Raw genomic sequence first — 114,515 nt, 5'->3', positions numbered from 1 at the left:
CTCGGAGTGGGTGCTCAGAGCCAGGTGCAGGGTGTTGTACCTGATGTCGATGTCGGGATGGTGGTCGGCCTGTTCGGCGGCCTGGGCGATCTCGTTGACCAGGGCGATGGCGGCGGAGAAGTCGGGCAGGCGCACGGTGCGGCGGATGGCGGGTGTGTCAGGATCCAGTTCCCAGTCGGTGAGCCGGGCGAGGCCGTCGCGGACCTGGTCCTCGGTGAGCTTCATGGTGGCTCCTCTCCCCCGTGGCCGGTGGTGACCACGTCGGCGGTCACCACGGCTCGTGTGGTCTGCGGTGGATGTTCCCGGGGCTACCTACCCCCGGTGAGGTCTCCGATCACGTTCGGCCCCGGTTTTCGGGTGTCGGTGCGGCGGAGCCGCTCCTTTTTTGTTGTTTTTCTTTTTTGACAAAAAGAACACCCACCTTTACGGCGTAGATTCTTAGTAGGTTCGTGTTACCAAGCTGAGGCCCGCGCTCCCACCTGCGCAAACCCCTCCCGCGTCCGCCCCGGTACACCCCCACGGCTTGCGAAATCCCCCGCAGGACGGTTCACTCTGGAGAACTCCGGCCCTCCCCCGCCCGGCGGACGTACCCCCAAGTCAACGCCCGCCTCTCCCCCGGAAGCGAGCCCATGCCCCACCAGAAGCGCCGGTCGCTTCGCGCCCGCATGATCACGCTGGTCCTCATCCCCAGCACCGTGCTGCTCATCCTGTGGTCCGCGTTCACCGCGCTCCTGGTCAACGACATCGACGAACTGCGCACCACCGCCGCCCTCACCGAACAGGTCGGCACCCCCGTCGTGGAGACCATCGGCGCCCTGCAACGCGAACGACGCGCCACCATGGACTCCGCCCGCGGCTCCAGAAGCGCCGCCATCTCCCTGGACCTCACCCGCCAGCAGACCGACGCGGCCGTGGAAACCCTCAGGCAGCGCCTCAACGAGTTCGACGGCGAAGACCTGCCCCAACAGGCCCATGACTTCCAGAAAGCACTCAACCGGCTCGGCGCCCACCGCGCCCGGGTGGACGTCACCTTCCCCTCCGGCCTCACCCTGGGCAACAGCGCCGCCGTCTACACCGAGATCATCGAGCAGGGCCTGCGCGTGTGGGACGCACAGGTCGAACGCGCCGACCCCGAACAAGTCCCCCACCTGCGCTCCCTGACCTCACTGATGCGCACCCGCGAACTCCTCAACCAACAGGACACCGTGCTGGCACACGCGGTGGCCACCAACACCTTCTCCTCCCAGGCCCACGCCCAGTTCGCCGCGGCCGCCGGAGCCCAGCACTACACCTGGGACCGCGTCGGCGCCGAACTGAGCGAGGAGGACGGCGAGGAGTACGTGATGCTGGAGTCCTACTCCGCCCTACAGCGCATCTACCAGCTCCAGGAGAGCATCATCTCCATGCCCCTGCGGGGCACCAACACCATCCCGGTCAACGCCACCGCCTGGCAGGGCGCCGCCGAGGCCGTGGACGCACGCATGCGCGGCGTCGAACAGGGCCAGACCGACCGCGTCATCGCCTTCAGCCACACCCAGTCCACCGAACTGCGCAACAGCGTCCTGCTGATGAGCGTGCCCGCCCTGGTCGCGGCACTGGCCTCCACGGCGGTGGCGGTGGGCGGCACCCAGCGGCTGGGACGGCGGCTACAGGATCTGCGCACCGCCACCCTGGAACACGCACGGGTGCACCTGCCGGAGGTGACCGCGCGACTGCGCGTGGGCGACAGCGTGGACGTGGACGCCGAGGTGCCCCGGCTGCGGGTGGAGCGCAGCGACGAGATCGGGCAGGTGGCCGAAGCCTTCAACGACGCCCAGCGCGCCGCGGTGGCAGCGGCCGTGGAGGAGGCACAGGTACGCGCGGGCGTGCGCAACATGTTCCGCAACATCGCCCGGCGCACCCAGGCACTGGTGCACCGGCAACTGGGGCTGCTGGACACCCTGGAACGCGGTGAGACCGACCCCGAGGTGCTGGAGGCGCTCTTTCGCATCGACCACTTCAGCACCCAGCTGCGGCGCAACGCCGAGAACCTGATGCTGCTGAGCGGGGACACCCCGGTGCGCCGGGGCCTGGGGCCGGTGCGGCTGCACGAGGCGGTCCGTGCGGCGGCGAGCGAGATCGAGGACTACGCGCGGGTGCGGATGCTGGTACTGCCGCAGGCGGCGCTGCGCGGCGAGGTGGGCTCGGACACCGTACGGCTGCTGGCGGAGCTGCTGGAGAACGCGACGTCCTTCTCCCCTCCGGGCACGGAGGTGACGGTGCGGGGCCGGGCCGTGGAGGCCGGCGGCTACGCCCTGGAGGTGGAGGACCGGGGGCTGGGGATGGCCGATACCGAACTGGAGGCGGCCAACGCCCTGCTGTCGGATCCGCCGCGGTTCGACCTGGCCACGATACGCGAGGACTCCCAGTTGGGACTGTTCGTGGTGGCCACGATCGCGGCGCGGCACGGGTTCGAGGTGACGCTGCACGCCTCGGCCTCCCGGGGCGTCCGCGCGGTCGTGGTCGTGCCGGAGCGGCTCCTGGCCTCCGCGCCCCAGAGCCCGAGCGCCTTGCAGATGACGGGACCGCACCGACGCCTGGACATCACGGGCTCCCCCGAGGGCGGGGTGGGCACCCTCCCCGCCGAGCCGCGGGTGCAGGAGACCGTACCGGACTCCCCACCGCCTCCCGACTCCCCCGCCCCCTCCCAGACCACGCCTCCCGCGCCCGCCGAGGCCACCCGCCCCGACGGGCGACCGGACGGCGCCGAGGGCGCCACAGCACGGATGCGGGCCGCGGAGGACGCACAGGAGACCTACAAGGGCCTGCCCCGGCGGCGGCGCAAGCGCACGCCCCCCGCCCCGGCGGCTCCCGTCGCCCCACCTCCGAAGGAGGGAGCTGACGGCGGACAACGACCGCTGTCGGAGATCCGGTCGATGATGAGTGCTTTCCAGACCGGGACGCTGCGCGCACGCGCCGGGTCCGGGGAGTGGAACGAGGACGGCGTGCGCGAGGCGCGCTCCGATGAGAGCTCGAAAGGGTGATGTCGATGACGGCGGACGCCGCGGCGCAGGGCCGCACCAGCGACGCTGGTGCTGTGGAGGGGCAGCCTCCGGCCAAGACGCTGGACTGGCTGTTGGGCGACCTGGTGGAACGGGTGTCGGGGGCACAGCACGCGCTGCTGCTGTCGGCGGACGGGCTGCTGCTGTCGTCCTCACCCGACCTGGACCACGAACGCGGTGAACGCCTGGCGGCGATCGCGTCGGGGTTCGCCAGCCTGGCCCGTGGGGCCCGTGGGCAACTGGGGGCCTCCGAGGTGCGTCAGACAGTGGTGGAGATGGACAACGTGTTCTTCTTCGTGCTGGCGGCCGGACGGGGCGCCTCCCTCGCCCTGGTGGCCGAGTCCACGTGCGACATGGGCCAGGCCGCCTTCGAGGTGAACCGCCTGGTACGCCAGGTGGGGCCGCACCTGTCGGCGCTGCCCCGGCGCGGTGGCAGGGGCGGAGGGGGGTGAGCCCGTGGAGGCGGTGCCGCCCGGGCGGGACCCCGGGCAGGAGTGGCCCTTCGAGTCGAGCCTGATCAGGCCCTACTCGCTGACGGGTGGGCGTACGCGCCCCTCACGCTCGGACTTCTCGATGACGTCGCAGGTCGTGGCGGTTCCGTCGGTGTCACGGGAGCAGGTCGACCCGGAGGTGGAGCTGATCCTGTCGCTGTGCGCGCGGCCGGTGTCGGTGGTCGAGGTGGCCTCGCGGTCGGGCTTCCCGTTGGGTGTGGTGAGGATCCTGCTGGCCGACCTACTGGACCAGGGGTACGTGATGGTGCATACCTCGAACTGGGAACGGCGGCGTCCGGACGCCGGGACGCTGCGTTCGGTGCTGGAGCGCATCCAGCAGCTGTGAGGTGGAAGTGGTGTGACGTGGAGTGGATGGGACGTTGGTCGTGATGGGCGCCGAGGGCGCGGGACCGGTTCCCGACACCTTGAAGATCGTGATCGCGGGAGGCTTCGGGGCGGGTAAGACCACCCTGGTCTCGGCCGTGAGCGAAGTGGAGTCGTTGCACACCGAGGAGGTGATGACCTCCGAGAGCGTGGGTGTGGACGACCTGGACGGTGTGGAGGGCAAGGCCACCACGACGGTGGCGCTGGACTTCGGACGGATCACGCTGGACGGGTCCACGGTGGTGTACCTGTTCGGCACACCGGGCCAGCGGCGGTTCTCGTTCATGTGGGAGGAGCTGGCCGAGGGGGCGCTGGGTGCGGTGGTACTGGCCGACACCCGCCGTCTGACGGACTCCTTCGACGTGATCGACTTCTTCGAGTCGCGCGGGGTGCCGTTCGTGGTGGCGGTGAACTGCTTCGACGGGCAGCGCACGCACCGGGCCGACGACGTGCGCGTGGCCCTGGACGTGGAGGACCGGGTGCCGCTGCTGTTGTGCGACGCACGGGACCGGGACTCGGTCAAGGAGGTGTTGACGGAACTGGTGTCGTTGGTGCTGCGGCTGGAGCTGTCGGGCGCCTGAGGGCGCGGGGCGGGGACCGGTACGTGCGCGGGTGGGCCCGGCGGAGTGCGCCGGGCCCACCCGCGCGCGGTGTCAGCGCGCGGCGGCGCGGCGGTCCACGGGCACGATCATCGGGGTGTGGGTCTCGGGGTCGTCGATGATGCGCACCGGCAGGCCGAAGACCTCCTCCACCAGCTCGGCGGTGACGACGGTGGCCGGATCGCCCTCGGCGACGATGGCGCCCTCCTTCATCACGATGAGGTGGGTGGCGTAGCGGCAGGCGTGGTTGAGGTCGTGCAGGACGGCCACCAGGGTGTGGCCGCGCTCGGCGTGCAGCTCGGCGCACAGGTCGAGCATGTCCATCTGGTGGGCGATGTCGAGGTAGGTGGTGGGCTCGTCCAGCAGCAGCAGGGGCGTCTGCTGGGCCAGGACCATGGCCAGCCACACGCGCTGGCGCTGGCCGCCGGAGAGCTCGTCCACCGACCGTTCGGACAGGTCGGCGATCCCGGTGGCCTCCATGGCCTCGGCGACCACGGCCTCGTCCTGCTTGGACCACTGGCGCAGGAACCCCTGGTGGGGGAAGCGGCCGCGGGCGACCAGGTCGGCCACGCCGATGCCGTCGGGGGCGATGGAGGACTGCGGGAGCAGGCCCAGGCGGCGGGCGACCTCCTTGGCGGGGTAGGAGCCGATGACCCGCCCGTCCAGGTGCACGTGGCCCCGCGCGGGTCTGAGGGTACGGGAGAGCGCCCGCAGCAGGGTGGACTTGCCGCAGGCGTTGGGTCCCACGATCACCGTGAAGGAGTTGTCGGGGACGGTGACGGCCAGGTCCTGGGAGATGACGCGCTGATCGTAGGCCAGGGTGAGGTCTCGTCCGTGGAGGCGGGAGGCGGCGTCGGCTGGGGTGGTCATGGTTCTTCCTCGGTCTCGCTCAGGCACGTCCGCCGCGCCATTCGGTGTACAGCAGCCAGATCAGGTAACTGCCGCCGATGACGGCGGTGACCACGCCGGCGGGCAGTTGGACGGGGGCCAGGGCGCGCTGGGCGACCAGGTCGGCGACCACGAGCAGGGCTGCGCCCATCAGGGCGGAGCCGACCAGGGTGGTGCCGCCGGTACGTGTCAGGCGCCGGGCCAGCTGGGGTGCGGCCAGGGCGATGAAGCCGATGGGGCCCGCGACGGCGATGGCGGCACCGGTCAGGGCGCTGGCCACGGCCAGCACGGTGAGCTGGGTGGCCTGGGTGGACACGCCCAGTCCGCGCGCGGTGTCCTCGCCCAGTTCCATGAAGCGCAGCCGCTTTCCCTGGGCGAGCAGGACCGGACCCAGCAGGGCCAGGCAGACCCACACGGCGGCGACCTCGCCCCAGCCGCGGCCGTTGAGGCTGCCGATCATCCAGATCTGGGCGCCCATGGCGTCGGTGAGCTCGGCGCGGGTCAGGAGGTAGTCGCGCACCGAGCCGAGCATGGCCGACACGCCGATACCGACCAGGACCAGGCGGTAGCCCTGGACGCCGTTCTTCATGGCCAGCAGGTAGACGACGGCGGCGGTGAGCAGCCCTCCGGCGATGGCGCCCAGGGAGACGGCGACGCGTCCGGCGCCGAAGACCAGGATGACGGTGACGGCCCCGGTGGCGGCGCCGGAGGTGAAGCCGATGATGTCGGGGCTGCCCAGGGCGTTGCGCGACAGGCTCTGGAAGACGGCTCCGGCGATGCCCAGGGCGGCGCCCACACCGATCGCGGTCAGGGCGCGGGGCAGGCGCACGCCCTGGACGAAGAACACGTCGAGGCGCTCGCCGTAGCCGGCGATGGCGCCGGGCACGGCCCGCAGGGGAATCGCGTAGTCGCCGACGGAGACCGACACGACCAGCACCAGGGCGCTCAGGAGTGTCAGGGCGAGGCAGACCACGAGGGTGCGCGGGCGCACGAGCAGGGACAGGCGTTCGCCGAACAGGCGCAGGGCGAAGGAGCCGCGGGGTGTGGTGCGCCCTCCCGAGGTCCCGGGTCGGCGCGGTGGGGCCAGGGTGTCACTCAAAGCTGGGCCATCCTTCTGCTGCGGACCAGGGCGATGAACAGGGGCGCACCGACGAAGGCGGTGACGATGCCCACCTCCAGTTCGGAGCTGGGCAGGACGACGCGGCCGAGGATGTCGGCCGCGGTGAGCAGGACGGCGCCCAGGACCGCGGCGTAGGGCAGCAGCCAGCGCTGGTCGGGGCCGGTGATCACACGTGCGGCGTGCGGGACGACCAGGCCCACGAACCAGATGGGTCCGGCGGCCGCGGTGGCGGCGCCGCACAGCAGGATGACCGCCACGGCGGTGGCGGCGCGGATGAGGGGGATGTTGGCGCCCAGGGTGGCGGCCAGGTCGTCGCCCAGGGCGACGGCGTTGAGGGAGGGGCCCAGGCACAGTGTGAGGACGACGCCCGTGACGAGGAAGGGGGCGACCTGCCAGAGGACGTCGATGTCGCGGCCGGTCAGGGAGCCGACCTGCCAGAAGCGGATGCGGTCGAAGACGAACTCGTTGAGGACGAAGGCGCCGTGGATCAGGCCCTGGAGGACGACGGTCAGGGCGGTTCCGGCCAGGGCCAGGCGGACGGGGGTGGCGCTGGCGCGACCGCGCGAGCCCAGGGCGTAGACGGCGACGGCGGCCAGTGCGGCGCCGACGAAGGCGGGCCAGACGTAGGCGGCTCCCCCGGCGCCGAAGGCGATGACGGCGATGACCACGGCCGCGGCGGCCCCGGAGTTGACGCCCAGGATGCCGGGTTCTGCCAGGGGGTTGCGGGTCAGGGCCTGCATGAGGGCCCCGGCCAGGCCCAGTGCGGCGCCGACGAAGACGCCGATGACGGTGCGGGGCACGCGCAGGCTGCGGATGACGTCGTGGTCGTAGGAGCCGTCGTAGGCGGTCAGGGAGGCCCAGACGTCGGCGACGGGGATGGGTTTGGTACCGACGGTGACGCTGAGCAGGGCGCAGACGGCGAGGGCGCCCAGGGCCGTGAGGAGCCCGATGGGGCGGATGACGCGCCTGGTGGGTGTGGGGCGCGTGAGGGTGGGCGCGCGCAGGGCCACGGCTTCCCCGTTCGTCGTTGCGTGGGCGGTGTGCGGGGCTGACCTGGTGGGGTGCAGTCCTGGTGGCGTCGGCGGGAGACCGTACGCCATCTGAGACAGGTTAGCCTTACCTACGCCCTGTTCGCACGGAAGGGTGCCTTTTGTGCCTGGTGGTCCCGCTCCCCCGGCAGGCCGCCCCGCACTGCTCGCACACGCGGTGGAGGACACCTGCCGTTCCGGACGCCGCCGCTCCCGCCCCCGCACCACGGCCAGACCCTCACACGTGCAGAGGAGGACACCTGCCCTCCCACGGAGCGGCCTGTTGGAGCTGGCTCCCCACCGCCAACAGCACGTCCTCACGCCCCGGAGCCGCCATGAGCTGGACACCGATGGGCAGCCCCTCCCGGCTCTGGGCCAGGGGCAGGCTCAGAGCCGGCAGACCCGCGACGTTGGCCGGAGCGCTGAAGGGCGCGTACTCCGCGGCCCGGTGGAACGCGGTGTCGCGGACGGTGCGGGTGAGGGCGAACTCGCCGACCATGCCGAATCCGGCCTCGCCCGTCAGCGGGCCGCAGGGGGTGCGGCCACGACTGGGCTTGAGGCCGACCAGGCCGCATGCGGAGGCGGGGACCCGCAGGGAGCCGCCTCCGTCGGAACCGTGGGCCAGGGGAACGGCACCGGCCGCCACGAGGGCCGCCGCTCCCCCGCTGGAGCCGCCCACACCGCGCTCGGGGCTCCAGGGATTGCGGGTGGTGCCGTAGCGCCGGGACTCGGTGGCGAGGCTCAGGGCCAGTTCCGGAACGGTGCTCTGTCCCAGGGCGGCCAGCCCCGCGGCGCGGAAACGGGTCATGAGGGCGTGGTCGGTGTGGGCGACGGCGCCGACCAGGGCACGGCTGCCCAGGCAGAACGGCGTTCCCCGGACGAAGGGACCGCTGTCCTTGACCACGAACGGGACCCCGCCCAGCGGGCCGTTCGGGGCATGGTCGGGGACCGGGTCGTACAGGGGGCCGGTGAGCGCGTTGAGGTCGGCGTGGGCGCGTTCCAGGGCACGGCGGGCGGTGTGTTCGACCTCGGCGGCCGTGACCTGGCCGGTATGGACGAGCTCGGCCAGCGCGACGGCGTCCAGACGGGTGTACTCGTGGATCTCCAACGCTCGCCCCCTCCTCGGCCGGCGCCGGATCCTACCGGTGCGCGCCCCGGCGGGCATGTGGTTTTCCGGACGCCCGGGCACCCGGCCCTCAGGTGAGGAAGTCCCAGCCCATGCGTGCCAGCAGGGCCATGACGACCACGAGCAGGACGGTGCGCACGAACCCCGAGCCGCGCCGCAGGGCCATGCGGGCGCCGATCTGGGCGCCGATGATGGTGCAGATGGCCAGTCCCAGGCCCAGCAGCCAGTCGATGTGCCCGGCCAGGCCGAAGACGACCAGGGCGCCGATGTTGGTGCACACGTTGACGATCTTGGCCGAGGCGGAGGCCGAGACGAAGTCCATGCCGATGACGGCGGTGAAGGCGACGATGAGGAAGACGCCGGTGCCGGGGCCGATGAGGCCGTCGTAGAAGCTCACGCCGAGTCCGGCCAGGGCGATGGCGGCCAGGACGCGGTTGCGGGTGCGCAGGCGCGGGTCGGTGGACGCGCCCATGGCGGGGCGGAAGTAGACCATGAGGGCCACTCCGGCCAGCACGACCATGATGACGGGTTTGAGGACGTCGGCGGTGAGCGCGGCGGCCATGGCGGCGCCCAGCCCCGAGCCCAGCAGTGCCAGGGCCGCTGTGGGCAGGACCACGCGCCGGTCGATCCTGACCTTGCGGGCGTAGGCGATGGCGGCGGAGGTGGTGCCGAAGACGGCGCCGAGCTTGTTGGTGCCCAGGAGGGTGGCCAGGGGTGTGGTGGGCGCGGCGACCAGCAGGGCGGGCAGCAGCAGGAGGCCGCCTCCGCCGACGACGGCGTCGACCCAGCCCGCGGCGACGCCGACGAGCAGGAGCAGGACGAGGACCTCGGGGTCCATCTACCGCACGCGTCCGGGGCAGGAGGTGATCATGGGTTCTTTCGTGGCGGGGGTGGGCGTGGTGGGGGCGGGGATGTCCGGGTGAGCTTATCGTTTGTCCGGATGTGTGTTCTTGTTCGGGATTGGTGAAGTGAACATAGAGAAGTGCCACCTTTACTACGTAGATTCGTACGTGGACCGACGCTGGAACCGCACGATGTGGGACTCCTCCCCCAACACCTCCGACGACCACGGCGTACACGCGGCCACCACCGGATCACGCCCCGGGCGCTCCCGAGCGAACACCCGAGCCCGGTGGTGGAAGGAGGGGCGGCGACGCCCGGGATCAGGGGACGCCGCCGCCGTCCGCGGTGCCGGTCAGAACCGGGAGCGCTCGAACCAGTCGCGGGCCTGGTCCAGCGCCTCGGGGGCCAGCCGGTGTCCCCCGGGGTGTTCGTGCTCCTCCACCCGCGCTCCCCTGTCCTCCAACTGGGAGGCCAGCAGCCGCGCCTGGTCGATGGTGGTGACGGGATCGTCCATCCCCGAGCTCAGGAACACCCGGATCCGGGACAGGTCCACCGCTTCGGGCTCGCGCCCCTGCAGCGGCGCCCCGGCCGCGAACAGGGCCGCGCCGCACAGCAGGCGGGGATGGAGCAGCAGCAGGGCCGCGCCGGTGTTGGCGCCGTTGGAGAAGCCGCTGACCACGATCCGGTCGGGGTCCAGGTCGTAGGTCCGGGTGGCGGCGGTGACGAAGTCGGCGAGTTCGGCGGTGCGCGCGATGAGGTCCTCGACGTCGAAGACGCCCTCGCGCACGCGGCGGAACCAGCGGTTCATGCCGTTCTCGGTGACCTTGCCGCGCGGTGAGAGCAGGGCCGCGCCGGGCGCCAGTGCCCGCCCCAGGGGCAGCAGGTCGTTCTCGTCGGCGCCGGTGCCGTGGAGCAGCAGCAGGGTGGGCGTCCCCGGCTCGGTGGCCGGGGTGAAGACGTGGGCGAAGTCGTCGGTGGTGGTCACTGGTCGATCTCCAGGACGGGCAGGCGGGCGGCGATCTGCTCGCGGCTGGGCTCCAGCCACGGCGGGAGTCTGAGGGAGCGGCCCAGCTCCAGCAGTGGTTCGTCGTAGTCGAAGCCGGGCCCGTCGGTGGCGATCTCCAGCAGGACCCCGCCGGGCTCGCGGAAGTAGATGGAGGTGAAGTAGCAGCGGTCGCGGATCTCGGTGACACCCACGCCGTCCTCCTCCAGCCTCTGGCGCCAGGCCGCCTGGACGGGCCCGTCGGGGGCGCGGTAGGCGACGTGGTGGACGGTCCCCGCGGCGACCAGACCGCGCTGCGCCTTGGGCCGGGCCAGGACGTCGACGATGGTGCCCACGCCCTGCCCGGAGTCGTTGGTGTGGAAGCGCAGCCGCCCGCCCTCCTCGCCGGCCAGACGGAAGCCCAGCTGCTCGCCCAGCATCTCCACGGTGCCCTCCACGTCCTGTTCGGTCAGGGTGATGGCGCGGATGCCGCGGACGGCGTGCTCGGTGGGCACCGCTCCCCCGTCCCAGGGGTCGGTGTCGTGGTGGTCGGCGCTGGCGGCGAGCTCGATGACCAGCCCGTCGGGGTCGCGCAGGGTGAGCACGTCCTCCTCGCCCCGCTCGGCGGGCCGGGTGGCCTCCACGTCCAGGGCCGCCAGGTGCTCGGCCCACCATCCCAGGGAGCCCTCGGGGACGGAGAAGGTCGTGGTGGTGGCCTGCCCGGCGCCGATGCGCCCCGGGGGCGCGTCGGGCCAGGGGAAGAAGGTCATGATGGTGCCGGGGTTGCCCGCCCGGTCGCCGTAGTAGAGGTGGTAGGTCTCGGGTGCGTCGAAGTTGACCGTGCGCTTGACCATGCGCATCCCCAACGCGTTGAGATAGAAGTCGGCGTTGGCCTGGGGATCGCTGGCGATCGCGGTCACATGGTGGATTCCCGCGGGACGCACGTCCATGTCCTCACCCTCCGTCGGGGTCGCCGGTGTACCTGTCGACCAATGTAGTTTAATTTTAAACTATCCCGCTCGTGTTGTCTTCTCCCACCCTTGTCCTGTGTACGCCGTGGAACAAGCAGGACCGCCCGTGTCGCACCGCCGCACCCGCGTTTTGCTGTTCTCGCAAAGAACTTTGTCGGCAGGCCACCGGCGTGGGCAGAGTGGCGTCGGAGGTGGTCACGATGACCCGACACAGTGGCCGACACGGCATGGTGATGGACGCACGGTTCTGGGACGAGAAGTACGGCAGCAGCGACCAGGTCTTCAGCGGCAACCCCAACGGGGTGCTCGTCACCGAGGTCACCGGCCTCGCGCCCGGGCAGGCGCTGGACGTGGGATGCGGTGAGGGCGCCGACGCGCTCTGGCTGGCCCGGCGCGGATGGCTGGTCACCGCGGTCGACATCTCACGGGTCGCCCTGCGGCGCGCCGCGTCCGCGGACACCGGCGGCCGTGTGGCGTGGGCCCGCGCCGACCTGACCACCACACCGCCACCGGCCGGCGCGTTCGACCTGGTGTCCGTCCAGTACCTCCCGCTCCCGCACGAGCCGGACCACGCGGCGCTGCGCGGCCTGCTGTCCGCCGTCGCCCCCGGCGGCACCCTGCTCATCGTCGGCCACGACCTCGCCGACCTGCCGCCAGGCCACGAGGGCGGCTTCGACCCGAGCGACTACTACCAGCCCGCCGACATCGCCGAGCTCCTGGACGAGGACTGGACCGTCCTGGTCAACGAGACCCGCCCGCGCACCGCTCCGGCGCCCGCGGGCACGCACCACACCCGCGACACCGTCCTGAGGGCACAGCGCGTGCGGTGACGTGGCCCGCCCTCGTCACTCTCCCGTGCCCCGCCCCGTCGCCGGCCCTTCCGGGGGGCCGGAGCGCCGCGGACCGGCCTCGACCCGCGGCAGGCGGCGCAGGCGCAGCCCCGCCAGCGCCGCACCCGCGCACAGGCCCAGCGCGAAGACCACCGCGCCGTCCCAGCCCACGGTGTCGTAGACCAGGCCGCCCAGCCAGCCGAACAGGCTGGAGCCCAGGTAGTAGGCCAGGGTGTAGACCGCCATGGCCTGGGCGCGCCCGGCCACCGCGCGGGCGCCCACCCAGGCCGAGGCGGTGGCGTGGGCGGAGAAGAAGGCGAAGGTCATCACCAGCAGGGCCGCCAGCAGCCCGGGCAGGGCCGTGCCGAACAGCCCGCCCAGGCCGGCGGCCATCAGCACGGTGGAGGTGGTGAGCACGGCGTAGCCGCCCCAGCGGGCGACGGCGTTCCCGGCCACGGCCGAGCCCAGCATCCCCGCGGTGTAGGACAGGAAGAGCAGGGAGGCGGCGGCCTGGGAGAGCCCGAAGGGCGGGGCCGTCAGGCGAAAGCCCAACAGGTTGTAGACCGTCATGAAGGCGCCCATGAGCAGCAGCGCCTGGGCGTACAGAGCGGGCAGGCCGCGCGTGGCCAGGGCGGCGCGCAGGCGTGCGCCCATGCCGGGTGCGGCTGGACCGGTAAAGGTGCCGTTCCCCGTGGCCGGTGCGCCGTGGGCCGTGGCCGGACCGGGCCCGGCCGTGGCGCCGCGGCGGTGCGGGCCGCAGGGCAGGACCAGGGCGAACACGGCCAGCGCGGCCAGGCCCAGAAGGGTGTTGGCGGCGATCCCCCACTGCCAGCCGCCCAGGTCGGTGGCGAACCCGGCCAGCAGGCGCCCGCCCATACCGCCCAGTGGGTTGCCCGCGATGTACAGGCCCGTGGCGCGCGGGGCGTCGGAGGGGTGGACCTCCTCGGCCAGGTAGGCGACGGCGGCCGCGGGCACCCCGCCCAGGGCGGCGCCCTGCAGGGCTCGCAGGCCCAGCAGCAGCCACAGCTCCCCGGCGAAGGGGGTCAGGCAGCCCAGCGCGGTCGCGGCCAGCAGGGAGACGGCGATGACCCGGGCACGGCCGAGGCGGTCGGCCACGCCGCTCCACACCAGGGTGAAGCCGGCCAGGCCGCCGGTGGCCAGGGAGATCGAGAGCGCGGCCTGGGAGGCCGAGGCGTCGAAGCCCTGGGAGATGGCGGGCAGGATCGGCTGGAGCGACCACAGTTGGGCGAAGGTCGCCACGGCGGCGGCCACCAGCGCCACGACCGTGCGCCGGTAGGCGCTGGTGCCCGCGCGGGGCCGGGTGTCGTGGTCGGGCGGTGAGTCGCTGCTCAGGGTCATGGTTCCACGCTAGGAACACCCTTTTCATACGTCCAATACATGGATCCACACTGGCTCATACTGAAATGCATGAAAGACGGAGAACACCCCGACGGCTCCGACGCGGACGCGCTGGCCCGGGTCCTGGCGCCCAGGCTGCGGATGGTGGCGGCGGTCGCCGCGACCGGGCACATCACCCGGGCCGCCGAGTCCCTGGGAATGCCCCAGCCCACCCTGAGCCGGGCGCTGACCCGGGTGCAGGAGGAGCTGGGCATGGCCCTGGTGGAGCGCAGCGGCCGCGGGGTGCGCCTGACCCGGGCCGGCCGGCTGCTGCTGCCGCACGCCGAGCGCGCGCTACAGGACCTGCGCCAGGGGATGACGGAGCTGACGGGCGCCGAGGAGGGGCGGGTGGCGTTGACCTTCCTGCCCACGCTGGGCGTGGAGGTGGTCCCGGCACTGCTGCGGGGTTTTCGGGCCGAGCACCCGGGGGTGCGGTTCTCCCTCGCCCAGGAGCCCTGGGCGCAGTCGCTGCGCAGGCTCTCGGCGGGCGGCGCCGACCTGGCGCTGACCTCGCCGCTGCCCTCGGGGCGGGGGCTGGCGGCGGCGACGCTGCACACGCAGATGCTGCGGCTGGTGGTGCCCGAGGAGCACCCGCTGGCGCGGGGAGGGGACCGGGCCCGGGAGCGGGGGGTGCCGGGCAGCGCCGCGGCGCACGAGGAGTTCATCCTGCTCAAGCCGGGGCGGGGCGTGCGCCACCTCACCGACCGGCTGAACGAGCGGGCCGGGTTCACGCCCCGGGTGGCCTTCGAGGCCGACGACATCGCGACCGCGCGCGGGCTGGTGGCGGCGGGCCTGGGGGTGTCGGTCCTTCCCGCACGGCCCAGGGGGGCGCTGAGCGGGACGGTGGAGCTGCCGCTGCGGGGCGTGGACGCCCGTCGGCCCATCGGGGTGGTCTGGCCCGAGGAGGGGTCGGGCGGGGGGTACGAGCCCCCGGCGGTGGCGCTGTTTCGCGACTACGTGCGGCGGGTGGGGCCCGGAGTCATCCCCGACATGACCGGGTGAGGCGGCCCGGGCGGAGTCCCTCCACGTGTTCGGCCGCCCCGTCCGCGCCCGAAGCCGGTCCGGATCCGGACACGGGCCGGGCCGCCGCCCCGGGGGCGGCGGCCCGCACCTGGCGCGGGCACCGCCGGGCATCGCGCCAGGGCGCCCGCGGCGCCTAGAACGGGTAGCGCGCCGGGTCGGCCTGCATGGTCACCCACTGGGTCTCGGTGAACGCCTCCAGGTTGGCGCGGGTACCGCCGAACCGCGAGCCCGTACCCGAGTCGCCCACCCCGCCGAAGGGGGCGACGGCCTCGTCGTCCACGGTCTGGTCGTTGATGTGCACGATGCCGCTGGGCACCCGGTCGGCGATCTCCATCCCCCGCATCGGGTTGTTGGTCAGCACGCCCAGGGACAGCCCGTACTCGGTGGAGTTGGCCAGCTCCACCAGCTCGTCGACCGAGGAGAAGCGCACCACCGGGGCCACGGGGCCGAACACCTCCTCGGCGTAGGCCGGGGTCTGGGCCCGGACCCGGTCCAGGACCGTGGGCCGGTAGAACAGTCCCTCGTAGGTGCCGCCCGCGCGCAGCTGCGCGCCCGAGTCCACACTTCCCGTGACCAGTTCATGGATCTTGTCGCGCTGCCCGGCGTCGATCACCGGACCCAGCGCGGCGCCCTCGACCTCGGTGCTGCCCACGGTCAGCGCGTCGGCCCTGGCGGCCAGCCGCTCCACGTACTCGTCGGCCACGGACTCGTGCACCAGGTGGCGGCCGGTGGTCATGCAGATCTGTCCCTGGTGCAGGAACGATCCCCACGCGCCGATCGAGGACGCCGAGGCCACGTCCACGTCGTCCAGGACCACCAGCGGAGAGTTCCCGCCCAGCTCCAGGTGGACGCGCTTGAGGTGGCGCCCGGCGGCCTCGCCGACCTTGCGGCCGGCCTGCGTGGAGCCGGTGAAGGAGATCACGCGCACGTGCGGGTCGGCGACCAGCGCCTCACCGGCCTCCGCCCCGCCCGGCAGCACCTGGAGGACGCCCTCGGGCACACCCGCCCGGCGGAACACCTCCGCCATGACCGCGCCGCCGCACACGGCCGTGCGCGGGTCCGGCTTGAGGATGACCGCGTTGCCCACGGCCAGCGCCGGGGCCACCGAGCGGATGCCCAGGATCAGGGGCACGTTGAACGGGGCGATCACCCCCACCACCCCGGCCGGCACCTGGCGGGAGAAGCTCAGCCTCGGCTTGCCGGTGCGCAGGATCTCGCCGTGCGGCTGGGAGGCCAGGGCCGCCGCCTCGAAGCACTCCCCCGCGGCCACGTGCACCTGGAAGCCCGCCATGCCGACCGCCGCCCCGCCCTCGCGGCGCAGCCAGCCCGTGATCTCCTCGGAGTGGGCCTCCAGCAGGTCCCCGGCACGGCGCAGCACGGCGGCGCGCTCCTCGAAGGAGGCCGCCGCCCACTCGCGCTGGGCCCGGGCGCCCCGGGCGCCGGCCTCGCGCACGTCCTCGGCGTCGGCGATGCCGGTGCGACCCAGGACGGTACCGGTGGAGGGCGAGACCACGGGGGCGTCGCCGCCCCTGGCCGGTGTCCAGGTTCCGGTGAAGACGGAGGAGGTGTAGTCCTCGGTGATCAGGGGCACGGTGTCTCCTTTGACGGATTCGACGCTTGGTCCGCGCGTGGAGCGGGACGGGCGGCGCTCGCGTGCCCGTCCTCCGCCACGGGTGGTGTACTCGGTCAGTGCGCGACGGAGGGGGCGGCGGTCGGGGCCGCCCCGGCGCTCTTCTTGGCCTGCTGGATCTCGGCGTAGACGCGGGCGCGCAGCTCGGTGAAGCGCTCGTCCTGGCGGGTGGTGAGCTGGTCGCGCTCGGTGGGCAGGTCCACGGTGATGTCATCCTGCACCACGGTCGGTGAGGAGGACAGCACCAGCACCCTCTCCCCCAGGTAGACGGCCTCGTCGATGTCGTGGGTGACGAACAGCACGGTCACCCCCATGCGCTGCCAGATCTGGCGGATGAGGTCCTCCAGGTCGGCGCGGGTCTGGGCGTCCACGGCGGCGAAGGGCTCGTCCATCAGCAGGACCTGGGGCTCGTAGGCGATGGCCCGGGCGATGGCCACGCGCTGTTGCATGCCGCCCGAGAGCTGCCAGGGGTAGGCGTGGGCGAAGCTGGTCAGCCCCACCGCCTCCAGGGACTCGTCGACCAGCTCTCTGCGCCGCCCTCGGGGGATCTTCTTCTCCTTCAGCGGCAGCTCGACGTTGGCGCGCACGCTCATCCAGGCGAAGAGGCTGCGCCCGTACTCCTGGAAGACCACGGCCATGCCCGGCGGCGGCGCGGTCACGCTCTGGCCGGCGAGCTCGACGGTGCCGCTGGTGGGCGGCATGAGCCCGGCGATGCATTTGAGCAGGGTGGTCTTGCCGCAACCGGAGGGGCCCACGAGGCAGACGAGTTTGCCCTCGCCCAGGTCGAAGGTCAGGTCGCGCACCGCCTCGACGGCGTTGGCTCCCCCGTTGTAGATCTTCTGCAGGCCGGTGACCTTGAGCATGGTGGGGCGTTCTCCTTGGTGGTTCGTCGTGGCGCCCGGGTTCGCGGCGTCCGCACCCGCGCTGGTACCGCTGTTCGCGCTCATCGCTCTCACTCCCCCCGGTTGGCGGCGCGCAGGCCGCGGTACCAGCCCAGGACGCGGCCCTCGGCGAACTCGAACAGGACCGACAGGGCGAAGCCGATCATCCCCAGCAGCACCATGCCCGCCCACATCTCGGGGATGGCGAAGGAGCGCTGGAACTGCACGACGGCGAAGCCCAGACCGCTGGAGCTGGCGAACATCTCACTGATGACCATCAGGATGATGGCCAGCGCCAACGCCAGTCGCAGCCCGGCCATGATCTGCGGGCTGGCCGAGCGCAGCACCAGCACGCGCAGCCTCGTCGTGCCGTTGATCCCGTAGCAGCGGGCGGTGTCGGCCAGGACGGGGTCCACCGCGCGCACGCCCTCGACGGTGTTGAGCAGGATGGGCCACACGCAGCCGGAGACGATGACCAGGACCTTCATGGAGTCGTCGATCCCGACGAGCAGGATCATCAGCGGCACCAGGACGGGCGGCGGGATGGCCCGCAGGAACTCCAGGACCGGTTCGAACAGGGCGCGTACCCGGGTGGACAGCCCCAGCACCACGCCCAGGCCCACGCCCAGCACCGCGGAGAGGGTGAAGCCCACGGCCAGGCGGGCCAGGCTCGGCAGCACGTCCACGAAGAAGCGCTCGGAGAACCACAGTTCGACGAACGCCGCGGCGATGAGGTCGGGGGTGGGCATGTAGTAGCTGTCGGAGTTGGCGCTGGAGTAGGCGTAGAGGCCGATGAGCAGCGCGGGCAACAGCAGCAGGTGCAGGACCTTGGTGCCCGCGCGCCGCACGGAGGCCGTGGCGCCGGGCCCCGTGCTCAGGGTGGTGGACTGGCTGCTCATGCGGTGGCCTCCCCGCGGACGGACGTGTGCCAGCGCAGGACGCGGCGTTCCAGGACACGCACCCCGATGTTGATCAGCACGCCCAGGGCGCCGGTGGCGACGATGAGCGCGTAGACCGAGGAGACGGCGCCGCTGGACTGGGCGACGGCGATCTCCTGGCCGATGCCGGGAGAGCCGATGATCAACTGGGCGGTGATGGCCAGGATGAGGGCGACCGCGGCGGCCAGGCGCACCCCGGTCATCAGGTAGGGCAGCGTCGTGGGCCAGACCACGTAGCGGATCCGGGCCAGGCGGCCCAGCCCGTAGGAGCGGGCGGTCTGCTCGGCCACGGGGTCCACGTCGGCCACCCCGTAGAGCACCTGGATGTAGATGAGCCAGAAGCAGGCGTAGACCACCAGGAGCAGGGTGGAGCGGAGGTCGGTGCCGTACAGCAGGATGGCCAGCGGGATGAGCGCCACCGAGGGGATGGGGCGCAGGAAGTCCACCGTGGAGTTGGTGAAGGCGCGCACCCGGGGCAGGGCGCCCATGGCGAAGCCGAGCAGGACGGCGGCGACGAAGGCGATGGCCAGGCCCAGGCCCCACCCGATGAGGGTGTCACCGACCGCGATCCAGAGACCGGGTGTGGTGGCGCGCTGGGCCAGGGCGGCCAGGACCGTGGAGGCCGGGGGCAGGAAGCGCTCGGAGACCAGGCCCAGGTGGGGCACGGCCTCCCACATTCCGAGGAAGGCCACGATGCCCACGGCGCCGAGGAGTGGTTTGTTGGGGCCCGTGCGGGCGGCCCCGCGCGGGCGCCCGCCGGCTCCCGCGGGAGCCTCGGGGCGCTCGCGCGCGGTGCCCTGGGTGGTGGTTTCGGTCATCGAATGAACGTGTCCAAGTCGGGTGCGGAGTCGATCAGGCCGTCGGTGACCACCGGTTCGACGAAGTCGGCGTCGGCGGCGTCGCCGCCGCCCACCGGGCGCACCGGGTTCCGCACGGAAGTTTCGCCGATATCGCACAGGTTGTCGATGGCCACGGTGGCGCCACGCGGCCGTGCGGGGGCGGCGGTGCCGCTGCCCCCGGGCACGGCCAGGGCGGTTCGTGTCGCGGTCACGGTCCTCTCCTGCGCGGAGAACGGGGCATGTGGGAGGGGCGCTGTGGGCCCGCCGGGGAGGACGGATGTCCCCGGCGGGCCCGGAGTCACTCCTTGGCGCCGTAGAGGGCGTCCAGGTCGGGCTCGGAGTCGACGAGTCCGTCGGTGACCATCAGGTCGGCCAGGGTCCGCACCGACTCGCGGTTGATCTCGGAGGGGAAGCGGGGCAGGACCAGCTCGTCGATGACGCCCTGGTCGATCTCGGTGTAGGTGGAGATGGTCCGGCGGACCTCGTCGGGGTTGTCCTGGGCGTAGGCCATGGACTCCTCCAGCGCGGCGGTGACGTCGGCGAAGAGCTCGGGGTCCTCGGCCTGGCGCTGCTCGGAGGCGAAGTAGGCGGCCACCGACAGCTCGGGGTGGGTGTCGACGAAGTTGGAGGCGATCTCGCGGTGCCCGGCCTGGCGGATGATCGAGGCGAAGGGCTCCACCGCCCAGACCGCGTCGACCTGTCCGCTGTCCAGCGCGGCGGGCATGTCGGGGAAGGGCAGCTCGACGAACTTCACCGACGAGGGGTCTCCCCCGGCCACGCGCACGGACTGGCGCACGGTGGTGTCACCGATGTTCTTGAGGTTGTTGCTGGCCACGGTGAGCCCCTCCAGGTCACCGGCGTCCTGGATGGAGCTGTCGTCCTGGACGAAGACGCCGCCCATGTCCGCGCCCTGCTCGCCGGTGGTGGTGACGCCGTTGGTGAGGGTGGTCAGGGGCAGGCCCTGCCCCCGGGCGACGATGAGCGAGACGATGTTGCTGAACCCCAGGTCGAACTCGCCGCTGATCACCCCGGGCACGATGGCGGCGCCACCGGAGCTGGACTCCAGCCGCAGGTCGATACCGCGCTCCTCGAAGAAGCCCTGTTCCACACCGAGGTAGACGGGGGCGACGTCGACGATGGGAATGACGCCCGCGGTGACCGTGGTCAGGCCGCCGGAGTCGGAATCGGCCTCCTGCGAGCCGCACGCGGTGGCGGCCAGCAGTACCGCGCCCGTGGTGAGGGCGGCCAACGTTCGGCGCATCAGGAGCTCCAGCCGGTTCAGGGGGCGTTACCGCCCGTTGTTGTACGTTTAGCGAACACGTGTTCTTCTAGCGAACATAAGTGATCCACCTCATCCGGTCAAGGTGATACAAAGGCACATTTGCGTCTCGTGAACAGCCGGTGATGGGATGACCGTGCCTGGTCAGGGCGCTTGCGGGGTGGTCGGTTCGTGTTGACGGCCACGGGGATGTCAGTGGATCGGTCACCGACTTGTCAGTGAGCATCGGCCACGAACATGTCAGTGCTCCTCCTCCGTCTCCTCCTCTGCTGACGGTGAGTGCTCGGGCAGGAGACTGAACCGGACCGCCGGGTCGACGGCGAGCTCGCCCTCGACGGCGTGGGCGGCCAGCCCGGCCGCTTCGGGGTGGTCTTGGAGGTGGTCGAGCGCGGTCCGGAGCCGGGGGTGGGGCCAGTCGAGCACCTGGCACAGCGGTGGGTGTGCAACGGGGGTGCCCGCGTGCGCCAGCGCGGCCAGCACCGTGCGAGCGTCGGCCTCGATGGCGGGGTCCTCGGAGTCGGGCTCGGTGTCCTGGCGGGTGTGGACCAGTACCGGTTCCAGGCCGGGGGCGAGGTCGGCGGGGTGCAGGTCCAACCGGCGGGCGAGGCCGATGAGCACCCGCGTGGGCAGCTCCGGCAGGCGGCGCAGGGCGTCCTCGTCCGGGTGGTGGGGGTGCACGCCCAGCAGGTCCGCGATCTCGCGGACGGTCGCTCCGCACTGGGCCATGCGGTGAGCCGGTACCCGGGCCGGGCCCGGCCGTCGCTCTCGGGCGCGCGGGGGTCGATCCACCGCCACACGGTGCGCTCGCTCACCCCGCGCCCGTCGGCCGTCAGCCGCACGTGCCGGGAGGTGAGCGTCCCCGCCGCGTCGAGCTGGCGCAACCGGGCGGTCGCCGCCTGCCTCTTCTCCGGATCGACCACTGCCCGCCCCCGCGCCCGCACGGCTCCTTCGAGGTGAGTATGCGCCGACACCTTCCGCCGTGTCCGGAGAACGCGCGAACACGGGCGCCCCGCAAGGGGTGACCGAACGTGATCACGGGCGGAGGTCGGGCGCTGGCCGTGACCGTCGCCATCCGGTGGGTCCCGCCGGGCCGGGACGAAACCGAGGACCCGGACCGTGCCGGAGTCGGGGCGCCGCAGCCCTTCCAAGCACTCCACCACGGTGGTCTTGCCCGCCCCGTTGCGGCCGAGAAGCCCGAAGACCTCACCCCGCGCCACGGTGAACGAGACCCCGTTCACCGCCTCGACCCGGCGGTAGTGCTCCACCAGGTCTTTCACCTCGATGACCGTCATGCTTCCAGCGTGGTCGGCGGCGGCGCCCGGCACATCGGTGGACCGGCCGCTGCCCGGCGTCCTCCTTGCCAGGGAGCGCGTTAGCCGACCGGTGGGGTCCACAATGGCCGATCAGTCGATGTGCCGCCTGAGATGTCGACCGCGCACTGGGTAGGGACCACTCCGGTCCGAACCTCACCCGGAAGGCAGGGACGAATGGTCGACGTGCTGGTCATCGGTAGCGGAATCGCAGGTACCGCCGCAGCTCTCGCGCTGCACAAGGCGGGCGTGCGGGTCTCGGTCCACGAGGCGCACCCTGACAGCGGGGCCGATATCGGCGCCTTCCTGACCCTGGCCGGCAACGGGATGACGGCCCTGGCGCAGTTCGGCGCGGACAAGGAGGTCGCCCGGCACGGCTTCCGTCTGACCTCGATGCGCCTCACCGATGGCAGCGGAGCGGAGATCGCCACGTCCCCGCTCGGCCGGGCCGAGGACCCGCTCAGCCGGTACCGCTGTATGCGCCGCGCCGCACTGTGCCGCGCACTGCGGTCGGAGGCCCGGCGCCGGGGGATCGAGGTGCGGCACGGCAGGCGGCTCGCCTCCGCCGTGGAGACGGCGGGCGGTGTCGCGGCGACCTTCTCCGACGGGGAGACCGTCGAAGGCGACCTCCTCGTCGGCGCCGACGGCCTGGGATCCGTCGTCCGGCCGCTCATCGACCCCGGTTCGGTGCCGCGCCGCTACGCCGGGCAGAACATCTTCTACGGGTACTCCACCCGCGCCGACCCGCCCCACACCTCCGAGCGCATCGAGATGATCCGCGGCAGTGCGTCGTCCTTCGGCTACGCGGTCTCACCCGAGGGCGAGACCTCCTGGTTCGCCCGCCTGCCCGGGGATGAGTTGCCGACCGCCGAGATCAACGGGACCCCTCCCGAGCACTGGCGCCGGCACCTGCTCGACACCCTGCGAGCCGACACCACCCCTGCCGCCGACATCGTCGCCGCGACGGACGGCCCTGCCATGGTGACCAACGCCTACGACCTGCCGGTCGGCGGCACCTGGCACACCCGCAGGATGCTGGTCATCGGCGACGCGGCCCACGCCGCCTCGCCGGCCACCGGCCAGGGCGCGTCCATGGCACTGGAGGACGCGGTGGTGCTGGCGAAGGCCCTGCGCGACACGGACAGCACCGCCGCGGCGCTCAGCGCCTACGACCGGCTGCGCCGGGTGCTCGTCGAAGGCAACACCCAGCGGAGCGCCGAGATGACCCGGGGCACGGCTCACCGCGGCCGCGTCACACCGCCGAACGGGTCCGCCCTCAAGGGAGACCAGCACCTTGACCGCCACATGGCCTGGCACGACCGCCTCCCCGTAGCGGACACCTGACGACCGGGCGCTGCCGTCACGCTCGTGCGTTCTCGGGACGCGGGGTCGCACCAACACCGTTGTTCTAGCTGAGTCGAGGGCGCTTTGACGGCTCCGGCGCCCACCGGTGGTGGGGAAGTTGCCGTCGCGGCTGCGAAGCACCACGCTGTGGAGTGCCTGCCAGACCTGTCCACTGTGGTCAGCGTTGCTGTGCCCGGGCTCTGGCGCTCGAAGCGGGCCGTGGTGCTTCGCGCCGCGCACGCGAGGGGGACTTCGCGGGGAAAGTCCCTCCCTGGCCGCCGCGCCTCGACGGCACCACGGCGTGTTGAGGCGAAGCTCGGGTGCCTCCAACCCCGCTCCTCTACGCTCTGCTGCGAAAGCGCAGGTCAAAGCATAGGGATGCCCTAGTGGGCAAACGCTCCAAAAAGCCGCGGGACAAGAGGCTCGGACCACAGAACCCGGCCGCGCGCGAAGCCGCAGCGGCGCCCGCTCCGTCCCCGCCGCCACAACCGAGGCAGAGGGTGCTCCCTCCAGAGCGCCGCACCGTCAAGTACGCCGGAAGTCGCCCCGCTGAGGAGTATCTGGAGGAACTACGGCAGAACGCGAAGACCAACGACTTGCCCGACGACTTCTACGATCGCATCGACCCCACACGGATGGGTCGGCACCCGCTGTTTCGCTACGGCAGGGCCAAGGAGGGCTCGGGCCCCCACGCCGAACCCGTACTCCGAGCGGTCTGCGATGGTGAACTGAGTGGCGCGAGCATCGACGGGATCGGTGTGGCGACCCTCTGCTCGCCCAAGGGGGCCCTCAAGTACCTGCACGGCATGCGGGACGTGGGGTCGCCGGAGGAGCGCGACAGCGTGTGGCACCGAACGAACATCACCCTGGACGAAGCCGAGTACCGCTCACAGGACAGGCCGAACGCGGGGGCGGAGGCGGCGTCCTAGGGCGGTGGCCTGCGAGATCACTGACATCCCCGTGGCCGCAAGCACTGTCGTCTTCGCGGCCGTCAACAGTTCGGTGCCGCCCCGCCCCACGGGCCCGCCGGGCCCGGCCAGGTGAGTGAGCGCTCGACCGGTGGACACCGTGTGCGCCGGGACATCGCGGCGGGAGCGCCTGCCGCGCACGCGCACCGGAGGGACGGGATCCGCGGGGCGGGGACCGGACGAGGGAAGAGGGGGTCGCGCCCGGCTGCGCGCGAAGGCGCCGGAGCCGCCGAAGGCCCTCCCGGCCACCGCGGCGGCTCGAACCGCCGCCTCCGGGGGCCGTGCCCACGGCTCTCGGTGTCCTCGCCCGGGACCTCGGCCCGGCCACGGGCGGGACTGCCGCGGGCGGCCCGACGCCGACAAGGGGCGTGCCCGCGTTCCGGGTCAGGACGGAACCCGGACCACGGACACGGAACCCTCCACCTCATCCTCGGACAGGGATTGTCCGGATGTCAACATTTGAACTTTGAAGTAAACCGGTGCCCGAAACGCCCCCCACCTCCGGGTCCACCCGTACACTCGACGCGGTTTCGGGGCACACGGACCGGGGGCGGACGCGAAGGGAAAGACATGCGCAGGGCGCGGCGGCGCGGACTGGCACACGAGGCGGCCGACCGCGTCCGCGACGCCATCTTCGAGGGGCTGGTACCACCCGGCGCGGCCCTGCGCGAGGTGGAGCTGGCCACCGCCCTGGACGTCAGCCGCGGCTCGGTCCGCGAGGGCCTGGCCGTCCTGGAACGCGAGGGACTGGTGCGCAGCGAGTGGCACCGCGGCGCCCGCGTGATCGACATGAGCCCCGCCGACGTGGACGAGGTCTACACGGTGCGCGCCGCGCTGGAGTGCCTGGCCACCGGCACGGCGGCCGAGCGGGCCGCCCCCGGACACCTGGAGGAGCTGTCGGTCCTGACGGACACGCTGGAGCGGGCGCTGGACGCGGGCGCCGACAGCCCCGCCCTGCTCTCCCTGGACATGGCCTTCCACGACCGGGTCTATGAGATCGCGGGCAACAGCCGCCTGACCCAGGCCTGGCACGGCGTGCGCTCGCAGGTGTACCTGTTCCAGCTCACCCGCATCCGTCTGGGCCACGACCAGTACCGGTCGGTGGTGGTGGAGGAGCACCGCCGCCTGGTGTCGATGCTGGAGCGGGGCGCCACCCCCGCCCTGGCCGAGGCGGCCCGGGAGCACGTGGACTCCGCGCGGCGGGCGCTGGCGCGGATGCTGGCCGACCCGCCCCGGTAGGGCTCCCCCGCCGGGCGCCACGGCTCCCTCCGGACGCCACCCCCGCCCGACGGGAGCATGTACGGGATGGATAGGCTAACCTAACCTTCGCGACTCCGTTTCGCGTGCCCCGCGCCCCGCCCCGGGGACGCCGTGTACCCGCCACCGATTGGACGTGACCCGTGCGCCTGCCCACCGCCCCGGACGGCAGCCGGGGATGCTCGGCCCTGGCCCGCTACACCGGCGAGCCGATCTCCGGAACGGCCGGGCGCACCACCGGATGGCTGCTGGTCGAACACCCCGGCCCCTGGCGCCACCCCGCCTTCACCAGCCCCGGCCTGGACAAGGCCGTGGTCTCACGGCTGGCCGAGCGCATCGCGGGCAGGGACATCAAGCCCCAGTTGATCAAGCGCCCCGGCGACACCGGCCGCGCCGGGGCCGGACAGGGCACCAGGCGCGCCTACTTCGTGCATGTCAGCCGCACCGGTCCCTGGGTGCGCCAGGTGGACTTCACCGACCTGGCCGAACTGCTGGAGTACGACACCACCGCCGTGGAGCGGCCCCGGCCCCCCGCGTTCGGCACCGCCGTGGACCACACCCTGTACCTGGTGTGCACGCACGCCAAGAAGGACCCGTGCTGCGCGGTCCTGGGCCGCCCGGTGGCCGCCGCGCTGACCGGGGGCCGGGCCCAGGTGTGGGAGACCACGCACGTGGGCGGCGACCGCTTCGCCGCCAACCTGGTCGCCCTGCCCCAGGGCGCCTACTTCGGCCGCCTGGAGCCGGAGTCGGCACGGCGCACGGTCGCCGCCTTCGAGCGCGGTGTGGTCCTGCCCGAGAACTACCGGGGGCGGTGCAGCGACTCCTCGGCCGCCCAGGCCGCCGAGGCCGCGCTGCGCGAGCGCCTGGGCGCGGTGGGCGTGGAGGAGCTGACGCACCTGGACGAGGAGGAGACCTCCGAGGGGGTCCGGGTCACCCTGGGCCACGGCGGCGGCCTGTACACGGTCTCGGTGGCCACGGTGGAGGGGCCGGAGTGCCCGACCACGTGCTCGGCGCTCTCCCCCACCCGCCCCGTGCACCACCGGGTGACCGAGATCCGCCGGGAGCGCTCGGAGGCCTCCGCGCTCGGCTGAGGCGTGTTCTCAGGGCCCGGGCGCTCCCATGCCCTCCGGCTCCCGGTCGCCGCGCTCCACAGGACTCGCCCCCGGGATCGGCCGGGACGACGAACCCGTCCCCGTTTCCGTTCCCGGCGCGGAGGCCGGCCGCGTGGGCCCCGCGACGCGGTGCGGGCACCCACACGGCGGTGCGGACTCAGCCCCAGAAACCGAAGCTGTACAGCAACCCGTTGGTCGCCGCGATCGCACCCAGCGCCAGCACCGCGCCGGTGACGAAGGAGGTCCGCAGCGACCGCACCAGGTACTCCAGCGACACCAGGTTGTTGAAGAGGAAGTAGCCCAGCATGGTCGCGTGCCAGAAGGAGTCCATGGTCAACGGCTCGAAGGCGTAGGCCATGCCGTTCCACACACCGCTCTCGGTGGTGAACCACGACCACGCCAGCGCCGCACCGTAGCCCAGCGGGATCTGGACCAGCGGAATGACCAACAGCGGCAGCAGCTTGACGAAACCCCACACTCCCGGCTGGCCGGCCTGGCGCGCCTGTGCCTGCGCCCGGCGGGCGGCCTCCTGCTCGGCGCGCACGCGCTCGCGGTGGGCCCGCTCGGCCTCCTGCCGGCGGCGCTGCTCCAGCCGCTGCTCCTCCGCGCGTCTGTGCTGCTCCTGCTGGTAGCGCTGCTGCTCCTCCATGCGGCGCCGGCGCTGCTCCTCCTGCTGGCGCAGCTGCTCCTGCTGCTGGCGCGGATCGGCGTCGGCCTCGGCGCGCGAGTCGCGCCGCGTGCCGTACAGGTCGGCGTAGGGGTCCCGGTCACCCGGCTCGCCCTGCTGGTACGCGGTGGGCGGCACCTGCTGGGCGCCCGGGAACCGGGCCGTGGGCTGGTAGCCCTGCTGCTGGGCCTGCTGCTGGGTCTGCTGGTAGCCCTGCTGCTGGGTCTGCTCCCCCAGCACCGAGGTGGCGCCGTTGTCGGCCCCCTGCCCCCCGCCCGCGACCCGGGTGGCCTGGTCATCGCCCAGCGCGCCCGCCGCGGCGGCTCCCGCGGCCGCACCGGCCGCACCTCCCAGGGCGGTGGCACCGCCCAGGGCCTCGGTGCGCTGGTGCGCGCCGGTGGCCTGTCCGTCACCGGCCGAGACGGCCAGCGCCTTGTTGACCTTGGCGACCTGCTCCTGCACACCCATCATCACGGCCGGGGGCAGCCAGGCCGGACCCACGTGCACGTCCCCCAGGTAGTCCAGGATCTCCCCCGGGCCGGGACGCCCCTGCGGGTTCTTGGACAGGCACGCGGCGACCAGGTGGCGCAGGGACTCGGGAACGGCCGACAGGTCCGGCTCGTGGCCGATAATGCGCATCACCATGGTGGGCATGTTGCCCTCACCGAAGGGGCCGGCGCCCGTGGCGGTGTAGGCCAGCACGGCGCCGTAGGCGAACAGGTCGCTGGCGGGGGTCAGGGACTCGCCCTGTACCTGCTCCGGGCTCATGAAACCGGGGGTGCCGATGACCGACTGCGTGGCGGCGGTCCCGTCGGTGGCACGGGCGATACCGAAGTCGATCACCCGGGGCCCGTCCTCGGCGAGCAGGACGTTGCCGGGTTTGAGGTCGCGGTGGATGAGGCCGACCCGGTGGATCTCGGCCAGCGCCTCGGCCAGACCGGCGGCCAGCACGCGCACACTGGCCTCGGGCAGCGGGCCGTGCGCCCGCACCGCCTCGTCCAGGGGCAGCGAGGGCACGTAGGAGGTGACCAGCCAGGGCACCTGGTCGTCGGGGTCGGCGTCGATGACCGGGGCGGTGAAGGCCCCGCTGACCTGGCGGGCGGCGGTGACCTCGCGGACGAAGCGCTGGCGGAAGGAGGCGTCGGCGGCCATGTGCGGGTGGATGCGCTTGATCGCCACCGCCCGCCCTCCGGCCGAACGGCCGAAGAACACCTGTCCCATGCCGCCGGAGCCCAAACGACCGATCAGCCGGTACCGGCCGATGCGTTCGGGGTCAGTGCTCTCCAAGGGACCCAACGTCCTCATCCTCCGACCTCTGCGCGCTGCTCTTCCACGCTCTTCCGCCCAGGAACCCCGTGAGCGGCACCGACCGGCGGAGTCAGGCCCCGCCGCCCCGCACCACGGCACGGAAGACCGCCGCGTCCGCTGCGGAGAGGCCCAGTCTAGGGGGTGGCGGGTCCCGCGCCGGCGGTCGCCACGGGCCCGCGCCCCCGTCCGCCCCGCCCGCCCGAACGCCCGCGCCACGCCCTCCGACGGTGTGTCCGCCCCGGGTCCGGCGCGGCCCGCGACGCGCCCAACGCCCCGGGCCGCGGTGGGGTTCCCCGCTGGCCGCAGGCGGCCAAGTCGCCGGTTCCCATGACCTCGCCGGGGGGACGCGCCTAGTGTCGTTGGTACGCAGGAGAGGACCCACGGCCATGCAGATTCTCGACGCCCTTCGCACCGACGCCCGGCTGCGCACCGCCCACGGACTCTCGTGGCTGGCCGCGCAGGCCCGGGACCACCCCAGCCGGCTACTGCACCATCCCTGGCGCGACAACCCCTACCCCACCTACCGGCGGCTGCGCGCCCAGGGCCCCTTCGTCACCAGTCGCCTGGGCTTTCGCACCGCGCACACCCACGAGGCGGTGGGCACACTGCTGCGCGGCCGCGAATTCGGCGTGCAGCCCCCGTCCCAGGAGGCACTGCCCGAGCAGTTCGACGTCCTGGACCTGTCCTTCCTCATGAAGGACCCGCCCGAGCACACCCGGCTGCGCGGGATCGCGCGGCCCGCGTTCAGCCCTCGCCGGATGAAGCAGTACCAGGCCCAGATCGAGAAGACCACCCACGAACTCCTGGACAGGGCCGCCGCCCGCGGCGACTTCGACCTCATGCGCGACTTCGCCCAGCCGCTGCCGATCGCGGTCATCAGCCGCCTGCTGGGCGTACCCGAGGCCGACGACACCGAGTTCGTGCGCATCGGCTACACCGTCGGAGGCGCGTTGGACGGCGCCCGCTCGGCGAGCCACCTGCGCCGGATCCGGCAGGCCACCGCGCGACTGGACGCGCTGTTCGAGCGGCTGCTGGACCAACGGCGCGCCGACCCGCGGGAGGACGTGATCTCCGCCCTGGCCGCCGAGGCCGACGACGGCCGCCTCACCGCCGCCGAGGTCAACACCATGTGCCGTCTGCTCCTGGTCGCCGGATTCGAGACCACGGTGAACCTGATCGGGAACGGGACGATGGCCCTGCTGCGCCACCGCGAGCAGTGGCGGCGCCTGGTGGCCGAGCCCGAGCTGGCCGGAAACGCCGTGGAGGAGGCACTGCGCTTCGACTCCCCCGTGCAGATGACCACCCGCTGGGTCCACGCCGACACCACCGTCCAGGGCCACCATCTGCGCAGGGGCGGCTACGCTCTGTGTCTGATCGGTTCGGCCAACCGCGACCCCGACCGCTTCACCGACCCCGACCGCTTCGACATCACCCGCCCCGACGCCTCCGACCACCTGTCCTTCTCCAGCGGCCTCCACTACTGCCTGGGCGCCCCGCTCGCCCGGCTGGAGGGCCGGATCGCGCTGCGCGCCCTGGCCGAGCGCCTACCCCGGCTACGACCCACCGCGCGGCCCACCCACCGCCGCACCAGCGTCGTACGCGCCCTGTCGACGTTCCCCGTCACCACGGGACACCAGTGAAGACGCACCACGAGAGATGAGGAACAACAGGATGCGCGGCGCGGCCTCCACCCGATGGCACCCACCCACCCGTGGACGCGGGGCCCTGCTCACGGCAGGGGTCCTGTGCATGGTGGTCCTGGTGGTCTCCGCGATCCTCGCGGTCGCCCTGCCCCACCCCGAACAGGAGCAGCCCACGCGGGGGCTGCCCCACCTGGCCCGCGCCCACGGAATCGACCTGGGGGTCGCGGTGGCGGTCAACCCGCTGACACACGACACCCGGTACCAGTCCGTGGTCACCGAGAACTACACCTCGGTGACCGCCGAGAACGCCATGAAGTGGGAGCACGTCCAACCCGAGCGGTCCCGGTTCGACTGGAGCGGACCCGACGCCGTGGTGGACTTCGCCGAACGCAACGGCCTCGACGTGCACGGGCACACCCTGCTGTGGCACAACCAGCAGCCCTCCTGGCTGGCACAGGGTGACTGGAGCGCGCAGGAGCTGCGCCAGGTGCTGCGCGAGCACATGGAGGCACTGCTGGGGCGCTACCAGGGGCGCGTCACCTCCTGGGACGTGATCAACGAACCCTTCCAGGACCACGGGCCGCGGCTGCGCGAGAACCTGTGGTACCAGGTCCTGGGCGAGGACTACATCGCCGAGGCCCTGTCCATGGCGCACGAGATCGACCCCGAGGCCGAGCTGTACATCAACGAGTTCGGCATCGAGGGCGGCGGCGCCAAGACCGACGCCATGTACTCCCTGGTGACCGACCTGCTCGACCGCGGAGTGCCCCTGCACGGCGTCGGATTCCAGGGGCACTTCGTCCACGGCAACGTCCCCCAGGACCTGGCCGAGCACATGCGCCGCTTCTCCGACCTGGGGCTGGAGGTCACCGTCAGCGAACTGGACGTGCGCATCCCCCAGCCCCCGCGGGAACAGGCACTGAGGCAACAGGAACAGGAGTACCAGCACGTGGTCCAGGCGTGCCTGGAGGTGCCCCGGTGCGTGGGCGTGTCGGTGTGGGGGGTCAGCGACCAGCACTCCTGGATCCCCGAGTGGTTCCCCGGATACACCGCCGCACTGCCCTTCGACGAGGACTACGAACCCAAACCCGCCCTGGACGGCATGACCGAGGCCCTGTCCCGGCGCCGCTGAGGACGCCGGGCACACCCCGGTCCCCGGGCTAGAACGTGTAGGGCGTCAGGTACTCGGGCACCACGACACGGCTCCCGGGCGAGACCCGGCGCACCAGGGCGGTGAACTCCGCCACGCTCATGCCCTTCCCGGTACCGTCCACCGGCGGGTTGGCCAACGCGCGCTCGAAGTGGTCCCAGTGCACGGGCACCACGGTCCCGGGCCGCTCCAGCGCCTCCAGCAGCCGGGGCACGTACTCGTGCGTACTGGAGGTGGAGGGCAGCGCGACCATCGCCACGTCGGGCGCCAGCCCGGCCACCTCGCGCTCGGCGAAGTCACTGGCGCCCATGAAGAACACCGAGGGCCCCGACGGCGGGGTGACCTGGAAGGCCAGCGTGTCACCCTCGGGCAGGTCCGCGATGGTGGCGGGCTTTCCCGGCACCTCCACCCGCACACCCGCGAAGGTCACCGAGTGGTTCGCGTTGCGGCTGTGCCTGGAGGAGACGACCTCCACCACGCACCCGTCGAAGTCCAGCACCTCCCCGCCCCGCACCGGGGAGGTCTGCCCCACGGGGACCCCCATCGCCTGCGCCAGGTGGTACGTGGTCAGGGTGCCCACGACCTGGGCGCCGGTGGTGGTGGCGATGTGCGGCACGTCCGAGAAGTGGTCCCAGTGCGTGTGGGTGACCAGGACGACGCCCCCGTCCCCGATGTCGGCGGTGTGCTCGTCGACGGTGCCCGCGTCCACGGTCAGTCGCGTCGCGGCGTCGAACTCGCGGTCGGGGTCGAACAGGCCGGTGCTGAACCGGGTGAGGAAGGGATCGACCAGCACCGACGGCCGGCCCGGCATGTCGATCCGCCAGCCGCTGGTGCCCAGCCAGCGGAAGACGGCCCCGCCGCCCCCTCCCGTGGGGGAGGCCCCCGGTGCGGCCGCCGCGGCGGTGGCGTGGGCGGGCGCCGCCGCGCCCGCCAGCAAGGGGGTGAGCGCCCCGCCCGCGACCGCGCCCCGCAGGAATCCCCGTCGTCCGATCGACATGTGCTGACCTCGTTCTCTCTGGCCTGATGGGTCGAACGGCGCACAGACAAACACGGTTCACGACACAGCGTCCAATAAGCGGCGCGACCGGTTCCGATAGGTGTTCGCCTATCGGAACCGGTCAGCGCCGCGCCGACCGTCCCTCAGCCACCCGAAAACGGAGCACGCAACCGCTCCACGGCCTCACGCGCGGCCCGTCCCAGGGCCATGTCGGCCTCCAGGGCGGTGCGCCCCGTATCGGGGCCCACCGCGCACACGGCGACGGCGTAGCGCCCACCGTCGGGGTACTCGACCACCCCCGCCTCCATACGCAGCCCGGGCAGGGTCCCGGACTTGACGCTGACACGGACGTCGGGGCCAAAGCCCGAGGCGATGCGGGTACGCACCAGCTGACGCGCCATGAGGTCGCGCACGAACGCGCACGCCTTCGGCGGAGCGGCGGCGTCGGTCCACACCAGCCGCAGGAGCCGGGTGATGTCGGCCGGGGTGCTGGAGGTGGTCCGCGAGGGATCACGGGCCAGGAGGGTGGCCGGATCGGTACCGGTGGCGTCGCTCTCGTCGAGCAGGGCGTGCAGCAGGGCACGGGGGCCGCCGGTGAAGCGGGTGCGCTCCAACCCCAGCTCCACGGCGAGCAGGTGGACGGGCTCCACACCCACACGGTCCACGATCAGGTCGGCGGCGGTGTTGTCGCTGATCGTCATGGCCAGCAGGGCACAGTCACGCAGGGACAACTCGACGTCGTCGGCGAAGTCGGCGGTGCCCCAGCCCCCCAGCCGGTCGTCACGGCGCACCACGACCCGCTCGGTGGGGTCCACGAGCCCCGTGGAGGCCTGACGGGCGAACTCCAAGGCGATGAGGACCTTGGCCACGGAGGCCAGGACGACGGGCTCGTCGGCCAGACGGCCGACCTGTCCGGTGCCGTCGATCTCACGCGCGTGGACACGGACGACGGGGGTGCTGGCGGTGGTCACGGCGCTCACGCTAGCGCCCTCCGGCGGTGGTCTAGAGTCGGGCCGTGGATCTTGGACGGCACCTGCGGTACTTCCTGGTGGTGGCACGGGAGGGTCACTTCGGCGAGGCCGCGGTGGAACTGGGCATCGCCCAGCCCGCGCTGAGCCAGTCCGTGCGCCGCCTGGAGGAGGAACTGGGGGTGGCCCTGTTCGACCGGTCGCGCCGCCGCGTGGAACTGACCCCCGCCGGACGGCTGCTGGTCTCCCAGGCCCGCGACCTGGTGGCGGGCGAGACACGCCTGCGCGAGACCATGAGACGCGTCCGCGACGGCGAACTGGGCACCCTGCGAGCGGCGGTACCGCCCGCGACACCGGCGGTCGCGCTGCGCGGCCTGGTGGAACAGATGGCCGACCAGGCACCGGGCCTGGAGGTGGACCTGTGCGAGATGGCCGGCACGGAACTGGTCCGCGCGCTGGGCGAGGGATCGGTGGACACCGGACTGCTGACCGCGCCCTTCGAGGGTGCGGGACTCCTCGGCCAGCCGGTGCACCGCGCGCAGCTGGGCGCGGTCCTGCCGCGCGGTGAGGCGCTGGCACGCGCCGACTCAGTGGACCTCGGGGACCTTGCGGGACGGGATCTGGTACTGCCCGCGCGAAGAAACGCCCCGGTGTGGTTCGAACGCGTCCTGGCGGTGTGCCGGGAGAGCGGCTGGATACCGCCCCGGGTACGTGAGGCCGGCGACACCGAGTTCCTGCTGGGACTGGTGCTGGTCCGGCGCGGAGTGGCCCTGGAGACGGCGGCGGTGGCCGCGCGGGAGCCGCGTCTGGCCTGGCGGCCCCTGACCGGCGCACCGCTGCACCGGCGCACGGAGGCGGTGCGTCCGGCCCAGGACGCCCACCCGGCCGCCGTGGCCTTCGCCGAGGCCGCCGCACGGGTCCTGGCCCGTCCTCCCGCGAACGGCGGGTCGCTGACGGTCGGCGGCGGCCACCGCCCCTGGTCGCGGGTGTACGGGGAGGGACCCATCACCCTGCCCGGATGACACGGCCCCCGCCGAGGCCCCCGGGCCGGGACCCGCCCGACACGCGCAGAAGGGGTGCGCGGCACCGGCCACCGGGTACGGTCACGGCGACCGACCACGGCAGCGAGGTGACCGGCATGCGTTAGACACGCGCCCCTCCCCCCGCTCCTTCGACCGGACCCCACGACGAAGGAGAGGACGAACATGCGCGAGAGCACACCCCCGGTCCCCATGCCCGAGGAACTGGCCAGGACGGTCAGTGGCTTCTTCGGCCCCGAGTGGGTGGACCGCCTGCCCCGGACGGCCGCCCGCCAGTGCGACCTGTGGCGGCTGCGCCCCACCGGCGACCGGACCCTGTACGGAGCGGTGTCCCTGGTGCTGCCGGTACGGTGCGCCGACGGCACCCCCGCCGTGCTCAAGGTGCTGCCCGTGGACCAGGAGAGCGAGGGCGAACCCGACGCGCTGCGCATCTGGGCCGGCGACGGCGCGGTACGCCTGCTCGCACACGACCCCGGGAGCGGGGCACTGCTCCTGGAGGCCCTGGACCCGGACCGCTCCCTGGACGGCGTGGAGGTGGACCGGGCCCTGACCGTGATCGGCGGCCTGCTCGCCCGCCTGAACGCACACCCCGGCCCGACCGGAATGCGCTCCCTGGGCCCGATCACCCGGGCCCTGGTCGAACGCGCCCGCCCCTTCCTGGCGCACGAGCGCCTCGACCACCGGTTCCGTCGGCTGCTGGCCCGGTGGACGGCCGTCGCCCGGGAGATGGCGGCCCAGCCCGGCGACCGGCTCCTGCACTGGGACCTGCACTTCCAGAACGTGCTGGCCCCGCTGCCGGGCACCGGCCGGGAGCCGTGGGTGGCCATCGATCCCAAGCCACTGGTCGGCGACCCCGGGTACGAACTCCTGCCCGCGCTGCGCAACCGGTTCGCGGAGGAGGCCGACCCGGGCGGGGAGGCCCGGTCGGTGCGCCACAGGTTCGACCTGCTGACCGAGGCCGCCGGGATCGACCGTGGGCGGGCCCGCGCCTGGACACTGGTCCGGGTGCTGGAGGACTGCGTGTGGCGCCTGGAGAGCGGAAACCTCCAGGCCCCGCACCCCCAGGTGGTGATCGGCGAGGCCGTGGCCGACTGAGCACGGACCGGCCCCGAAGCAGCACACACCCCCTCCTCGGCTCCGAAGCGGCCGGGGCCGGACCACCGGGACGTGATGGCGATCGCGAACAATGGGTAGCGTCGTAGTCACTGTCGGATGCGCGGGTGTCGACGACGCCCGCGCCGAGGCGCCTGAGGACCTGGGCGCCGCGAGCTCCGGCCGGTGCGGTCATCGGCACCGGCCGGTTCGGGGGGCGAGCGATGCGGCACGCGAGTGTGTGGACCACCGCGAAGGACCGGCCGGGGTTTCCCGGCCTGCGCCAGGACATGGAGGTCGATGTCGCGGTGGTGGGAGGCGGCCTGACCGGACTGACCACCGCGCTGCTGGCGCGGCGGACCGGTGTCGGCACGGTCGCGGTGCTGGAAGCCGGACGCCTGGGACAGGGCACCACAGGGCACACCACAGGGAAGGTGACCTCCCAGCACGGGCTGGTGTACGCGCAGCTGACCAGCCGGTACGGCCAGGACCAGGCCCGTATGTACGCCGACGCCAACCAGGCCGGTGTGGAACTGGTCGCCGCGCTGACCGGTGAGTACGGCATCGACTGCGGTCTCACCCGGGCACCCGCCCTCGCCTACACCCGCGATCCGGGGCAGCGCCGGGCCCTGGAGGAGGAGGTGGCGGCGGCCGTGCGCCTCGGCCTCCCCGCGTCACTGGTGGAGTCGGCCGGCCTGCCCTTCGAGATCGAGGCGGCGGTGCGGTTCGACGACCAGTCGCACTTCCACCCGGGGCGGTACGTCGCCGGCCTGGCCCGGGCGCTGTCGGCGTCCGGCGCGTCGGTGTTCGAGCACACCCGCGCGTTGGAGGTGGAGGAGCACCAGGACGGCACCGTGCAGGTGCGCACCGCGGACGCGACGGTCCGCGCGAAGTCCGTGGTGGTGGCGACGCTGCTGCCGATCGGCATGATCGGGGGATACTTCGCCAGGACGCGCCCCTCCCGGTCCTTCGGGCTGGCGGCCCGGCTCCGCGGTCCGGCACCGCGGGAGATGACGATCTCGGCCGACCCGCCCACCAGGTCCACACGCCCGTGGCCCGACGGCGGGCCCAACGGGCTGATCGTGGTGGGCGGCGGTCACGAGACCGGCACCGAACGGGACACCCAGGCGATGTGGGAGGACCTGGAGCAGTGGACCAGGTCCACCTTCGAGGTGGACTCGGTGGAGTACCGCTGGTCGGGCCAGGACTACACCACCGCCGACCAGGTGCCCTACATCGGCCGTTCCCCGGCGAGCGACCGGGTTCTGGTGGCGACGGGGTTCGGGAAGTGGGGCTTGAGCAACGGCACCGCCGCCGCCGTCATGCTGGGCGACCTCCTGGCAGGCCGTGACCATCCCTGGCTGCCGGTGTTCGACGCGACCCGTCTCGGTGACGCCAAGGCCGTGGACCGACTGGTCAAGGACAACCTCAAGGTCGGTGCGGACCTGGTGGGCGGGCACCTGGACCGCCTGCGTTCCCACCACGGCCGCCACCTGGCCCGGGGCCAGGGCGGGGTCATCGACGTCGACGGTGACTCCGTCGGCGCCTACCGCGACGCGGAGGGCGGACTCCACGCCGTCGGCCTGACCTGCACCCACATGGGCTGCCGACTGGCCTGGAACGCGGCGGAGACCAGTTGGGACTGCGGCTGCCACGGCTCCCGGTACGACCCCGACGGCAACATCCTCAACGGGCCGGCGGTCAGGCCCCTGCCCACCGTCGACCTCGACGACGACTGACCCCACCGGGCCGCGGACGTGGCCGCCGGCCGCCGGGCAGAGGTTCCTGCCCGGCCGGCCGCGGATCACGAGTCGTGGGGAGGCCGGCCCCGCGGTCGGCCTCCCCACGACTCCCCCGACCCCCGGACACGGCGGAGAAGAAAGGGAGAACAACATCCCCCAGTGCTTTTGGCACACCGAATTCCTGGGTATTCACATTCGCCGCCGCCGCACAAGACACGCGTCCTTCTCCACGGACCCGGCATTCACCCTCGGCGAACCGCGGGAGGCGTTCTTCCTGAAAGGGCACCGACCCTGCTCAGAGCGCGTACGCATTACACCCCCGGAAACACGGAGGCCGCCTTCTTCGGTTGTCATATATTTAACGAACAATAGCGGGGGATACACGGGTCCACCGGTCCCGTCCAGGGATACTCGCTCCCATGACCGCATGGAACGTCGACGCCGGCTCCGCCGGAACCGGAACAGGAGCGGTGACCCTCGTCGAGGGGTCCTCCTTCTCCATCTCCGCGGAACACGGCGACATGTCCGCCGACCGGCCGCACGGAGTCTTCCACAACGACACGCGCATCGTGTCGCGATGGGACCTGAGGGTCAACGAGGAACCGCTGGAGCCCCTGGCCGCGATGGTCCGTGAGCCCTACCGCGCCACGTTCCTGGCCCGGGTGAAGAACCCCGAGCAGCCGGACAGCACCCTGCTGATGGAGCGGGAACGACGTGTGGGGACCGGGCTGCGCGAGGACATCACGATGCGCAACCTGGGCCGGGAACCCGCCACCTGCACGGTGACGCTCGCGGTGGAGGCCGACTTCGCGGACCTGTTCGAGGTCAAGGAGGGCCGTATCCGGCGCCGCGGGGACTACTCCTTCCGCACCCAGAGCAACCGGATGCTCATCGACCACGAATGGAACGGCCGAAGGCAAGGCGTCGTCGTACAGGCGGACGACGCCACGTCCGTACACCGGGGAATGCTCACCTTCGAGGTCGTGATTCCGCCCCATGACGAGTGGTCGACCACCGTCCTGGTGCGCCCCGTCGTCGACGGCGAGGAGCTGCGGACCCACTTCCCGGTCGACCGACCCGTCGAGGAGTCCGTGCCGGCCCGCCGCTTCCAGACGTGGAGCAGCAGCAGCCCCAGGGTCACCACCGACAACGAACCCCTGCAGGCGGTGCTGAGCCGCAGCCAACAGGACCTGGGAGCACTCCGGGTCTTCGACCCCCGCCACCCCGACCGCGCGGTCGTCGCCGCCGGCGCACCGTGGTTCATGGCGCTGTTCGGCCGGGACTCCCTGCTGACCTCCTTCATGGCGCTGCCCATAGACCAGTCCCTCGCACTGGGCACACTCCAGACCCTCGCCGACTACCAGGGAGCCGAGGAGGACCCTTCGACGGAGGAACAGCCCGGCCGGATCCTGCACGAGGTGCGCCCGGGCACCTCCGACACGGTCGGCCTCGGCGGCGGGAACGTCTACTACGGCACAGCCGACGCCACACCGCTGTTCGTCGTGCTCCTCGGCGAACTCCACCGGTGGGGACTGGCGAGCAAGGAGGTCGAGGCACTCCTGCCGCACGCGGACCGCGCGCTGGAGTGGATGCTGCACCACGGAGACCTCGACGGTGACGGCTTCGTCGAATACCACAGAGCGAACGAACAGGGCCTGCTCAACCAGGGATGGAAGGACTCCTGGGACGGTGTGAACTTCGCGGACGGCCGGCTGGCCGAGGCGCCCATCGCCCTGTGCGAGGTACAGGCCTACGTCTACGGCGCTTACAGGGCACGTGCCCACTTCGCCTCGGACACGGGAGACGAGCAGACCGCCCGGACCTGGACGGACCACGCCGACCGCCTCAAGAAGGCGTTCAACGAGCGGTTCTGGCTGCCCGAACGGGGCTACTACGCCCTGGCGCTGGACCGCGACAACCGACCGGTCGACTCCTGCACCTCCAACATGGGCCACTGCCTGTGGACCGGCATCATCGACGAGGACAAGGCGCCGCTCGTCGCCGAACGGCTGTTGGATCCGACGATGTTCACCGGCTGGGGAGTGCGGACCCTCGCCAGTGACATGGGGGCCTACAACCCGGTGAGCTACCACAACGGGTCGGTGTGGCCGCACGACAACGCCATCGTGGCGGCCGGACTGATGCGCTACGGGTTCGTCGAACACGCGCAGCGCATCGCCATGGGCATGTTGGAGGCCGCCACCCGGTTCGACGACCGGCTGCCCGAGCTCTTCTGCGGCTTCGCCCGCGACGCCTACCCCGACCCGGTCCCCTATCCCACCTCCTGCTCACCCCAGGCATGGGCCGCGGCCACACCGATCCACCTCGTCAGGACCCTGCTGCGCTTCGACCCACAGCTGCCGCACGGCGAACTGTGGCTGGACCCCGCCTTCCCGCCCGCCTTCGGACGGCTGCGTATCGACCAGGTGCCGATCGCCGGATCCCGGCTGTCCATCGACGTCAACCAGGGCTCGACCACGGTCGACGGGCTTCCCGACGGTGTACGGCTGGTCCGGCAGGTCCGCCGGCTGACCCCGTCCGGTGACCAGACGGCACCCGCAGAACCGGACAGGAACAGCGACGCCCGCGAAAGGTGATTCCCATGTCTCACTCCGGTGCCCGAGGGCCCGTGCGGCTGATCCTGCTCGCGCCACCGTGGTACGAGGTGCCGCCCGCAGGCTACGGGGGTATCGAGGAGATGCTCGCCGAACTGTGCGACCAACTGATCGGATTCGGCCACGACGTGACACTGGTGGGCGCGGGACGGTCGGCGACCGGGGCGAGGTCGCACTCCACCTACGACAAGCCCCAGGGCGAGCGCATCGGGGAGAGTGTCGTCGAGGTCGCCCACGCGGCCGCCGCGCAGCGCGTCATCGAGGAGCTGCGGCCGGACCTGGTCCACGACCACACCCTGGCCGGGCCGCTGGCGGCCCCGGCACGCCCGGTCCCCACCCTCGTGACCGCGCACGGGCCCGTGAACCAGGACTACGCCATGTACTACGGGTCGCTGGGCTCCGCCATCGGACTCGCCGCGATCTCCCACGCACAGCGGCGCACGGCTCCGGAGCTGCCCTGGGTGGCCACCGTGCACAACGCGGTGGCCCTGCACCGCTACACCTGCCGCTCCCGCCGGGAGAAGGAGGACTACGCCCTCGTCCTGGGCCGGTGCACCCCGGACAAGGGCATCGACACCGCGATCCTCGCCGCACGTGCCGCCGGCCGCCGGACCGTGCTCGCCCTGAAGTGCTCCGAGCGCGGGGAGCAGGACTACTTCGACGCGGCCATCCGTCCGCTGCTCGGCCCCGACGTCGACTACGTCGGCGAGGCGTCCGCGGAGGAGAAGACCGAACTGCTGGGCCGGGCGGGATGCCTGCTCTTCCCCGTCCGCTGGGAGGAACCGTTCGGCATGGTCGCCATCGAGGCGATGGCCTGCGGGACCCCGGTCGTCGCGTTTCGGCGCGGCGCACTGCCCGAGACGGTGGTCGACGGCGTCACCGGTGTACTCGCCGACCGGGAGGCGGAGCTTCCGGCGGCGGTCGACACGGCCATGGAACTAGACCCCGGCACCTGCCGGGAGCACGTATGCCGCAACTTCACCGGTGAGACCATGGCCCGCGGTTACGAGCGCGCCTACCTGTCCTTCCTGGACCGGGTGAGGGACCCCGTCGAACACGGACCCCACGAGCACGCGGGGCGGCCCGCCTCTCTGTCACGGCCCTGACGCCCCGGAGCCGAAGGAGGGACCACCTGCTCGGCGCGCGTTCGGAGGGTCGCCGTGTCGCGCGTCGGGTACGGCCCTCTCTTGGTCACTCTTCTCAAGGATGTGTAACAGAAGCAGCACCTTTACGACGTAGATTCTTGGCTGTGTCCCAAGGCGGCGGCACGGACCCGGGCGCGGTGTCCGCTGGGCGGTGTTTCCTTGGGGCTGCGCCGCGCTTCGCCTCGTGCCCGGACGCGGAAGGTACGGGAACCCGCGGTCCCCGCGGTGCGCCTCACAGGCGCACCCGCGGGACCTCCGCCGGCCCCGCCGGCGCCCTCGTCACCCCCAGCGGCGCAGGACCGGGTCCACCGGACAGGACCTAGTCCATCACCGTGATGCCCAGCGCGGCCAGGATCGTGCCCGCCTGCGCGAAGCCGATACTGGCCCCGCGCAGGTATCCGGCCTGCTCCAGGGTGGGCTCCCCCAGGTCGGCGCCGCGCAGGTCGGCGCCCCCCAGCCGGACGTTGACCAGGTTGGCGCCGCGCAGCCGCGAGTCCACCCACACCGTGTCGCGCAGGTCGGCGCTGGCCAGGTCGGCCTCGTCCATGCGCAGCCCCTCCAGGGTCTGTCCGCGCAGCGTGATGCCCTTGCAGCGGGCCAGCATCAGGTTGCAGTGGTCGAAGGTGTAGCCGATCCCCCGCAGGGAGTTCAGCCCCGCCCCGGTCATCCGGCAGCCCGTGAAGGCGGTGTCGGTGAGCAGCGCACCCTGCCAGCGGGTGTTGGCCAGGTCCACCCTCTCGAAGCGGGCGTCGGTGCACTCGGTGTGCGCGAACACGGCGCCGGCCGCGCTGCCGCCGGTGAACCTCGCCCCCTCCAGGAGGGCCCGCTCCAGGCGGGCTCCGTCCAGACGGCAGTCGTGGAAGACGGCGCCGACCAGGTCGGCGTCGGACAGGTTCGCCTCGGTCATGTCGCAGCGGGTGAACACGCGCGGCCTGTCGGGGGGATCGGCCAGGACGTCGCGCAGGTCGGCGCCGGACAGGTCCGCGTCCGTGGTCTCGGGGAGGGAGAGGTCGGTACTCATCGTGAGGACCCTAGCGGCGACCGGTGACACTTCCACGCACGGCACGGCTCCTCCCCCGCCCCCGCGGCGGCCCCGGCCCCTCAGTCGCGGAGCTTGAGCGCCAGGAAGAGGTCCACCCGGTGCTCCAGGCTGCTCAGGTCACGGCCGGTCAGGTCCTCCACCCGGCCGATCCGGTACCGCAGCGTGTTCACGTGTACGTGCATGGCCGCGGCACAGCGCTGCCACGACCCCGAGTGGGCCAGGAACTGCTCCAGGGTCTCCACCAGCTCGGAGCGGTGGTCCCGGTCGTAGGCCAGCAGCGGTCCCAGCAGCCGCTCCCGGTAGGAGGACTGGACCTCCTCGGGGACCGAGGCCAGCAGCAGCTCGTGCGAGTCGATCTCGGCCCCGGCGATCACCCGGGACCGGCCGCCGCGCAGCTCGGCCAGGCGGCGGGCGTGGCGGGCCTCCACCGTGGCGCCGCGCAGCTCGGGCACGTCCCGCACGGCCGAGCTGAGGCCGACGGCGAGCCGGTGGTCGAGCAGTCCGCCCTCCAGGACGCGGGCCCGGTGGAGCAGTTCGGCGCGGACCTCCTCGGCCCGGGCGCGGGCGTCGGTCTCCGGGCCGTCCACGGGGACGACGGCCAGCGTGTCCTCGTCCCCGGTGACGACGGCGCCGGGGTGGTCGGCGACCAGTTCGGCGACCACGCGCCGGGTCAGGTCGGGCACGCGGGGTTCGGGCAGCATCACGGCGCTGACCACGACGTGGCCGCCCTCCCCGCCACCGGCGGGGCCGGTACCGCGCATGAGCTCGGTGACCTCGTCGAAGCGCTGGGCGGCCAGCAGCCGGGGCAGTCCCTCCAGGTGGCGGGCGCCGGTCAGGGCGCGCTCCTCGATGCGGCTGCGGGCGAGCACGGCGATGGACGCCAGCTCGGCCACGGACTCGTGCACCTCCTCGGACCAGGTGGTGTGGTCGCCCTCGCAGACCAGCAGCCAGGAGGCCAGGGGATGGGAGTCCTTGGTCTGGACGGGCAGGACCGTCACCGTCCGCCCGTCCTCCTCGGGCAGGCGGACGGTGTGCGGGAAGGACGGACGGGTCAGGGCCCGTGCGGCGATCCACTCGCGGCCGTCCTGGGGCAGGGGCTCGCCGGAGGCGGCGACGTGGCGTCCGCTGGAGGAGACGATCCACGCGGTCAGTCCGGCCTGTCCGGCGGCCTCGGCGAAGGTGCGGGGAAGGTCGGCGCCGGAGGCGACCTCCGCGATGAGGCGCCGGTGGCGGTCGCGGGTCTCGGCGATGGAGCTGAAGCGCTGCTGGGTCAGGGCGCGCAGCACCTCCTCGGTGACCGCGCCGAAGGAGGTCTCCGGGGGCACCTCCACCAGGGGCAGGTCGTGGGCGCGGCACGCCTCCACCAGGTCGGGCGGGACCTCGCCCAGGGCGGTCCCGACGCCGAGGGCGACCGCCCCGGCACCCGCGATGGAGGACACGAAGGTCTCGGAGTCCTCAGGGCGGGTACGCCACATCATGCCGGTGAGGACGAACTCACCTCCGCGCAGGTAGCGGGCGGGTTCGAGCAGATCGGTGGTGTAGGCCCACCGCAGGACGCGGTGCGCGTGCTCCGCACCCGTCAGAAACCTCAGGTGCAGCCGCTTGACCGCGATCAGCTCACTGATCCGCATGAACGTCCCTCTTGTCGCTCGTGTGGTGTGCGGCGGTGGCGGTGGCGGCTGTCGCCGTTCCCGGAAGCGCCGCTTGTAGGAAACGCCCAACGATAACCGTTCGTCGCGCGGACACTTCATGTCTTCACTTGCTGGTAAGGACCATGTCTCCAGTGGTGTACTTCACAGCACCACCCCATCAACCAGGGACAACGCGACTGACGAAGGACGCGCCGACCGTGTGCGAGCGGCGGCGAGAACTCGGCGACAAGAGGACGAGCATGGAGTTCCTGAGCCCCTCCACACTGGAGGAGGCACTCGAGGCGAAGAGCGCCCATCCCGACGCGGTGCCCATCATGGGCGGCACGGACGTGATGGTGGAGCTCAACTTCGACAAGAGGCGCCCGCCCGCCCTGATCGACCTGGCCCGGATCCCGGAACTGGCCGAGTACGGGCCCGACGGCGACCGTACCCGCCTGGGCGCGGGCGTGCCCTACACCACGGTGATCGAGCACCTGTCGGGGCGGGCCCCGGCCCTGGCGAAGGCCTCCAGGTCGGTGGCCTCCCCGCAGATCCGCAACCGGGGCACCGTGGGCGGCAACCTGGCCGGCGCCTCGCCCGCGGGCGACGCCCACCCGTCGCTGCTGGCCACCGACGCGACCGTGGAGCTGGCGTCGGTGCGCGGCCGGCGACGGGTGCCCGTGCGCGAGTTCTTCCTGTCGCTGCGCAAGACGGCCAGGAGCGACGACGAGCTGATCACGGCGGTGCTGCTGCCGGAGCCGTCGGGCCCCCAGCAGTTCGCCAAGATCGGCACGCGCAACGCGATGGTCATCGCGGTGACCTCCTTCGCGCTGGCCCTGGACGGAGAGCGCAGGGCCGTGGGCACGGGACTGGGCTCGGCCGGGCCCACGCCGCTGCGCGCGGAGGCGGCCGAGGAGTTCCTGGCCCAGGAGTTCGACTGGGAGGGCGGCCGGTCGCCCTCGGAGGCCACCGTGCGCCGGTTCGGCGAGCTGGTGGCCGCGGCGGCCCGCCCCATCGACGACCAGCGGGGCAGCGCCGAGTACCGCCGACACGCCCTGGCGGTGATGGCGCGCCGCGCGCTGAGCTGGTCGGTCACCGACTACCGGAAGGGAGTCACGCGATGCGCGTGAGTTTCAACGTCAACGGCGAGGACGTGACCGCCGACGATGTGTGGCCGGGCGAGAGCCTGCTGTACGTGCTGCGCGAGCGGCTGGGGCTGCCCGGCAGCAAGAACGCCTGTGAGCAGGGCGAGTGCGGTTCGTGCACGGTCTACTTCGACGGTGTGACGGCGTGTTCGTGCATGATCGCCGCCGGGCAGGCGCAGGGGCGCGAGGTACGCACCGTGGAGGGCCTGGCCGAGGGCGCCGGCAAGGGCGCCGAGCGCGCGCTGGGCACGGTGCAGGAGGCCTTCGTGGAGGCCGGCGCTGTCCAGTGCGGCTTCTGCACGCCGGGCCTGCTGGTGCAGACCGACGACCTGCTGGAGCGCACGGTGGGCGCGGGGCTGCCCGCGCCGGGCGACGCCGAGATCCGGGAGGCGCTGGCGGGCAACCTGTGCCGGTGCACCGGGTACGAGAAGATCATCGACGCGGTGCACCTGGCCGCCGGGCGCCGCGCCGAGGCCGGGAGCGGAGCATGAGCGCGGCCGGCACCACCTCCGTGGCCGGCGGGGCCCTCGCCATCGAGGGCGCCCACGTGGTCACCGTGGACGGCGCCGAGTACGCCGACGGGCACGTGGTGGTCCGTGACGGCCGGATCACCGCCGTGGGCGCGGGCCCGGCCCCCGGCGCCGAGGGCGCCGAGCGCGTGGACGGGCGCGGGTGCATGGTCACCCCGGGCCTGGTCAACACCCATCACCACCTCTACCAGTGGGCGACCCAGGGGCTGTTCGCCGACGGCACGCTCTTCGAGTGGCTGGTGGGCTCCTACGAGATCTGGGGCCGCCTGAACGCCGACGTGGTCTCGGGGACCACCTCGGCCGGGCTGGCCCACCTGGCCCTGTCGGGGTGCACGACCGCCTCCGACCACCACTACGTCTATCCCTCCGGCCGGGGCGACATCGTGGCCGCGGAGGTGGAGGCCGCCCGCGAGGTGGGCGTGCGCCTGGACCTGGCCCGCGGGTCGATGGACCGGGGCCAGAGCCAGGGCGGGCTGCCCCCGGACGCCGTCGTGGAGTCGCTGGAGCAGGCCCTGTCGGGTACGGCGTCGGCGATCGAGGCCCACCACGACCCCTCCCCCGAGGCCATGACGCGGGTGGCGGTGGCGCCGTGCTCGCCGTTCTCGGTCTCGCGCGGGCTGATGGTGGAGGCCGCGGCGCTGGCCCGGGACAAGGGCGTGCGGCTGCACACCCACCTCGCCGAGACCCTCGACGAGGAGGAGCAGTGCCTGGCCGAGTTCGGGTGCACCCCCGTGGAGTACGCCGAGAAGCTCGGCTGGCTGGGCGAGGACGTGTGGTTCGCGCACGCGGTGCACCTGTCCGACGCGGCGATCGGGCGGATCGCGGCCACGGGTACCGGGGTGGCGCACTGCCCCACCTCCAACGCCCGTCTGGGCGCGGGGATCTGCCGGGTCACCGAACTGCTGGACGCGGGCGTGAGCGTGGGGCTGGGCGTGGACGGCCCCGCCTCGAGCGAGCTGACCCCGCTGGCCGGTGAGATGCACCAGGCGCTGCTGATGGCCCGTGCCCGCAGGGGCCCCCAGGCGCTGACCGCCCGCCAGTCGCTGGAGATGGCCACCCTGGGCGGGGCCCGGGTGCTGGGCCGCGACGCCGAACTGGGTTCCCTGACGGTCGGCAAGCTCGCCGACATCGCCCTGTGGCGGATGGACGGGTTCGGCCACGACGTGATCGAGGACCCGGTGGTGGCGGCGGTCTTCGGACCCACACCGCCCCTGGAGCGGCTCTGGGTCGGCGGGAACACCGTCGTCGACCGGGGGGAGCTGCGCACCCTGTCCGCGGAGACCGCCGCCGCGCGCGGCCGCGCGGCGCACCGAACCCTGACCCAGGAGGTGAGCCGCTGATGGCGGTGACGACCCGTACCGTGACGGACCTTTCCAGCACCACCAAGGACGGGGTGGGCGCCAGCCCGCGCCGGCCCGACGGAACGCTGAAGGTCACCGGTGAGTTCGCCTACTCCTCGGACATGTGGATGGAGGACATGCTGTGGGGGGCGACCCTGCGCAGCCCCCATCCGCACGCGAGGATCCTGGGCGTCGACGTCACCGAGGCGCTGAAGGTGCCGGGGGTGTCCGCGGTGCTCACCCACGAGGACGTGCCCGGCGACAAGCGCTACGGGCTGGAGCACCAGGACCAGCCGGTGCTGGCCATCGACAAGGTGCGCTACAAGGGCGAGGCGGTGGCCGTGGTGGCCGCCGACCACCCCGAGACGGCCCGGCGCGCGATGGAGCGCATCCGGGTGGACTACGAGGTACTGGAGCCGATCAGCGACTCCCGCAGGGCGGCTCTGGACCCCGACTGCCCTCTGGTGCACGAGCCGGGCACGATCCCCGAGCACCCCGAGTACAACCAGCGCGGCAACCGGCTGCGCTACCAGCCGGTCCGCACGGGCGCCTTCACCGAGGCCGCGGGAGCGGCCGGGCGCGAGAGCGGGGTCCTGGAGCGGCTGCGCGCCGAGGCCGACGCGGTGGTCTCCTCCGAGTACGAGGTCGGCATGCAGGACCAGGCCTTCCTCGGACCGGAGTCGGGCATGGCCGTCCCGGCCGAGGACGGCGGCGTGGACCTGTACGTGGCCACGCAGTGGCTGCACGTGGACCAGCGCCAGATCGCCCCCGCGCTGGGGCTGCCCCAGGACAAGGTGCGCCTGACCCTGGCTGGTGTGGGCGGGGCCTTCGGTGCCCGCGAGGACCTGTCGATGCAGATCCACGCGTGCCTGCTGGCAATGCGCACCGGCAAGCCGGTCAAGTTCGTGTACAACCGCGAGGAGTCCTTCTACGGGCACGTGCACCGGCACCCGGCGAAGATGCGCTACGAGCACGGTGCGCGCGCGGACGGCACTCTGCTGTACGCCACGGCGGAGATCATCGTGGACGGCGGCGCGTACGCGTCGGCGACCCCGGCCGTGGTGGGTGTGGCCTCCTCCCTGGGCATCGGCCCCTACGAGGTGCCGAACGTGCTGGTGGACGCCTACGGGGTGTACACCAACAACCCGCCGTGCGGGGCGATGCGCGGCTTCGGCGCGGTGCAGGCCTGCTTCGCCTACGAGTCGCAGATGGACCGGCTCGCCGAGGAGTTGGGCATGCACCCGGTGGAGCTGCGGATCAAGAACGCCATGTCGCAGGGCTCGCGGATCATCACGGGCCAGGAGATCGACATGCCTCTGCCCATGGTGGAGATGCTGGAGCGCTGCCGCGACCTGCCGATGCCGCCTGAGCGCGGCGCGCTGGCCGATCCCTCCGACCTGCGCACGCTGCCGGGCGGGGTGGCGGGCACCACGCGCGGCGAGGGCGTGGTGCGCGGTGTGGGCTACGGCCTGGGCCTGAAGAACCTGTGCTTCTCGGAGGGGTTCGACGACTACTCCACCGCACGGGTCCGGCTGGAGGTCGTGGGCGGCGAGCCGGTGGTGCTGGTGCACACGGCGGCGGCCGAGGTCGGCCAGGGGCTGGTGACCGTCAAGGGCCAGATCGCCCGGACCGAGCTGGGTGTGGAGAAGGTGGTCATCGCCCCCTCCGACACCCAGGTGGGTTCGGCGGGCTCCTCCTCGGCGTCGCGCCAGTCGTACATGACCGGCGGCGCGGTCAGGACGGCGTGCGCCTCGGTGCGCGCGGAGGTGTTCGCGCTGGCGCGCGAGCGCGGGCTCGTGCCCGAGGACCTGCCGGACACCGACCTGTCACTGTCCGGCGGCAAGCTGGTGTCGGCCACGGCCGGTGCGCTGGTGTCGCTGGCGGACCTGCTGGGCGACTCGACCCAGGGCGGCACGGTGGTCGAGCAGACCCGTGAGTACCACCACCGCCCCACCGAGATGCTGGATCCGGAGCTGGGCCAGGGCGCCTCGCACACCCAGTTCGGGATGTGCGTGCACCGGGCCGTGGTGGACGTGGACGTGGACCTGGGCCTGGTGAAGGTGGTGGCGCTGGACGCGGTGCAGGACGTGGGCAAGGCCATGCACCCCCAGCAGCTGCTCGGACAGATCCAGGGCGGTTCCACCCAGGGTCTGGGCCTGGCGCTGATGGAGGAGGTCCAGGTCACGGACGGGCAGATCCGCAACCCGTCGTTCACCGACTACCTCATCCCGACGATCCTGGACACACCGCCGATGCGGATCGAGGTGCTGGAGCACCCGGACCCGCACTCGCCCTACGGGCTGCGGGGCGCGGGTGAGCCGCCGACGCTGTCGTCGACCCCGGCGATCGTGGCCGCGGTGCGCGCGGCGACGGGGAGGCCGCTGACGCACGCGCCGGTGCGCCCGGAGGACATCGTGGGCATCGAGCTGTAGCCGCGGGGCGGTGCGGCGGGCCGGCCCGCCGCACCGCCCCTCCCCGACTCTCCCGTGACCACCGGACCCGGCGGGCGCGGCCCGTGGCGTACGGGCGGCCGGGATCGGTCACCGCCAGGGACAAGGGCGTCCCGAGGCCAACCCAGATATGGCTACGCGAAGTATCCATGCAGTTTCACACGGTGGCAGATTGCCGCCCCGTCGCCCCCCAGGAGGGGACATGACCCTCGAAGACGGCGCGAAGCAGCGCAAGCAGACACCCCCGGCCCCGGACGGTCGATCCTGGCTCGACCGCTTCTTCCTCATCAACGAGCGCGGCTCCACCGTGGGCCGGGAGGTCCGCGGCGGACTGACCACGTTCATGGCGATGGCCTACATCATCGTCCTGAACCCGCTGATCCTCAGCGGGGTCCCCGACGTCAACGGGGACTTCCTGTCCGCGGCCCAGCTGACCACCATGACCGCCCTGGCCGCGGGGATGGTCACCATCATGATGGGGGTGGTCGGCCGGGCGCCGATCGCCTGCGCCGCCGCCCTCGGGGTGATGGCGGTGGTGGCCTACCAGGCCGCCCCGGTCATGTCGTGGCCCGAGGTGATGGGCCTGGTCGTGTGGCAGGGCGTGGCCATCGTCCTCATGGTCGTGACCGGTGTGCGCACCGCCGTGATGAACGCGCTGCCGCACAACCTCAAGCTGGCGATCGGGGTGGGCATCGGCCTGTTCGTGTCCCTGATCGGCCTGGCCAACGCCGGTTTCGTCAGCGGCGGCGACGGCGGCAGCCTGCTACAGCTCGGCGCGGCCGGCGACGGCGGGAACCTCGCCGGCTGGCCGATCCTGGTGTTCGTGTGCGGCCTGGTGCTGGCGAGCGTGCTGCTGGTGCGCGGAGCGCCCGGCGCGATCTTCTACGGCATCGTCGGCGCCACGGTGCTGGCGGTCGTGGTCCACCAGGTGGCCGGGCTGAGCGGTGAGGACTGGGGCGGCCGCGCGCCGGAGCTGTCCGGCAGCCCCGTGGCCGTGCCCGACTTCGGGCTGCTGTTCCAGGTCGACATGTTCGGCGCCTGGACCACCGCCGGGCCGACCACCGCCGGAGTCATCCTGTTCACCCTGGTGCTGGCCGGGTTCTTCGACGCGGTGGGCACCATCCTGGCGATCGGGGCCAAGGCCGGGATCTCCCGGGCCGACGGGAGCATGCCCCGGGTCAACCAGATCCTGGCCACCGACGGGACCGGCGCCGTGGTCGGCGGTCTGACCAGCTCCTCGGCCACCCTGGTGTTCGTGGAGTCCACGGCCGGGGTGAGCGAGGGCGCACGGACCGGGCTGTCCAGCGTGGTCACCGGACTGCTGTTCCTCACCGCGATCGTGTTCGCGCCGGTGTTCGCCATCGTGCCCTCCCAGGCGGCCTCGGTGGCGATGGTGATGGTGGGGGCGCTGATGATGGCGCAGATCCGCGGGATCGACTGGTCGGACATGTCGGTGGCCGTCCCGGCGTTCCTGACCATCGTGATGATGCCGTTCGCCTACGACATCGCCACCGGTATCGGCATCGGGATCATCGCCTACACCGTGCTGCGTTCGGCGCAGGGCCGCTTCACCGAGGTCGGCTGGCTGATGTGGGTGCTCAGCGCCGTGTTCGTGTTCCACTTCTCCATGCACGCCCTCGGGCTTTAGCGGGGTCCGTGTGACGGGCGGGGAGGCCGGGTCGCCGAGGGGCGGCCCGGCCTCCCCGCCCGTCGGGCACCGGTAAGGACACTGTGGCCCCCAGGTCAGCTACGGAGTGGTCCCCGCCCACGTCAGAGTGGGTGACGGAGGCCGCGACCAGCGGCTCCCCTGCGACAGGGTGCCCCCATGACCACTCCGCTCCTCCCCTCGGACCCCACACGTATCGGCCCCTACGCCGTGGCGGCGCGCATCGACAGCGGCGGCCAGGGCACCGTGTACCTGGCGCACGCCGCCGACGGCTCCCCCGCGGCCGTGAAGGTGCTGGCCCTCGCCTGGTCGGGTGACACCCGGCAGAGGGAGCGCTTCGCCCAGGAACTGGTGGCGGCGCGCAGGGTGGCCCCGTTCTGCACGGCGGCGGTGCTGGACGCCGACATGGACGCGGACACGCCCTACATCGCGAGCGAGTACGTCCCGGGGCCGACGCTGCGCTCCGCGGTACGGGACGCGGGTCCCCACACCGGGCCCGCGCTGGACCGGCTGGCCATCGCCACGGTGACCGCGCTGACCGCCGTGCACGAGGCGGGCGTGGTGCACCGCGACCTCAAGCCCGGCAACGTCATCCTGGGGCCGGACGGGCCCCGGGTGATCGACTTCGGCGTCGCGCGCCTGGTCGACGCCACCCGGCAGACCACCACCGTGGCGGGGACCCCCGCCTACATGGCGCCGGAGCAGATCAGGGGCGAGCCGGCGGGGCCGGCCGGCGACCTGTTCTCCTGGGCGGCCGTCATCGCCTACGCGGCGACGGGGCGCCCCGCCTTCCCCGGTGAGGACACGATGGCGGTGATCGACCGGGTGCTGACGTGCGAGCCCGAGCTGGCCGGCGTCCCGGACAGGCTGCGCTCGGTCCTGGAGGCGTGCCTGGCCAAGGACCCGGGGGCGCGACCGACCGCGGTGGAGGTGCTGGGGACGCTGATCGGCCGGGCCCCCGGGGCGGACGCGCCGCTCGCGGCCACGCTGATCATGGCGGAGGCCAGCACGGCCGTGGGCGAGGGCACCGCGCGCATCCGCCTGCCGGAGCTCCCCCGGGCGCGGACCGCGTACGGCGACGGGCCGCCGCTCCCGCGGGGAACGGACACGGGCGGTCGCGGTGGTCGCGGCGGTCGTCCCGAAGGCGCTCGCCGCGACGGCGGAACCGGGCTCCCCGGGGAGGGACCCGGGCGGCACGGATCCCCAGGACACGTCCGCGGCGGGGGCATGGACCTTCCCCCAGGAGGGGGTGGCGGCCGCGGACCGGGAGGCGGGCCGGCCGCCCCCGGCGGGCGTGCACGGCCCCGCCGGCCGGGCGGGCGCGGGGGCCGCGCGGCGGGGTGGGCGCTCGCGGGCGCCCTGGTGGTACTGGCCGTACTCGGCTACCTGTGGACCCTCGGGCCGGACGGCCCCTGGGAGATGGCCCCCGCGGGCTCCACTCCGCCGGTGTCCTCTCCCCCGCCCGCCGCCGAGTCCTCGGCCGCGGAGGGGGAGCATGTGACCGAGGGGGAGCCGGCGACCGAGGAGGTCCCGGCCGGCACGGGCACCGAGGAGAGCGCCCCGCCGGACACCGGACCGGACTGCACCGCCGATCCGCACGCGCACGGCTGTCCCCCACCCGCCGACTGCGGGCACGCCCCCTGCGACGGCCCCTCGTCCGAGCCCTCGGACGAGGCCGCCGACACGGACCCCAGCGCACCCGACGGGGGCACGGAGCCCACCGGCGGGGACGGCGGGGACGCGCCGGCCTCCCCCGCCTCGGACGACACAGCGGGCGGCGAGCCGGGCGGGACCGGGGGCGGATCCGTCGAGACCCCCTGACGACCGCCGCCGCGCCACGCGCACCAGCGGGCCCGTCGGGCACCGGCACGCGTACCGGAGACCGAGGGGCCCTCGGCGTGCGCGTCCGGTGTGTGTGCCCCGCATGTGCCGGAGCCGCCCGGAACTCCGTTGACAGGCCCATCACGGCGCACCTAAGTTGTCAGTGTCAACTTCGTATCGAGGAAAGCTCCCATGAACGTTCGACTGAACGGCTCCTCCTCCCCCGTCCCCGACTCCCCCGACACCACCGCGGCCGAGCACATCCGCGACCGGCTCGGCCTGACCGGAACCAAGATCGCCTGCGGCACCGGAGTCTGCGGCGCCTGTACCGTCCTGGTGGACGGCGCCCCCACCGCCTCGTGCCTGATGCCCGCCGACCGGCTGGCCGGGCGCGAGGTCACCACCGTGGAGGGGCTGGGCGGCGACCACCCCGTCCAGCGCGCCTTCGCCGCCCACGACGCGCTCCAGTGCGGCTACTGCACCCCGGGGTTCGTGGTGGAGGCCTCCGTCTTCGTCGACGCCTGGCGCGCCGAGCACGGCGACGTCCGCCCGGGCCGTGAACGCGTCGCCGACGCCCTGTCCGGGCACCTGTGCCGCTGCGGCGCCTACGAGGGGATCTTCGCCGCCGTGGCCGCCGCCTGCGCCGGGGAGTTCGACGCCGAGCCGGACCGCGACCCCCCGCGCGTGGACGCCCTGGACAAGGTCACCGGCCGCGCCCGCTTCAGCGCGGACCTGGTACCCGAGGGCGGTTGGGAGGGGGTGATCGTGCGCTCCGCCCACGCCCACGCGCGGGTGCGCGCCGTCCACCCCGGCGGGGCCCGGAGCGCGGCCACGCCCCTCCCCGCGCCCGGAGGGCCCGTGGACGGGCAGCCGGTGTTCACGGACCTGCTCGGCGAGGAGCGCCTGGTGCGCTACGCAGGCCAGCCGATCGCCGCCGTGGCCGCGCCCACCGCCGCCCTGGCCCGGGCCGCGGCGGAGGCGGTACGGGTGGACTACGACCCCCTCCCCGCCGTACTGGACACGGACGAGGCGCGCGCCGAGGGCGCCCCGCAGGTGTACACCACGCGCGCCCAGCGCAGGGCCGCGCCCTCCTACGGCGAGGCCCCCACTCCCCCGTCCCCCTGGCGGGGCAACACGCGGGGCCCGTCCACAGCCAGCTGGCGCGGCGCCACCGCCGTACGGCGCCTGCGCGGGGCCGCCGAGCGCGGCGACCCCCGCCTGGTGGCCCAGGAGTACTCCACCGCCGTCCAGTTGCACAGCCCGCTGGAGCCCCACGTGTGCGTGGCCTCCTGGGAGCGCGACGGCACACTGACCCTGCGCGTGTCCACCCAGACGGTGGTCAAGACCGCCCAGAAGGCCGCGGAGCGCTGGGAGCTGCCGCCGGAGAAGGTGCACGTGGTCAGCGAGTACGTCGGCGGCGGCTTCGGCGCCAAGGGGGGCCTGTCGACGGACATGGTCGCCGCGGCCGAGCTGTCCCGGCTCTCCCATACCCCGGTGCGCGTGTCCTTCGACCGCGCCGAGGAGCTGACCGACGCCGGGCACCGCCCCGGAACCCGCACCAGGGTGGCGCTGCTGGCCGACGCCGACGGGGACCTGGCCGCGATGACCGTGGACTCCGAGGGCGACGGCGGCATCTCGGTGGGCTCCACCACCGCCACGCTCGGGCTGCTGGGATACGGGCGCTCACCGCGCCGGGTCCGCGACTTCGACGTGGTCACCCACCGCCCGCCGGGCAAACCCATGCGCGCCCCCGGCGGCGCGCCGCTGGCCTGGGCCCTGGAGCAGGCCGTGGACACGATGGCCGAGCGGCTGGGCGAGGACCCCCTGTCCCTGCGCCGCCGCTGGGACGGCAACCCCAAGCGGCAGGCGCTGTACGAGCGGGTGGCCGCCCTGGACCTGTGGCGCGACCGCCCTCGCGGGCCGCGCACCGGCCGGTTCCGGCGCGGGGTCGGCCTCGCCTCCTCCAACTGGCTCTACCTCATGGGCCCCAAGGCACGGGTGGAACTGTCGGTGCGCGACGGCCGGGTGCTGGTGCGCTCGGCCACCCAGGACATCGGCACCGGGATCCGCACGGTCCTGGGCGGGGTGGTCGCCGACCGGCTGGGGATGCCCGCCTCCGACCTGCGCGTGGAGATCGGCGACAGCGGCTCGGTGCACGGGACCGGCTCCTTCGGCAGCCGCACGACCACCTCCATGGGGCCCGCCGCGGCCGACGCGGCCGACCGGCTGCGGGACGCGCTGCGCGAGCACGAGCCACGGGTCCCGGAGTCGGGGCCCGTCCCCGAGCACACCCTCAAGGACGCGCTGACCGCCGCCGAGGGCGTGCGGGTGGTCGGTAAACGCGGCCGGGACCGCTGGGGCGCGCTGTCCCCGGACATGGACGACGTGGCCGTGGGCCGCGGCCTGAGCGGCGCCGTGCACGTGATGGAGGTGGAGGTGGACACCCTGCTGGGCCGGGTGCGCCCCACCCGGTGCTGGGCGGGGATGGCCGTGGGGCGCGTGTACGCCGAGCGGCTGGCCCGCAACCAGGTCGAGGGCGCCGTGGTGCAGGGCGTGGGGTACGCGCTCTTCGAGGAGCGCCGCCACGACCCGGGCACCGGGGTGGTGCTCACCGACAACCTGGAGGACTACCGGATCCCGGGGATGGGCGACGTCCCCGAGACCGAGGTGTACTTCCACCAGGAGGGGTTCGAACACGCCGTGGGCGCGGGGGTCGGCCTGGGCGAGGTGTCGGTCGTGGGCGTGGCCGCGTCCGTGGCCAACGCCGTGCACGACGCCACCGGATGGCGCCCCCGCGACCTGCCCGTCCGCCCGGACCGACTGCTGGAGGGACTGCGATGACCGCGACCACACGACCCGAGGGGCTGGACGAGGCCCTGACCCGGTTGGACGGCACGGGCGCCCGCCCGCGCGCCGGGGGGACCGACCTGACGGCGTGCCTGTCCTCGGGGGTCCTCGAACCCGCTCCCGTGGTGGACCTGTCCGGGGTGGCGGAGCTGCGCGGAGCGGAGTGGCGCCCCGACGGCTCGGTCCGCCTGGGCGCGCTGACCGGCGTGGGCGAGCTGTCCGCGGACGCGCGGCTGGCGGACGCCTACCCGGCGCTGGCCCTCACGGCGCGGGAGCTGGCCACGCCGCAGGTGCGCAACGCCGCGACGCTGGGCGGCAACCTGCTCCAGCGCAACCGCTGCTGGTACCTGCGCAACCCCGCCTTCGACTGCTTCCAGACGGGCGGTGACTCCTGCCCGGCGCGCGGGGGCGACCACCTGTACGGGGTGGTCGTGGACCAGGGGCCGTGCGTGGCGCCCCACCCGTCGTCGCTGGCGGTGGCGCTGCTGGCCTACGACGCGTCGGTGCTGGTGGCCGGCGGCGACCGGGCGGAGAGGGCGGTGGCGGACCTGTACGACGCCGCCGACCCCACCCGCGACCACGTGCTGGAGCCCGGACAGGTGCTGGTGTCGGTGACGCTGCCGGTCCCCGTACCGGGTGAGCGGGCCGCCTACCGGCGGGCGACCGGCCGCTCCCGCGCGGAGTGGCCGCTGGTGGAGGCGGTGGCCCGCCTGTCCCTCGCGGACGGGGACTCGGGCCCGGTGGCCTCGGCGGCGGTGGCCGTGGGCGGGGTCGCGCGCACCCCGTTGCGGCTGCCGCGGGTGGAGGCCGCCCTGGTGGGCACGCGTCCCGGGAGTCCGCTGGACGCGGGCGTGGAGAGGGCGCTGGAGGGCCTGGCCGGCCTGTGCTCCCCGCTGCCCGCGACCGGGTACAAGGTGGACCTGCTGTGCGCCACCGTGCGTGACGTCCTCGAACGGGCCCTGGACGTACCGCGGGCGTAGGGACCGTGGGGTGGGGCCGCCGGACTTCCGTCCGGCGGCCCCGGCCCGCGGGCTCAGCCGCGCAGCAGCGCCTGGTGGGCCAGTTCCCGGCACACGACCGCGAAGTCCAGCCCCGCGGCGGAGGCCGCCATCGGGAACGTGGAGGTCTCGGTCAGCCCCGGTGCCACGTTGGCCTCCAGGAAGGTGACCCGGCCGTCGGCGCCCACGATGACGTCGGTGCGGGAGAAGTCCCGCAGGCCCAGGACGCGGTGCGCGGTCAGCGCGGCGTCGGTGGCGGCGGTGACGGCCTCGGCCTCCAGGCGCGCCGGGCAGAAGAACTCGGTGCGTCCGGCGGTGTAGCGGGCGGCGTAGTCGTAGACCCCGCCGTCGGGCACGATCTCCACCGGCGGCAGTGCCACCGGGCCCTCGCCCGTGTCCAGGACGCCCACGGCCAGCTCGGTGCCCTGCACCTGTTCCTCGACCAGGGCCGAGTCGCTGTAGGCGAAGCAGGACACCAGCGCGGCCGACAGGTCCTGCGCCGAGGTGACCGGGGTCGCGCCGAACGCGGAACCGCCCCGGTCGGGCTTGACGAACAGCGGAAGGCCCAGCCGGCCGACCAGCCGCTCCACCAGCGCCGGGGCGCCCAGGTCGTGGAAGGCCGACTTGGGCAGCACGGCTCCGCGCGGCACCCGCACGCCCCTCTCGGCCAGCAGCGCCTTGGCGGCGGGCTTGGAGTAGGCCAGGCGGCAGGCGCCGGGGCGGGCGCCCACGTAGGGCGCCCCGACCAGTTCCAGGACCTCCCGGATGGTGCCGTCCTCGCCCGCCGACCCGTGCAGGACGGGGAAGACCACCTGGGGCGGGTCCTGGGAGAGCCGGTCCAGCAGTCCGGAGCCGACGTCGGCGACCTGGACCTCCACGCCCAGGCGGCGCAGCGCCTCGGCGACACTGCGCCCGGAGTGGACGCTCACCTCGTGTTCGGGGGACAGGCCCCCGGCGAGAACGAGAACCCGGTCAAGGTCTGCCACGGCGCGGACCTCCTTCTGTGCGGCTGTCATCGGTGCTGTGCCCTCGCGGGGTGTCAGGGCAGGTCGGCGGTGGGGGTCTGCGTGCCCTCGGAGTCCGGGGCCAGGGTGGTGCCGAACGTATCACGCAGGTCGACCTCGCCCTCGATGGCTCCGACCAGGCGTCGCACGCCCTCGCGGATCTGCTCGGGTGTGGGGAAGCAGAAGCTCAGGCGCATGTTGGCCCGGCCGCGGTCGTCGGCGTAGAAGCCGGTACCGGGAACGTAGGCGACCCGCTCGGCGACGGCGCGGGGCAGCATGGCCTTGGAGTCGATGCCCTCGGGCAGGGTGGCCCAGACGAAGAATCCGCCCTCGGGGCGGGTCCAGGTGCAGCCCTGCGGCATCATCGCCGTCAGTGCGTTGAGCATCGCGTCGCGGCGCTCCCCGTACATGGTGTTGAACGCCTTGATCTGCTCCTGCCAGGGGAAGGTGTGGAGGTAGCGGCGCACCACGAGCTGGTTGAAGGTGGAGTGGCTGAGCATCGCCGACTCGGCCGCCAGGACGAGTTTGGCCCGTACTGCGGCCGGTGCGAGCGCCCAGCCGATACGCAGGCCCGGGGAGAGCGTCTTGGACAGCGATCCCAGGTAGACGACGTTGCCCTCGCTCTGGGAGTAGAGGGTGGGCTCGGGGTCGCCGTCGTAGCGCAGCAGGCCGTAGGGGTTGTCCTCGACGATGAGCACGTCGTGGCGCTCACAGGCGGCGACCACGCCGGCGCGGCGCTCGGCCGACATGGTGATCCCCGCCGGGTTCTGGAAGTTGGGGACGGTGTAGAAGAACTTCACCGGCCGCCCGTCGAGCTCGGCGCGGACCAGCGCCTCCTCCAGCTCCTCGGGGATCACGCCCTGTTCGTCCATGCCCACGTGGCGGATGTCGGCCTGGAAGGCGGAGAAGGTGTTGATCGCGGTGACGTAGGTGGGGGCCTCGGTCAGGACGATGTCGCCGGGGTCGACGAAGACGCGGGTGATGAGGTCCAGCGCCTGCTGGGAGCCGACGGTGACGATGACGTCGTCGGGGCTGGCGGTGATGCCCTCCAGCGTCATGTAGTCACAGAGCTGCTCGCGCAGGACGGGGTCGCCCTGGGCCGACCCGTACTGGAGCGCGGCCGCGCCCTCCTCGGAGACGACGTCCTTGACCAGTTCGCCGATCTGGTCCAGCGGCAGCGCCGCGACGTTGGGCATGCCCCCGGCGAGGGAGACCACCTCCGGGCGGGAGGCCACCGCGAAGAGTGCCCGGACCTCCGATGCGACCATGCCCTGTGCTCGTCGTGCGTAGCGGCCGAAGTGCGGGTCGACGCGCGAGCCCTGTTGGCCGGGCTGCTGCTCTCGGTGGTCAGCGGACACGGTCCACCTCCGAAGGAAGGACGGTCTGTGGGGTCGACGGGATGTCGGCCGGGATCTTGCCGGTCCCGGGTTCGACGCCCTTGTCGCCCCCGTGGTTCACGCGGTGCCCCTGCCCCGTCCGCGGGCGGGCCGCGAGGGGCCGGGGCGGTCGGGTCGGCCGAGCCGCGGGTGAGCGCGGTTCGGTAAACGCACAGAGTCTAGCCGAGCGGGCGGAGGCGGGCACGGGGGACTCCCTCCCCGTGCTGTTCACCACATCGGTCACGTCCGCCCCCTTCGCACCGTTTCATCCGGGGTACCCGTTCTCCGCGTGCGACTCACGCGGCGGTGGTCGGAAGATGGACGTTCCCTGCCCGGCCGGTGCGCCCGCGCCGGGGATGTGCGCGGGGACGGATCCCCCACCCGTCCCCGCGCGACGCGCCGCGCCCCGGAGATGTCTCTCCCGCGGGACGCACCGCCGGCGCGATGGCCGCGGGGTTCCCCCGAATCCCGTGGGCGGCCATTCTCAGCCCGGTGGCACCTCTCCCGTCTCTCCCCCGGGACCCCCCTCAAGGTCCGAAGGCCGTGAACATGCCACATATCCACCGGTGGTCGGCCCGTCGTGCCCTCTCTCACCCGACGGCGCCACCGGTTCGGGCCGCGCACGCTCAGTCCACCGCATGGGCACCGACACGGCAAGGGTTGCACTAGGTTGCGACGCCATCGCCTAGAGCCATGGCACGACGCCGCCGCGGAGCGCCTCGCGCAGCGCGTGCACGCCTGGGGCCATCGAGCCGGGCAGAAGGTCCTCCGGGTGTCCGGGCCCGGACACCCGGACCCGGACCTCCTCGCTGAACCGGTAGGGGCGGCTCTCGATGATGCCGCCCAGGTGGCGGCGCACGCGTGAGAGTTCCGCGCGCACCGTCACCACGTGTCCGTTCGCGCCGAACACGTCCCGGGACAGCTGCGCGCCCGTGCGTCCCTCCCGGTGCACGGCCAACAGCAGCAGCAGCTCCGCGTGGCGCGGGGTGAGCCGGTGCGCCCACTCCCCGCTGGGCCCGGACACCACCACGGTCGGCGAGGACCTGACCAGGTCCAGGGTGACCTTGGAGGGCGCGGACCGCTCCATCGGCCGGGGCCGGACCAGCCAGCCCCCGGGCAGGGGCTCCAGGGCGCACTCCCCCAGCGCGGGCAGCCAGGCCGTGCCCGTCTCCCGGTGCTTGGGCAGCAGCACCCGCCGGACCGGCTCCATGTGGACCGCGGTCGCGGTCCACCCGGCGTCGTCCACCACCAGCGCGCGCTCGTTCATCCCGGCCAGCAGGGGCGCCGCCACCGAGCGCAGCCGTTCCAGGTGGGTGTGGTGGATGCTCTGCAGGTGCGCCTCGGCCAGTTGGGCCACCGCGTTGACCAGCGCCAGGGTGGAGGGGTGGACGGTCGACATCGGGCCGGTGACGTCGACGGCACCGAGCAGGCGTCCGTCACGGGGGTCGTGGATGGGGGCGCAGGCGCAGGTGAGGGGGTGCAGGGTCCGGACGAAGTGCTCGGCGGAGTAGACCTGCACGGGCCGTCCCACGACCAGGGCGGTGCCGATGGCGTTGGTGCCGGCGCTGCCCTCGTTCCAGAAGGCGCCCTCCACGAGCCCCACCCGGTCTCCGACGGCGCGGAGGCGGCGGGGTCCGTCCCGCCACAGGATCTGGCCGGAGGCGTCGGTGACCAGCATGACGTGGTCGGCCTCGTCGGCGACCGAGACGAGTGAGCGGCGGATCAGCGGCAGGACCTCGGCGATCGGGGAGGCCTCGCGGTGGCGCTGGAGTTCGTCCAGGCGCGCCATCCGGGGCGGTGGAGCGTTGTCGGGATCGATCCCGAAGCGGCGCGTGCGTCCCCAGGAGTCCTCGATGACCGGGCGCAGCGGTGCGGGCGCCGGGCGCCCGGCGAGCGCGGCCTCGTGTACCCGCCGGAGCAGGAGCGCGTGCTCGCGCGCGTCCGCCCCCGTGGGCAGGGCCGTGTCCAGCGAGGAAAACGACATGTGGCCCCCCGGCCTAGGTTTCACAGCGGCGTTCACCCGTTCTCCCGGAGAATGCCCCGGTCTTCGGTTCGGGGAGGAATCCGGGCGGACACCCCCGGCTTTCCGTGCTCTGCCTTACACATACCTCTCCTCGGTATGAATCCTTTTCGTGAGGACGGCGTACGAGTGCCGGGCCCGCCCGGACCCCGAACAGCGGACCCGGTCGGGCCCCACGTTCGGGTGCGTACGCCCTGCGTGGCGCGAAACCCTCGCCCGCCGGCGCACCGCCCACCACCGACGCGGTGAGAGGGCCCCGTACAAGCACACCTGCGCGGCGCCGACCGGACGGAGAAGGTCCGAGGACCCGGCGTTCTCGTCCGAGGCGCCCTCCGTGCCGTTGCGACGGGCACTCCGGCACCGGCACAGCGCGTTCGCGGACCTCTCCGCCGGGCGTGCCCGGCATCCGCGCTTCGGGCCCCGCGCCGGGAAGCGGTCGGAGCGCCGCACCCGCGGCGCGTCCCGTATACGCCGGGGCGGCTCTCTCCGGCCGAGGACGAGACCCCGGTCGAGGCGGCCCGGTCCTTCGGCGACGCCGAACCCGGCCGCCTCCATCGTCTCCCGCGAACCGGGCGGCCGCCGGCACGCCGCCTTCGCCGTGGAGGCCGAGGACCCCGCACCCGCCAGGACCGGGACGTCGACGCGGCCGGGAACATCCTTGCGGCAGGACGTGCCGTGGCCCGGGAGAAGGTCCCGGGTGATGCCTGTGGAGCCGGTGTCGGACGGCAAGGGTCCTCCCTTCCGCGGTCGGCGACGAAGCGGGAAACCACTGTCGCGAGGCGGTCCGCGTGAGCGGAACCGTCCCGAGGGAACGGTCGGATTCCCCCGCCTTCAGACGGGGGAGGAAGTCAAAAGTCTCCTGCCTCGACTTCGACAGAATGGGAAGAATGGGGGCATACGTTTCCTTTCGGAAGCCGGGAACGCTCCCCGCTTCCGTCTCTCCACCGGATTATGCCCCACTCCGTCCACGGCCCGACGGTGATCTCGACACCGGGAACCGACGGAAACCGAAAGGGCCCGGTCCCGGCACGTGGTCCGTGCGGTCTTCCCCGTGCGAAACGGTGAGTGGTGACCGCACGCCACCATCGTGTCCACGGAATCGGCCGTGGTGGGCCGAACAGCGATATTGGCCGGTAACGGCCAGTCACCGCGTCCACAGGACACGAAAGGCGGCGGCACGGGACGAAACACGTACACGGGCACCGGTACGTTCTCGCCGGGTACCGGACGGGCCGGTGCCGGTTCAGCCGTCGGAGCGCAGGCGGGTCAGTGCGAACCACAGGCGCATGCGCTGCTCGGCGTCGGCCAGGTCCACGCCCAGGTCGCGCTCGATCCGGCCGATCCGGTAGCGGACGCTGTTGCGGTGGGTGCCCAGGTCGGCGGCGGCCCGGTCCCAGTTGCCGTGCCGGGTGAGCCAGGCCCGCAGGGTGCGGCGCAGGCCGCGGGCGGATTCGGTCTCCTCGGCCAGGGGGCCCAGGACGTGGCGGGCCAGGTCGGCGGACGCGGGCGCCAGGAGGGCCTCGAAGGGGTCGGTGCCCTCCTCCATCAGCGGCCCGCCGACCGCGCGGGTACGGGCGAGCAGGGCCGCGGCCCTGCGGTTCGCCCCGGTCAGCTCCGCGGGGGGCACCGGCCCGCTCAGTGCGCCGGTCCACCCGTGGGTGAGGAGCAGGTCCAGGTGGTCGCGGTGGGCCGCGTCGCCCCGGTCGGCGAGGACGGCGCGCAGCCGGTCGGGGCCCGCCTCCAGCAGACGGGTGCCCAGGGGCAGCGCGGTGGGGAGGGTCCGGTACGCCCCTCCGGCCGGACGGGCGTGCAGGACCCGGTAGGCGGCGGAGCCCGGCGCGCCGGAACCGGATGCGCCGGGACCGGACGCGCCGGGACCGGGGGGAAGGGTGGCCCGGGTGTCGGGGCCCTCGCCACCGGAGTCGGCGAGTCCGGCCAGCAGCGGCGCGGCCTCCTCGCTGAGCCCTCCCTCCAGGAGCACTCCGGTGAGCAGGCGCTCGGGAACGGGCGGGGCGTCCTCTCGGAAGGTGCGTGCGAGCAGTTCCAGCAGGGCGGTCGCGGTACGCAGCACGGCGCGGTCGGTGATGCCCAGCGGCGCGGCCCTGCCGACCAGGAGCACACCGTGCTCCTCCGGCGGCGTGCCCACCGTGTGCAGGAAGACCTCGTCCCCGCCGGACCGGGCCTTGGCGCTGCGCGGCCCCCGGGGCCGGGTGAGCCGGTCGGTGAGTTCGCGCAGCTGCGGATCCAGCTCCGGCGGCGCGCCCGTGGTGCGGTGGGCCCCCTCCGGCACGGAGGCGGACGGGCGAGCCAGGAACGCCCAGCCGTGCAGGGCCTCGGCGAGCACCCGCAGGACCCGGTCCACCGGGACCGCGTCGGTGACGGCGAGCGCCAGTGCCTGGTGCGCCTCACCGAGCCGGCGCAGGTCGCGCATGTGCAGCTTCTCCAGCTCGGCGCCGACGGCCTGGCTGACGGCCGTGAAGGGCGTGGGCCGGGGCACCTCGACCAGGGGCAGTCCCCGCGCGCGGCACTGCTCGACCAGGGCGGCCGGGACGGTGTCGTGTACAGGGGTGAGGCCGAAGCCGATCGCGCTGACCCCGGCCGCGGCCAGGGAGTCCACGTAGTCGCACAGCCCGGCGCGGGTGCCGGGCAGGTTGACTCCCGCGGTGAGCAGCAGTTCCCCTCCGCGCAGGTAGGCGGCCGGGTCGGCCAGCTCACTGACCACCGCCCAGCCGACCCCCGGGTCGCCCGCCGCCACGACGGTGGCCAGTCCCAGGTCGCGGCGGCCCACGACGGTGCTCAGCGGCACCGTGCGGCCGTCCGTCCGCGTCGCGGCCCCGCTCATGGCTTCCCCCCTCGTCGGTGGCCCGCGCCTGGGCGGCCCGCGCCTTCTCCCCGCCGCCCGGCGGAGCCGGGACGGACACGGCCGACGCGCTCCGGAGCCCCCGCACGGGGACGCGTCGACCACACGTTATGGATACCTCGTCCATACGAACACGCCGAGCGGTGCGATTCGTCCACTGGAGCGCGGCCCGGGGCCTGCCTAACCTGACCGGAGTCCGTGTGATCCGCGCCCATCCCGCCGACAGCACCGACGACATCGACGGCACCGACCACGAGAGGGACACCACCACCCGATGAACGCACCGATCGGACCCACCGACTCCAGCCTCGTACCGCGCTTCGCCGGACCGGCGACCTTCGCCCGGCTGCCCCGCATCGACCAGGTGGAGCGGGCCGACATCGCCGTGGTCGGCGTTCCCTTCGACACGGGTGTCTCCTACCGCCCCGGCGCCCGCTTCGGGCCCTCCTCCATCCGCGAGGCCAGCCGCCTGCTGCGCCCCTACAACCCGGGCCTGGACGTGTCCCCGTTCGCCACCGCGCAGGTGGTCGACGGCGGCGACATCGCGGTCAACCCCTACTCCGTCGGCGACGCCGTGGAGACCCTGGACGAGGCCTCCTCCCAGTTCGTGCGGGCGGGCACCCGCCTGGTCACCCTGGGCGGCGACCACACCATCGCGCTGCCGCTGCTGCGCTCGCTGTACCGGCAGCACGGGCCGATCGCCATGCTGCACTTCGACGCCCACCTGGACACCTGGGACACCTACTTCGGTGAGCCCTACACCCACGGCACCCCGTTCCGCCGGGCCGTGGAGGAGGGCATCCTCGACACCGAGGCCATCTGCCACGTGGGCACCCGCGGTCCGCTGTACGGCAAGAGGGACCTGGAGGACGACCGCCGGTTCGGGTTCGGCATCGTCACCTCCGCCGACGTCATGCGCAAGGGTGTGGACGAGATCGCCGACGCGCTGCGCCAGCGCATCGGCGACCGCCCGCTGTACGTGTCGGTGGACATCGACGTGCTCGACCCCGCGCACGCGCCGGGCACCGGCACCCCCGAGGCGGGCGGCCTGACCAGCCGCGAACTGCTGGAGATCCTGCGCGGGCTGTCCGCCTGCAACCTCGTGGGCGCCGACGTGGTGGAGGTCGCCCCGGCCTACGACCACGCGCAGATCACGGCCACCGCCGCCTCGCACGTGGCCTACGACCTGGTCAGCCTCCTGGCGCTGAACCACGGGGCCTGAGCCTCGTTTCGCGCGGGGGCGGGCGGCCGGGTACGGTCCGCCCGCGTCCGGTGGCCGGGTCAGGGGCTGGTGGCCCCGCGGCGTGCGCGCAGGTGGGACCAGGTCAGCTCGGTGACGTGTCCGGCCATGGCCTCGGGTGACTCCTCGGGATGCTCCAGGAGCCAGTCGGCGAAGGCGTCGGCGGTGCTGACCGCGATGCGCGCCAGAAGCTGGGTGTCCCTGGGGTCGAGGTCGTCGTAGTCACCGCTCGTGCAGGCGGTGATGAGCCCGGCGACCTCGGCCACGACCCGGTCGCGCAGCCGTGCGGTCTCCTCCGCGAGGGGGCCGCCGCGCAGGGCGGCGCGCCGGTACAGCACGGTCCAGCTCTCCCGGTTGCCGGTGACGAAGGCGAAGAAGGCGTGCATACCCCGGCGCAGGGGGTCCTCCCCCGCCGGTGCGTGCGGGTCGTGCACGGCGGCGCGCACGGCCTCGATGAGCCGGTCGGTCTCCCGGCGCACGCAGGCGGCGAAGATGCCCTCCTTGGACCCCAGGTACTGGTACATCGTGGGTTTGGACGTCCCGGCCTCCGCGGCGATCTCCTCCATGCTGACCGTGTGGTAGTCGCCGCGTGAGAACACGGTGACGGCGGCGTCGATCAACTGCTGCTCCCTGATTCGACGCGGGGGTCTGCTTTGTTTGGTCTTCACGGTCCCAGACTTTATTGCGGCGGGAACCTTTGGCCAGGGACCGTTGTCACGAGTACGTGCCTTTCCCGTGCTCCGCGGGATTTCGCGCATGTGTGACCTGTGGCTACCGGTGATCCGCCCCTGACCGGAGGTGGCGTTTCCCACATCCATTCCGACGCGGTGGTCGTATTGCGCACGACCGTTCTTTTTCCGACCTCGTCGGCCCCGGGGTCGACGCCCACCCCCGCTGCCGAGAGTGCGCGGCGGCGGCCACGGGCGGGTGACGGGCGGGAGAGCGCGAGTGGTGGGCCGTGGACCACGGGCACCGCGGCCCCGAGCCTCCGGAACCCTCCCGGGGCGGGCCCGGCCGACCCCGGCGGGCAGAACCGGCACCGCGCCCCTCGCCGCGCCAAAAAGGACGAAACAGGCACCCAGTGCGTTTCAGGCCCAAGCGAGCAGTTCGAACACCAGGGCGCGCAGAGTCCCGCGGGCCCATGCGCGGATTCACCGTTCCCTCGGCCTCACCAGGCGCTTTGGCACACCACCGACTGGCGAACTCCGGCCATTTCGGATTATTTCTGAAAATTGCGGCTTGACTTCCGGCATGTTATCGCTCAGATTCAACGGCAAGGGCAACGACGCCCCGGCTTTCCGGGCAGGCCTGCCGCGGCGGATCTCGGTTCGGACAGGGGCCAGGACACCCGGAGAATGTTAGCGCTAACACCCCCCGAGCGCAGGCCCAGGACCCTCGGTGTACCCCTCTCGGGCGGACCGTACGGCTCCGGGCCTCTGGAGGAAGAACCATGTCTATGTTGAGCAGGTCTCCGATCGCGCGGCCCCCGCGGCCGCGAGGGTGGTTACTGCGGTTCGTCATCGCCGGCGTGATGGTCATGGTGGTCGGCGGTGCCGGTGCCGTGACGGTGCCGACGCCCGCCGCGGCGGCGACGGTCGACACCGACGCGTGGTACGTGCTGGTGAACCGCGGCAGCGGCAAGGCGTTGGACGTGTACAACCAGGCCACCGGCAACGGGGCGCGGATCACCCAGTGGACCCGGAACGACCAGCACCAGCAGCAGTGGCGGTTCGTCGACTCCGGCGACGGCTACTACCGGTTGCGGTCACGGATCTCGAACAAGGTGCTGGACGTCCACAACTGGTCGACCTCCAACGGCGCCGGCATCGTCCAGTGGACCGACTACGACCAGGCCAACCAGCAGTTCCGGTTGGAGGACTCGCCCGGCGGCCACGTCCGGCTGGTCAACCGGCACAGCGGCAAGGCCGTGGAGGTACAGGGCGCCTCGAACGCCGACGGTGCCGACGTCGTGCAGTACGACGACTGGGGCGGCGACAACCAGCAGTGGCGACTCGTCCGCGTCGACGACGAGGGACCCGGCGGCACGTGCGCCCTCCCCTCGACGTACGACTGGACATCGACCGGCCCCCTGGCGCAGCCGAGACCGGGATGGGCCTCGCTCAAGGACTTCACCCACGCCCCCTACAACGGCCAGAACCTCGTCTACGCGACGAACCATGACACGGGAACGTCATGGGGCTCGATGAACTTCGACCTCTTCAGCGACTGGTCCGGCATGGCCTCGGCCGACCAGAACCCGATGCCCTTCTCCGCCGTCGCGCCGACGCTCTTCTACTTCGCCCCCCGGGACGTCTGGGTGCTCGCCTACCAGTGGGGTGGACCCGCCTTCTCCTACCGGACATCGACCGATCCCACCGACGTGAACAGCTGGTCGCCGGCGCAGACGCTCTTCGACGGAAGCATCGCCGACTCCTCCACAGGGCCCATCGACCAGGCGCTCATAGGCGACAGCACGCACATGTACCTGTTCTTCGCCGGGGACAACGGCAGGATCTACCGGGCCAGCAAGCCCATCGGCGACTTCCCGGGCAGCTTCGGCTCGACCTCGGCGACCATCATGTCCGACAGCACCAACAACCTGTTCGAAGCGGTTCAGGTCTACAGCGTCGAGGGCCAGGACCAGTACCTCATGATCGTCGAAGCGATCGGCGCGCAAGGAGACCGCTACTTCCGCTCGTTCACGGCCACCAGCCTGGACGGCACGTGGACACCGCAGGCCACCACCGAGGGCAATCCCTTCGCCGGCCAGGCCAACAGCGGCGTCACCTGGACCGACGACATCAGCCACGGCGAGCTGATCCGCACCGACCCCGACCAGACCATGACCGTCAACGCCTGCGACATGCGGTTCCTCTACCAGGGGCGCTCCCCCGACTCCGGCGGCGACTACGGCCTCCTGCCCTACCGGCCCGCTCTGCTGACGCTGCGGCGCTGACGGGAAGTGCCGGCCGTGGGGCCGGCCCATGGCCGGTGGTGACGCCGGGTGCTCGTTGACGCGGGCGAACACGGTCGCGGAGGAGGCCGGGTCCGGCGCGCCGCCCTTCGAGAGCGGGATGCCGGGCGGTGGATCCGCCCGGCCTGCCCGCCGGACCGGGAGTGCGCCCACACGCACGGATCGAAGCCCACCGATTCGAAGCTCCCGGTCCGGCGGTCCTCCGACCTGGTCGGAAAACCGCCTACCAGGGGCCTCCTGCCGTCCGGGAGGGGTTCCGGGAAGCCGGCACGGAGCCGCGGCCCGCGCCCTCGGGGCGAAGAGGGCCCGGTGTGCGCGGACCCCGGCCGCCCTTCGTCAGACGGACGCGTCGCGCAGTACCAGGGTGCAGCACTTGGCACCGCCTCCGGCCTTGCGCAACTCGTCCAGTTCGACGGGGTGGACGGTGTACCCGAGGGCGCGCAGGCGGCCGGCCAGGGCGGTGGCCTCGGCGGCCATGACGACGTCGTGCCCGTCGCACACGGCGTTGAGGCCGAGCACGGCGGCGTCCTCCTCCGTGGCCAGGAGCGCGTCGGGGTAGAGCGCGCGCAGCACCCTCCGGCTTCCGGCGGAGAAGGCCCCGGGGTAGTAGGCGATCTGCTCTCCGGAGAGCGCGAACAGCGCGGTGTCCAGGTGGTAGAAGCGCGGGTCGGTCAGTTGGAGGGTGACGACGGGGCGGCCGAGGAAGCGCTCGGCCTCCTGGTGCGCGGCCGCCTCGGTGCGAAAACCCGTGGCGGCCAGGATCACGTCGTCCATGGTGATGAAGTCGCCCTCGCCCTCGTTGACGTGCTTGGGCTCGCGGGTCTCGGTGTAGCCCGCCTTGCGGAACCAGTCCAGGTAGGCCGGGCCCTCGGGGGTGCGCTCGGCGCTGGCGAAGCGCGCGCCGTAGACCCTGCCGTCCACGACCAGGCCGCCGTTGGCGGCGAAGACCATGTCGGGCAGGCCCTCGACGGGGGCGACCTCGCTGACGCGGTGCCCCAGGGAGAGGTGGAGGTCGCGCAGTTCCTCCCACTGCCGGATGGCCCGTGTGCGGTCGACCCCCGCGTCGGGATCCATCCAGGGGTTGATCGCGTACTCGACCGCGAAGTAGGTGGGCCGGCACATGAGGTAGTGCCGTGCAACCGGTGCCGAACCGACCGGCCGAGCCATGGAACCTCCCGTGCACCGCGCGAAACGCCGGATGCCTCTCAGTGGTACGCGTGCCCACCACGTCGTGGTCCACGTACGGACGCAGAGGAGATACCCGCACCCGGGGCCGGTCAACAGGGCGCCCCGCGGGGTTTCCCGGAACGGGGACGGCGCGGCTCCCGCCGGGAGGAGCCGCACCGTGTCGGGGTCAGCCCGCGGAGCAGGCCGAACCGTTGAGGGCGAAGCCGGTCGGCCGGCCCGCGTCGCCGGTGTGCGTGGCCTGGTAGCCGATGCTCACACTGGCGTCGGGGGCGATGGTGGCGTTGTAGGAGACGTTGCCGGCGGTGACCGTGCCGCTGTCGGGACTGTAGTCGGCGTTCCAGCCGGAGGTGATGGCCTGGCCTTCGGGGAGGGTGAAGTCCAGGGACCAGCCGTCGACGGGGGCGGTACCGGTGTTGGTGATGGTGAGGGACGTGGTCAGGCCGGTGTTCCAGGCGTTGGTGGTGGCGGTGACGCGGCAGTCGCCGGTACCCGGCTCGGGGTCGGGGTCGGGGCCCGGGCCGGAGCCGGAGTCCTCGTCGAGGCCGAAGAAGGTGATCGCGCGGGCCGCCATGCCGCTCTCGAACAGGTTGTGGCCGGTGCCCTGCAGGCTGACGGCCTCCACGGGGGCCTGGTCACCGGTGGCGCCGTAGCGGGTGCGGGTCCAGCCCGGCCGGGGGTGGTCGGTGCTGACCGGGGTCTGGCCGAGGCCGTGGACGTTGGTCCACTGCTCGATCTCCTCGCCGAAGTTCGCGTAGTCCAGGGTCGCGTCCTCGGTTCCGTGCCACAGCTGCATGCGCGGCCGGGGGCCGGTGTAGCCCGGGTAGGAGGCGCGGACCAGGTCGCCCCACTCCTGCGGGGTGTGGCTGACCGTGCCGCTGGAGCAGGCGTTGTTCCAGCCGGAGCCGTCGGTGGTGGCGAAGCACCCGAACGGCACGCCGCTGAACGCCGCACCGGCGGCGAACACGTCGGGGTAGTTGGCCAGCATGACGTTGGTCATCATGGCGCCGGAGGAGACGCCGGTGACGAACACGCGATCGGTGTCGGCGTCGTGGGTGCGGACGACGTGGTCGACCATCGAGCGGATGCCCACCGGGTCGCTGCCGCCGCCCCGGCTCAGCGCCTCGGGCGAGGACACGTCGAAGCACTGGCTGCTTCGGGTGACGGAGGGGTAGATGACGATGAAGCCGTACTGGTCGGCCAGGGAGGCGTACTCGGTGTTGTCGTAGAAGACGGGTCCGGTTCCGGTGCACCAGTGCTGGGCCACCAGGACCGGGGGGTCCTCGGTGACGCTGTCCGGCACGTAGAGGTACATGCGCAGGCCGCTGGGGTTGGGGCCGAAGTCGGTGACCTCGTCCAGGGTGGCGGCCGATGCCGGGGGCGCGGTGATCAGGAGTGCCGCCAGCATGGGCAGGACGAGGGCGCCGAGGGTGCCGATCGCCCTGGTGAGGGTGTTCGTGCGTTCGTTGGTCACGTTCCGGGCCTTTTCCGACGGGGGGGCGGGGGGGCGTTGGGGCAAGGGTCGGCGGCGGTTATGGGAGCGCTCCCAAGCACTATCGGGTCAGCGGGGGGATCCGTCAACCCCCGTTGTGCCCCCCCGATCGCGGCGGAGCGGCGTCGAGGGGCCTCAGGAGCGGAGGCCGTCGGTACCGGTCAGTCCGACGGCCTCCTCCAGCTCGTCCCGGCTCATCTTCGACCGCCCCGGCACGTCCAGCTCCGAGGCCCGCTGGAGGAGTTCGCGCTTGGTGACCCTGCCCTCGGGCCTCCTCTCGACCCTGGTGCCACGCGCGCGCGTGCGCACCCGCGAGCCGCGCGACCGCGTGTCCTTGCCGCGCTGCTGCGGCAGGCTCTGGCGCAGGGCCTCGTCGAGCCCGGCCGCCTCCTCCGGGGGCGCGGCCTGCTCGGGGCGGTGGGTGAACGTGCTGCCCTTGGCCTTGGCCCGCACCAGCTCGGTCAGGCGCTGGCCGTAGCTGTCCTCGTAGTCCCGCGGGTCCCACTCGATCGAGAGCGCGCTGACCAGCTCCCGGGCCAGTTCCAGTTCGCTCTTGGTCAGCGCGGCGTGGGCCACGGGCGGCATCACGTCGTCGGGTTCGCGGACCTCGTCCGGCCACCACAGGGTGGAGGCCGACAGCACGCCCCGGTTCGGCTCGATCAGGACGGGGTACTCGCGGTCGCGCAGGACGACGGTGGCCACGCCCGCGCGGCGGGTCTGCTCCAGGGCCGTGTACAGCAGCTGGTAGGGCTTGGCGTCGGCCGCCGCCCTGGGGGCGACGTAGTAGGTGGAGGCGTACCACAGCGCGTCCACGGCGCCCTGTGACAGGAAGCCGGTCAGCCCCATGGTGCGCGAGCCGTGCGGGAGGAGTTCCTCCAGCTCCTCGGGCTCCAGGACCACGTACTCGTCCTCGGGTCCCGTCCTGGCCCCGCGCACGACGTCCTCGCTCGCGACCTCCTCGCCGGTGCGCTCGTTGACGCGGACGTAGCGGATGCGGTCGGCGGTACCGCGTTCGAACTGGTGCAGCACGGGTCCCCTGCGTTCGCGCGCGCTGTAGAGGCGCACACCGATCGGGACCCTGCCGAACATCAGTGTTCCCACCCAAACCGGATTGACCATGATCCCTCCTTCGCCCCCATCATCACCGTTACCAGGCAAAACATCGGTCCATAACTGCAAAAGCCCGAAAAAGGTGGAACGTCTGAGGCCGTCCGGCACGACGCGGATCCGCGCGCCCCGGCTCTTGACCGACCGGTCGGTATTGCTACTGTCACGGCAAGTCCCCGATTGGAGTTCCTCCCATGAGTACGACCGTCAAGGCCGCCGTCTTCTCCGAGCAGGGCGCCCCTCCGCAGATCCGGGACCTGGTCCTGCCCGACCCCGGCCCCGGCCAGGTGCGGGTGCGCCTGGCCGCCGCGGGCGTGTGCCACTCCGACCTGTCCCTGTCCAACGGCACCCTGGCCCAGAAGTGGCCCGCCGTGCTCGGCCACGAGGGCGCCGGAACCGTGGACGCCGTGGGCGAGGACGTCACCGGCCTGGTGCCCGGCCAGCAGGTGATCCTGAACTGGGCGCCGCCCTGCCGCGAGTGCTGGTTCTGCCTCCAGGGCGAGCCCCACCTGTGCGAGCACGCGCTGGACCGCACGGCGCAGCCCTACGCCGAGCTCTCCGACGGCACCCCCGTCTACCCGGGGCTGGGCTGCGGCGCGTTCGCCGAGGCCACCGTGGTACCCGCCCACGCCGTCATACCGCTGCCCGACGGGATCGACCCGTCGGTGGCCGCGGTCCTGGGCTGCGCGATGCTCACCGGCTGGGGAGCCGTCAACAACTCGGCGGGGGTGCACGAGGGCCAGTCCGCCGTGGTCCTGGGCCTGGGCGGGGTCGGCCTGTCTGTGCTCCAGTCCGCGCGCCTGGCCGGGGCCGACCCGGTGATCGCCGTGGACGTCTCCCCCGACAAGGAGGAGCTGGCCCGGTCGCTGGGCGCCACCGACTTCCTGGTCGCCGACGACTCCCTGACCAAGGCCGTGCGCAGGCTGACGGGCGGCCGGGGCGCCGACCACGCCTTCGAGGTGGTCGGTTCGGCCAAGGTGGTGCGTTCGGCCTGGAGCGCGTCCCGGCGCGGGGGCACGATCACGGTGGTGGGCGTGGGCAGGGCGGACGACGAGGTGTCGTTCAACGCTCTGGAGCTGTTCCACCAGGCCCGCACGCTGCGCGGGTGCGTCTACGGCTCCAGCGACCCGACCCGCGACATCCCTCTCATCGCCGAGCAGGTGCGCTCGGGAGAGCTGAAGCTGTCGGCGATGGTCACCGACGAGATCTCGCTGGAGGGGGTTCCGGAGGCCTTCGAGCGCATGGCCCGGGGCAAGGGCGGCCGGTCCCTGGTGCGCTTCGGCCGCTGAACGCGGAGGGCTCCGGCGGTGCCGCGCGCGGCACCGCCGGAGCCCGTCCACGAGGACGGTCCAGCCGCGGTCAGCGGCCCGGGCGCTGGATGGGGTTGCCGTCCGCGTCGAGCATGGTGACCTGCAGCGGCGGCGGTTCCGACTCCGTCTGGGGCAGTTGGAGGAGCCGCTGACGCAGCACGCGCACGGAGCGGCTGCGGAGATAGACGATCAGACCCCAGACGGCCAGTGGCACGAACAGCGAGCCGGAGAACAGCAGGGCGTGGGACAGCGCCATCAGCAGCCCGTACAGGGCTCTCCTCAGCATCCGCAGGGGGCCGCCACCCCACTGCTGCCATCCGAGCAGCAGGGCGATGGCGACGACCGCGGCCGGCGGTCCGACGAATACGGTGACCAGCGGATAGACGACCACGAAGAGCGCGGCCGTGTTGGACAGGCTGCTCAGGGCGAAGGACCAGAGCGTCCAGCACAACTCTGTGTCGGTCGGGAGGGAAGGACCGGCCTGTGCCGTGGTCGACCGGGGCGATGCGGCACCGCACCGACTCCTCTCCACCAGCAGGACCACCGCGAACAGCGCGAGCCATACCGAGGCCGCGATGGTTCCGCCCCACGCCATGAGGTCGCCCGCCGACGAGAAGAGCACGTCGGGTTCGTCCTCCTGTACCCGGGGCACGATGAGGCCGATGTCGGCCGAGGTGACGACCCGGGCGGAGCCCACGAAGGCCACGGCCGCGAGGATCTCGACGGGGGACAGCCAGACCCCCAACAGGTTGATGCGCATCAGGGCCGAGGGGCGGCCGGGCTCGGCCGGTTCGCCCAGGCGTCGGACCAGGGGCCGCATCAGCAGGGGCTGGGCCACCAGGAACAGCAGGACGCCGAACCCGATCAGGGTGGCGGCCGGCCCGGGGTCGAAGGTCGGGGGATGGAAGTACACGGGGGAATCCTCTTCGGTCAACACGGTGTCACCAGCGCGAACGGGGCCGGAGGCGGTCAGCGGCCCGGACGCTGGACGGGGTCGCCGTCCGCGTCGAGCACGGTGACCTCCAGTGGCGGCGTGTACGACTCCTCGGTGTGGCCGTACCATCCCCTCCCGGCCATCGCGTTGGCCCCGGCGAACACCCCCCAGAAGACGAGTGGGACGAGCAGGCAACCGGGCACGGCCCAGGCATAGGTGGCCAGCACCATGGCCGAGAAGTACCCCATGATGAGCATCGTTCCGAAGCCGCGACCGAGCCAGGCCCAGGTCTCCAGAAGGGCGAGGGCCACCACGACCGGCAGCGGATCACCGAAGAACACCATGAACAGCGGATAGAACACCACGTAGAACACGAGGACCTGGGTCGTCATCGAGACGGCGAGCCCCAGTGCGCCCCACCGGTTCTCCCGCCCGTCCGCGGGCATGAGCGCGGCCTGCGCCGGGCCGAGGCTCCGGGCCAGTGCGGCTCTGTGAACCGGGTCGGCGGCCTTGCGGCCGTTGGACACGTTGATGGCGGCGAAGACGGCGAGCAGCAGCCACGGGAACAGGATCGCGCCGTTGCCGAAGACGCCGTCGGCCCACTGGACCGCGGGCGGGGACAGGCCGATGTCGGCGGCGCCCACCGAGGCCGCACTGCCGACGAACAGCGCCACCACGAGGATCTCGGCGAGCGACAGCCACAGGGCGGCCCGGTAGGAGCGCACGATCCCCTCTCGCCGTCCCGCCGCCACCTCCTTCCGGAGCCGTCTGTGGAAGACGAGCATGAGGGGCGGCAGGACCACGTAGGCCAGGAGCAGGCCGAGCCCGATCAGGGTGGCGGCCGGCCCGGGGTCGAAGGTCGGGGGATGGAAGTACACGGGGGAATCCTCTTCGGTCAACACGGTGTCACCAGCGCGAACGGGGCCGGGCGGGCCCCGGTTGGCGCGGGCCGGACGATTCTGTCCGAATCCCGATTATTTGTCACCTGGTGACAAGTGATGTGTCGCGCGACACACGTCCCCCTTGCCGAGCCGGTCGGGCGGGGGCACAGTCGTCACCATCGCGCACACCGTGCCCGGGGCACGGCCGACCTGAGGGGAAGAACCGTATGGGTAGCGGAGACGACCACGCCGACGCGATCGTCGTCGGCGCCGGACTGGCGGGCCTGGCCGCGGCCGCCGAGCTGGCCGACGCGGGCAGACGGGTGGTCGTGCTCGACCAGGAACCCGAGCAGTCCCTGGGCGGCCAGGCGTTCTGGTCCTTCGGCGGACTGTTCTTCGTGGACTCCCCCGAGCAGCGCCGCATGGGCGTCAAGGACTCGGCCGAGCTGGCCCTGCAGGACTGGATGGGCACCGCCGGGTTCGACCGTCCCGAGGACGCGTGGCCCCGCCGGTGGGCCGAGGCCTACGTGGACTTCGCCGCCGGTGAGAAGCGCTCCTGGCTGCGTCAGCAGGGCCTGCGGCTCTTCCCCGTCGTGGGCTGGGCCGAGCGCGGCGGCCACCTGGCCGACGGGCACGGCAACTCCGTGCCCCGCTTCCACATCACCTGGGGCACCGGCCCCGGTGTGGTCGCGCCCTTCGAGCGGCGGGTGCGCGCGGCGGCCGAGCGCGGGCTGGTCTCGATGCGCTTCCGCCACCGGGTGGACGGACTGGTGGTCACCAACGGGACGGTCACCGGCGTGCGCGGCTCCGTCCTGGCGCCCAGCGACACCGAGCGCGGGCGTGCCAGCAGCCGTGAGGCGGTCGGCGACTTCGAAGTGTCCGCGCAGGCGGTCATCGTCACCTCCGGCGGGATCGGCGCCAACCACGACTTGGTGCGCCGCAACTGGCCCGAGCGTCTGGGCACCCCGCCCGAGCACATGCTCTCGGGCGTGCCCGAGCACGTGGACGGGCGCATGCTCGCCATCACCGAGGAGGCGGGCGGGCAGGTCATCAACCCCGACCGCATGTGGCACTACACCGAGGGCATCCAGAACTGGGACCCGATCTGGGCCCGGCACGGCATCCGCATCCTGCCGGGTCCGTCGTCGCTGTGGCTGGACGCGACCGGCAAGCGGCTTCCCGCGCCCTGTTTCCCCGGGTTCGACACCCTGGGCACGCTGGAGCACATCATGAGGAGCGGCCACGAGTACACGTGGTTCGTGCTCTCGCAGAAGATCATCGAGAAGGAGTTCGCGCTGTCGGGCTCGGAGCAAAACCCCGACCTGACCGGCAAGGACATCGGCCTGGTCCTCAAGCGGGTGCTCCCCGGCGCGCCGGGTCCGGTGGAGGCCTTCAAGCGCAACGGCGTGGACTTCGCGGTCGCCGACAGGCTGCCCGAGCTGATCGGGAAGATGCGCGAGATCGCGGGCGACGGGGTGCTGGACGCCGACACCGTCACCCGCGAGGTGGTGGCCCGCGACCGGGAGATGGTCAACACCTTCACCAAGGACCTGCAGGTGACGGCCATCCACGGTGCGCGCAACTACCGGGGTGACCGCCTGGTGCGGGTGGCGGGTCCGCACCAGATCCTGGACCCCAAGGCGGGTCCGCTGATCGCGGTGCGCCTGCGCGTCCTCACCCGCAAGAGCCTGGGCGGCCTGCACACCGACCTGGACGCGCGGGTGCTGCGCGAGGACGGCACCCCGCTCCCGGGGGTGTACGCCGCGGGCGAGGTCGCCGGGTTCGGCGGCGGCGGGGTGCACGGCTACCGGGCGCTGGAGGGCACCTTCCTGGGCGGGTGCCTGTTCTCCGGCCGCACCGCCGGCCGGGCCGCGGCGGCCGCCCTGGGGTAGCCGCACGCGTCCTCAGCGGGCCGCGGAGCCGGATCTCCCCTCGGAGCCGGGCTCCGCGGCCCGCTCCCTCACTCCGGTGAGGTGTCGCCTCCCTGGTCCGATTCCTGACCAGGCCCCCGGCCCGGCTCCTCGTCCGGCCCGGGTCTGCGCGGCCGGCCCCGGCGGGGGATGGCCTTGGCCTCCTTCGGCATCCGTCCCGCCTCGTCCAGCGCGCGGCGCAGGAGGAACTCGATCTGTGCGTTGGTGCTGCGCAACTCCTGCCCCGCCCACCGCGCGAGCGCGTCGTGGACGGCGGGGTCGAGCCGCAGCAGCACCTTCTTGCGCTCGGGCACGGCAACCTCACGCGGGTTACTGGTACAGGGTCCCTGCGTTGACGACGGGGCTGGCGGGGCGGTCGGAGCACAGAACCACCAGCAGGTTGCTGACCATCGCGGCCTTGCGCTCCTCGTCCAGTTCCACCACGTCCTCCTCCGACAGGCGGGCGAGCGCGCGGTCGACCATCCCGACGGCTCCCTCGACGATCTCCCGGCGTGCGGCGATCAGCGCGCTGGCCTGCTGCCTCTGGAGCATGGCCTGGGCGACCTCCGAGGCGTAGGCCAGGTGGGTGAAGCGCGACTCCACGATCCGCACCCCGGCGGCCTCGACCCTCTCGCCGACCTCCTTGGACAGCTGCTCGGTGATCAGGTCGGCGCTGCCGCGCAGGGACCGGCTGGTGTCGGCGTCGTAGGAGTCGTAGGGGTAGTTGCCCGCGATGTGGCGCACGGCGGCCTCGGTCTGTATGGAGACGAACTCGACGAAGTCGTCCACCTCGAAGGAGGCGCGGGCGGTGTCCTCGACCTGCCAGACGATGACGGCGGCGATCTCGACGGGGCTGCCGGAGGCGTCGTTGACCTTCATGACCGAGGTCTCGTGGTTGCGGATACGGGTGGAGACGCCCCTGCGCACGGTGAAGGGGTTGACCCAGCGCAGTCCGTCGGTGCGCACGCTGCCCATGTAGCGGCCGAAGAGCTGGACGACCTTGGCCTCGTTGGGCGCGACCATCTCCAGGCCGATGAAGAGCAGGAACCCGACCGCGGCGAGGACCACGCCGACGGGCACGAGGAGTACGGACAGTCCGATGAGGGGGGACAGGGCGACGCCGACGCCGACGAGGAACAACAGGACGCTGACCACGGCCATCAGCATGCCGTCGACGCTGGTCGCGGGATGTTCTCGGTACTGGGGAGTCTGGGCCGGGGGCTGGCCGGTCTCGGTCATCTCGTTGTTTCCGTTCTCTCAGTGGTGATGACTGGACAATAGCATTGTGATATCACTTTTAATAGACACGCGGCCCGACCGGGTCCCGACCGAGAAGGAGACGTGGACGCCATGAGCGCCGACACCCCCCGACTGCGCCCGCCCCGACACCGCGTGGACAAACGCGCCGTGTGGTGGTGGACGACCCGGTCACTGGCCGTGGCCGCCGTCCTCACCGCGATCCCCGTGGTGCCCGCGGTCATCTGGGAGCCCCCGCGCTTTTGGCTCCTGCTCGCCGCCGCCGTGGTCGGCGGGTTCGGACTGCTGATCACCGTGGTCATGCCGCTGTGGCGCTACCGGGTCCACCGCTGGGAGGTCACCGACACCGCCGTCTACACCTCCAGCGGATGGCTCTGGCAGGAGTGGCGTGTGGCCCCGATGTCGCGTATCCAGACCGTGGACACCGCGCGCGGCCCGCTCCAGCGGGCGTTCGGACTCTCCAGCGTGACCGTGACCACCGCCTCGGCGGCCGGTCCGATCGAGATCGCCGGCCTCGACCACGCACTGGCCACGCAGGTGGCCGACCAGCTCACCGACACCACACAGGCGACCCCGGGAGACGCGACGTGAGTTCTCCGGACGAACACCGCCCCGAGGCCGGGGAGAACACCCCGGCCGGTCCCGCCGACGCGCGAGGCGGGCAGGAGGAGACCGCCTCCCCGGAAGGAGGCGCCTCCCCCTCCACCGCGGACTGGCAGCGGCTGCACCCGTTCAGCGTGTGGGCCAGCACGGTCGTCGCGGGCGTCTTCCTCCTTCCCTCCGCGATCGTGGGCACCGTCGTGCTCGTCGTCGCGGGACAGTCCCTGTGGGCCCTGGCCCCGGTCCCGGGCGCGCTGGCGTTCCTGGCGTTCATGACCTACCTCGACATGCTGCGCCTGCGCGCGACCCGCTACCGCGTCACCGCCGAACGCATGGAGATGCGCTCGGGCATCGTCGCCAAGGCCTACCGGTCCATCCCGCGCGAGCGCGTGCGCAGTGTGGACGTGGCGGCGCCCCTCTACGCGCGGATCTTCGGCCTGTGCTCGGTCACCGTCGGCACCGGCGAGAAGGTGGGGCCCGGTTCCGACCAGCTCCAACTGCTCTACGTCACCGCCGAGCAGGGCGAGTGGCTGCGCCGCGACCTGCTGTACCGGGGCACGCCCACGGCCGCCGGGCCCTCGGGGGCTCCGGGGGACGCCGCCGACGGGGAACCCGGCGCGGGCGGGGATGAGGAGACCGAACTGGCCAGGCTCGACCGCCGCTGGTTCGCCTACGCGCCGGCGACCACCGCCACCCTGGGCGTGGGCCTGGGCGCCATCACCGGTCTGCTGGGCCTCAACGCCCAGACCGGCGGCACGGGGTGGGACTGGATCTCCGAGCAGACCGGTCTGCCCAGCATCGCGGAGATGTCCTCGTTCGTGGTGGCGCGGTTCCTGCTCGTGGTGCCCCTGACACTGTTGGGGTTGCTGGTCTCCGGTGTGATCGTCCTGACCGCCGTGGCGGTGGAGACGTGGTGGGACTACCGCCTCACCCGGGAGGCCGACGGCACCGTACGGCTGCGCAGGGGGCTGCTGACCAGCGTTTCGCTGTCGGTGGAGGGGCGCCGCCTCAACGGCGTCACCCTGCACGAGCCGTTCGTGCTGCGCCGCACGGGCGGGGCGGACGTGCGCGCGGTGGCGACCGGCCTGGCCGCCGCGGACGACAAGAAGACCAACGCCAAGAGCCGCCTGTCCCCGGCCATGCCGCGCCAGCGGGCACGCGAGCTGGCCGCCGACCTGATGCGCACGCCCGACTCGCCCCTGGACGTCCCGCTGGCCGCGCACCCCCGGGCGGCGCTGCGCCGCCGCTTCACCCGGGCCACCGTCGTCACCGTGCTGGGCGCGGTGCTCGCCGGTGCGCTGGCCTGGCTGCAGACGATGATCAGCGCGGCCTGGTGGAAGGTGGTGCACGAGGCGGAGCGGGAGTTCATCCCCGTGCCGCTGGCCACGAGCACGGTGGAGGCCGCCCCGAGCTGGGGGTGGGCGGTGCTGGCGGTGCTGATCTCGGCGGTGGCGTTCTGGTACGCGGTGGGCTCCTACCGGGGCCTGGGCCACGGGCTGCACCCGCGCTACCTCGTCGTGCGCCAGGGGATGGCGGTACGCGACACCGTGACGCTGGAGCGGTCGGCGGTGATCGGCTGGCGGATCACCCACTCACCGTTCCAGCGCAGGCTCGGCCTGGCGGACGTGGCGGCCACGACGGCCGCGGGACAGGGGATGTACGCGGCCAACGACGTGGGCCTGGGCCAGGGCCTGGCCTGGGCCGGCGAGGCGGTCCCGGAGCTGCTGGAGCCCTTCCTCGTGCGCGGGGACGGGCACGGAGGCGACGAGCCGTCCCACGGCTGAGCACGGGCCCGTTCGCGCCGTGGCGGCCCCGGCGCTCGCCCCGGGCGGGCCCGGGGCCGCTAGGGGCGTTCGGGGACCGTGTTGCGGATGGGGTCTCCGTCGACCCGCAGGCCGCTGGTGTGCGTGAGCGCCATCTCCAGGATGGGGTAGGTCTCGAACACGCGCTCCATGCCGAGCGCTTCGAGCACGCGCGCCGCGATGGGCGCGGGCTCGGCGAGGACCACGTGCCGCCCCTCCTTGGTGAGGCTCCTGTAGACCGACACGAGGGCTCGGACCCCACTGGCGTCGAAGAAGTCGAGCCCGGACATGTCCACCACCAGGCAGTCGCACCGCGAGGCGTGCGCGGCCTGGAGCAGCCGGTCGCGCATGCGGTCAGCGGTGGCGAGGTCGACCTCGCCGTGAACGGGTACCACCGTCACACCCGTACAGGGGAAACGCTCCTGGGTAGAGAACCGGGCATCCTTCGCCACTCGGGCCACCTCTCACCGAACGTAACCTTTCCACTACGCAACCGCGTACGAGATCGTAACCTCTCCAGAGAGGCCATGGGAGGCTTTCCGTGAGAAAAACCGGCGAAATCTCGCCGATGTGGCCCTGGGGACAGTCCCGTGTCACCCCTCCTGCGGATGACGGGTCGCCCCGCGGCCGGACCCGCGCCCCCGGTCCCTCACTCTCTGCTCTCGGACACTCCCGGAGCCGTCCCCTCACCGTGCTTTACGGGCACGCGTGCGGTAGGAACGAGCACGTGTGCGGTAGGAAGCGGCACAGGCGGCACTCCGTGTCCGCGCCCCGCGGGTCCGGCCCGCGGGCCGACCTCCAGGACAGCTAGAGAAGGGAGGGAGCGGCGGCCCACCCCGGCCGAGGGCCGGGACGCCCCGCCGCGTACCCGATGACCGAAACCGCCGACACCCAGCCAGGCTGGTTCTCCCCCGAGGAACTGGAGAACATCCGCGGCCGCATACCCATCCTCTACGTCCAGGCCGTACCCGTACGGGTGGACGAGGTGGGACAGGTCACCCACGTCGGCCTGCTCATGCGCGCCGACCCCGAAGGCAGCTTCCACCGGTCGGTGGTCTCGGGGCGGGTGCTCTACCACGAGCGGGTGCGCGACGCCCTGCTGCGGCACCTGGAGAAGGACCTGGGCCCGGTGGCCCTGCCGCGCGTCCCCGCCTCTCCGCAGCCGTTCACGGTCGCCGAGTACTTCCCCACACCGGGGATCACCGCATTCCACGACACGCGCCAGCACGCGGTCGCGATGGCCTACGTCGTCCCGGTCTCGGGTGACTGCCAGCCGCGCCAGGACGCCCTGGACCTCGTGTGGCTCACTCCGGAGGAGGCGGTGAGCTCCCAGATGCGCGAGGAGATGACGGGAGGCGAGGACACGCTGCTGCGCCAGGCCCTGGCCTACGTGGGCCACGCCCCCTAGGGCGTGTGTGGTGGATGCCGCCCGTCGTTTGGAGAGCGCTGCGCGCGAAGCGCGACCGTTGAGGGCGGTGGGAGGGAGACGGGCGGGCGTATCCGGTGGTGGCCTCGCAAGGCCGAAGAAGGAGTCATCCTGGTTTGGCTGTTGACTGATGAGAACGCGGCGAGGGTGCCGCTGGGGCGTCGCGCAGCAGGGTGAGTATCCGCCATACATGCCCTAGATGAGTTATTCCAAGGGGTTAGTGGTCGTAGGCGGTCAACGAGCGTAGGACCGGTTGGCCGGTGCGGTCGTTGTGCCAGATCGCGGCGGTCAGCGCCAGGATCCGCTGGAGCACCCGGACGATCACCCCGCCCGGGGTGCGCCCGCCATGGCGCTCCAGGTCCAACTGGCCCTTGAAGGTCTGGTTGATGGACTCGATGACCTGGCGCAACGGCCGCAGCAGGTGCGCACCGGCCCGCGAGGGCTCGCCCTTGCGGGCCGGACGCAACAGGTGCAGGCCCGCTTCGGCCAGGGCGCGTTCGAAGTCGCGCCCGTAGTAGTTCTTGTCCGCGATCAGCGTCTGCCCCGGGCGTTGGGCGGCCAGGTGGGGGTCGGCTGCGAGCATGTCCACCAGGGTGGTGCGCTCGTCGGCCTTGGCGCTGGTCAGGGCGAAGGCGATGGGCAGCCCGCCCGGGGTGCACACCAGGTGCAGGCGCAGCCCCCAGAAGAACCGGGAGTGGGAGGCGCAGTACCCGTAGGCGGCCCATCCGGCCAGGTCCGAGCGTTTGACGGCCTCCCGGGAGCGGGCGCATTCCACGGGGGTGGAGTCGACCACCCACACGTCGTCGGTCCAGGCGCGGGTGTCGGTGGCCAGGTGGCGGATGAGGGTCTGGATCAGCCCGGCGGCCTTGCGCAGGCGCTTGTTGTAGCCGCTCTGCTGGGGCAGGTAGGGGAACTGCTCGGACAGGTGGGTGCGGGCGTAGCGCAGCCACCGGGCCTCGCTGGTGTGGCCGAGCAGGGCCTGCATCAGGGCCAGCGTGACCAGGTCGGCGTCGGACAGGCGGGGCCGGAAGCCGATGGCGGGGCGCCAGGGGGCCAGGTCCGGGCGGTGCTTCAGGAGTCGTTGGGTGGTGTCGTAGAGTGCACGGGCGAGGGAGTTCAGGTCTTGCGTCACAACATGACCATGGGCTCCCTCGCCTCATGCCCAGACCACGCACCCCTTGGAATAACTCATCTAGGACGCGCGGGCGGCGGTGCGCGGCGCACGCGCGCACCGCCGCCGTGGGTGCCCGAGCGGTACCGGCGGGCCGAGGCGCCCGGGGAGCCCCGGGAGTCGCCGGGACCGGCCCCGGCCGTGCGCGTACGCTCGTTCCCATGTCCGAACCGCTTGTCTGCGACGCCGTCGAACTGGCCCGGAAGGCCGCCACCGGCGGGGCCCACCGCGCGGTGCTGGGCCTGGCCGGAGCCCCCGGAGCCGGAAAGTCCACACTCGCCCGCCACCTTGTGGAGGGGGTCGACCGGGAGCTGGGCCCGGGTACGGCCGGGTACCTGCCCATGGACGGCTTCCACCTGTCCAACGCCCAGCTCGACCGGCTGGGGCGGCGCGACCGCAAGGGCGCCCCGGACACCTTCGACGCGCACGGTTACGTGGCGCTGGTGCGCCGCCTGCTGGACGAGACCGACCACCCCGTCTACGTGCCCGACTACGACCGGCGGCTGCACGAGCCCGTCGCCGCGCGGCACGTGATCGCCCCGCACACGCGCCTGGTGGTGACCGAGGGCAACTACCTGGCCGCCGGCGAGGAGCCCTGGGCACGGTTGCGCGGGCTGCTCGCGCAGCTGTGGTACGTGGAGGCCGACGACGAGCTGCGTGAGCGCAGGCTGTACCAGCGCCAGTTGTCGGGCGGGGCCACCGACGAGGCCGCCCGCGAGTGGGTGGAGCGCAGCGACCGCCCCAACGGGGAGCTGGTCAAGCGCTTCCGGGACAACTGCACGCGCGTGGTGCGCCCCGGGAGCCTCGCGGAGGGCTAGGACGTGTGTGGTGGGTGCCGCTGGGGCGTCGCGCAGCGGAGTGGGTATCCGCCGTACACGCCCTGGAGGGCGCGGGCCGACGCACCGGCCCGCGCCGGGGCCCTCAGGCGGCGAGCGCGCGGCGGTCCCGGCCGCTCCGGCGGCCGAAGCGGCGGGCCGCGCCACGCGTCAGGAACAGGTTGAGGTCCGCCTGTCCCCCTCCGCCGCGCAGCCCTCCGTAGGCGGAGGCCACGATGTACTCCTTGTACCAGGCGGCGATCCGCCCGGTCAGGACGAACCGGCGGGGGCTGTCGTCGGCGCGAACGAACTGGACGAGTCCGTCGCGGCGCCCCAGGCTGGCACACTGGAACAGGTAGCCCAACGGGGCGGTGCCGGGCTCCCGCCCGGCCAGGCGCGCGGTGACCGCGTCCGCCGCGCTCCATCCCATGGGCAGGCCCATGGCGCACGACATCCGCAGCTCCCGGCCGCGCACCCCGGTCGCGTGGGCGGCGTCGCCGACCGCGTACACGTCGGGGTGGGAGACCGAGCGCTGGGTGGCGTCCACCAGGACGCGGCCGTCGCCGTCCACGGTGAGTCCGGCGTCGGCGGCCAGGGACGGAACGGCGAACCCGACGTTCCACACCACGAGGTCGGCGGGGACGCGGTCGCCGTCCTCCAGCCTGAGCCCGTCCGCGTCCACGGCGGCCACGGAGGTGTCCTCGCTCAGTGCCACGCCCAGGCGGTCCAGCGCGCGGCGCACGTGCGCCCTGCCCCGGAGGCCGGTGCCGGGGGCGACCCGGCCGCGGGTGAGGAGTCGGACACGCAGGCCGGGGTGGCTCTCGGCGAGCTCGGCGGCCACCTCCAGGCCGGTGAGGCCGCCCCCGACCACGGCCACGTGTTGGGGGCGCTCGTCGGCGACGCGCCGGGCGAGCGCGCGGGCCTGGTCGAGTCCGGCCGCGGTCGCGGCGTACTCGTCGGCTCCCGGTACACCGCCGGATCCGGCGGTGCTGCCCAGGCCGAGGACGAGGGTGTCGTAGGAGACGCGGCGGGGCGTGCCGCCCACGCGCACGGTGACGGCCCCGGCACCGGTGTCCAGGTCCTCCACCCGGCCGACGACGAGGCCGACGCGGCCGTCGAGGGAGTCGGCCAGCGGGTGCACGCCCACGTCCTGTCCGGCGGCGACCTGGTGCAGGCGGACGCGCTCGACGAAGTCGGCGGTGGCGTTGACGAGCGTGACACGGGCGTCGAGCCGGTCACGGCGGACGTTGTCGGCGGCGCGCCGGGCCGCGGCCAGTCCCGCGTACCCCGCGCCGAGGACGACGATGTCGTGTGTCATCGGGAGCTCCCCATCATGTCGTGAACCGTCACGGCACATGACGGGGGAGGCACCCGGGAACGTGACATGTCCGCATGGCTCCCGGCCCCGGAGTCACACGATCCGGTGGGGGAGCTCCCGGCCCGCCGTGAAGGCCTCGACGACGGCCGCCCACTCCCGCCTGCGGCGCTCCTGGCACTCGCGGGTCCTGGCGGCGAAACGGGAGCTGAGCACCAGGTTGTCCAGACGGGGGTAGGGGTTGCGCTCGCCGACCAGGTCCAGGCCCGCGCCCCGGATGCGTCCCTCCCGAAGGGCGTCCGTCAGGGCGTCGGAGTCGAGGACCTCGTCGGGTGAGATGCTGGCCAGGACCGCCGAGGGCTTCATCAGGGACAGCTCCCGTGCGCCCAGCAGGTTCCGGGAGTCGGCGTTGAGCGGCAGGGTGAGGAAGACGGCGTCGGACACCGACAGGAGCTTGGTCATCTCCACCGGGGTCGAGCCCTCCACCCGGCGCGGACCGCGGTTGACGTGCAGCACCTCCATGCCCAGGCCGCGCACCATGCTCGCCACCCCCGAGCCGATGTGCCCCATGCCGACGATCCCTGCGACCTTGCCGGAGAGCTCCATGCTCTCCTGGCCCGCGCACAGCATGTCGCCGCCGCGGACGCGCTCGTTGATCGACACGACGTTCTTGGCGACCGCCATCATCAGGGCGACGGCGTGCTCGGCCACCGCGGCGCCGGTGTACCCGGCGACGTTGCACACGGCGACGCCGCGCTCGCGGCAGTGGTCCAGGTCCACGTACTCCACGGCCGTGGTGGTGGCGACGACCAGCTCCAGCTCGGGCAGCAGGCGCAGGTTCTCCGCGCCCAGGTCCATGTAGGTGGTGACCAGGACCTGCGTGTCCGGGCGGCGCCGGAACTCCTCGGCCGGATCCAGCCTCCCGCTGGAGTCCTGCACCCAGTGCGCCTCCACGCTGTCGGACAGGGGGTCCAGGACGTCCGTGGGAATGGGCTGTCGGTCGTTGAGCACGAGGCAGCGCTTGGGCCGGGTCAAACCGTTCCTCCAGGGTGGCGGGGCGGGTGCGGACGGGTGCCGGTTCCGCGGCCGGTCACGCCGACCGGGCGGTCAGGCCCTCCGCAGGATCTCACCGACGTCCTTGTAGCGCTTCCAGGACAGGCTCCGCAGGAACTCCTCGGAGCCCTCGCCGTGGGCCTCCCACACGTCGGGGGCCCACTCCTGTTCCAGGTTGCGCCGGCCGGTCAGCGGATACAGGTGCTGGAAGGGGGGCGGCGGGGGCATCTCCGCCGCCAGGCGCTCGGCCAGGGAGGCCAGCCGGGGGCGGTCCACCTCGCCGACCAGGGCCAGGGCCTCGGCCAGGTCGGTGTTGCCGCCGCCGAGTCCGTAACCGTTGAGGGAGCCGTCGACGAGGTCGAAGCCCGCCTCCAGCGCGATCCGGGAGTTGGCGACCGCGTGGCCTAGGTTGTCGTGGGCGTGGAAGCCCGCCGTGCCGGACCAGGCCGCCCGCACCCCGGCGAACAGTTCGGTGGCCGCCTCGGGCAGCAGCGCACCGCGCGAGTCGGCCAGGTAGAGCCATTCGGCCACACCCGAGCGGTCGACCCGCTCGACCGCCGCGACCAGTTCCTCGGGTTCGTAGGCCGTGATGCTGATGAGGTTGAGCGAGCAGGTCACCCCACTGGCGCACACCGCCTCCGCGGCGGCGAGCACGTGGTCCACCCGCTCCACGAAGCAGGTCAGCCGCACCACGTCGAGCACCTCCGCACGCGGCCGCAGCAGGTCGGTGACCTCCTGGGGGCCCCTGCCGTTCACGCCGAGCATGGCGACCACGCGGGCCTGTCCCGTGTCCTCGCCGATCTGCCGCAGCAGGTCGGGCGCGCACTGGAGCGTGGCCTCGAGCGCGGGGTCGTCGCTGATGTAGCCGACCTCCACGTAGGGCACGCCCACCTCGCCCAGGACCTTGGCGTGCTCGCGCACGGTGGCGTCGCTGAACCGCCAGGCGTTGAGGTAGCCGCCGTCGCGCAGGGTGACGTCGAGGATCTGTGGTCTCCGGAGTCCGGTGGCGGTACGTCGAGCGGGCAAGGGTGCCTCCTGACAAGCGCCGAGGATTCGCCTTCAGTAATGTGGCCACTACACATAGTCGCCAAACATCCAACCTTAGCGGGAACCGACCCCTTACCCGCCGATTTCGGCGTGCGCGGCCCTTGTGTCCCCGCCCGCACGGCCTGACGCTTGCGCGGTCGCGCGGGAGAGGTTCCCCTGCCCTGTTCGGAGGGCGACATACGTGCTGTGCCCGAGAGAATACGAAGCCGTGCCCGGAAGAGTACGGAAGGTCCGTGTCCCCGCGCTCCTCCGTGTCCCCGTGCTCCGTTTGAGGCGCACGCCCCATCGGGTAGTCGAGGAGCGGAGACCTCCGCCGCCCGACGGCACGGGCGGGCGGGCCGCGCCCTCGGGCCCGCCACCAGGAACGACGGCGGAGGAGGAAAGCGAGGGCACTCTTCTCGGGGGGCTTGTCATGGCCAGAAGAACGAGCGGTGGCGGTGCGGCGGGCAGGAGGCGGGAGGACCCCGCCACGGGTCCGGTCGCACCGCCGCCACCGCAGCAGCGGGGAGCGCCCGACGAGTACGCGGGGACCGACCGCCTCGCCGACGAGCAGGAGCTCCTGGAGGGGGCCGACCTCGTCGAGGGCGACGAGGGGGCCAGCTTCACCGTCCTGGAACGGCAGACCTGCTTCAACCTGCTGAACACGCGCGACATCGGGCGCGTGGCCTTCACGATCGAGGGGGACGCCGCCCCCACGGTCCTGCCGGTGAACTACGCCCTGGTCGACGGGGGCATCGTGTTCCGCTCCACCCTGGCGGGGGCCATCATGCGCCACGCGCGCGGATACGCCGCCTTCCAGGTCGACAGCCTGGACGAGGAGAGCCGCGAGGGGTGGAGCGTGCTCGCCAGCGGGCCCTGCCAGTGGATCCGCGACGCCGGCGAGCTGGCCCGCGTCCCCCAGGGCCGTCTTCCCCGCCCCTGGGCCGAGGGCGAGCGCGACCAGGTCCTGAAGATCACCCCGGGCAGGCTGAGCGGGAGGCGGATCAGCAGGCGCTGAGGACCGGGGCGGCCCGGCCACCACCGACGGCCCGGGCCGCCCGCTCGCGGCGCCCTCCCGGGCCGACGCCCCTCCGGCCCGCCCGGCAGCGCCGTCCCCCCGCACCCCCGGCCGACCCCACGGCCCCCTTCCGTCCGGGCGTCCGTCCGTCGACGGACGTGCCGGGAACACGGAGCGGTGGACACTGAGAGCAGCGAATCTTCACTTAGGGTGTCCACGCGAGGATCCGCCAGTGCCCAGAGACCGGAAAGGCACCATGTCCATTCCCCACGACGACGATGACGACGTACACCTGCGCGCGATCGAGGCGCACCTCGCCGCGGAGGACCCGGACTCCGCCCGGCGGCTGGAGTGCTACGCGGCGCGGGTCGGCGGCCCGCACCCCTGTGCGGGCTCTCCGCCCAACGTCGCGCTGCTGCTGGTCTGGACGGGCATGATCGTCATCGCCCTCCTGTTCCTCCTCGCCTCCCGGTGACCCCCGCCCCACGGTCTGGCCGCCGGGGCCGGCCCGCCACGCCCACACCGCCCACGCGCAGACGAACGGAGATCCGATGACCCGGACGCGAGAGGAAGCCGTGTCCGAGATCGCCGCGGACGACCCCGCGGCCGAACACGCGGAGGCCAGGGGCGGGGTCGTCACCCGCTGGCTCTCCTCGACCGACCACAAGATCGTCGGCTACCTCTACATCATCACCTCCTTCGGCTTCTTCCTCTCCGGCGGGATCATGGCGATGCTCATCCGCGCCGAGCTGCTCTGGCCGGGGATGCAGATCGTCAACACCGAGGACTACAACGCCCTGTTCACCATGCACGGCACCGTGATGATGCTGCTGTTCGCGACACCGCTGTTCGTCGGCTTCGGCAACGTGGTCGTGCCGCTGCAGATCGGCGCGCCGGACGTGGCCTTCCCCCGACTGAACATGCTCGGCTACTGGCTGTTCCTGTTCGGCGGCCTGGTGGTGATGGGCGGGTTCCTGACCAACAACGGCGCGGCCAGCTTCGGCTGGTTCGCCTACATCCCGTTGTCGAGCGACGTGTACTCACCCGGACTGGGCGGCAACCTGTGGGTGATGGGGCTGATCGTGTCGGGCCTGGGCACGATCCTGGCCTCGGTCAACTTCATCACCACGATCACCATGATGCGCGCTCCGGGCATGACCATGTTCCGGATGCCGATCTTCACCTGGAACATCCTGCTCACCTCGGTGCTGGTGCTGCTGGCCTTCCCGGTGCTCACCGCCGCCCTGATCGCCCTGGGCGCCGACCGGATGGTGGGCACGCACGTCTACGACGCCGAGCACGGCGGGGCGATCCTGTGGCAGCACCTGTTCTGGTTCTTCGGCCACCCCGAGGTCTACATCGTGGCGCTGCCGTTCTTCGGCATCATCACCGAGGTGATCCCGGTCTTCTCACGCAAGGCGCTGTTCGGCTACAAGGGCATGGTGGCGGCGACGATCGCCATCACCGGCCTGTCCATGACGGTGTGGGCCCACCACATGTTCGCCACCGGCGCGGTGCTGCTGCCGTTCTTCTCCTTCCTGAGCTTCCTCATCGCGGTGCCCACCGGCATCAAGTTCTTCAACTGGATCGGCACGATGTGGCGGGGCCAGATCACCTTCGAGACGCCGATGCTGTTCGCGATCGGGTTCCTGGTGACCTTCCTCTTCGGCGGACTCACCGGGGTCCTCCTGGCCTCACCGCCGCTGGACTTCCACGTCACCGACTCCTACTTCGTCGTCGGGCACTTCCACTACGTGCTGTTCGGCACGGTGGTGTTCGCGATGTTCTCGGGCTTCTACTACTGGTGGCCCAAGTTCACCGGGCGCTTCCTCAGCGAGACCCTCGGCAAGTGGCACTTCTGGACCCTGTTCTTCAGCTTCCACGCGACCTTCGGCATCCAGCACCACCTGGGGGCGCAGGGGATGCCGCGCCGCTACGCCGACTACCTGCCCACCGACGGGTTCACCTGGATGAACATGCTGTCCAGCATCGGCTCGTTCGTCCTGGGGGCCTCGACCCTGCTGTTCCTCTGGAACGTGTGGTACTCCGCCCAGCACGCGGACCCGGTGGAACGCGACGACCCCTGGGGCTACGGCAACTCCCTGGAGTGGGCGACCTCCTGCCCGCCGCCCCGGCACAACTTCGTCTCGCTGCCGCGCATCCGCAGCGACCGCCCGGCCTTCGACCTGTACCACCCCCGCGAACGGGGGGCATAGGGTCGGCCGCGGCCTCCGGCGCCCCTGGCGGGGCGTCAGTCGGCGGGACGGTGCAGGAGGAACATCCCGGCGTAGCGGGGCTGGTCCGAACGCTGGTCGTCGGTGGCCACGTACTCGTCCAGGACGGCGAGGACGCGCCGGTACAGCTCCTGTACGTCCTCGTCGGACAGGTGCAGGACGAAGCGCGCGAAGGTGCGCACCGACTCCGGCCCGGCCTCGCTCAGCTCCTGTTGGAAGGCCTCCACGGGGGCGGCCGAGCCGGTGTCGGTGTCCGCGAGGGGCCCGTCCAGCCACCAGGTCTCGCCGGTGGAGCGGTAGGGCTTCTCCAGGGCGCCGCTGGCGCCGGTGCGCACGGGGGCGGGCGCGAGCAGGCCGGCGTCCACGAGCTGGCGCACGTGGTACAGGACCGTGCCCGGCGTGGTGTCCAGCCGGTCGGCGAGCTCCTTGTTGGTCAGCTCCCGGGACAGGCAGAGCCGCAGGATGCGCACCCGCGCCGGGTGGGCGAGGGCCTTGGCCTCCCGGACCGTGGCCGGACGTCGTGTGCGGGCACGGGGGGCGGCCCCGCTCTGCTTCGGTTCACCCATGGCCAGAGCGTAACAACGATCGCGGTTCCAAAATCGATTGAGAATTGTCGATCGATCTGTCACTCTCGACCACATGACCGACGACACCCCCCGCGTCGACCCCGTCCCCACGCCCCGGACCGCGCCGTTGGGCGCGGCCTTCTGGAGCCTGTGGACCTCCTCGTCGCTGTCCAACCTCGCCGACGGCGTCCTGAAGGTGGTGCTGCCCCTGATGGCGCTGCGCCTCACCGACTCCCCCGTCCTCATCGCCGGGGTGACGTTCGCGCTGACCGTCCCGTGGCTGTTCTTCTCCCTTCCGGCCGGGGCCCTGAGCGACCGGCTCGACCGCCGCCGGGCGATGCTCGGCGCCAACCTCGCCCGGGGACTGCTGCTCGGCGCCCTGGCACTGGCGCTGGCACTGGACCTGGGGTCGATCTGGCTGCTCTACGCGGTGGCGCTGTGCGTCGGCGTCACCGAGACCCTCTACGACACCTCGGCCCAGTCGATCCTGCCGCAGGTGGTGGGCCGTGACCGGCTCCCACGCGCCAACGGGCGTCTGCACACCGCCGAACTGACCGCCCACCAGTTCCTCGGCCCTCCCCTGGGAGGCCTGCTCATGGCGCTGGGCGCGGCGGTGGCGTTCACGGCCCCGGCGGCGCTGTGGCTGGTCGCGGTGGGTGCGCTGCTGCTGGTGCGCGGCCGGTTCCGAATCGAGCGGTCATCACCCACCACCATGCGCGCCGACATCGCCGAGGGGCTGCGCTTCCTGTGGCGCCACCGGATCCTGCGGTCGTTCGCGGTCATGGTGGGAGTGAGCAACTTCGGCACCAACGCGGCCTTCACCGTCCTGGTGCTCTTCGCGGTCGGCCCGGGCTCGCCCATGGGCCTGTCCGAGCCCGCCTACGGCCTGCTGCTGACCGCCGTCGCCACGGGCAGCGTGGTCGGTGCCCTGGCCGCCGAGCGGGTCGAGGGGCTGTTGGGCCGGATCTGGACGCTGCGGGCCTGCGTACTCACCTTCAGCGTGCTCGTCGGCGTCCCGGCGGTGACCGCCGATCCGTATCCGGTCGCGGTCGGCTTCTTCCTGGGCGGGCTGGGCATCGCCGGGTGGAACGTCATCACGGTGTCGCTGCGCCAGCGGATCACCCCCGACCGCCTGCTCGGCCGGGTCAACAGCGGGTACCGGCTGCTGGCCTGGGGCACCATGCCGCTGGGCGCCGCGGCGGGCGGGCTCATCGCCGAGCTTCTCGGCCTGACCTGGGTGTACGCGACCATGGGGCTGCTGTGCCTGGGGCTGCTCGCCGGACTGGCCCGGATGGACGACGCCCGTCTGGCGGCCGCCGAGCGTGAGGCCGACGGCGGCCGGTGAAAAAGCGGTGGACGCCCCCGCGCGCCCGGTGGACCATGAGGAGTCATGACCGAAACCGACGAAGAGGTTCTCGAGGGCGGCAACGTCGCCGGCCGGGTGGTACGGGTGGGACGGACCGTGCGCAAGCCGTGGCGGCGCTCCTCCCCCTCGGTGACGGCCCTGCTGGAGTACCTGCGCCGGTGCGGTTACGAGGCCTCGCCTCCCCCGTTCGGCAGGGACGGGCAGGGCCGCCAGGTGCTCGGGTACGCCCCCGGGACGATGGCCGACCGGATGGCGCCCATGGCGGAGGAGGAGCTGCACCGGCTGGGCGGGGTGATCAGGCGGCTGCACGACCTGACCGCCGCCTACCGGCCCCCTGAGGAGCCGGTGTGGGAGGTGCCCATCCCGCACGGGCGCGAGGAGCTGGTCTGCCACAACGACCTGGCGCCGTGGAACCTGGTGCGGGACGGCGACGCCTGGACGTTCATCGACTGGGACTGCGCCGGTCCGGGCACGCGCATGGGCGACCTGGGATACGCGGCGCACGGCTTCGTGCCGCTGCACGAGGGCGGCGGTCCCGTGCACGACGCGTGGCGGCTGCGCGCCCTCGCCGACGGCTACGGGTGCGACGACGCCCAGCGCCGGGAGCTGCCCGGCGCGGTCCTGCAGCGGGTACGCGGCATGTACGACCTGCTGGTGGAGGGTGCGCGGACGGGCCGCCGGCCGTGGGCCCGGCTGTACGCGGAGGGGCACGCCGACCACTGGGGGCCGGCGGCGCGGTACGTGGAGCGCAACCGCGGGGTGTGGCTGGCGGCGCTGCTGTCCTAAGGAACCGTCCCCGGGCGGAGAGGCCGCGCACGTCGCTTCCGCGGCGTCCCAGGCCGGCGCGCGTCAGGCCGGCGCGGTCCAGACGAAGGCGACCGAGATGGGATGGCCGCGAAACCTCTCCCACTTGGGCTTGGCCGCCACCCAGGTGTCGTCCACGGTGGCCTCGGACAGCTCGGCGAGGGTCCATCCGGCGGCCGTGGCGGCGCGCACGTGGTCGCTGATGAGGTGGACGTGGGTGGCGATGGCGACGTCCTCGCCGGAGGCGTCGGTGTAGTGGGTGGGCATCCCCGAGACCATCGAGAACTGCGGATGGTAGGCGACCAGTACGCAGGTGCCGCCCGGCCTGACGAGTCGGCGCGCCTCGGCGTAGAGGGGCGCCAGGTCGGGCAGGTGCTCGTCGATGAGCGAGGCGATGGCCAGGTCGTAGGAGGCGCCGGACAGTCCGGTGTCGCGCACGTCGCCCCGGGTGAGGCTGTCGTGGGCGCCGCGCTCGTGGGCCAGCGCCAGCATCCCGGAGCTGAGGTCGACGCCGTCGACGCGCGCGACCCCACGGCCGCGCAGCCAGGCGCCGGTGCGGCCGGTGCCGCAGCCCAGGTCGGCGGCGCGGGTGACGGCCGACCAGTCGGGTGCGGTGAGGCCGTCGAGCAGGGCCAGGTCCATGGCGTCCAGGACGGAGTCCTCGTAGGTGCTCGACCAGCCGTCGTAGCCGGTGGCCACGTCGACGGTGCGGTAGTGGCGGGTGTCGAAGTCCGCGAAGTCAGGCATGGGGGCGAGTATGCCGTGGTCGAGGGCGTGCGTGCGAACCGTTTTCGAGCCGCCCGGCCGACGGGAAAACCCGTTGCCGGGGCTCCGGCGGGCTTCTAGGTTGGCCGTCATGTGCTGCTTCTGCGCTGTCACCGGCCGGGCGTGCGCCTGGCCGGTGAGCGCCCACACCCATGCCGCCCGGCCCCGGTCCGCTCGCCTGGACCGGTAGTCGGCCCGGTCGCCGCGTTCCCCCTCCGCCGCGCCGCCGTACCGCTCCGCGGTGTCGGCGGCGACGGCGGTGGTGCGGTGGTCGTGGTGACCGCTCTCGTGTGATCCGCCGGCCCAGGCCCAGTCACGTCCTCTTCCTCCCTCGGACGGGCCGCCCGGACCTCTCCCTGTCCCGCGCGCCGCGTGGCGCGCGTTCGTGCCGCCCGTCCTCGTCGGCCGCCTCCCGGTGGCTGGAACGGACATCGCTGTGGCACGTACCGTACGTTCTCCTCGCACGGGCGCCGGTGACGACCGGCGCCGCCTCTCCCAGAACTTCCTGGCCGATCCCGCCTGGGCCCACCGCGTGGTGCGTACGTCCGGGGCGGGGCCCGAGGACCTGGTGGTGGAGGTGGGGCCGGGAGACGGCGCCATCACCCGCTTCCTCGCCCCGGCCGTCCGCCGGGTGCTCGCCTACGAGGTCGATCCCCGTCTGGCCGAGCGGCTCTCCGAGCGCTACCGCGACCCCGCGACGGGGGTGCGGGTGGTGCGGGCGGACTTCACCCGCGTGCGCCCACCGCGCGGGGAGTTCCACGTGGTGGGCAACATCCCCTACGCGCGCACGGCCGACATCGTGCGGTGGTGCCTGGCCGCGCACGGCCTGGCCTCGGCCACGCTCGTCACCCAGTTGGAGTACGCGCGCAAGCGCACCGGCGGATTCGGGAGGTGGAGCCGGTTGACGGTGCTGACCTGGCCGGAGTGGTCGTGGGCGCTGGCCGGGCGGATCGACAGGCGGCGGTTCCGTCCGGTGCCCCGGGTGGACGCGGGACTGCTGGTGCTGCGCAGGCGCCGTACGCCCCTGGTGGCCCCCGAACGAATGAACGACTACCGGCGCACGGTGGAGCTGGGGTTCGGCGGCGCGGGCGGATCGCTGGGCGCTTCGCTGCGCCGTGCCCATCCCGCCCGACGGGTGGACCGGGCCCTGAAACGGGCCGGGATCGCGCCGGGCGCTCCCGTGGGACACGTGGACCCGGGGCAGTGGCTGGAGGTGTTCGGCGTGCTGAGCGGCTGACCGGCCCGGGGCCGGGGCGTCGCGTGCCACGGGGCCGGAGGCCGGGACGCCGTGCTCTCCCTCCCGGGTGCTCGGCGCCCCGACAGCCGCGGCGGGCCCCACGTACGGGCGTCCCCGTGCTCAGGCGGGCGGGGAGGCGTCGGAGTCCGTGCGTCCACGGGTCCCGCCGCGTTCTCCCTCCCCGACCGCCGGCTCATCCGGCCCGTCGGTGAACGGTCCCCGTTCCCCGGAGCCCGCTCTCCCGACCGTCTCCAGCAGTCGCTCCAGCCCCTTCTCGAACTCCGCGTCCCAGTCGACCGGGAGGTCCAGCACCTCCCCGAGCCGGTGGTGCGCGGGCAGCTCCCGTGGACCCGCCCGTTCACGGCGTTGGCGTGTGCCGAGGTTCCCCTCGCCGAACCGGCCGCTGACCTCGGAGACCGCGAACCCGAGGACGAACGTGCTGAACATCCGTTCCAGTCCGGCCACCTGCTCACCCGGCACACCCGCGTCCAGGAGCGCCCCGTAGAGCGGGTCCACGACGCGCACCGCCTCGGGGAGCACGACGGGCCTGGTCAGCAGCAGGGGGAACGTCCGGGGATACCGGTGCGCCACCTCGCGGGCGCCCCGTGCGCACACCAGCAGCCGCTCGCGCCAGCCGAGCGCGGGGCCGGGCCTGGGCACCTCCGCCAGAACGCGGCCGACGAGCCCGTCGAGGAGGTCGTCCTTGCTCCGGAAGTAGCCGTACAGGGCCATGGGGGTGAGGCCGACCCCGGTCGCGATCGCACGCATCGACACGGCCGGCAGCCCGTGCTCCTCCGAGAGCCGGAGGGCGACCTCGACGATCTCCGACCGTCTTTCTTGCCTGACGTTTCCCATGGCATTACTCTACACCGTATACAAGCATTCTATACAGCGAACAGAAAGACGAAAACAAGCATGTTGGAAGCATTATGCCTGACCAAGGCGTTCGGCCCCGTCCACGCCTTGGACCAGTTCACCCTGGTCGCCGAACCCGGTGAGATCGTCGGACTCGTCGGACACAACGGGGCGGGGAAGACCACGTTCGCCAACGTCGTCTCGGGACTGCTGCGCCCCGACGGCGGACGGATCCGAGTCAACGGGAAAGCACCCCGTGCCGCGCGCCGGCTCCTCGGGCTGGCCCCCCAGCACCTCGCGCTGTACCCGACCGCCACGCCCCGGGAGACCCTGCGCCTGTTCGGCGGCCTGTACGGCCTGCGCCGCCGAAGCCTCGCCCTCGCCGTCGACGAGATCGCCGAGTCGCTCCGGATCACCGGGTTCCTCGACCGCCGGGTGGGGGTGCTCTCCGGAGGCCAGCAGCGCCGTGTCCAGGCAGCCGCCGCCATGGTCCACCGCCCCTCGCTCCTGCTCCTGGACGAGCCCACCGCGGGCGTGGACCCCGAGACCCGCCAGTCCCTGCTCCACGCGGTACGCGCCCGGGCCGAACAGGGCGCGGCGGTCGTCTACACCACCCACTACCTGCCCGAACTCACCGAGTTGGGCGCCAGCATCGCCGTGGCACGCCACGGTCGGATCATCTCCCGGGGCAGTGCCTCGGAGCTGCTCGACGGCCTGCCCGGGGAGGTACGCCTGGCCTTCGACGACGAGGAGGTGCGCGTACCCACCACCGACCCCGCCGCCACCCTGGCCCGGATGCTCACCGGCACCACCAAAGCCGTCCGCGGCGTGGACCTGAGGCAGCCCACCCTCGACGACCTCTACCGGTCGGTGGCCCATGCGCGCTGACACCGCCCGCCGGCTGACGCTGCTGGTCCGCCACAACATGGTGCTCCGCCTCCGCGACCCCGGACACCTGGTCAGCTACCTGGTCATGCCGATGGTGCTCATGCTCGTGTTCAGCCCGCTCTACCAGGCGGCGCTGCCGGGCGGCGGACGGGCCCAGGCCGTCATCGGCATGCTGGTCATGTTCTCCGTGCTCTCGCTGTCGGTCGTGGGTACCGCCCTGCTGACCGAACGCACCTGGCGCACCTGGAACCGGTTGCGCGCGAGTCCGGCCTCGGGTGTGGAGATGCTCGTCGGCAAGGCGCTGCCCGTCTTCGCCCTCCTGGTCCTCCAGCAGGGACTGCTCCTGCTCTTCGGCTCCCAGGTCGTGGGTATGCCGGTCACCGGGACGTTCGCGCTGGTCCTGCTGGCGGTCTGCGTGTGGTCCTTCGCCCTCCTGGCGATCGGCGTCGCGCTGGCCGGCTTCGTGCGCAGCCACGGAGAGCTCGCCGCCGTCAGCGACGTCGGCGCCCTGGCCGTGAGCGCCCTGGGCGGAGCGCTCGCGCCGATCTCCATGATGCCCGCCTGGGCCCAGGCCCTCGCCCCGCTCTCCCCCGGGTACTGGGCGGTGGCCATGCTCGGTGCCGCCGTCTCCGGAGACACCGGCACCGTGCTCCGGACCGCCCTCGTCCTCGCCCTCGTCGGAGTGGCCGCGGGCGCCCTGGCCTGCTTCCGCATCGGTCGCGGTATCGGTGACCTGCGGGGGTAGGAGCGTGTTCCCGGCGTGGGAGGTCCAGGAGGGCGACGGCGGATTCGGCCGGCGCACTCCTGGACGAGTCGCCCGCCCCGGTGACGAATGGGCGGTTACCGGCACACAGCGGAGCCGGGGTGTGTTCCACGTGCTGAAACCCGGTGTCGCCCCCGCCTCCGGCACTAGTCTGAGCGCATGCGCAGACACATCCCCCTGTTCCTGTCCCTCCCGCTCCTCCTCGCCCTCACGGCATGCGGCCCGGAGGGGACGGTGTCCGTCGAGGAACCGAATCCCACGCCCCAGGGGCAGGAGACCCCCTCCGAGACACCGTCCGTGAGCGAGTCCCCCAGCGGGGAGCCGTCCGCGGGTGCCGCCCCCGACCAGGCGCCGGAGGGGGAACCGTCCTCAGGTGTGACCCCGGAGGGAACACCGCCCTCAGGGGGAACCCCGGAGGAGGCGTTCAGCGAGTCCCACAGCGTCTCGTTCCCGGTCGGCGCCTACAGGCACGAGTACGAGGGGGAGGCCGACGTCGTCTATACCGTCGCCGGCGTCTCCTCCTCCGGCTCCGGACGGGTGGACTTCACCCTGGAGGTGGAGGTGCCGGATCTGGAGCGGGTGCTCGGGCTCAACAACCTCGAAGCCGTGTGCGAGACCGGGGCCGGGGAGGTCGCCGTCGAGAGCACGGACCCGCCGAGTGAGGCGGAGGCGGGCTCCCACACGTTCCCGATGTGGTGCGACGTCGCACCGGGGACCGAGGAGCTGCGGATCATCATCCGCCACGGCGGCGAGGAGATGGTGTTCGACGGACCGGTCGGCTGACCGTCCCGGGCGCGCCTCCCTCAGTCCAGGAAGTCCAGGAGGGCCGCGGTGAGCTCGGCCGGCGCGTCCTCCTGGACGAGGTGCCCGGCCCCGGCGAGCGTGTGCAGCCGCGCGCCGGGGATCGCCTCGGCGAGCCGCCGGCCGCGTTCGGGCGGCAGCCAGGTGTCCTCCTGGCCCCACACCACCAGCACCGGCAGGTCGAGGTCGGCGTACCCGTCCTCGACCTCGGCGGTGTGGCGCTCGTCGGCCTGGGCGATCTGGCGGTAGAAGGCGGGCTGGCCGTCCGCGCCGAGCCAGGGGCGCACGAGCGCGTCCAGGGTGTGGGTGCGCGGTTCGCGGTGCGCGGCCGAGGAGACGTAGGCGCGAACCAGGGCCTCGTGCAGGTGCGGGGGCAGCGCGGCGAACACGTCGGCGTTGGCGTTGACCAGGCGGAAGAAGTCGCTGCCCCAGGGACGCACGCTGACCGCGTCGACCAGGGCGAGGCGCTCGTAGGCCACCTCGTCCAGGACGGCCGCGCGCAGGGCGACCGCGCCGCCGAAGTCGTGCGCCACCACGGTGGGGCGCTCCAGCCCCCAGTGGCCCAGGAGCGCGGTGAAGGCGGTCTGCTGGGCGGCCAGGGACACGTCCTGCCCGTCGTACTTGGCCGAGGCCCCGTAGCCGGGCATGTCCCACACGTGGACGGCGTACCGGGCGCTGAGGGCGCGGGCGACGTGGCGCCAGACGTAGGAGGAGAACGGTGTGCCGTGCATGAGCACGAGCGGGGCCCCTTCTCCGAGGCGGGCCCAGCGCACGGTTCCGTTGTGCGCCTCGAAGCTCTGGTCGAGTGTCCAGGTGTCGTCGGTCAAGAGGCCTCTTTCGTGGAGTCGCGGGCAGCGCCAGCTTAGGAGGCGGTGGTGACGGTCGGGGCTCCCCGGCTCCCGGTCACACCCGCAGGACGGCGAAGGACTCACCGGGCACGTCGACGGTGGTTCCGGTGATCACCGGTCGGCCGCTGGCGAGCAGGAGCTCGCGCGGGGCGGCGTCCAGCTCCACCTCTGCGCCGTCGGCGCCCAGGTTGCACACCACCCGCAGGCCGCCCCGCACCAGGACGAGTCGGCGGCCGCCGTCACCGGCCACGACCGCGAAGCGGTCCAGGCGCGGGTCGGACAGCTCCGGTTCCCGGCGGCGCAGGGCGATGAGCGCCCGGTAGGTGTCCAGGACCCGTGCGTGGGGCCGGTGCCCGGTCTGGGACCAGTCCAGGACCGCGCTGTCGCGGGTGGCCGGGTCCATGGGGTCGGGGACCTCCTCCTCGTCCCATCCCAGGGCGGCGAACTCGCGGCGGCGGCCCTCGCGTACCCCCTCGACGAGTTCGGGGTCGGTGAAGGAGGCGAAGAAGGGCCAGGGCGTGGTGGCCGCCCACTCCTCCCCCATGAAGACCAGGGGGGTGTGGGGCGAGCACAGCACGAGGGCGGCGCCGCACATGAGCAGGCCGGGCGGGACGTGTTCGCCCATGCGGTCGCCCCGGGCGCGGTTGCCGATCTGGTCGTGGTTGCTCAGGTAGGCCAGGAAGCGGCTGCCGGGCACGCGCGCGGTGTCCACGGGTGCGCCGTGGACGCGGCCGCGGAAGCCGGAGTGGGTGCCCGCGTGCCAGAACACGCGGGTGAGCGCGGCGGGCAGCGCATCGGGGTCGGCGAAGTCGGCGTAGTAGCCGTGGGCCTCGCCGGTGAGGGCGACGTGCAGGGCGTGGTGGAGGTCGTCCGACCACTGGGCGGCCATGCCCAGGCCGCCCGCCTCGCGGGGCAGGACGGTACGGGGGTCGTTGCGGTCGGACTCGGCGATGAGGGGCAGGGGCCGGCCCAGGGCGGTGGCCAGGGCGTCGACCTCCTCGGAGAGTTCGGCGAGCAGCGGGGTGGCCCGGTCGTCGCGCAGGGCGTGCACGGCGTCCAGGCGCAGCCCGTCCAGGTGGTGGTGGCGCAGCCAGTCCAGGGCGTTGTCGACGACCATGCGGCGGACCGGGTCGGAGTCGGGCCCGTCCAGGTTGAGGGAGGGACCCCAGTCGTTCTCGCCGGAGAAGTAGGGGCCGAAGCGGGGCAGGTAGGCACCGGAGGGGCCGAGGTGGTTGTAGACCACGTCGAGCAGGACGGCCAGGCCGCGGCCGTGGCAGGCGTCGACGAGGGCCTTGAGGGCGTCGGGGCCGCCGTAGGGCTCGTGGACGGCCGCCCACAGGACGCCGTCGTATCCCCAGCCGTGGGCGCCGTCGAAGGCGTTGACCGGCATGAGTTCGACGTGGGTGACGCCGAGGTCGACCAGGTGGTCGAGCCGTTCGGCGGCGGCCCGGAGGGTGCCCTGGGGGGTGAAGGTGCCCACGTGGAGTTCGTAGACGACGGCGCCCGCGAGGGGGCGGCCGGTCCACGCGCCGTCGGTCCAGGTGAAGGCGGCGTGGTCGTGGACGCGGCTGGGTCCGTGGACTCCGTGTGGCTGGCGGAGCGAGCGCGGGTCGGGCAGGGGCTGGGAGTCCTCGTCCAGGAGGTAGGCGTACTCGGTGCCGGGTCCGGCCCCGTCGACCTGGGCGCGCCACCAGCCGTCGTCATCGCGCCGCATGGGGACGTCGCGCTCCGCGGGTCCGTCGGCGTCGCCGGTGCCGTACAGGCGCAGGCGCACGCGTTCGCGGTGGGGTGCCCAGACGGCGAAGTCGCCGTTGACGCCGCGTCCCGTGACGGCGGAGGCGCCGCTGGCGTGGGACGTGGTCGTGATGGTCTCCGATTCACTCACGGAGGGTGACCTACCCGGCCTGCGCGCCCACCATCCGCGGCCGTCCCTGATGCGCGGCTTGTCCTTCTTCTGGGCCTTCTTCCGGGCCTTCGCCGCGCGGATGGCGGCGGGCCGTCCACAGGCCGGAACCCGGCCTGGCGGGCGCGACGGATACGCGGTTCTCTGGTTACCGGGGGGGGTGCTGAACCTTCGCCCGCCTCGGCGTGCCCGCACACGGCCGGCCCCCGCGAACCCCGCACCGCGGATCCGCGCAGGACGCGGCTCGGACGGAACCGGTTTCCCCGCCCCGGCGTGTCCCGAACCGGCCGGCGGCACCCCGGACCCCTCGGCCCACACCCCTCAGCGGCGCGGCCGGTAGGTGTGCAGCCGCACCGACGCGGTGACCGGCACCGGTGCGGGCAGGTTCGCGATGCGCGCGAGCAGGTCCCGCGCGGCGATGTGCCGGGCGCTCGGTCCCATGCCGACGACGGTCGCGGCGTCGTCGTGGCCCAGTTCCATGGAAAAGCGCAGCTCCTCGGTACCGGCCGGGGCGAAGTGCCCGTGCAGGGAGTCGGCGAGGCGCTCCTCCTTGCGCGGATCCACCTCCAGCAGCCCCAGCGCCTCACGGAGTTCGGTGAGGTGGTCGGCGGCCGGGACGACCACCAGCAGCACCCCGTCGTCGCGCAGCACCCTGCGGAACTCGGCGGCGCCCCGCGGCGCGAACACGTTGAGCAGGGCGTCCACCGAGGCGTCGCGCAGTGGCAGCCCCCGCCAGGCGTCGGCGGTCACGGCGCCGCCGCGCTCGTGGACCCGGGCCGCCTTGCGGGCGGCGAACTTGGACACGTCGACGGTCAGCCCCACCGCGTGCGGCAGGGCCTCCAGCACCCGCGCCAGGTGGCGGCCGGTCCCGCCGCCGATGTCGGCGACCAGCGGCACGGGCGCGGTGAGCTCACGGGCCAGGGCGGCGGACAGCGCGTCGGAGATCCGGTCGTGGTGCCCCGCCTCCTGGAACCTCAGGCGGTCGGCGACCATCTCCCTGCTGTCGCCGGTCCCGGGCGGCGTGGCACCGGTGAGCAGGCTGGCGTACCCCTCGCGGGCCACGTTGAAGCTGTGCCCGCCGGTGCAGGCGAGCCCGCGCTCACCGAGGTCGAGTCCGCGCCCGCAGGCGGGACAGGCCAGGGCGGCCGCCACGGAGCCGGGCATCCGCAGCCTGGGGCCGGTGTGGGGTGGGGTGTTCGCGCGCGTCATGATCGCGGTCAGCCTACCGTCCTGTCGTGGTCGGCCGGTGCCGGCCGACCACACGCCCGACCGCCGCCCGGCCCCGCTCACTCCCTGGTCAGCACCGCCACCGGGTAGCGGTCGAGCACCTCCTCCAGGTGCGCCAGGGTCAGCCCGTCCGCGCGCTCCGGTGCGATGACACGGCCGGTGAGCCGGTCGGTCCACGTCCCCGGCCCCGAGGGCAGCGCCAGCGCGGTGCCCGACCACCCCCCGGCCTCGGCCAGGGTCAGCGGCAAACGTGTGGCGACCACCGCCAGGCCGGGGTGGGCGGCGCCCCGCGAGGTACGCGCGAAGGCCAGGGCGTGACGGGCGGCCGGCCCCGAGGCGGTGAGCGGCAGATACCCCTGCGGGCGCAGTTCCCGCCGGGTGCGCAGGCAGGTACGGACCAGGTGGAGCTTGGCCGCGCCGGTGGCGTCCACCGGCGGGCGCCACCCCCCCTCGACATGGGCCAGCAGGTCGGCGCGGGCCTGGTAGTCCACGGGCCTGCGGTTGTCGGGGTCGACCAGGGACAGGTCCCACAGCTCGGTGCCCTGGTAGAGGTCCGGAACGCCCGGCCCCAGGAGTTGCAGGGCCTTCTGGCCCAGGGAGTTGCTCCATCCGGCCTCGCGCACCGACTCCACCACCGAGACGACCTCCCCCCTCAGGGCCGTGTCGCCCAGGACCCGGGCGGGCCAGGAGCGGACGCGGTCCTCGAAGTCGGTGTCCGGATCGGTCCAGGAGGTTCCCAGGCGTGCCTCCCGTGCGGCCTTGAGCAGGTACTCGGTCAGGCGCTCCTCCCCGATCGGCCAGGCGCCGACCAGGGTCTGCCAGCCCAGCAGGTTGAGCGCGGGTTCGGGCAGGGCGCACCGCTCGGTCCAGCGGCGCACGGCCTCGGCGAAGGGCTCCGCCACCTCGGAGAGGGCGGCCAGGCGGGCGCGCACGTCCTCCGAGCGCTTGGTGTCGTGCGTGGACAGGGTGGTCATGGTTCGGGGACGGGAGGCCTCGCGGCGGGCCGCGCCGTCGTGGAACTCGTCCGGGGTGAGGGCGAAGTCGGCCGGATCGCCCCCCACCTCGTTGAGGGCGGCGAACCGGGTGGCCCGGTAGAACGCCGTGTTCTCGGTGCCCATGGCCACGACCATCCCGCTGGTCTGCTGGATGCGCCGCGCGGCCTCGCCGTGGGGGTCGCGGCGCACCCGCCGGTCGACGACCTCCAGTTCGAAGGCCAGGTCGGGGCGGCGTTCGGCCGCGGTCTCCACCGCACGGACCCAGTCCCGCTCGCCCTCGGGCAGGTAGGAGCGGTACACGTCGAAGGAGCACAGCAGTTCGGCGACGGCCTCCTCGCGCCGGCGCACCGCTTCGTCGGAGGGCTCCTCCCGCCCCTCGGGCGGCCGGGGCGGCAGCAGGGCGGCGATGCGCCGCACCTCGGCGCGCAGCAGTGCGGTGGCGGCGTGGCGTCGGGCCCGCACGTCGGCCTCGACGACGTCCACCTCCACCCCCTGGTCCAGCGCCAGGGTGGTCAGGTCGGCCTCCCCCGAGGGGTCGACGAACACTCCGCAGATCTCGCGCAGGGCGTCGTATCCGGTGGTTCCGGCGACCGGCCAGGACTGCGGAAGGCTCTCGCCGGGTGCGAGGATCTTCTCCACCACCACCCAGCCGCCGAAGTGCTCGGCGAGCCTGCGCAGGTAGCCGCCGGGGTCGGTGAGCCCGTCCACGTGGTCCACCCGCAGGCCGTCGAGCTGGCCCAGCCGGGCCCAGCGCAGGATCTCGGCGTGGGTCGCGTCGAAGACCCCGGGGTCCTCCACACGTACGGCGGCCAGTTCGCTGACGTCGAAGAAGCGCCGGTAGGTGAGTTCGCCGTCGCCGCGCCGCCAGGACACCAGCCGGTAGTGCTGGCGCTCGTGCACCCGCTCGACCGGGTCGCCGGGGGCGTGGGTGCCCGGGGCGAGCGGGTAGCGCTTGTCGTGGTAGACCAGGCAGCCGTCGGCCAGGGCGAGCTCTGCCAGTGCGGCCCGTCCGCCGTCACCGTCGTCGCCGAGCACGGGGACCAGGATCGGCCCGGCGTCGAAGTCGATGTCGAAGCAGCGCGCGTACACCGAGTCCCTTCCGCGCGCGAGGACGTCCCACCACCAGGGGTTGGCGTCCGCCCGCGCCACGGACACGTGGTTGGGCACGATGTCCACGACCACGCCCAGGCCCAGGTCGTGCGCCTTGGCGGCCAGGGCCTCGCGGGCGGTGTCCCCGCCCAGGACGGGCGAGACCCGGCTGGGGTCGACCACGTCGTAGCCGTGCTGGGATCCCGGGGCCGCGGCGAGCACCGGGGAAAGGTAGAGCGCGCCGGCCCCGAGCCGGTCCAGGTAGTCGAGCAGCCCGGCGGCGTCGTCCAGGGTGAACCCCGGACGCAGTTGCAGGCGGTAGGTTGACGTTGGAGCGGCGGCCGTGGACGTGTCGTTCGTGCTCATCACGCAGCTACCCGTGCCCGTCCCGCCCGCGTGTCATGCACTCCGTCACCGGTCCGGGTGAGCGCCATCCCACACGGGGCCGCCTTGGGGGTGCTGGTCCGCCGGTGGTTAAATTCTTCGGCGGTGCTCCATCACCAGCGGCGACGCGCCCGACCGGGAACGCGCCGCGGTGAACACAGGCCACGGACCACCGACGCCGACGAAGGGGATAGAAGCAGTCGTGCTCCCGTCCAACAAGCGCACCAAGACCGGCGCCCCGCGCCACAGAGGCGCCCGCCGGGGCGCGGCGTCGGCCGCGCTGGCCGGTCTGCTGCTGGCGGTCACCGCCTGCGGCAGCGACCAGGCCGTTCCGGAAAGCGCCGCGCCGGCGGTTCCCGAGGACCTGGAGTGCTTCTCCGGGAGTCTGTCGGGGGCCGGCTCCAGCGCCCAGGAGAACGCGATGACGACCTGGATCGCCGGCTACCAGTCGGCGTGCGAGGAATCACGCGTCTACTACAACTCGATCGGCTCGGGAGGCGGCCGCAGCCAGTTCATCGACGGGGCGGTGGCCTTCGCCGGAACCGACGCCGCCCTGGACCCGGCGGAGAACGCCGACGCCCAGGAGCGGTGCGGCGGCTCGGACACCCTCAACCTGCCCGCGTACGTGGTGCCGATCGCGGTGGTGTTCAACCTGGAGGGCGTGGACTCGCTGAACCTGCGCCCGGAGACGCTGGCGAAGATCTTCAACCAGGAGATCACCCGCTGGGACCACCCGGAGATCGCCGAGGCCAACCCGGACGTGGACCTGCCGGACAAGGCGATCACCCCGGTCAACCGCTCCGACGACTCGGGGACCACCGAGAACTTCACCAACTACCTGCACCAGGCGGCGCCGAAGGCGTGGCCGCACGAGCCGGGCGGGCAGTGGCCGATCACCGCGTACGAGTCGGCGCAGGGCAACAGCGGCATCGCCGACACGGTCAAGCGGGCCAAGGGGGCGATCGGCTACGTGGAGATGTCGCACGCGCACGGCATGTCCACGGTGGACCTCGGTGTCGGCGGCGAGTTCGTGGAGATCTCCCCCGAGGCCGCCGCGAAGGTCGTGGCCAAGTCCCCGCAGCGCGAGGAGAACCCCAGCGAGTACGACCTGGCGCTGAACCTGGACTACGGCACGACCGAGTCGGGCACCTACCCGCTGGTCCTGGTCAGCTACGAGGTCGTGTGCCTGGACTACCCCGACGACCAGACGGCGCAGAGGGTCAAGGCGTTCATGAAGTACGTGGTGAGCCCCGAGGGCCAGCAGGCCGTCTCCGAGGAGACGGGTTCCGCGCCGATCAGCGACGACCTGCGCGGGAAGCTGCTGGAGTCGATCAACGCCATCAGCTGATCCGGAGCGTTCGCGCGAAGCGGACGGGAGGGGCGGAAGGGCCGCGGGTCCCGCGGTCTACCCCCGCCCCCTCCGGAGCCGGCGGCGGGTCCGCTCCCACCCCGAGCGCAGCCAGCCGCCGGAACGCGCGCCTCCACGGCGGCCCGTGTCCTCCCGGGCATCGCGCCCTCCCTGTGGCGGAAGCGGCGCGGCGACCTCCACCGGGTCCGGTTCGGTGCGCGGAGGCGGCGGCACCGACCGGTACAGCGACAGGTCGGTCAGCGTCTCCTCGCCCGCGTGGATGCGGTAGCGGCCGTGCAGCTCGGCGACCACGTCTCCCAGGTCCTCGCCCTCGTCGCGCACCCGTATGGCCCGGGCCAGCGCACGGGTGCGCCACAGCCGCACCCCGGCGTCGCGTGTGGGCGAGGTGGCGGAGAAGAGTTCGGTGAGTCCGGCGCGGGCGCGCTCGGCGCTGGCCAGCAGCCGGGACACGGCGACCTGGCCCAGTCCCCAGGAGACCGGAACCTGTAGCAGGAACGGCGAGGGGAATCCCGTGCGGGGCGCGGAGTCGGCGAAGGAGACGCGGGGTTCGCTCAGGTAGGTGGCCTGCGCCAGTCTCAGGTCCAGGTGGAGGCCGGCGGCGTGCCGTCCCTGTCCCGCCCCCTCCCAGTCGGCGACCAGGGTGACGGCCAGGTCGGTCTCGGCGCTGGCCAGCAGCCGGTCCACGCAGGCGCGGACCAGGTCGTAGGGGGCACCGGAGACGTCGACGACGGTGTGCACGAGCGGGGTCCGGCGCCGGTGGACGGGCACACGCTCACGGTAGGCGTGCGGGTGCGGCATGGACTCGGCGAGCACCTCGGTACGGAAGCGCTCGGAGGGCAGCCTGGTGCGCGCGGTACCCGCGCGGCCCACGTGCCAGCCGGTGGCGGCGGGTTCGGGCAGCATGACGGCGCCCGCCTGCCAGAGCCGGTAGCCGAACTCGGTGTCCTGGCCCAGGTCGAGGCCGGGATCGACTCCCCCGGTGGCCTCGTAGAGGCTGCGCCGCACGGCCGCCGCCGCGCCGAGGTAGGCGTGGAAGCCCAGGTGGTCGGCGTCACGCAGGCCGTCACTCTCCGTGAGGAGGCGGTGGACCCACTCGTGGTGCCGGCCGGCGTCCAGGGCCCGGTGGAGTGCGCCGGCGCGCGCCAGGGCCAGTGCCTCGGCGGGGCTGTCGGGGCCGGTGTGGGAGAAGCGGATCCGGCCGAGGGTGACCGCCTCGGCGTGTACGTGCTGCCAGCGGGCCTGGGCCTCGACGAACTCGGGGCACACGACCATGTCGGCGTCCATCCACAGCAGGATGTCGCCGGTGCTGGCGTGGGCGCCGTAGGCGCGGGCGTATCCGGCGCCCCAACCGCCGTCGGGCGGGGTCAGGACGCGGCAGTGCGCGGGACGCAGCGCGGGCAGTCGCAGGGGCGGGGAGGAGCGGTCGTCCACGACCACGACCTCCATCAGGTCCCCGGGATAGGTCTGCGCGGCCAGGGAGGCCAGGGCGAGGTCGAGGCGGCGCTGTCCGTTGCGCGCCGGGATGACGACGCTGACGCGCAGGTCGGGGGTCCAGCGTCCGATGCCGGGCGGTGTCAGCACACTCCAGTCGTTGCGGAAGACGCGGGTGCGGACCCGTTCCACCCGGCCACGGTGAGACACTCCGTCAACATGGGACCCTACGTGCTTGTTCAGTGACACACAGTCACCATACCCTCGTTTGACCGCGCCGTGGAGGCCTTCGCACATGTGTCACGAAACGGTCGTGGAACATCCCCGGTCCGGAAAACGGTGCCGGTCGACAGTACTCCTTCTACGGCCTCCGCCCCTCTGATAGAACAATCCGGTGGGCTTAGACCTCGTACTCCCCCTCGTTTGGACCGCCGTCCTCGTCCTCGCGGTCTACCGCGCCGTACGGAGCCTGGTTCCGGTGCTCAGGAAGCGACGCGAACAGCGGTACCTGGACCGGTCGGGCGTGCGCGCGCGGGGCGTCGTCCACTCCGTGCACCCCCTCCGGCGCAGCCCCGAGGGGCACACCGTCACCGTGGAGGTGCACGACGGCCGCGGCCGCTCGTGGCACGCGGTCGACACCTCGGGGCTGGGCGGCTACCTCGTCCGTGAGGGCACCCCCGTCGAACTGGTCCACTCCCCCACCGACCCCCGGTCCGTCCGGGTCGAGCGGGCCGCCCTCCCCGCCCCCGGCGCGGGTTTCTACCCGCTCCACCCGAGGAGGCGTGCCGACATCGGTCCGGCGGTCGTGGACATCGTGGCCCCCCTGCTCTTCCTGCTCTTCCTCACCGCGCTGCTGGGCATGGAACTCCTCGCCCCACCGGAGTGGAACACCATGGTCACGGACCTCATACCCCTGGTGTTCACGCTCATAGGCACGGCCCTGCTGGTCTCCGTCGCCGGGAGGGCGCTGGGTGCACGCCTGGTCCTGCGCCGGCACACCGCCGAGGCCGAGGGAACCGTCACCGACACCTGGCGCGAGGACGGCGATGTGCACGTCGACGGACGCCGCGTGTCCGTGTACCCGTTCACGGTGCACTTCCGGCTCCCCGACGGACGCGAGGTGCACCGGCGCCACCGCCTCACCAGCACCGTCCACCGCACCTTCGTCGACCAGCGGGTACGGGTCCGCTACGACCCCGAGCGCCCGACCCGGTTCACCGTCCGGGACTTCTCACCGGGCCGGGCGGGGACGGTGGTCCCGGTCATCGTCGGAGTCGGCTTCATCCTCATCGGCACCTTCGTGACCCTCATGTTCCTGACCTCGGGCGGTTCCTAGCCGACGCGGACCGCCGCGGTGAAGACGCCGTCCCAGTACGCCGCCAGGGAGACCTCCTCCAGCGGCTTGGACGGGTTGGAGCCGTGGATCATGTTGCCGTTGCCGGAGTAGATCCCCACGTGGCTGGGGGAGGACTCGCTGTAGAAGAACAGCAGGTCGCCGGGCTGCACCTGGTCCCGGGGGACCCGCGTACCGGCGTTGACCTGGTCGTAGGTGGTACGGGGCAGGCTGACCCCGGCCTGGGCCCACGCGGCCTGGACCAGTCCCGAGCAGTCGTAGCTGTCGGGCCCGGTACCGCCCCAGACGTAGGGCTTGCCGATCTGGGCGCGGGCGAAGTCCAGGACGGCCTGGACGTCTCCCGACACCGCCGCCGTGCCTCCGCCGCCGGAGGAGGCCGCGGAGGTGGTCGGGTCCTGCCCGCCCATGCTCTCCAGGACCTCGGCCTGCTCCTCCAGGGCGGCCTCGCCCTCCTCCTGGGCCTTCTCGGCCTCGGCCAGCGCCTCGGCCGCGTCCTCCTCCGCCGCGGCGGCCTGGTCGCGCAGCTCCTCGGCGCGCTCCACCTCCACGACGTAGTCGGCCAGGACCTCGTCCTGGCCCTCGGAGAGGAAGTTCAGGTCGGCGATGTTCTGCAGGGACGCGTCCGGGTCGCCCTCGAACAGGACCGTGAAGAGGCTGTGGGTGGACCCGGTGTAGGCGGTCCGGGCGATCCCGGAGACCTTGTCCGACTTGGCGTCCAGTTTCTCCTGGGCCGTGCCGAGGCGCTCCTCGATGTCCTCCAGCTCGGTCTCGGCGGCCTCGTGGTCCTCCTCGGCCTGGTTGTAGGCCTCGTTGAGCTCCGAGAGCTCCTCCTGGAGCTGCCCGTGGCGCTCCCGGGCCTCCTCCTCGGTGGGTTCGGCGAGGGCGACGCCCGAGGACAGGACGACCGCGCCCAGGGTGGCGCAACCGACCGTCGCGACACGGCGCATGCTGGATTCGGGGGTGCGAGTCAAGGGACCGACTGCTTTCCTCCCATCACCCGTCTACCGGCGCAGGGCATCCCTGGGACACGCCTGGAACAGGCGTGTGGGGATGTGGTGAGAGGGGGATCCCGGCTGGCGGCGTACGAGAGGGGCCGCGGGAGGTGCGCCGGTGTTGCTGCGGCGGCCTCTGCTCCTGGGAAAGGACTGTCGACGAGCAGAGTGCGACGGAAACCGGACGCCGCCACCCTTGTGGTGACTAACGGGGCGTTCCGACCTGAGGGAACACTAATCCACCGCCCGGGCCGGACGCGACCCTTTCGTTACCTTCTCTTGGGCAACCCTCTGGCCTGCGGTTCCATAACAAGAGGCCCGGAAAGCCGCCCAGCGCGCCGAAACGGCAACTTGTTATCCCCCGTCAGAACACGTCAAAACAGGGTCAAGTCCCCCGAAAAAGTGGCACGCATCACAGGAGCCGGGGGAAGGGGGCGAGGCGTCCCCCCGCCCCCGGCACGCCTCACAGGTGGCGCTGCCACCAGTCCAGGACCGCCTCGAACCGGGCGACCCGGTGGCTGGGCAGCCCCGAACGCGACAGTTCGTGCCCCTCACCGGGGAAGAGCAGCATCTCCGTCTCGTGTCCGCGCCGCTTCAGCGCCACGAACAGGCGCTGCGCCTGCTCCAGGGGGCACCGCCAGTCCTCCTCGGAGTGGATGATCAGGAACGGGACGTCGATCTGGTCGGCGTGGGTGAGCGGGCTCTCCTCGGCCCAGGTCTCCGGCGGGCCGTACAGCGGCTCGGGGAAGAAGGCGCCGATGTCGGACGAGCCGTGGAAGCTCTCGATCGCGTTGACCGCGCGTTCGCTGATCGCCGCGCGGAAGCGGTCGCCGTGGTGGGCCGCGATCCAGGTGGTCATGAAACCGCCGTGCGAGCCGCCCATGACACCCACCCGCGAGCGGTCGAGCCGTTGGTCCCTGAGCGCCTCGTCCAGGAAGGCCAGGACGTCGGTGGCGGTGGTGCGCCCCACCGAGCCGATGACGGCCCGGCCGTGCTCGTGCCCGTAGCCGGAGGATCCGCGCGGGTTGCACAGGACCACCGCGTACCCGGCCGCCGCGTAGACCTGGGTCTCGTCGAAGAACTGGTGGCCGTACTGGGCGAACGGGCCGCCGTGGATCATCAGCACAACCGGGTGCGGACCCTCGCCCTCGGGGACCGCGACCCAACCGTGCACGGGGTGGCCGTCGTCCGTGTGCGCCGTCAGCTCCGTCGTCGGCAGCGGCTCCAGGGCACCGGCGAACTCCGTGAGCGCCCGCGTGCCGGTGTCGGTGACCAGGACCAGCTCGCCGCTGCCGCGCGCGTCGGCGACCACCGCGACGGTGACCCCGCCCACGTTGTCGAAGGACTGGACCTGGGTCCTGCCGCCGATGACGGTCTCGGGCTCGCCGCCCCCGAAGGGCACCAGGACCAGGTCCACCGCCCCCCTGTTCTCCGCCAGGCCGAGCAGCCCCCGGGAGGTGGCCTTCGGCCCTCCGGCCATCCTGGGGTCGTGGGCGGGGGTCAGCCGGACGGGTGCGGCCGAGGCGTCGGCGGGAACCGACCACAGGGCGGTGGTCTGACCCACGAAGTCGTCCAGGCCGGGGCCGAGCTCGTCGCCGCGGAAGTAGACGGTGGCGCCGTCCTCGGAGAAGTCGCTCTCCCCCGCGTCCAGGGTCCCGGCGGTGACCCGGCGCGGCTCGGCGCCCTCCTCCGGCGCGCACGCCCACAGGTCGGTGACCAGGTCGGTGTCGCGGGTCGCGTGCCGATCGGCGGAGAAGACCAGCTCGCCGCCGTCGGGGCGCCAGGAAACGGCCTGGTGGTCGAAGTCGCCCCGGGTCACCTGGACCGGCTCGCCCGCCTCGCCGGAGGGGTCGACGGGCGCGGAGACGAACACGTGCGATCGCCGGTCGTTGGTGAACCCGAGGCCGTCCATCCGGTACTTGAGCCGGGTGATGCGCCGGGGCGGCTCCTTGCCCGGTTCGACGTCCACGTACCGGTCGGGTTCGGGGATCCGCGCGGTGTAGGCGATCCGGCTGGAGTCGGGGCTCCAGCGCGGGGCTCCGGCGCCCAGCGGGTGGAAGGTGGTCTGCCAGGGCTCGCCGCCGTCGGCGGGCAGGACGTGGATCTGGGGGCGCTTGTTCTCGTCGGGCCGCAGGAAGGCGATCCACCGCCCGTCGGGGGAGAAGACCGGGCCGCTGTCCCTGGTCCCCCGGGTGAGCCGGGCGGGCGGGGCCGAGCCGTCGGTGGGCACCGACCACAGGGAGCCGAGGTAGGCGTCCTCCTCCAGGTCCGGCCGGGTCAGGGCGAAGACCGCCCGGCCGCCGTCGGGCGACAGGGTCGGCGCGCTGAGGCTGTGCAGATGGACGATGTCGTCAGGCTTCATACACGAATGGCCGTCCCGGCGCGGAGAGCGCCGCGACCGCCCTCTCCTTTTCCTTCGGCGGTGGAGCCGTCGTTCGGGGCCACCGCGTGCCGGGCGCGGCGGACCATGTCGGGTGCCGCCGCTCGGGTGCGGGGCGCACCCGGTCAGGAGCGCGCCCCGCATGGACCTTATCCAGGCCCCTTACCGGAAATCCAGGTACTTGTCCGGCAAGTGGACACGGCTCCGCAGGAGGAGGGCGGGCCGGTCCGGCGCCGGGCGACGCCGGACCGGCCCGGCGGGGTCAGCGCGTCGGCTCGATCGGCAGGCCGCAGCGGCGACGGCCGACGCCGTCGGTCTCCAGGTGGGTGCACACCCACCGGCCCTCCTCGTGACGGGCCCGGAAGGCGAACACCCGCGAGCGGCGGTCGCAGCGGATCACGGCGCTGGCCTCCACCCCCTCGGCGTCGGAGCGCTGGTGGAACACCCGTGTCAGCCGCGGGGCGAGTTCGCAGGAGACCGTGCCGCGCATGCTGCGCAGCTCCTCGCGGACCGACAGGGTCACGTGGTCGCGCAGCACCTCGATGGCGCGGCGGCCCACCAGGACCTCCGCCATGCTCTGGGCCAGCAGGCGCACGTCGCCGGGGGTCCGGTGGCCCGCCAGCAGAGGGGGACCGCACCGGTGCGCGAAGGTGCGGTGCGGGGCCGGGGGAGTGCGCGCGGGGGTGCGGACCGGGCGGTGGTGCGCGGACGCGCCGCGGGCGCAGAGGGGGCGGGGGCAGGAGTGACGGGCGGGGGTGTGCGACATGAACAGGTCCCTTCCGGGAGGATGACGGCCGCCTTCACCCTGCAGAGAGGCCGCGATCCCTCCCCGTACCACCTGGCATTCCAGGTTTTCCGGCATTCGTCCGCGCACACGCCGACGGGCGCACCGCGTCCCGTACCCGGCATACTGCACACGTGACTGACGCCTACCTCTCCTCTCCCGTACCCGTGGCCCTCGCCCACCGAGGCGGGTGGCTCATCGACGACCAGGGCGAGCGCCGGACCGAACTGGAGAACACGGCCACCGCCTTCCAGTACGCCATCGACCTCGGCTACACGTACCTGGAGACGGACGTGCACGCCACCAGCGACGGCGTCCTCATGGCCTTCCACGACGACACCCTGGACCGCGCCACCGACATGGCCGGCGCCATCGGCGACCTGCCCCACCGTGAGGTCGCCCGCGCCCGCGTGGCCGGGCACGAGCCGGTGCCGCTGCTGGAGGACCTGCTCGGCTCCTGGCCCGAGATCCGGTTCAACATCGACGTGAAGGCCGACGAGGCCGTCCGGCCGCTGGTGGACGTGCTGCGCCGTACCAACGCCTGGAACCGTGTGTGCGTGGGCTCCTTCAGCCAGTCCCGCCTGGACCGGGCACGGCGGCTCTTCGACCGCCCCGTCGCCACCTCCTGCGGCCCCCTGGACGTGCTCCGGCTGCGCGCGGCCTCCCTGTCGCCGCTGCTGCGCGCCCTGGCCAGCCAGGTCCCGGTGTGCGCCCAGATCCCGCTGTGGCAGGGCTCCTTCCCCGTGCTCAGCAGGGACCTGGTCCACACCGCGCACCGGCTGGGCCTACAGGTGCACGTGTGGACCATCAACGAGCCCCCGGTGATGGAGCGCCTGCTCGACGCGGGCGTGGACGGCATCGTCACCGACAACACCGTCGGGCTCAAGCGGCTCCTGGTGCGGCGCGGCCGGTGGACGGGCCGCACCTCGCCCGCCCGGGCCACCGGGACCGGCAACGACCATCCCCTCCAGAACGGACAGTCCCCCTCATGACCGCTCCCACGGAGACGGGCTCTCCCTCCACCGACCCCGACCAGCGCAGACGCGAGCAGCGCGGGTGGTACGTCTACGACTGGGCCAACTCGGTGTTCATCACCTCGGTGGTGACCGTGCTCATCGGCCCTTACCTGAGCAACCTGGCGTGCGTGTCGGCCGGGGCCGAGAACGCCGAGGCCTGCCTGGACCCGTCGCTGGCCCTCGCCCCGCTCGGGATGGACTTCCTCGCCCTCCACCCCAACGCGCTCTACCCGGCGCTGACCACGGTGGCGATCCTGTCACTGATCGTGCTCCTTCCGGTCGTGGGGTCGATGGTCGACCACTCACGGCACAAGAAGCGGTGGCTGTTCTGGCTGGCCACCAGCGGGTCGCTGTGCACCCTGGGGCTGTACTTCGCCACCGACGGCTACCTGGCGGCGTCGGTGCTGTTCGTGATGGCCAACCTGCTGTACGGGCTGTCGGGCGTGGTCTACAACGCTTTCCTGCCCGAGATCGCCACGGCCGACGAGCGCGACCGGGTGTCGGTCACCGGCTGGGGCATCGGCTACCTGGGCGGGGCCCTGCTGCTGGCCGTCCACCTGGGCCTGGTG

The 114,515-nt window shown here is 72.9% G+C and carries 96 protein-coding genes and 2 pseudogenes (2 of these 98 running past the window's edge); 48 read left to right on the top strand and 50 right to left on the bottom strand.

What is annotated here, in order from left to right; all coding sequences use genetic code 11:
• Positions 1–225, bottom strand: the 5' portion of a protein-coding gene (locus tag NOSIN_RS08460; protein WP_077690201.1) for a 4a-hydroxytetrahydrobiopterin dehydratase. Its footprint begins 60 nt before the window's first position; 225 of the gene's 285 nt are visible here — the first part of the coding sequence; it begins with the start codon at positions 223–225; its stop codon lies beyond the left edge, outside the window.
• 404 nt (positions 226–629) lie between these two features.
• On the opposite strand from NOSIN_RS08460, the gene NOSIN_RS08455 reads away from it, so the two are divergent.
• From NOSIN_RS08455 to NOSIN_RS08440, 4 genes are read left to right on the top strand one after another with little or no spacing between them, the layout of a single operon-like run.
• Complete coding sequence (locus tag NOSIN_RS08455; protein WP_077690200.1) at positions 630–3,023, top strand: sensor histidine kinase; 2,394 nt, start codon at positions 630–632, stop codon at positions 3,021–3,023.
• Positions 3,023–3,493, top strand: a complete 471-nt coding sequence (locus NOSIN_RS08450; protein WP_077693492.1) for a roadblock/LC7 domain-containing protein — start codon at positions 3,023–3,025, stop codon at positions 3,491–3,493. The genes NOSIN_RS08455 and NOSIN_RS08450 overlap by 1 nt, the downstream gene beginning before the upstream one ends.
• Before the next feature lie 4 nt (positions 3,494–3,497).
• On the top strand, positions 3,498–3,878 hold the full coding sequence (locus tag NOSIN_RS08445; RefSeq protein ID WP_171986571.1) for a DUF742 domain-containing protein: 381 nt from the start codon (positions 3,498–3,500) through the stop codon (positions 3,876–3,878).
• Positions 3,879–3,921: 43 nt separating this feature from the next.
• Positions 3,922–4,497 carry a GTP-binding protein gene (locus NOSIN_RS08440; protein WP_170293589.1) on the top strand — a complete coding sequence of 192 codons (576 nt, stop codon included), beginning with the start codon at positions 3,922–3,924 and terminating at the stop codon, positions 4,495–4,497.
• Positions 4,498–4,569: 72 nt separating this feature from the next.
• On the opposite strand, the gene NOSIN_RS08435 is transcribed toward NOSIN_RS08440, so the two are convergent.
• The 7 genes from NOSIN_RS08435 to NOSIN_RS08405 all read right to left on the bottom strand — a co-directional run bounded on the left by NOSIN_RS08435 (position 4,570) and on the right by NOSIN_RS08405 (position 11,452).
• Complete coding sequence (locus NOSIN_RS08435) at positions 4,570–5,385, bottom strand: ABC transporter ATP-binding protein (protein WP_077690198.1); 816 nt, start codon at positions 5,383–5,385, stop codon at positions 4,570–4,572.
• Between the two features lie 19 nt (positions 5,386–5,404).
• The gene (locus NOSIN_RS08430; RefSeq protein ID WP_077690197.1) at positions 5,405–6,502 is read right to left on the bottom strand and encodes a FecCD family ABC transporter permease; all 1,098 of its coding nucleotides are present in this window, start codon (positions 6,500–6,502) and stop codon (positions 5,405–5,407) included.
• Entirely contained in the window at positions 6,499–7,533 is a 1,035-nt protein-coding gene (locus NOSIN_RS08425) for a FecCD family ABC transporter permease (RefSeq protein ID WP_077690196.1), read from the bottom strand. The genes NOSIN_RS08430 and NOSIN_RS08425 overlap by 4 nt, the downstream gene beginning before the upstream one ends.
• Positions 7,534–7,789: 256 nt before the next feature.
• Positions 7,790–8,659, bottom strand: a complete 870-nt coding sequence (locus NOSIN_RS08420) for an amidase family protein (protein WP_170293583.1) — start codon at positions 8,657–8,659, stop codon at positions 7,790–7,792.
• Between the two features lie 88 nt (positions 8,660–8,747).
• A complete protein-coding gene (locus NOSIN_RS08415; RefSeq protein WP_077690194.1) occupies positions 8,748–9,515 on the bottom strand; it encodes a sulfite exporter TauE/SafE family protein in 768 nt (255 codons plus the stop codon).
• Between the two features lie 357 nt (positions 9,516–9,872).
• Positions 9,873–10,505: an alpha/beta hydrolase gene (locus tag NOSIN_RS08410; RefSeq protein ID WP_077690193.1), complete on the bottom strand. Its 633-nt coding sequence runs from the start codon at positions 10,503–10,505 to the stop codon at positions 9,873–9,875.
• Positions 10,502–11,452: a ring-cleaving dioxygenase gene (locus NOSIN_RS08405; protein WP_077690192.1), complete on the bottom strand. Its 951-nt coding sequence runs from the start codon at positions 11,450–11,452 to the stop codon at positions 10,502–10,504. The genes NOSIN_RS08410 and NOSIN_RS08405 overlap by 4 nt, the downstream gene beginning before the upstream one ends.
• 254 nt (positions 11,453–11,706) lie before the next feature.
• On the opposite strand from NOSIN_RS08405, the gene NOSIN_RS08400 reads away from it, so the two are divergent.
• The gene (locus NOSIN_RS08400; protein ID WP_077693490.1) at positions 11,707–12,303 is read left to right on the top strand and encodes a class I SAM-dependent methyltransferase; all 597 of its coding nucleotides are present in this window, start codon (positions 11,707–11,709) and stop codon (positions 12,301–12,303) included.
• A gap of 15 nt (positions 12,304–12,318) precedes the next feature.
• On the opposite strand, the gene NOSIN_RS08395 is transcribed toward NOSIN_RS08400, so the two are convergent.
• Positions 12,319–13,662, bottom strand: a complete 1,344-nt coding sequence (locus NOSIN_RS08395) for an MFS transporter (protein WP_077690191.1) — start codon at positions 13,660–13,662, stop codon at positions 12,319–12,321.
• A 69-nt stretch (positions 13,663–13,731) separates the two neighbouring features.
• On the opposite strand from NOSIN_RS08395, the gene NOSIN_RS08390 reads away from it, so the two are divergent.
• Positions 13,732–14,703 carry a LysR family transcriptional regulator gene (locus NOSIN_RS08390; RefSeq protein ID WP_077690190.1) on the top strand — a complete coding sequence of 324 codons (972 nt, stop codon included), beginning with the start codon at positions 13,732–13,734 and terminating at the stop codon, positions 14,701–14,703.
• Between the two features lie 154 nt (positions 14,704–14,857).
• Here NOSIN_RS08390 and NOSIN_RS08385 read toward each other — a convergent pair whose 3' ends face one another.
• The 8 genes and pseudogenes from NOSIN_RS08385 to NOSIN_RS08350 form a co-directional block, all read right to left on the bottom strand.
• Positions 14,858–16,315, bottom strand: a complete 1,458-nt coding sequence (locus NOSIN_RS08385) for a benzaldehyde dehydrogenase (RefSeq protein ID WP_077690189.1) — start codon at positions 16,313–16,315, stop codon at positions 14,858–14,860.
• 95 nt (positions 16,316–16,410) lie between these two features.
• Positions 16,411–17,217, bottom strand: a complete 807-nt coding sequence (locus NOSIN_RS08380; RefSeq protein ID WP_077690188.1) for an ABC transporter ATP-binding protein — start codon at positions 17,215–17,217, stop codon at positions 16,411–16,413.
• A gap of 89 nt (positions 17,218–17,306) precedes the next feature.
• A complete protein-coding gene (locus NOSIN_RS08375) occupies positions 17,307–18,134 on the bottom strand; it encodes an ABC transporter permease (protein WP_077690187.1) in 828 nt (275 codons plus the stop codon).
• Positions 18,131–18,991 carry an ABC transporter permease gene (locus NOSIN_RS08370; RefSeq protein ID WP_077690186.1) on the bottom strand — a complete coding sequence of 287 codons (861 nt, stop codon included), beginning with the start codon at positions 18,989–18,991 and terminating at the stop codon, positions 18,131–18,133. The genes NOSIN_RS08375 and NOSIN_RS08370 overlap by 4 nt, the downstream gene beginning before the upstream one ends.
• Positions 18,988–19,224 (bottom strand): hypothetical protein, encoded by a 237-nt coding sequence (locus NOSIN_RS27700; RefSeq protein ID WP_077690185.1) that lies wholly within the window; start codon positions 19,222–19,224, stop codon positions 18,988–18,990. The genes NOSIN_RS08370 and NOSIN_RS27700 overlap by 4 nt, the downstream gene beginning before the upstream one ends.
• Before the next feature lie 86 nt (positions 19,225–19,310).
• Positions 19,311–20,273, bottom strand: a complete 963-nt coding sequence (locus tag NOSIN_RS08360; protein ID WP_077690184.1) for an ABC transporter substrate-binding protein — start codon at positions 20,271–20,273, stop codon at positions 19,311–19,313.
• Between the two features lie 258 nt (positions 20,274–20,531).
• The gene (locus tag NOSIN_RS26680) at positions 20,532–21,017 is read right to left on the bottom strand and encodes a hypothetical protein (protein ID WP_143832887.1); all 486 of its coding nucleotides are present in this window, start codon (positions 21,015–21,017) and stop codon (positions 20,532–20,534) included.
• A gap of 386 nt (positions 21,018–21,403) precedes the next feature.
• A pseudogene (locus NOSIN_RS08350) lies at positions 21,404–21,583 on the bottom strand (ATP-binding cassette domain-containing protein); the annotation flags it as partial.
• 195 nt (positions 21,584–21,778) lie between these two features.
• On the opposite strand from NOSIN_RS08350, the gene NOSIN_RS08345 reads away from it, so the two are divergent.
• The 4 genes from NOSIN_RS08345 (at position 21,779) to NOSIN_RS08330 (ending at position 26,261) form a co-directional block, all read left to right on the top strand.
• On the top strand, positions 21,779–22,945 hold the full coding sequence (locus NOSIN_RS08345; protein ID WP_077690183.1) for an FAD-dependent monooxygenase: 1,167 nt from the start codon (positions 21,779–21,781) through the stop codon (positions 22,943–22,945).
• Between the two features lie 500 nt (positions 22,946–23,445).
• The gene (locus tag NOSIN_RS08340) at positions 23,446–23,874 is read left to right on the top strand and encodes a hypothetical protein (protein WP_143832886.1); all 429 of its coding nucleotides are present in this window, start codon (positions 23,446–23,448) and stop codon (positions 23,872–23,874) included.
• Positions 23,875–24,483: 609 nt separating this feature from the next.
• The gene (locus NOSIN_RS08335; RefSeq protein WP_077690181.1) at positions 24,484–25,152 is read left to right on the top strand and encodes a GntR family transcriptional regulator; all 669 of its coding nucleotides are present in this window, start codon (positions 24,484–24,486) and stop codon (positions 25,150–25,152) included.
• A 161-nt stretch (positions 25,153–25,313) separates the two neighbouring features.
• On the top strand, positions 25,314–26,261 hold the full coding sequence (locus NOSIN_RS08330; protein WP_077690180.1) for a sucrase ferredoxin: 948 nt from the start codon (positions 25,314–25,316) through the stop codon (positions 26,259–26,261).
• A gap of 178 nt (positions 26,262–26,439) precedes the next feature.
• Here NOSIN_RS08330 and NOSIN_RS08325 read toward each other — a convergent pair whose 3' ends face one another.
• Positions 26,440–28,236: a serine/threonine protein kinase gene (locus NOSIN_RS08325; RefSeq protein WP_227014312.1), complete on the bottom strand. Its 1,797-nt coding sequence runs from the start codon at positions 28,234–28,236 to the stop codon at positions 26,440–26,442.
• Positions 28,237–28,643: 407 nt separating this feature from the next.
• Here NOSIN_RS08325 and NOSIN_RS08320 point away from each other — a divergent pair, with 407 nt between their 5' ends.
• Both NOSIN_RS08320 and NOSIN_RS08315 read left to right on the top strand, forming a co-directional pair.
• Positions 28,644–29,897 carry a cytochrome P450 gene (locus tag NOSIN_RS08320; protein WP_077690178.1) on the top strand — a complete coding sequence of 418 codons (1,254 nt, stop codon included), beginning with the start codon at positions 28,644–28,646 and terminating at the stop codon, positions 29,895–29,897.
• Between the two features lie 31 nt (positions 29,898–29,928).
• Positions 29,929–31,032, top strand: a complete 1,104-nt coding sequence (locus tag NOSIN_RS08315) for an endo-1,4-beta-xylanase (protein WP_077690177.1) — start codon at positions 29,929–29,931, stop codon at positions 31,030–31,032.
• Positions 31,033–31,060: 28 nt separating this feature from the next.
• Here NOSIN_RS08315 and NOSIN_RS08310 read toward each other — a convergent pair whose 3' ends face one another.
• The gene (locus NOSIN_RS08310) at positions 31,061–32,047 is read right to left on the bottom strand and encodes an MBL fold metallo-hydrolase (protein WP_077690176.1); all 987 of its coding nucleotides are present in this window, start codon (positions 32,045–32,047) and stop codon (positions 31,061–31,063) included.
• Between the two features lie 143 nt (positions 32,048–32,190).
• Positions 32,191–33,018 carry a serine hydrolase gene (locus NOSIN_RS08305; RefSeq protein ID WP_077693489.1) on the bottom strand — a complete coding sequence of 276 codons (828 nt, stop codon included), beginning with the start codon at positions 33,016–33,018 and terminating at the stop codon, positions 32,191–32,193.
• Between the two features lie 44 nt (positions 33,019–33,062).
• On the opposite strand from NOSIN_RS08305, the gene NOSIN_RS08300 reads away from it, so the two are divergent.
• The 5 genes from NOSIN_RS08300 to NOSIN_RS08280 all read left to right on the top strand — a co-directional run bounded on the left by NOSIN_RS08300 (position 33,063) and on the right by NOSIN_RS08280 (position 40,610).
• Entirely contained in the window at positions 33,063–34,037 is a 975-nt protein-coding gene (locus NOSIN_RS08300; RefSeq protein WP_077690175.1) for a LysR family transcriptional regulator, read from the top strand.
• Positions 34,038–34,220: 183 nt separating this feature from the next.
• The gene (locus NOSIN_RS08295; RefSeq protein ID WP_077690174.1) at positions 34,221–35,150 is read left to right on the top strand and encodes an aminoglycoside phosphotransferase family protein; all 930 of its coding nucleotides are present in this window, start codon (positions 34,221–34,223) and stop codon (positions 35,148–35,150) included.
• Between the two features lie 221 nt (positions 35,151–35,371).
• A complete protein-coding gene (locus NOSIN_RS08290; protein ID WP_077690173.1) occupies positions 35,372–36,886 on the top strand; it encodes an FAD-dependent oxidoreductase in 1,515 nt (504 codons plus the stop codon).
• Positions 36,887–37,308: 422 nt separating this feature from the next.
• The gene (locus tag NOSIN_RS08285) at positions 37,309–39,486 is read left to right on the top strand and encodes an amylo-alpha-1,6-glucosidase (RefSeq protein WP_077690172.1); all 2,178 of its coding nucleotides are present in this window, start codon (positions 37,309–37,311) and stop codon (positions 39,484–39,486) included.
• Between the two features lie 5 nt (positions 39,487–39,491).
• Positions 39,492–40,610, top strand: coding sequence for a glycosyltransferase family 4 protein (locus NOSIN_RS08280; RefSeq protein WP_077690171.1), 1,119 nt, complete (start codon positions 39,492–39,494; stop codon positions 40,608–40,610).
• Positions 40,611–40,968: 358 nt separating this feature from the next.
• Here the strand turns inward: NOSIN_RS08280 and NOSIN_RS08275 are convergent, their stop codons facing one another.
• On the bottom strand, positions 40,969–41,670 hold the full coding sequence (locus NOSIN_RS08275) for a pentapeptide repeat-containing protein (RefSeq protein WP_077690170.1): 702 nt from the start codon (positions 41,668–41,670) through the stop codon (positions 40,969–40,971).
• An 80-nt stretch (positions 41,671–41,750) separates the two neighbouring features.
• The gene (locus tag NOSIN_RS08270) at positions 41,751–43,322 is read right to left on the bottom strand and encodes a PucR family transcriptional regulator (RefSeq protein ID WP_077690169.1); all 1,572 of its coding nucleotides are present in this window, start codon (positions 43,320–43,322) and stop codon (positions 41,751–41,753) included.
• Between the two features lie 260 nt (positions 43,323–43,582).
• Between NOSIN_RS08270 and NOSIN_RS08265 the strand changes: the two genes are divergently transcribed.
• The 8 genes from NOSIN_RS08265 (at position 43,583) to NOSIN_RS08230 (ending at position 56,101) form a co-directional block, all read left to right on the top strand.
• Entirely contained in the window at positions 43,583–44,452 is an 870-nt protein-coding gene (locus tag NOSIN_RS08265) for an FAD binding domain-containing protein (RefSeq protein ID WP_077690168.1), read from the top strand.
• Entirely contained in the window at positions 44,443–44,958 is a 516-nt protein-coding gene (locus tag NOSIN_RS08260) for a (2Fe-2S)-binding protein (protein WP_077690167.1), read from the top strand. Before NOSIN_RS08265 ends, NOSIN_RS08260 begins: the two co-directional genes overlap by 10 nt.
• The gene (locus tag NOSIN_RS08255) at positions 44,955–46,337 is read left to right on the top strand and encodes an 8-oxoguanine deaminase (protein ID WP_077690166.1); all 1,383 of its coding nucleotides are present in this window, start codon (positions 44,955–44,957) and stop codon (positions 46,335–46,337) included. Before NOSIN_RS08260 ends, NOSIN_RS08255 begins: the two co-directional genes overlap by 4 nt.
• A complete protein-coding gene (gene pucD / locus NOSIN_RS08250; protein WP_077690165.1) occupies positions 46,337–48,769 on the top strand; it encodes a xanthine dehydrogenase subunit D in 2,433 nt (810 codons plus the stop codon). Before NOSIN_RS08255 ends, pucD begins: the two co-directional genes overlap by 1 nt.
• Positions 48,770–48,989: 220 nt before the next feature.
• Complete coding sequence (locus tag NOSIN_RS08245; RefSeq protein ID WP_077690164.1) at positions 48,990–50,435, top strand: NCS2 family permease; 1,446 nt, start codon at positions 48,990–48,992, stop codon at positions 50,433–50,435.
• A 177-nt stretch (positions 50,436–50,612) separates the two neighbouring features.
• Complete coding sequence (locus tag NOSIN_RS27695; protein ID WP_143832885.1) at positions 50,613–52,274, top strand: protein kinase domain-containing protein; 1,662 nt, start codon at positions 50,613–50,615, stop codon at positions 52,272–52,274.
• A 192-nt stretch (positions 52,275–52,466) separates the two neighbouring features.
• On the top strand, positions 52,467–55,115 hold the full coding sequence (locus NOSIN_RS08235; RefSeq protein WP_077690163.1) for a molybdopterin-dependent oxidoreductase: 2,649 nt from the start codon (positions 52,467–52,469) through the stop codon (positions 55,113–55,115).
• A complete protein-coding gene (locus tag NOSIN_RS08230; RefSeq protein WP_077690162.1) occupies positions 55,112–56,101 on the top strand; it encodes an FAD binding domain-containing protein in 990 nt (329 codons plus the stop codon). The genes NOSIN_RS08235 and NOSIN_RS08230 overlap by 4 nt, the downstream gene beginning before the upstream one ends.
• Before the next feature lie 53 nt (positions 56,102–56,154).
• Here the strand turns inward: NOSIN_RS08230 and NOSIN_RS08225 are convergent, their stop codons facing one another.
• The 3 genes and pseudogenes from NOSIN_RS08225 to NOSIN_RS08215 all read right to left on the bottom strand — a co-directional run bounded on the left by NOSIN_RS08225 (position 56,155) and on the right by NOSIN_RS08215 (position 60,483).
• Positions 56,155–57,105, bottom strand: coding sequence for a D-alanine--D-alanine ligase family protein (locus NOSIN_RS08225; protein ID WP_077690161.1), 951 nt, complete (start codon positions 57,103–57,105; stop codon positions 56,155–56,157).
• A 53-nt stretch (positions 57,106–57,158) separates the two neighbouring features.
• Complete coding sequence (locus tag NOSIN_RS08220) at positions 57,159–58,391, bottom strand: aminotransferase-like domain-containing protein (protein ID WP_077690160.1); 1,233 nt, start codon at positions 58,389–58,391, stop codon at positions 57,159–57,161.
• A gap of 773 nt (positions 58,392–59,164) precedes the next feature.
• Positions 59,165–60,483 (bottom strand): annotated as a pseudogene (locus NOSIN_RS08215) (GAF domain-containing protein).
• A 148-nt stretch (positions 60,484–60,631) separates the two neighbouring features.
• Here NOSIN_RS08215 and NOSIN_RS28170 point away from each other — a divergent pair.
• Positions 60,632–61,501: a helix-turn-helix domain-containing protein gene (locus NOSIN_RS28170; protein WP_077690158.1), complete on the top strand. Its 870-nt coding sequence runs from the start codon at positions 60,632–60,634 to the stop codon at positions 61,499–61,501.
• Between the two features lie 261 nt (positions 61,502–61,762).
• On the opposite strand, the gene NOSIN_RS08205 is transcribed toward NOSIN_RS28170, so the two are convergent.
• Positions 61,763–63,361, bottom strand: coding sequence for a PucR family transcriptional regulator (locus tag NOSIN_RS08205; protein ID WP_077690157.1), 1,599 nt, complete (start codon positions 63,359–63,361; stop codon positions 61,763–61,765).
• 161 nt (positions 63,362–63,522) lie between these two features.
• Here NOSIN_RS08205 and NOSIN_RS28000 point away from each other — a divergent pair, with 161 nt between their 5' ends.
• On the top strand, positions 63,523–63,657 hold the full coding sequence (locus NOSIN_RS28000) for a hypothetical protein (RefSeq protein ID WP_255528182.1): 135 nt from the start codon (positions 63,523–63,525) through the stop codon (positions 63,655–63,657).
• Positions 63,654–64,601: an agmatinase gene (speB, locus tag NOSIN_RS08200; protein WP_077690156.1), complete on the top strand. Its 948-nt coding sequence runs from the start codon at positions 63,654–63,656 to the stop codon at positions 64,599–64,601. The genes NOSIN_RS28000 and speB overlap by 4 nt, the downstream gene beginning before the upstream one ends.
• A gap of 59 nt (positions 64,602–64,660) precedes the next feature.
• Here the strand turns inward: speB and NOSIN_RS08195 are convergent, their stop codons facing one another.
• Complete coding sequence (locus tag NOSIN_RS08195; RefSeq protein WP_171986570.1) at positions 64,661–65,287, bottom strand: TetR/AcrR family transcriptional regulator; 627 nt, start codon at positions 65,285–65,287, stop codon at positions 64,661–64,663.
• Between the two features lie 863 nt (positions 65,288–66,150).
• Here NOSIN_RS08195 and NOSIN_RS08190 point away from each other — a divergent pair.
• Positions 66,151–67,575 (top strand): non-reducing end alpha-L-arabinofuranosidase family hydrolase, encoded by a 1,425-nt coding sequence (locus NOSIN_RS08190; RefSeq protein WP_077690154.1) that lies wholly within the window; start codon positions 66,151–66,153, stop codon positions 67,573–67,575.
• Positions 67,576–67,929: 354 nt separating this feature from the next.
• Here the strand turns inward: NOSIN_RS08190 and ddaH are convergent, their stop codons facing one another.
• The 3 genes from ddaH to ku form a co-directional block, all read right to left on the bottom strand.
• On the bottom strand, positions 67,930–68,760 hold the full coding sequence (ddaH, locus tag NOSIN_RS08185; protein ID WP_077690153.1) for a dimethylargininase: 831 nt from the start codon (positions 68,758–68,760) through the stop codon (positions 67,930–67,932).
• Between the two features lie 187 nt (positions 68,761–68,947).
• Positions 68,948–70,252: an extracellular catalytic domain type 1 short-chain-length polyhydroxyalkanoate depolymerase gene (locus NOSIN_RS08180; RefSeq protein ID WP_206057609.1), complete on the bottom strand. Its 1,305-nt coding sequence runs from the start codon at positions 70,250–70,252 to the stop codon at positions 68,948–68,950.
• A gap of 153 nt (positions 70,253–70,405) precedes the next feature.
• The gene (ku, locus tag NOSIN_RS08175) at positions 70,406–71,389 is read right to left on the bottom strand and encodes a non-homologous end joining protein Ku (RefSeq protein WP_077690152.1); all 984 of its coding nucleotides are present in this window, start codon (positions 71,387–71,389) and stop codon (positions 70,406–70,408) included.
• 182 nt (positions 71,390–71,571) lie between these two features.
• Between ku and NOSIN_RS08170 the strand changes: the two genes are divergently transcribed.
• The gene (locus tag NOSIN_RS08170) at positions 71,572–72,666 is read left to right on the top strand and encodes an alcohol dehydrogenase catalytic domain-containing protein (RefSeq protein ID WP_077690151.1); all 1,095 of its coding nucleotides are present in this window, start codon (positions 71,572–71,574) and stop codon (positions 72,664–72,666) included.
• 70 nt (positions 72,667–72,736) lie between these two features.
• On the opposite strand, the gene NOSIN_RS08165 is transcribed toward NOSIN_RS08170, so the two are convergent.
• Positions 72,737–73,600: a hypothetical protein gene (locus tag NOSIN_RS08165; protein WP_077690150.1), complete on the bottom strand. Its 864-nt coding sequence runs from the start codon at positions 73,598–73,600 to the stop codon at positions 72,737–72,739.
• 56 nt (positions 73,601–73,656) lie between these two features.
• Positions 73,657–74,499: a hypothetical protein gene (locus NOSIN_RS08160; RefSeq protein ID WP_077690149.1), complete on the bottom strand. Its 843-nt coding sequence runs from the start codon at positions 74,497–74,499 to the stop codon at positions 73,657–73,659.
• Positions 74,500–74,729: 230 nt separating this feature from the next.
• Here NOSIN_RS08160 and NOSIN_RS08155 point away from each other — a divergent pair, with 230 nt between their 5' ends.
• Positions 74,730–76,394 carry an FAD-binding dehydrogenase gene (locus NOSIN_RS08155; RefSeq protein ID WP_077690148.1) on the top strand — a complete coding sequence of 555 codons (1,665 nt, stop codon included), beginning with the start codon at positions 74,730–74,732 and terminating at the stop codon, positions 76,392–76,394.
• 68 nt (positions 76,395–76,462) lie between these two features.
• On the opposite strand, the gene NOSIN_RS08150 is transcribed toward NOSIN_RS08155, so the two are convergent.
• Together NOSIN_RS08150 and NOSIN_RS08145 are read right to left on the bottom strand one after the other, a co-directional pair.
• Positions 76,463–76,726, bottom strand: coding sequence for a hypothetical protein (locus NOSIN_RS08150; RefSeq protein ID WP_077690147.1), 264 nt, complete (start codon positions 76,724–76,726; stop codon positions 76,463–76,465).
• A 16-nt stretch (positions 76,727–76,742) separates the two neighbouring features.
• Positions 76,743–77,651 (bottom strand): SPFH domain-containing protein, encoded by a 909-nt coding sequence (locus tag NOSIN_RS08145; protein ID WP_077690146.1) that lies wholly within the window; start codon positions 77,649–77,651, stop codon positions 76,743–76,745.
• A 111-nt stretch (positions 77,652–77,762) separates the two neighbouring features.
• On the opposite strand from NOSIN_RS08145, the gene NOSIN_RS08140 reads away from it, so the two are divergent.
• Together NOSIN_RS08140 and NOSIN_RS08135 are read left to right on the top strand one after the other, a co-directional pair.
• The gene (locus NOSIN_RS08140) at positions 77,763–78,260 is read left to right on the top strand and encodes a PH domain-containing protein (protein WP_077693487.1); all 498 of its coding nucleotides are present in this window, start codon (positions 77,763–77,765) and stop codon (positions 78,258–78,260) included.
• Positions 78,257–80,053, top strand: a complete 1,797-nt coding sequence (locus tag NOSIN_RS08135) for a PH domain-containing protein (protein ID WP_077690145.1) — start codon at positions 78,257–78,259, stop codon at positions 80,051–80,053. The genes NOSIN_RS08140 and NOSIN_RS08135 overlap by 4 nt, the downstream gene beginning before the upstream one ends.
• 59 nt (positions 80,054–80,112) lie before the next feature.
• On the opposite strand, the gene NOSIN_RS08130 is transcribed toward NOSIN_RS08135, so the two are convergent.
• Positions 80,113–80,472, bottom strand: a complete 360-nt coding sequence (locus NOSIN_RS08130) for an STAS domain-containing protein (RefSeq protein ID WP_077690144.1) — start codon at positions 80,470–80,472, stop codon at positions 80,113–80,115.
• Positions 80,473–80,942: 470 nt separating this feature from the next.
• Between NOSIN_RS08130 and NOSIN_RS08125 the strand changes: the two genes are divergently transcribed.
• Entirely contained in the window at positions 80,943–81,479 is a 537-nt protein-coding gene (locus NOSIN_RS08125) for an NUDIX hydrolase family protein (RefSeq protein ID WP_077690143.1), read from the top strand.
• Between the two features lie 235 nt (positions 81,480–81,714).
• Here NOSIN_RS08125 and NOSIN_RS08120 read toward each other — a convergent pair whose 3' ends face one another.
• On the bottom strand, positions 81,715–82,629 hold the full coding sequence (locus tag NOSIN_RS08120; RefSeq protein WP_077690142.1) for an IS982 family transposase: 915 nt from the start codon (positions 82,627–82,629) through the stop codon (positions 81,715–81,717).
• Positions 82,630–82,829: 200 nt separating this feature from the next.
• Between NOSIN_RS08120 and NOSIN_RS08115 the strand changes: the two genes are divergently transcribed.
• Positions 82,830–83,486: a nucleoside/nucleotide kinase family protein gene (locus NOSIN_RS08115; protein WP_077690141.1), complete on the top strand. Its 657-nt coding sequence runs from the start codon at positions 82,830–82,832 to the stop codon at positions 83,484–83,486.
• Between the two features lie 103 nt (positions 83,487–83,589).
• Here NOSIN_RS08115 and NOSIN_RS08110 read toward each other — a convergent pair whose 3' ends face one another.
• The 3 genes from NOSIN_RS08110 to NOSIN_RS08100 form a co-directional block, all read right to left on the bottom strand.
• Entirely contained in the window at positions 83,590–84,801 is a 1,212-nt protein-coding gene (locus NOSIN_RS08110; RefSeq protein WP_077690140.1) for an NAD(P)/FAD-dependent oxidoreductase, read from the bottom strand.
• A gap of 93 nt (positions 84,802–84,894) precedes the next feature.
• Positions 84,895–85,833, bottom strand: a complete 939-nt coding sequence (locus NOSIN_RS08105; RefSeq protein ID WP_218908811.1) for a 2-hydroxyacid dehydrogenase — start codon at positions 85,831–85,833, stop codon at positions 84,895–84,897.
• A gap of 72 nt (positions 85,834–85,905) precedes the next feature.
• On the bottom strand, positions 85,906–86,877 hold the full coding sequence (locus NOSIN_RS08100; protein WP_077690139.1) for a beta/alpha barrel domain-containing protein: 972 nt from the start codon (positions 86,875–86,877) through the stop codon (positions 85,906–85,908).
• Between the two features lie 433 nt (positions 86,878–87,310).
• Here NOSIN_RS08100 and NOSIN_RS08095 point away from each other — a divergent pair, with 433 nt between their 5' ends.
• From NOSIN_RS08095 to ctaD, 3 genes are all read left to right on the top strand, one after another.
• Positions 87,311–87,895: a pyridoxamine 5'-phosphate oxidase family protein gene (locus tag NOSIN_RS08095; RefSeq protein ID WP_077690138.1), complete on the top strand. Its 585-nt coding sequence runs from the start codon at positions 87,311–87,313 to the stop codon at positions 87,893–87,895.
• A 256-nt stretch (positions 87,896–88,151) separates the two neighbouring features.
• Positions 88,152–88,370: a DUF3040 domain-containing protein gene (locus NOSIN_RS08090; protein WP_077690137.1), complete on the top strand. Its 219-nt coding sequence runs from the start codon at positions 88,152–88,154 to the stop codon at positions 88,368–88,370.
• Between the two features lie 76 nt (positions 88,371–88,446).
• Complete coding sequence (gene ctaD, locus NOSIN_RS08085) at positions 88,447–90,111, top strand: aa3-type cytochrome oxidase subunit I (protein WP_077690136.1); 1,665 nt, start codon at positions 88,447–88,449, stop codon at positions 90,109–90,111.
• A 35-nt stretch (positions 90,112–90,146) separates the two neighbouring features.
• Here ctaD and NOSIN_RS08080 read toward each other — a convergent pair whose 3' ends face one another.
• The gene (locus NOSIN_RS08080; protein ID WP_077690135.1) at positions 90,147–90,695 is read right to left on the bottom strand and encodes an ArsR/SmtB family transcription factor; all 549 of its coding nucleotides are present in this window, start codon (positions 90,693–90,695) and stop codon (positions 90,147–90,149) included.
• A 73-nt stretch (positions 90,696–90,768) separates the two neighbouring features.
• Here NOSIN_RS08080 and NOSIN_RS08075 point away from each other — a divergent pair, with 73 nt between their 5' ends.
• Both NOSIN_RS08075 and NOSIN_RS08070 read left to right on the top strand, forming a co-directional pair.
• A complete protein-coding gene (locus NOSIN_RS08075) occupies positions 90,769–92,040 on the top strand; it encodes an MFS transporter (RefSeq protein WP_171986569.1) in 1,272 nt (423 codons plus the stop codon).
• Between the two features lie 45 nt (positions 92,041–92,085).
• Positions 92,086–92,847 (top strand): phosphotransferase, encoded by a 762-nt coding sequence (locus tag NOSIN_RS08070; RefSeq protein ID WP_077690134.1) that lies wholly within the window; start codon positions 92,086–92,088, stop codon positions 92,845–92,847.
• A 63-nt stretch (positions 92,848–92,910) separates the two neighbouring features.
• Here the strand turns inward: NOSIN_RS08070 and NOSIN_RS08065 are convergent, their stop codons facing one another.
• Positions 92,911–93,612, bottom strand: coding sequence for a class I SAM-dependent DNA methyltransferase (locus NOSIN_RS08065; protein ID WP_077690133.1), 702 nt, complete (start codon positions 93,610–93,612; stop codon positions 92,911–92,913).
• A 454-nt stretch (positions 93,613–94,066) separates the two neighbouring features.
• Here NOSIN_RS08065 and erm point away from each other — a divergent pair, with 454 nt between their 5' ends.
• Positions 94,067–94,867, top strand: coding sequence for an ErmE/ErmH/ErmO/ErmR family 23S rRNA (adenine(2058)-N(6))-methyltransferase (gene erm / locus NOSIN_RS08060; protein WP_077690132.1), 801 nt, complete (start codon positions 94,067–94,069; stop codon positions 94,865–94,867).
• A 120-nt stretch (positions 94,868–94,987) separates the two neighbouring features.
• Here erm and NOSIN_RS08055 read toward each other — a convergent pair whose 3' ends face one another.
• On the bottom strand, positions 94,988–95,722 hold the full coding sequence (locus NOSIN_RS08055; RefSeq protein WP_077690131.1) for a TetR/AcrR family transcriptional regulator: 735 nt from the start codon (positions 95,720–95,722) through the stop codon (positions 94,988–94,990).
• A 60-nt stretch (positions 95,723–95,782) separates the two neighbouring features.
• On the opposite strand from NOSIN_RS08055, the gene NOSIN_RS08050 reads away from it, so the two are divergent.
• From NOSIN_RS08050 to NOSIN_RS08040, 3 genes are all read left to right on the top strand, one after another.
• A complete protein-coding gene (locus tag NOSIN_RS08050; protein WP_077690130.1) occupies positions 95,783–96,610 on the top strand; it encodes an ABC transporter ATP-binding protein in 828 nt (275 codons plus the stop codon).
• Positions 96,600–97,355: an ABC transporter permease gene (locus tag NOSIN_RS08045; RefSeq protein ID WP_077690129.1), complete on the top strand. Its 756-nt coding sequence runs from the start codon at positions 96,600–96,602 to the stop codon at positions 97,353–97,355. The genes NOSIN_RS08050 and NOSIN_RS08045 overlap by 11 nt, the downstream gene beginning before the upstream one ends.
• A 177-nt stretch (positions 97,356–97,532) precedes the next feature.
• On the top strand, positions 97,533–98,156 hold the full coding sequence (locus NOSIN_RS08040; RefSeq protein WP_077690128.1) for a hypothetical protein: 624 nt from the start codon (positions 97,533–97,535) through the stop codon (positions 98,154–98,156).
• Positions 98,157–98,176: 20 nt separating this feature from the next.
• Here NOSIN_RS08040 and NOSIN_RS08035 read toward each other — a convergent pair whose 3' ends face one another.
• The 4 genes from NOSIN_RS08035 to treY form a co-directional block, all read right to left on the bottom strand.
• The gene (locus NOSIN_RS08035; RefSeq protein WP_077690127.1) at positions 98,177–99,001 is read right to left on the bottom strand and encodes an alpha/beta fold hydrolase; all 825 of its coding nucleotides are present in this window, start codon (positions 98,999–99,001) and stop codon (positions 98,177–98,179) included.
• Between the two features lie 76 nt (positions 99,002–99,077).
• Positions 99,078–100,907, bottom strand: coding sequence for a malto-oligosyltrehalose trehalohydrolase (gene treZ / locus NOSIN_RS08030; RefSeq protein ID WP_077690126.1), 1,830 nt, complete (start codon positions 100,905–100,907; stop codon positions 99,078–99,080).
• Between the two features lie 339 nt (positions 100,908–101,246).
• A complete protein-coding gene (locus NOSIN_RS08025) occupies positions 101,247–102,134 on the bottom strand; it encodes a putative RNA methyltransferase (protein ID WP_077690125.1) in 888 nt (295 codons plus the stop codon).
• Between the two features lie 77 nt (positions 102,135–102,211).
• Complete coding sequence (gene treY, locus NOSIN_RS08020) at positions 102,212–104,602, bottom strand: malto-oligosyltrehalose synthase (RefSeq protein ID WP_077690124.1); 2,391 nt, start codon at positions 104,600–104,602, stop codon at positions 102,212–102,214.
• A gap of 220 nt (positions 104,603–104,822) precedes the next feature.
• Between treY and pstS the strand changes: the two genes are divergently transcribed.
• A complete protein-coding gene (gene pstS, locus NOSIN_RS08015; RefSeq protein ID WP_077690123.1) occupies positions 104,823–105,968 on the top strand; it encodes a phosphate ABC transporter substrate-binding protein PstS in 1,146 nt (381 codons plus the stop codon).
• A gap of 57 nt (positions 105,969–106,025) precedes the next feature.
• Here the strand turns inward: pstS and NOSIN_RS08010 are convergent, their stop codons facing one another.
• The gene (locus NOSIN_RS08010) at positions 106,026–107,612 is read right to left on the bottom strand and encodes a glycosyltransferase (RefSeq protein WP_077690122.1); all 1,587 of its coding nucleotides are present in this window, start codon (positions 107,610–107,612) and stop codon (positions 106,026–106,028) included.
• A 286-nt stretch (positions 107,613–107,898) separates the two neighbouring features.
• Here NOSIN_RS08010 and NOSIN_RS08000 point away from each other — a divergent pair, with 286 nt between their 5' ends.
• Positions 107,899–108,756: a DUF3592 domain-containing protein gene (locus tag NOSIN_RS08000; protein WP_143832884.1), complete on the top strand. Its 858-nt coding sequence runs from the start codon at positions 107,899–107,901 to the stop codon at positions 108,754–108,756.
• Here NOSIN_RS08000 and NOSIN_RS07995 read toward each other — a convergent pair.
• The 3 genes from NOSIN_RS07995 to NOSIN_RS07985 all read right to left on the bottom strand — a co-directional run bounded on the left by NOSIN_RS07995 (position 108,753) and on the right by NOSIN_RS07985 (position 112,912).
• A complete protein-coding gene (locus tag NOSIN_RS07995; RefSeq protein WP_077690119.1) occupies positions 108,753–109,745 on the bottom strand; it encodes a C40 family peptidase in 993 nt (330 codons plus the stop codon). The genes NOSIN_RS08000 and NOSIN_RS07995 overlap by 4 nt on opposite strands.
• Before the next feature lie 484 nt (positions 109,746–110,229).
• The gene (locus NOSIN_RS07990) at positions 110,230–112,128 is read right to left on the bottom strand and encodes an alpha/beta hydrolase family protein (protein WP_077690118.1); all 1,899 of its coding nucleotides are present in this window, start codon (positions 112,126–112,128) and stop codon (positions 110,230–110,232) included.
• Positions 112,129–112,408: 280 nt separating this feature from the next.
• The gene (locus tag NOSIN_RS07985) at positions 112,409–112,912 is read right to left on the bottom strand and encodes an Rv3235 family protein (protein WP_077690117.1); all 504 of its coding nucleotides are present in this window, start codon (positions 112,910–112,912) and stop codon (positions 112,409–112,411) included.
• 152 nt (positions 112,913–113,064) lie between these two features.
• Here NOSIN_RS07985 and NOSIN_RS07980 point away from each other — a divergent pair, with 152 nt between their 5' ends.
• Both NOSIN_RS07980 and NOSIN_RS07975 read left to right on the top strand, forming a co-directional pair.
• The gene (locus NOSIN_RS07980; protein WP_077690116.1) at positions 113,065–113,922 is read left to right on the top strand and encodes a glycerophosphodiester phosphodiesterase; all 858 of its coding nucleotides are present in this window, start codon (positions 113,065–113,067) and stop codon (positions 113,920–113,922) included.
• A protein-coding gene (locus NOSIN_RS07975) for an MFS transporter (protein ID WP_077690115.1) crosses the window boundary here: on the top strand, positions 113,919–114,515 show its 5' end (the start). 801 nt of this gene lie beyond the right edge of the window; the window shows 597 of its 1,398 coding nt (coding positions 1–597); it begins with the start codon at positions 113,919–113,921; its stop codon lies beyond the right edge, outside the window. Before NOSIN_RS07980 ends, NOSIN_RS07975 begins: the two co-directional genes overlap by 4 nt.

Origin of the sequence: Nocardiopsis sinuspersici (genome assembly GCF_001998325.1) — a bacterium.
In the GTDB taxonomy this organism is placed as follows: Bacteria; Actinomycetota; Actinomycetes; order Streptosporangiales; family Streptosporangiaceae; genus Nocardiopsis; species Nocardiopsis sinuspersici.
The sequence above is the reverse complement of the archived record's forward strand: the minus strand, read 5'-3'. Positions and strand labels throughout refer to the sequence as shown.

Excerpts from the sequence above, each read along its gene's own strand:
- NOSIN_RS08435 (WP_077690198.1), bottom strand. The coding sequence starts at position 5,385 with ATGACCACCCCAGCCGACGCCGCCTCCCGCCTCCACGGACGAGACCTC.
- NOSIN_RS08275 (WP_077690170.1), bottom strand. The coding sequence starts at position 41,670 with ATGAGTACCGACCTCTCCCTCCCCGAGACCACGGACGCGGACCTGTCC.
- NOSIN_RS27695 (WP_143832885.1), top strand. The coding sequence starts at position 50,613 with ATGACCACTCCGCTCCTCCCCTCGGACCCCACACGTATCGGCCCCTAC.
- speB (WP_077690156.1), top strand. The coding sequence starts at position 63,654 with ATGAACGCACCGATCGGACCCACCGACTCCAGCCTCGTACCGCGCTTC.
- NOSIN_RS08285 (WP_077690172.1), top strand. The coding sequence starts at position 37,309 with ATGACCGCATGGAACGTCGACGCCGGCTCCGCCGGAACCGGAACAGGA.
- NOSIN_RS08050 (WP_077690130.1), top strand. The coding sequence starts at position 95,783 with ATGTTGGAAGCATTATGCCTGACCAAGGCGTTCGGCCCCGTCCACGCC.
- NOSIN_RS08230 (WP_077690162.1), top strand. The coding sequence starts at position 55,112 with ATGACCGCGACCACACGACCCGAGGGGCTGGACGAGGCCCTGACCCGG.
- NOSIN_RS08045 (WP_077690129.1), top strand. The coding sequence starts at position 96,600 with ATGCGCGCTGACACCGCCCGCCGGCTGACGCTGCTGGTCCGCCACAAC.
- NOSIN_RS08345 (WP_077690183.1), top strand. The coding sequence starts at position 21,779 with ATGGTCGACGTGCTGGTCATCGGTAGCGGAATCGCAGGTACCGCCGCA.
- NOSIN_RS08080 (WP_077690135.1), bottom strand. The coding sequence starts at position 90,695 with ATGGGTGAACCGAAGCAGAGCGGGGCCGCCCCCCGTGCCCGCACACGA.
- NOSIN_RS08055 (WP_077690131.1), bottom strand. The coding sequence starts at position 95,722 with ATGGGAAACGTCAGGCAAGAAAGACGGTCGGAGATCGTCGAGGTCGCC.
- ddaH (WP_077690153.1), bottom strand. The coding sequence starts at position 68,760 with ATGGCTCGGCCGGTCGGTTCGGCACCGGTTGCACGGCACTACCTCATG.
- NOSIN_RS08220 (WP_077690160.1), bottom strand. The coding sequence starts at position 58,391 with ATGGTCGCATCGGAGGTCCGGGCACTCTTCGCGGTGGCCTCCCGCCCG.
- NOSIN_RS08415 (WP_077690194.1), bottom strand. The coding sequence starts at position 9,515 with ATGGACCCCGAGGTCCTCGTCCTGCTCCTGCTCGTCGGCGTCGCCGCG.
- NOSIN_RS08390 (WP_077690190.1), top strand. The coding sequence starts at position 13,732 with ATGAAAGACGGAGAACACCCCGACGGCTCCGACGCGGACGCGCTGGCC.
- NOSIN_RS26680 (WP_143832887.1), bottom strand. The coding sequence starts at position 21,017 with ATGGCCCAGTGCGGAGCGACCGTCCGCGAGATCGCGGACCTGCTGGGC.
- NOSIN_RS08335 (WP_077690181.1), top strand. The coding sequence starts at position 24,484 with ATGCGCAGGGCGCGGCGGCGCGGACTGGCACACGAGGCGGCCGACCGC.
- NOSIN_RS08245 (WP_077690164.1), top strand. The coding sequence starts at position 48,990 with ATGACCCTCGAAGACGGCGCGAAGCAGCGCAAGCAGACACCCCCGGCC.
- NOSIN_RS08190 (WP_077690154.1), top strand. The coding sequence starts at position 66,151 with ATGGTCATGGTGGTCGGCGGTGCCGGTGCCGTGACGGTGCCGACGCCC.
- ku (WP_077690152.1), bottom strand. The coding sequence starts at position 71,389 with ATGGTCAATCCGGTTTGGGTGGGAACACTGATGTTCGGCAGGGTCCCG.
- NOSIN_RS08170 (WP_077690151.1), top strand. The coding sequence starts at position 71,572 with ATGAGTACGACCGTCAAGGCCGCCGTCTTCTCCGAGCAGGGCGCCCCT.
- NOSIN_RS07990 (WP_077690118.1), bottom strand. The coding sequence starts at position 112,128 with ATGAAGCCTGACGACATCGTCCATCTGCACAGCCTCAGCGCGCCGACC.
- NOSIN_RS08375 (WP_077690187.1), bottom strand. The coding sequence starts at position 18,134 with ATGAGCAGCCAGTCCACCACCCTGAGCACGGGGCCCGGCGCCACGGCC.
- NOSIN_RS08455 (WP_077690200.1), top strand. The coding sequence starts at position 630 with ATGCCCCACCAGAAGCGCCGGTCGCTTCGCGCCCGCATGATCACGCTG.
- NOSIN_RS08095 (WP_077690138.1), top strand. The coding sequence starts at position 87,311 with ATGGCCAGAAGAACGAGCGGTGGCGGTGCGGCGGGCAGGAGGCGGGAG.
- NOSIN_RS08265 (WP_077690168.1), top strand. The coding sequence starts at position 43,583 with ATGGAGTTCCTGAGCCCCTCCACACTGGAGGAGGCACTCGAGGCGAAG.
- NOSIN_RS08090 (WP_077690137.1), top strand. The coding sequence starts at position 88,152 with ATGTCCATTCCCCACGACGACGATGACGACGTACACCTGCGCGCGATC.
- NOSIN_RS08155 (WP_077690148.1), top strand. The coding sequence starts at position 74,730 with ATGGGTAGCGGAGACGACCACGCCGACGCGATCGTCGTCGGCGCCGGA.
- NOSIN_RS08065 (WP_077690133.1), bottom strand. The coding sequence starts at position 93,612 with ATGCCTGACTTCGCGGACTTCGACACCCGCCACTACCGCACCGTCGAC.
- NOSIN_RS08260 (WP_077690167.1), top strand. The coding sequence starts at position 44,443 with ATGCGCGTGAGTTTCAACGTCAACGGCGAGGACGTGACCGCCGACGAT.
- NOSIN_RS08320 (WP_077690178.1), top strand. The coding sequence starts at position 28,644 with ATGCAGATTCTCGACGCCCTTCGCACCGACGCCCGGCTGCGCACCGCC.
- NOSIN_RS08295 (WP_077690174.1), top strand. The coding sequence starts at position 34,221 with ATGCGCGAGAGCACACCCCCGGTCCCCATGCCCGAGGAACTGGCCAGG.
- NOSIN_RS08235 (WP_077690163.1), top strand. The coding sequence starts at position 52,467 with ATGAACGTTCGACTGAACGGCTCCTCCTCCCCCGTCCCCGACTCCCCC.
- NOSIN_RS08040 (WP_077690128.1), top strand. The coding sequence starts at position 97,533 with ATGCGCAGACACATCCCCCTGTTCCTGTCCCTCCCGCTCCTCCTCGCC.
- NOSIN_RS08440 (WP_170293589.1), top strand. The coding sequence starts at position 3,922 with ATGGGCGCCGAGGGCGCGGGACCGGTTCCCGACACCTTGAAGATCGTG.
- ctaD (WP_077690136.1), top strand. The coding sequence starts at position 88,447 with ATGACCCGGACGCGAGAGGAAGCCGTGTCCGAGATCGCCGCGGACGAC.
- treY (WP_077690124.1), bottom strand. The coding sequence starts at position 104,602 with ATGAGCACGAACGACACGTCCACGGCCGCCGCTCCAACGTCAACCTAC.
- NOSIN_RS08140 (WP_077693487.1), top strand. The coding sequence starts at position 77,763 with ATGAGCGCCGACACCCCCCGACTGCGCCCGCCCCGACACCGCGTGGAC.
- NOSIN_RS08025 (WP_077690125.1), bottom strand. The coding sequence starts at position 102,134 with ATGACGCGCGCGAACACCCCACCCCACACCGGCCCCAGGCTGCGGATG.
- NOSIN_RS08315 (WP_077690177.1), top strand. The coding sequence starts at position 29,929 with ATGCGCGGCGCGGCCTCCACCCGATGGCACCCACCCACCCGTGGACGC.
- NOSIN_RS08400 (WP_077693490.1), top strand. The coding sequence starts at position 11,707 with ATGGACGCACGGTTCTGGGACGAGAAGTACGGCAGCAGCGACCAGGTC.
- NOSIN_RS08115 (WP_077690141.1), top strand. The coding sequence starts at position 82,830 with ATGTCCGAACCGCTTGTCTGCGACGCCGTCGAACTGGCCCGGAAGGCC.
- pucD (WP_077690165.1), top strand. The coding sequence starts at position 46,337 with ATGGCGGTGACGACCCGTACCGTGACGGACCTTTCCAGCACCACCAAG.
- NOSIN_RS08075 (WP_171986569.1), top strand. The coding sequence starts at position 90,769 with ATGACCGACGACACCCCCCGCGTCGACCCCGTCCCCACGCCCCGGACC.
- NOSIN_RS08290 (WP_077690173.1), top strand. The coding sequence starts at position 35,372 with ATGCGGCACGCGAGTGTGTGGACCACCGCGAAGGACCGGCCGGGGTTT.
- NOSIN_RS08450 (WP_077693492.1), top strand. The coding sequence starts at position 3,023 with ATGTCGATGACGGCGGACGCCGCGGCGCAGGGCCGCACCAGCGACGCT.
- NOSIN_RS08110 (WP_077690140.1), bottom strand. The coding sequence starts at position 84,801 with ATGACACACGACATCGTCGTCCTCGGCGCGGGGTACGCGGGACTGGCC.
- NOSIN_RS08370 (WP_077690186.1), bottom strand. The coding sequence starts at position 18,991 with ATGACCGAAACCACCACCCAGGGCACCGCGCGCGAGCGCCCCGAGGCT.
- NOSIN_RS08205 (WP_077690157.1), bottom strand. The coding sequence starts at position 63,361 with ATGAGCGGGGCCGCGACGCGGACGGACGGCCGCACGGTGCCGCTGAGC.
- NOSIN_RS07985 (WP_077690117.1), bottom strand. The coding sequence starts at position 112,912 with ATGTCGCACACCCCCGCCCGTCACTCCTGCCCCCGCCCCCTCTGCGCC.
- NOSIN_RS08405 (WP_077690192.1), bottom strand. The coding sequence starts at position 11,452 with ATGGACGTGCGTCCCGCGGGAATCCACCATGTGACCGCGATCGCCAGC.
- NOSIN_RS08255 (WP_077690166.1), top strand. The coding sequence starts at position 44,955 with ATGAGCGCGGCCGGCACCACCTCCGTGGCCGGCGGGGCCCTCGCCATC.
- NOSIN_RS08270 (WP_077690169.1), bottom strand. The coding sequence starts at position 43,322 with ATGCGGATCAGTGAGCTGATCGCGGTCAAGCGGCTGCACCTGAGGTTT.
- NOSIN_RS08070 (WP_077690134.1), top strand. The coding sequence starts at position 92,086 with ATGACCGAAACCGACGAAGAGGTTCTCGAGGGCGGCAACGTCGCCGGC.
- NOSIN_RS08280 (WP_077690171.1), top strand. The coding sequence starts at position 39,492 with ATGTCTCACTCCGGTGCCCGAGGGCCCGTGCGGCTGATCCTGCTCGCG.
- NOSIN_RS08360 (WP_077690184.1), bottom strand. The coding sequence starts at position 20,273 with ATGCGCCGAACGTTGGCCGCCCTCACCACGGGCGCGGTACTGCTGGCC.
- NOSIN_RS08145 (WP_077690146.1), bottom strand. The coding sequence starts at position 77,651 with ATGACCGAGACCGGCCAGCCCCCGGCCCAGACTCCCCAGTACCGAGAA.
- NOSIN_RS08310 (WP_077690176.1), bottom strand. The coding sequence starts at position 32,047 with ATGTCGATCGGACGACGGGGATTCCTGCGGGGCGCGGTCGCGGGCGGG.
- NOSIN_RS08395 (WP_077690191.1), bottom strand. The coding sequence starts at position 13,662 with ATGACCCTGAGCAGCGACTCACCGCCCGACCACGACACCCGGCCCCGC.
- NOSIN_RS08380 (WP_077690188.1), bottom strand. The coding sequence starts at position 17,217 with ATGCTCAAGGTCACCGGCCTGCAGAAGATCTACAACGGGGGAGCCAAC.
- NOSIN_RS08125 (WP_077690143.1), top strand. The coding sequence starts at position 80,943 with ATGACCGAAACCGCCGACACCCAGCCAGGCTGGTTCTCCCCCGAGGAA.